We start from the raw sequence: 113140 nt of genomic DNA, 5'->3' as shown, positions 1-113140 counted from the left end.
GGTTCCACCGCCACCATCCGCCTCGGCGCGGTGGCTGCCGATGGGCGTGACGCCGAATTCTCGGCCTCCGGTACGGTCATCACCTTCCCGGGCTTCCTCGCGGCCTACGAGGAGGGCAAGGACGAGAGCCGCGGCGACGACGACTCCGATGAGGCCCGCCGCTTGCCCAACGTGGCCAAGGATGACTCCCTCACGGCTTCGGAAATCGTCGCCGTGGGCCACGAGACGTCCCCGCCGCCGCGGTACACCGAAGCGTCGCTGACAGCGGAGCTGGAAAAGCGCGGCATCGGCCGTCCGTCCACCTACGCCTCCACCATCTCCACCATCCAGGACCGGGGTTACGTCCGGAAGCAGGGTTCCGCACTGGTTCCCAGCTGGATCGCTTTCTCCGTCATCCGCCTGCTGGAGCAGCACTTCACCGACTACGTAGACTACGAATTCACGGCAGACATGGAAGGCGACCTGGACAAGATCGCCAACGGCCAGGCTGTTGGTGCCGCTTGGCTCAAGCACTTCTACTATGGTGAAGACGCCGATCCCGGCTTGCTGAGCATCGTTAACAACCTCGGCGAAATCGATGCCCGCGAAATCAACTCGGTGCCGATTGCCGAAGGGATCACCCTCCGCGTCGGTAAGTTCGGCCCGTACCTCGAGAGCTCGATCCCCACCGTCGATCCCAAGACGGGCGAGGTTGTGGAGTCGGCGCGCGCAAACGTCCCCGAAGACCTTGCTCCGGACGAGCTCACTGCGGCCAAGGCCGTGGAGCTGATGGAAACGGCTGCCCCCGAGGAACGCGTCCTAGGCGTGGATCCGCACACTGGCCACACGGTGGTTGCCAAGAACGGCCGATACGGTGCCTACGTCACTGAGATCATCCCGGAGATGACCGAGGAGCAACTGGCAAACCAGCCGGTGGAGTACTACAAGAACGGCAAACCCAAGCCGCCGAAGAAGCCTGTCAAAGCCAAGCCGCGCACGGGCTCACTCTTCAAGTCCATGTCCGTTGACACGATCACGCTCGACGAAGCCTTGCAGCTCATGAGCCTGCCCCGTGTCCTCGGCGAGGACGCCGAAGGCAACCCCATCACGGTGCAGAACGGCCGTTTCGGTCCTTACTTGAAGAAGGGCACGGATTCGAGGTCCATCGGTTCCGAGGAAGAGATCTTCACTATCACGCTGGAGCAGGCACTGGAGATCTACTCCCAGCCGAAGCAGCGTGGTGCACGTGCAGCCGTACCGCCGCTGGCCGAGTTCGGTCCGGACCCTGTTTCGGAGAAAAACATTGTGGTGAAGGAAGGCCGTTTCGGTCCGTACATCACCGACGGCGTCACCAACATCACCGTTCCGCGTGCCACGTCCCTGGAGGAGCTGACCCGCGAGCAGGCCATCGAGCTGCTTGCCGAGAAGCGCGCCAAGGGCCCGGTCAAGCGGACCACGACGGCCCGCAGAGCGCCGGCGAAGAAGGCCGCGGCGAAGAAGTAGTTCCTGCACCGTAGGGCGAGCGGTTGGCGACACCCAAACGCGTTTACGATACGTGTATTACCTGACACACAGGGAATTCGGGTGTCCTCAGAGAATTTGCGTATCCACCGGAATTCCCTGTGTGTCCTCAACCGGCCCGAAACTCATGATCTCGACGGGGAGAGGGCGGCGAGCACGCCGGGAATTGCGTCCTGGACGGCACTCATGATCGAGTGGAACCATGACAGACCAGCCAGCTGCCCCGGAATCCCTGCCCCTGAACGACCTTGAGTCCAAGCTCGCGAAGGCCGGGCAAGCCGACGCGAACCCTGTGGACGTCATCCTGTCCTTCCTGAACAACGAGGTCTACATCCTCAGCGCAGACTCCTTGGATCGGCCAGACGCGGCGGTGGAACCACTTGTCCTCTCCAACTCCGAGGGGCAGCCCGTCCTGGCCGTGTTCAGCCACCCGAGCCGGGTGGAATCGCAGTTCCTGGAGGCAGCCCCCAACGTCCTGGGTACCCACGGCGCTGCGATCCTGGACAGCATCGGCGACGAGCTCGGCCTCGTGATCAACCCCGGCAGCGAGCACGGCTTCGAGATGGGCCCGGAAGGCATCGCCAACGTCCGCCGCGACTTCACCCGTGCCGACGAAGGCGCGGACGCGGCCGACGAAGCCGCTGACGTCGCCACAAACGCTGCGCCCCAGGAATAATTGGCGAGCCACCAGCATGAATCGGCAGTCGTACTTGCTTCAGTCGCTTCGAATCGGGGAATAATGGCAGAATGCGTCTTGGCGTCCTAGACATCGGTTCCAACACCGTCCATTTGCTTTTGGTGGATGCGCACCCGGGCGCACGCCCGGTCGCGTTCGCCTCCCATAAGCGTCCCCTTTCGCTGGTCCAGTTCCTGGACGCTGACGGTAATATCAACGACGCCGGACAACACGAGTTGATCGAATTCGTCCTTGAAGCGTGGGAATTCGCAGCCCGCCACAAGGCCGAGGACCTATTGGCTTTTTGTACCTCGGCCATCCGTGAAGCCACCAACGGCGTCGAGGTCCTGGCCCGGGTGAAGCACGAGACCACCGTGACGCTACAGGAACTGACGGGTAGCGAAGAGGCGTCCATGACCTTTTTCGCGGTTCGACGTTGGTATGGCTGGGGCGCCGGTCCCATCCTGGATTTGGACATCGGTGGTGGCTCCTTCGAAATGGCGTTCGGACAGGACGAACTGCCCGAGCTCGCGGTGTCAGTACCACTTGGCGCCAGCCGTTTGACGAGGGACTGGCTCCACAATGACCCGCCCACGGCCAAGAGTGTCAAGGAGCTGCGCAAGTACATCCGCCACACCCTCAAACCCGTGGTGCGTGAGTTCAAGCAATTGGGCCGCGCCAACCTGGTCGCCGGAACTTCCAAGACCTTCCGTTCCCTTGCGCGCATCGCAGGTGCGGCCCCCAGCGGCGCCGGTCCGTACGTCAAGCGCGAACTCCATGCCACGGACCTGGGACTCTGGGCGCAGCGGATCTCGGCCATGACGGTCGAGGACCGGCTGTATCTCCCCGGAGTCTCGGACGCGCGCGCCAGGCAGATCCTCGCCGGGGCCCTCGTGGCCGAGGCAGCTTTGGAAATGTTCGAGTTCGCCAGCATGGAGATCTGCCCGTGGGCGTTGCGCGAAGGACTGATCCTGCGCCGACTCGACCAACTGATCTTCGACGGTCCACTGGCACCGGCCCCGCACGTCGGACTCGGAGGGGCGGTCCCGGTGCCCCGCGTGGGCGCCAACACCGGAACGGCCGCGCCCGCGGCGGTGTCCATCCCTATCCCGACCGCTGGGAGGCAAGCCAACTGACATGAGCACCGACGTCGAGCATTCCGAAGAAGACACACCGAGGATCCCGGTGGCGCTTTCCAGCGCTTCTGTCTACCCGCTCAGCGTCCATGACGCTTTTGCGGTGGCCCAGGACTTGGGGTACGACGGCGTCGAGGTGATGGTGACCAACAACGCCACCAGCCAGAATCCCGATGCCCTGATCCAGCTCAGCCACCGCTACGAGCAGCAGATCGTCTCCATCCACGCGCCCACCTTGTTGCTCACCCAGCAGGTCTGGGGTCCGGCGTGGAACAAGATCGAGATGTCCTGCCAGATGGCGCGGGAAGTCGGTTGCAACACCGTGGTGGTTCACCCGCCGTTCCGCTGGCAATCGAACTATGCGGAGAACTTCGCTGCCGGTGTGCGCGAGATCGCGGCGATGTACCAGGTGCACATCGCGGTAGAGAACATGTACCCGTGGCGCGTGCGTGGCCGGGAAGCCCTTGCCTACCTTCCGCACTGGGACCCGATGGGCCAGGATTACGACGACGTCACCTGGGACTTCTCTCACGCCGCCACCGCGGGGGCCAACAGCCTTGAGGCGGTGCGGGCGCTCGGGAGCAAGCTGCGCCACGTGCACCTCACGGACGGCTCGGGTTCCGGCAAAGATGAACACTTGATCCCGGGTTACGGGACCCAACAGTGCGCCGAGGTGCTGCAGTATCTGGCATCCAATGGATTCGAGGGCACCGTGGTTGCCGAGATCTCCACCCGCAAGGCAAAAGCTGCCGGGGAGCGCGAAGAGTGGCTCGCTGAAACACTCCGCTTCGCGCGCCAACATTTGGGAGCGCCGCTCGTGGGAGCCTTCGAGATCTAGGTCTTGAGGGTTCAGGCGCACGACGGCGCGGGCGGCTAGGTCGCGTTGCCCCGCCGTCGCGCTTGGGTGCTTGACTCGACCCCGCCCGCCCGCCCGCCCGCCCGCCCGCCCGCCCGCCCGCCCGCCCGCTTAAACGAGAAAGCACCGGCGGTCGAAACGGGAAAATGGGGGGAAACCCGTTCGACCACCGGCGCTTGTGGCGGACATCCCCATGCCCGCCTCATCACTCGCACCCTCAATGAGGTAACTACTAAGTTACGGAGCAATATTGGGTGCAGCCTGCAATAACCTTGTGAACTAGCTGGGAACCCTGGCAGCCCCGGTTGCTGCCCGGCGCTGGTTCTGCTGGGCGCGGATGAACTGGCATCATGGAGCCATGAGCAACCGAATCGCATTCCTTGGCTGTGGGTCCATGAACGAGGCCATTCTGGGTGGCCTGCTGGCCGCCGGAACGGATCCGTCGGATGTCGTCGCGACTGTGCGTCGCGCAGAACGTGCCGCCGAACTGGCTGAGCGCCACCATGTCATGACTATCGCCGGAGCGGAGGAACCAGACAACAACAAGCTCGCAACCAAAGGCGCTTCGGTTGTCATCTTGGGGGTCAAGCCCGTGGGTATCGCTGAGCTCGCCCGCGAGATCTCGCCCGCGCTGGCCAAGAACACCATCGTGATCAGTGTTGCCGCTGCCGTGTCCATCGCCCAGCTGGAAGCAGCCCTGCCGGCGGGCCAGCCGGTCATCCGCACCATGCCCAATACGCCTGCCAGGCTCGGCCGCGGGGTGGTTTCCGTTTCGCCCGGAACCAACTGCACTCCAGGGCAGCTCCAGCAGGCCAAGGACATCCTCTCCGCCGCCGGAACCGTGGTGGAAATCCCCGAGGAACAGGTGGATGCGCTGTCTGCCATCAGCGGCTCCGGCCCCGCCTACGCGTTCTACCTGGCCGAAGCAATGGCTGCGGCCGGCGTCGAACTAGGCTTGGATCCCGAGCTTTCCCTCATGATCTCCCGGGAGACCGTGGCAGGTGCCGGCTTCATGCTTGCCGAGCCGGGCGCGGACCCCACCGCCCTACGCATCGCCGTGACCAGCCCGAACGGCACCACTGAGCGCGCCATCGCCGCATTCAACGACGGTGGAATTCCCGCGATCATCGCCGATGGAGCCCGCGCGGCCGCAGCCCGTGCCGCGGAAATAACGCAGCAACTCGCCTAACCTTCCCCCGAGTTTGTGTACAGATCAGGTCCCTTAAACTCGCGCTTAAGGGACCTGATCTGTACACAAACTCAAGTTACGGACGCGCCGCGAAGCGCTCCAGCAGGTCCACATGCCCGGACACAATCAGCATGTCGCGGCCGGAAACCTTCGTATCCGGCCGGGCGTAGGTAAAGTCCTCGCCCGGTGATTTCACGCCGACAATGGTCACGCCGTATTTGGAACGGACCTTGGACTCATCGAGTGTGAAGCCGACGGTTTCCTTCGGCGGGTACATTTTCACGATCGCGAAATCGTCGTCGAACTCGATGAAGTCCAGCATGCGCCCGGAAACGAGGTGGGCAGCGCGGACGCCTGCGTCGGCTTCGGGGTAGATGACATGGTTGGCGCCAATGCGGGTGAGGATCTTGCCGTGCGAGGCCGTGATGGCTTTCACCCAGAGGTGTTCGATGCCTAGATCGACGAGGTTCACCGTGATGAGCACCGAGGACTCGATCGACGTTCCCACGCCGACAACCGCGGAGCTGAATTCCTGCGCACCGAGCTGGCGGAGGGCGTCGATGTTCGTGGCATCCGCTTCCACCACATGGGTCAGCACGGAAGCCCAATTCTGTACGAGAGTGCGGTCCCGCTCGATGGCCAGGACTTCGCGTCCCTGCTTGACGAGCTGCTCGGCGGTGGCTGCACCGAACCGGCCCAGGCCGATCACCAGCACGGGCGCGTTGTGCGCCGGTCGGTTGGGGGCGCCTGTTGAATTAGCCAATGATCGGCCTTTCTTCCGGGTAATGGAATAGCTGCCTGCGCTGGCGGAGGGCCAGGGCAGAGGCAAGGGTAATGGTGCCGATGCGGCCGGCGAACATGAGGGCGGCGAGAATGTAGGCCCCCGACGGCGGCAGTTCGGCGCTGAGGTTCGTGCTGAGGCCCACCGTCGCGAAGGCTGAAATGGTCTCAAAGAGCACCCGGTCCAGGCTGGCGCCGCTGATGGACAACAACAAGAATGCGGCGACGCACACCAACGTGGCACCGGCGACGATCACCGAGATGGCCACCCGCATGGTGCCTTCCGGGATCGTGCGGCCGTAGACCTTGACGTCGGAGTCGCCCCGCGCCTCAGCGACGATGGCAAGGAACATGACCGCGATGGTGGTCACCTTGATGCCACCCGCCGTCGACGCCGAACCGCCGCCGGCGAACATGAGCGCGTCCGACAGCAACCTGGTGGTGGAATCCATATGACCCTGGTCAACCAGGTTGAAGCCTCCGGAGCGTGTCATGACCGAGGCGAAAATGGAATGCGTGATCTTGTCGCCAACGCTCATGTTGGCGATGGTGCGGGTGTTGTCCCACTCCATCAAGGCCCAGAGGACTGCGCCGGCAACGAGGAGGATCAGGGACACCTGGATGGTCAGCTTGGTGTGGAGGCTCCATTTCCTCCAATTCAGGCCATGCCGCCGGAGCACCAGCATTACCGGGAAGCCGAGGCTGCCGAGGAACACGCCAAGCATGAGTGGTACAAGGATCCACAGGTCCATCTCATACGGCACTATGCCGTCGGAGTGGGGCGTGAATCCGGCATTGTTGAACGAGGAAATGGAGTAGAACACTCCGTGCCAGACCGCCTGCCAGAAGTCCTCTCCGAGGGTCAGGAACCGGGGAATCATCGCGACGGCCAGTACGGCCTCGATGGTCACGGAAGTCGAGATGACGATCCGCAACAACGTACCCACTTCGCCCAATCGTCCGGCGTTGTTCATGGCCTCCTGGGCGATGAGCTTGCCCCTTACACCCAGCCGCTTGCTGACCATGAGCGCCAGGAGGGAGGCGAGTGTCAGGGTTCCCAAGCCACCCACGAAGATGCCCACAAGGATGACCAGCTGGCCGAAGAAGGTCCAGTGGGTCGCCGTCGACACAACAGTCAAACCGGTCACGCAGACGCTGGAGACCGCGGTGAACAACGCCTGGTGGAGGGGAGTGACCGCCCCGTCGGCCGATGCCGCTGGCAGCGAAAGCAGGCCGGTGAACAAGAGAATCGCGAAGACATAGGCCGTCAGCGCCAATCGCGCCGGTGAGGTGTTGGCGATGTTGTCGATGAAGTCGCGGACACCCGTGAAAATCCACAGGCCTCCCCGCTCCGGCTGGACGGTTTGCCAGCTGGCCGGGTCTCGGTACCTCGACTGGCTCTGGGTCATGGTGGTGCTGTTCGCTTCTGGTCGATTGATTCTGCTTTCTTGAGTAGTAAACCACTAATCGTCCGCAGTAACGGGGCGGTTGCGCTCCCGCCGCTCGGGTAGCCTGTCATTGATGACTTCCTGGGCAGGCCTCCGTCCGTCCGCGCTGCCAACGACGGTGGCGTGGGATCCCGCCATGACCGCCTACAATTTCGGTCCTTCGCACCCGATGGCCCCCGAACGGCTGGAACTGACGGCCAGGCTCGCCGCGGCGCTTGGACTCTTCGATTTGGAGCACGTGTCCGTCCATGCGCCCGAGGTGGCGTCCGACGTCGAACTCCTGGCGGTCCACAGCGCCGAATATGTCGCCGCCGTGCGGCGTGCCAGCGAAGACCCGACGACGCCGGACCCGGAACGCGGGCTCGGCACCGAAGATGATCCCGCCTTTGCGGGGATGCACGAAGCCAGCGCCCGGCTCGCCGGCGGGTCCTTGCTCGCGGCTGAGGCGATCCTATCCGAAACGGCGGTCCGGGCCGTCAACTTCGGCGGCGGCATGCATCACGCGTCCCGTGAGCGGGCCAGCGGCTTCTGCATCTATAACGACGCCGCACTCGCCGTGCAGAGGCTGCTCGACGGCGGCATCCGGAGGGTTGCGTACATCGACGTCGACGCCCACCACGGCGACGGCACCCAGAGCATCTTCTGGAACGACCCCAGGGTCCTCACGATCTCGCTGCATGAAAGCGGCCTCTCGTTGTTCCCCGGAACGGGATTCGCCAACGAGATCGGCGGCCCGGATGCACTCGGCGCAGCCGTCAACGTGGCCTTGCCCGCGTGGACCGGCGACGCCGGATGGCTGCGTGCCTTCCATGCCGTGGTGCCGCAACTCGTGCAGGCCTTCGAGCCGGAAGTCATCGTGAGCCAGCATGGCTGCGACTCCCACAAACTCGATCCCCTGACCCACCTCAACCTCAGCGTGGACGGCCAACGCGAGGCGGCCACCGCCGTCGCGGGCCTCGCCGCCAGGTTCTGCGAAAACCGTTGGATCGCCACCGGGGGAGGGGGTTACGACATCACGGGAGTGGTGCCGCGGGCATGGAGCCACTTGATAGGCATCGTGGCACAGCATCCCGTCCAGTTGACGGCTCCGGTTCCGGAACTTTTCCGGAGCTATGTCAAGGAGAAGTACGGGGAGTCGGTGCCGGAATTCATGGGCGACGGCGTCGACACTTGGTGGCGTTCCTGGGAGGTGGGGTATGACCCCGCCGACGCGGTGGACCGCACCATCATTGCCACGCGCAAGGAGATCTTCCCGCTCTACGGACTGGACCCCTGGTTCGACTAATGGTCGTTCGGCTAGTGGCTTGGCTTCTCTGTCTGGAAGACGACGCCAGCCGCCCCCACCAACCAGCCGAGCAGGGACAGCGCGAAGGCGCCGATGAGATCCGTGGACGCCGTACCCTTGAACAGCCAAAGGATCAGAACCAGCAGTCCGATCACCATGTACACCATGATCGCGGCGATAATCCGCCCGGACAGCCTGGCCGCCACCTCGCTCGGGTAGGAGGTTTCCCCGGCCGTCGGGGCCGTGGCGGCAGCCTGGGCCGCGGCGGCAGGTTCAACGACGCGGTCCCGTCGGACCTCGGAAATGGTGAATCCCAGGGCTGAAGCAGTCAAGGAGCTCAAAGAAGTGGCGAGGACGCCTGCGGCGGTGACCAAGGCGCCGTTGAGGCTTGGGGCGGTGGCGTCGCCCTCCGGAATCCAGATCAACACCCGGATGAGCACAGCCAGCCAAACCGCCACGAAGAGAAGTAGGAACACGGCGGCGATGACGTTGAACAGCTGCCGGCGGAAATATTCAGTCATGGCATCGCATCCCAACCCGCTCAATCGGCCCTGACCTTGATTCCCGCCTCGGGCGGGCGCCGCGGCAAGAAGGGCGCCGTGCATCCGTTGTAGCACCGGCCCCGGGCCCGGTCAACGATCCCTCCTTTAGCGAACTTACCGTCGGCGCAAGGCCGAACTCACCGCCGGCGCAAGGCCGAACTCACCGCCGGCGCAAGGCCGGAGCGACGCTGCGGTCACAGGCGAAATAGTTGATGCCTTTTGGCGTATATGTCGCTAGGGTGGGAGGCATGGTGACTGACGACGTATTTGCCGTCATTGCTGAGGCAACCCGGCGTGACATTCTGGTTTCCCTCCGCTCTGGGGACAAAGCTGTGGGGGAACTGGTGGAGGAGCTCGCAGCGAGCCAGCCCACCATTTCAAAACATTTGAAGGTACTCCGCGAGGCGGATCTCGTCAGCATGCGCGCACAGGGGCAGAAACGCTACTACGCGTTGAACCCCAAGCCGCTCGCCGGGGTTGCCAGCTGGCTCGAGACGTTCGACGTCGGGCCCGCCCGGCCTGCAGCCGAAACCGCCACCGCTGCCCGCAGCCCCCGCCAGCGCGCGGGCCAGCAGGGTGACGTCGGGGAGGGCCTTGCCGGCCAGCGCGCAGCCAGCCAGCGCGGCGGGAGGAACGAGCTCTCGCAGCCCGACGGCGAGCCCCTTGGCGCGTCATCGGCGAGCACCGACGTCGCGCGCTCGCCGGAAGCCGTGCCGGATTCCGGCGCCGTTGCTGCCGGACTGGACGACACCATGCCGCAGCAGATCGGCCGCACGGTTGGCCGCGCGGCAACGAAGGCAGCGGACCTCTTGGCGAATCTGCCGAACCTGCCCAACTTGCCGAAGTTCGGCCGGAAGAAGTAGCCGGATATTTGGAGTGATCCCGATCACACGTCGGGGTGGCTGCTGCTTGCTGATTTCCTTGAAACTCGGCGCTTTTCGCGGACCCCTGCCTTGAGGCCTGCCCGGTCGCAATCGGTTCGAATGGAGACTGCCGCGCGCCTGGTGCGAGCATGGGCGGGATTGAACGCAACCCGCCTGTCGGCGCAGAAATTGTAGGGAGTCACATGGATTCGAGGCTGGAAGCAGTCAGGGACACCGTCTTGGCGCGCAACCCGGGCGAACTGGAATTTCACCAGGCCGTCACCGAGGTCTTTGAAAGCCTCGGCCCTGTCCATGACAGGCATCCGGAATTCCTCGAGGGCGCTGTCCTTGAACGCCTGTGCGAGCCGGAGCGCCAGATCATCTTCCGCGTCCCCTGGACCGACGATGCCGGCCGCGTCCACGTCAACCGCGGCTTCCGCGTTGAGTTCAATTCGGCTCTCGGCCCCTATAAGGGCGGCCTGCGTTTCCACCCTTCGGTCTACTTGGGCATCGTCAAGTTCCTGGGATTTGAGCAGATCTTCAAGAATGCCTTGACGGGCATGCCCATTGGTGGCGGTAAGGGCGGCTCGGACTTCGATCCCCGCGGCCGCTCTGACGCCGAAATCATGCGCTTTTGCCAATCCTTCATGACCGAGCTTTACCGCCACATTGGCGAATACACGGACGTTCCCGCCGGCGACATCGGCGTGGGAGGCCGCGAGATCGGCTACCTGTTCGGCCAGTACAAACGCATCACCAACCGCTACGAATCGGGCGTGCTGACGGGCAAGGGCATGTCGTGGGGCGGCTCCCTGGTCCGTCCGGAAGCCACCGGTTTCGGCACGGTCATCTTCGCCCAGGAGATGCTCAAGACCCGGGGTCAATCCTTCGACGGCCAACGCGTCGTCGTCTCCGGCTCGGGCAACGTGGCCATCTACGCCATCGCCAAAGCCCGGGCTCTTGGCGCCACCGTGGTGGCCTGTTCCGACTCGGCGGGTTACGTCGTGGACGAGGCCGGCATCGACGTCGCGCTCCTCCGCCAGATCAAGGAGGTGGAGCGGGGCCGCCTCACCCAGTACGCGGAACGCCGCCAGGGTGCCGTCTACGTCGCCGGAGGTTCAGTGTGGGACGTCAACGGCACCGTTGCGCTGCCGTGCGCGACGCAAAACGAGCTCGACGGCGATGCCGCAGCCAAGCTCGTCAGCAACGGCCTGCTGGCGATCGCCGAAGGCGCCAATATGCCTTCCACCCGCGAAGCCGTTGCCGTGTTCCAGGACGCGGGCATCCTGTTTGCCCCGGGCAAAGCCGCCAATGCCGGTGGGGTGGCAACATCGGCGTTGGAGATGCAGCAGAACGCCAGCCGAGATTCATGGTCCTTCGAACACACGGAAGCACGTCTCACCGAAATAATGGTGGGCATCCACGATCGCTGCGCAGAGACCGCGGAGGAATACGGAGCGCCGGGCAACTACGTCCTGGGCGCCAACGTCGGCGGCTTCGTAAAGGTTGCCGATGCCATGTTGGCGCAGGGCCTCATCTAGGCCCAAGCCACGCACGCGCGCACCCGCGCCATCCTGCCCACCCCACCCAACTAACTCGCATTTGTTGTCGTTTTGAGGCCCCAAAACGACAACAACTGCGAGTTAGTTGGGCAGCCCGGCCTAGCGCTGCAGTAGGCGCACGTGGTCCGGGTTGAGTTCCGAGACCTTGGTGACTCCAAGCAGGGCCATGGTGCGGGCCATGTCCTTCTCCAGGATCTGGATGGTGCGGTCCACGCCTGCGCGGCCGCCGGCCATGAGCCCGTAGAGGTAGGCCCTGCCGATCAGCGCGAAGTCTGCACCGAGTGCCAGTGCTGCCACGATGTCCGCGCCGCTCATGATGCCCGTGTCCAGGATGACGGCCGCGTCGCTGTCTTTCAGGGCGGCGGAGACCTCTGGAACGAGGTGCAGCGGAATCGGGGCGCGGTCCAGTTGGCGTCCGCCGTGGTTGGAGACCACCACGCCGTCCGCGCCGTGGTCCACCACTTTGCGGGCATCTTCGACGGTCTGAATGCCCTTGACCACCAGCTTGCCCTTCCACGTTTCGCGCAGCCAGTCGAGATCATCGAAGGTCAGGGTGGGATCGAACATGGAGTTGATGAGGTCCGCCACGGTGCCCGTATAGCGCGAGAGCGAGGCGAAGGTCAGCGGCTCGTGCGTGAGGAAGTTGAACCACCAAGCGGGCCGGTACGAGGCGTCCAGCACGGTCTTCACTGTGAGTGCCGGCGGAATGGTCATGCCGTTGCGGACGTCCCGCAACCGAGCGCCCGCGACGGCGGTATCCACCGTGACCATGAGGGTGTCGTTTCCGGCCTTGTCGGCGCGCTCGATCAGTTCGAGGGAGCGGTCCCGGTCCGTCCAGAGGTACAGCTGGAACCAGTTGCGGCCGTTCGGAGCCGCCGCAGCCACGTCCTCGATGGAGGCCGTGCCCATCGTGGACAGGGTGTAAGGAATGCCAGCCGCTTCGGCAGCCTGCGAGCCCGCGTACTCACCCTCCGACTGCATCATGCGCGTGAATCCCGTGGGCGCGATGCCGAAAGGAAGCCGAGACTCCTTGCCCAGAATCTCGGTGCCGAGGTCAATGCTGGAGACGTCGCGCAGGATCCCCGGCCGGAACTCGATGTCCTGGAAAGCCTGGCGGGCCCGGCGAAGGGTGATCTCGGCTTCCGCAGCACCATCCGTGTAGTCGAATGGTGCCTGGGGAGTTCGCCGCTTGGCCATGTCCCGCAGTTCCCAAATGGTGGATGCGCGCCGCAGCTTCGCCGCGTTGCTGAACTCGGGCTTCTTGAACTTCATCAGGGGGGCCAGGTCCGCGTATTTGGGAACCCGACGCTTGAGTGCAGCGGGACGCCCGACGGCGGTGGGGGCTTTCGCGGGCACCTCAGGGGAAGGGGTGCTGTTCGGCTGGACGGTCTGCGTCATGGTGCTGTCTCCAGGATTGACTGTGTGGTTAGACCACACTCTATGTCATGTGGTCCAACCACATCAACTAGTATTTATGCATGCGAACGCACGAGCTCGTCCTGAGCTGGATCGAAAAACAATTGTCCGACGGGCACTTGGTGCTGGGTGGACGGCTTCCCGCCGAACGGGCACTCGCCGAACAATTGGAAGTCTCACGGACCTCGGTGCGCGAAGCCATCCGGATCCTGGAAGCCATGGGCGTGGTGCGGGCGAGCGTAGGCTCGGGCAAGGACGCCGGGACGGTGGTCATCGCGGAACCGGCCACGGCCCTCGGCTCAGCGCTCCGCCTCCATGTGGCCACCCAGCATTTGCCCGTTGCGGATATCGTGCAAACGCGGGTCTTGCTCGAATCGTGGGCGGTGTCCCGAGCCAAAGCCGACGCCCCCGAACTCAAGGAAGCGGCACGGTTACTTGACGAAATGGACTCGAGCTCCGCCGTCGACGACTTCCTCGCGCTGGACGTCGCCTTTCACTTGGCGTTGGCCGAAGCGGCGGGAAATGCCGTGGTGAGCACCATCATGGGCTCGCTGCGTGAAGCGATTGAGGGCTACGCCGCGGCCCTCACGGCAAACCTGCCGGATTGGGATAGCACGGCCAAGCGCCTGCGCTGTGAGCACCGTGCCATTTTGGCGGCAGTGAACGACGGCGACGGCGCCCGGGCAGCGACGCTCGTAGCCGCGCACATCGAAGGGTACTACCGCGAGGCCGGGCTAGGGCAGCCGCCTGCGGAAACTAGGCCTTGACTGGCCCCGTGCTGCCCCTGAGCTTAATCTGCGGCGGGAAGTAGTTCGTGGGGGAGGCGGCGTCGTTGGCCTGGATCTGCTCCCGCATGCGGCGCCACGCGAGATCCCCGAGGTCGGAGATCGGCACGGCGGCTGTGGTCAGCGGAGGCATCGTGTACCGGGCGAACGGCATGTCATCGAAACCCGTCAGCGACAAGTCTTCCGGTACGCGGATTCCACGCTGGCTCAGCCCGCTCAACAGGCCCATCGCGGCGACGTCGTTGAAGACGAGGATGCCGGTGGCACCACATGAGGCGACGGCATCGCTCGACTCGAATCCGGCGTCGAACGTATTGCCGCCGGGAATGAACCGCAATTCGACGTCCGGGTACTCAGCCGTGAACTTCTCGAGCCCGCGGAGCCGCTGAACGTTGGACGCGCTGCGGTCCGGCCCTGTCAGGTAGGCCAGTTTGCGATGGCCCAGCTCAACGAGATGGGCGGCAAGTTCCTGGATGCCTTGGCCGTAGTCCACTACGAGGCTGGGTGTCGGCACAGACTCGGTGGTCCGGTTGATGAGGACGAGGGGATAGAGCGTGGGGGCGAGTTCTTCGAGTTCGGCGTCGCTCATGCGGGGGGCGCAGAGAACGACGCCGTCGCAACGCCGCCGGGCTTCTCCCGCGAGAATTGCCTCTTCACTGGAAACCTCGGATGAGTCCGCGATCAAGACGCGGTAGCCGTCGCGGGCGGCGGCAATGCTGAGCCCGCGAAGGATGGCCTGGAACGTGGGGTTGGAAAGATCCGGAACCACGATTCCGATCGTGTCTGTTTTCCCCAGGGCCAGGCTCCGGCCCACCGGGTTCGGCTTGTATTTCAGCTCGGAGGCGGCCACGCGAACGCGCGCGGCAATGTCCGCGTCCACAGTGGTATTACCGTTCATGACGCGGGAAACGGTGGCATGCGAAACGCCGGCCATGGATGCCACATCTGCGATGCCCACCCGCCGGGTGTTTCTTCTGCCTGGCATGAGTTCCTTTCTGGAGTTGCCCGCCTTCTTATGGGACCGGCAACGTTGTTCTGAGGTGAAGTTTATAGTGCGCGGGGAAGCGGTTTCTCTTGATGTCGTTGCATTTCGATTTGCGGGCACCGGGAAACCGACGCTATGGTTTGGCTATGACTAACCGTTGGTATGCGTATTTTTCGTTGGCTCTGGAGGGGCCCGCGTCTAACTGACACGCATCCAACTTTCCTTCAGAGCCAACAGGGCAGAGATCATTCTCTGCCCTTCGCCATTTCCAGGCGGGCTCTGAGTAGGGTCCGCTCCTCTCCGGAACAGGACCCACTTCATGACCAGCATCGCCGCAGAGCCCACCACACATCACGCCGACGTCGAGAATGCCGCCGCGCAGTCGACGTCGAACCTGCGTGTCAGCCGCTTCGAACCGCTCCCCACGCCGCAGGACATCATTGCGGAACTGCCCCTGGACGCGAGGGCCGCGGCCGTCGTCGAGCGCGGGCGTGATGGAGTCCGCGCCATCATGGACGGCGTGGACGACCGCCTCCTGGTGATCGTTGGCCCGTGCTCCATCCACGACCCCAAGGCCGGGCTGGAATACGCCCGTCGCCTCGTCAGCCAGGCCGAGAAGCACAAAGAAGACCTCCTGATCGTCATGCGGGCCTACTTCGAGAAGCCGCGCACCACGGTCGGCTGGAAGGGCCTCATCAACGATCCCCACTTGGACGGCAGCCACGACATCGCGGCCGGCCTCCGTGCGGCGCGTGGATTCCTGCAGCAAGTCACAGCCTTGGGCCTGCCGACGGCTACCGAGTTCCTGGAACCCATCAGCCCCCAGTACATGGCCGACCTCGTGGCGTGGGGCGCCATTGGTGCCCGCACCACCGAGAGCCAGATCCACCGCCAGCTCGCCTCCGGTCTGTCCATGCCGATCGGCTTCAAGAACGGGACCGACGGCGACCTCCAGGTAGCGATCGATGCTTGCGGTGCGTCCGCCGCCCCTCAGGCGTTCTTGGGGATCGACGGCGATGGCCGTGCCGCCCTCGTGGCGACGTCGGGCAACCCGGACACCCATGTGATCCTCCGCGGAGGCCGCAAGGGACCGAACTACTCCGCCGCCGACGTCGCTGCCGCCTCGGAGAAGCTCTCGGGCAAGGGACTGAATCCCCGGCTGATCGTGGACGCGAGCCACGCCAACAGCGGCAAGAGCCACCACCGCCAGGCCGAGGTGGCCCTGGAGATCGGCGCCCAGCTGGAGGACAACGTGGCTTCGCCGATCGCCGGCGTCATGCTGGAAAGCTTCCTGGTAGGCGGGGCGCAGAACCTGGATGTGGAGCGGCAGCTGGCCGGGGAGCAGGACTTGGTGTACGGCCAGAGTGTTACTGACGCCTGCATGGAATGGGACGTCACGGTGTCCGTCCTGGGCCAGTTGGCGGCCTCGGCCCGCAAGCGTCGGGTGGCGGCTGCGGACTAGCGGAACCCGAGCCCCGAGTTGGCCGAAAGACTTTCACTTTCGTACCAGCAGCCTCTAGAGTATCTAGCACATGGTTGTTTGATGGCTCAGCATCGGCACACCAGGTAATGAATGCTGGGGTTCGCCGCTAACCGCTGAGAGCAAAGGAATATGGAGAAATGTCCGCAGAGGCTAACTTCTCGAACGCGCGTTTCATGACAGTGGCCGAAGTCGCCGAAGTCCTCCGGGTTTCTAAAATGACCGTGTACCGCCTGGTTCACTCGGGAGAAATGCCAGCCGTCCGTTTTGGACGATCATTCCGTGTCCCTGAGGAAGCAGTGAGCCAGTACCTCAAGGGAGCAGTCGTGGACGGACACTCAGAGACCGCCTGAGCCTTGCTTGGTTCCCCTGAGGGCCCGGCGGTCATTGGGTGCCCCTGATAGGCGGTACCCTGTTAAGGAACGTTTTACGTCATTGTAAGAATCTGTCAGTTGTAAAGTCTGTTGCTCAGTACTCTGTTACTCAGTAGAAGGACCTCACCCAGCAGACAGAGCCTTCATCTAGTTTGGTAAGGAACTTTCGTGGGTTCAGTTATTAAGAAGCGCCGCAAGCGTATGGCCAAGAAGAAGCACCGCAAGCTGCTTCGCAAGACCCGCCACCAGCGCCGCAACAAGAAGTAGAGATACTTCCTATAGCGTGAATGCCCGTTGCCTTTCGAGGCTGCGGGCATTTTTGCGTGCGGGGCCCGACGACGCTCGCTCACGTTTGTCGCTTGTTTCGACGACGCTCGCTCACGTTTGTCGCTTGTTTCGACGACGCTCGCTCACTTACGCGGCCAAATCGTGGAACCCTCCTGCACCTTTGGGGCATAACACTGAATCCCGTCTTTGCATCATGTGCAGGAGGGTTCGTCTTTTCGCCGAAAGAACTGCAGGAGGATCGGCCGAAACCGGCACAAAAGTGAGCGAGCGTCGCTGGCTAGGGAGTCAGAGGCCAGCGGGGGTGCGTGTGAGTCAGGCCCTCGGGCTGCGGAACTTGGAGAAACCCCGCCAGAGGCCGTACACGGCGCCTCCGACAGTGGCGGCTTTGAGGCCGAGCGTGGCTGCCCGGCGGCCGGAGCGGAAGTCATAGACAGGCCAATTGTTCTCCCGAGCATGGCGGCGCAGTCCGGCATCGGGATTGATACACACCGGGTGACCCACCAAAGTGAGCAGCGGGATGTCGTTATGTGAATCGCTATACGCCCAGCAGCGGTTCAAATCCAGGCCTTCTTCGTCAGCCACGCGCTGCACGGCCACGGCTTTGGCTGGGCCGTGGAGGATTTCTCCTACGAGGCGGCCAGTGTAGGCGCCATCTTCAACCTCGCCCACCGTGCCCAATGCGCCGGTCAGTCCAAGCCGCGTGGAAATGACGGTGGCGACTTCGATGGGCGTAGCAGTGACCAGCCAGACCTTCCGGCCAACACGCAGATGCTGTTCCGCCAAGGCCTTGGTACCCGGCCAGATCCGGGACTCGATCATTTCGTCATAGACCTCTTCGCCCAGCTCCTTGATGTCGGACACTTTGATGCCTGCCGCGAGGACCAGGGCGGAATCCCGGACGGAATGGACGTCCTCCATGTTTTCGCCGCGCAGGACAAACTTGAACTGCTTCCAGGCGAAGCCTGCGGCTTGGGACAGAGTGAACGCTTTGCGTTCGTACATCTTCCGGGCGACGTGGAAGAGGCTGGCACCCTTCATCAGGGTGTTGTCGACGTCGAAGAATGCGGCTTCGCCGTGTTGCTGCGTTGCAGCCGGCGCTGTGGCCACAACGGCGTTCTTCTCGACGGGCATGCCATGAGTCTAGTCAATCGCCCGGCCCCGTGCCGTTCGCGGGGATGCTACGGCGTTCCGCGTCGGGGGTTCTTTGAGCTGAGCGACGTCGGGTTGCGGGCTGCTTTCAGGCTGTGTCGACGCTTGCGCGACGACTGTGTCGACCCTGTGTCGACGCCACCGCAGGGGCGGGGCTACCGTTGAACCATGCCGAATCCCGACGTCGTACTCCTCACCAAAGCTGACTGTCACCTGTGCGCCGCGGCGCGTGACGCCGTCGAACGCGTGACCTCAAGCCTGGGCCTTGCGTGGACTGAGCAGTCGATCGATACAGACCCGGCACTGCGCGAACGCTACGCCGAGGAGATCCCCGTGGTATTCGTGGACGGAATCCAGCGGGATTTCTGGAAAATCGATGAGGTGAGGCTGGTGCGGGTCCTGAAGAAGGCCTTAGCCGCCTGAACATGCGTCCAGTGCTTTGTTGGCAATAGAGTGGGACAACAAAGCGACGCAATGGAGAAGAACGTGACTGCGCTGGAACCGTCCGCCGAAGCTGCACCAGGGGACGCTGTACCCGAGGACAAGGACGCTGCCGCGAAGCAGATCCCGCCCGCGGCCGTGGCCCGGATGACGCTTTACTTGCGCGCGCTGAATTCCCTGTTGGGCGAAGGCGTGGAACGGGTTTCTTCCGAGGCGTTGGCCGAGGCGTCGGGAGTCAGCTCCTCCACCTTGCGCAAGGACCTCTCCTACGTTGGCTCCTACGGAACGCGCGGTGTCGGATATGAAGTCCAGTATCTGAGCCGGCACATTGCTGCAGCGCTGGGCCTGACCCACGACTGGAAAGTGGCAATTGTGGGTGCAGGCAACCTGGGCAAAGCCTTGGCACGGTACGGCGGATTCGAGTCGCGGGGTTTCGACGTGGTGGCCATCCTCGACGCCGATCCCATGGTGATAGGTAACGAAGTCGGTTGGCTGCGGGTCAGCGACGCCGCGAACCTTGAAATGGTCCTGCACCGGACCGGCACCAATATGGTGGTGTTGGCCCTCCCGGCTGCGGTAGCCCAGGACGTCTGCGACCGCGTGATCAGCGCGGGGATCCGCAGCATCCTCAGCTTCGCGCCCGTACTCCTCCAGGTTCCGCCGCACGTGAATCTGCGCAAGGTGGACATGGCCACCGAGTTGCAGATCCTTGCGTATCACGCACAACGGGCACAGACCCCGGGCCAGGCCCTTTAGGCCAAGCCGGGCCTGCGCCCGTTAGTGTTTGCTGAGCCGTGCGCCTACAGGACGAAGAGCCTTAGGCCTAGCGGCCGTACGGCGCCTGGTTGTAGGGGTTCGCGAATGGCTGGGCCTTCCGGAAATACGGGGCCGAGCCCGGCAAGTACAGCAGCACGATCGCGGCGATGCCCAAGAGGATGGTGACGGTGCCCAAACCGATCTGGGTCAGGCCCAACAGGGAAATTGCGGCAAAGACGGTACCCAGGATGCGGGCCCAGTTCTTGCCTTTGCGGACATTGAATGCAACCAGAGCGTAGAGTCCCGCGAAGATCACCGAGAAAACAACCGTGATGGTGACCACGAGGCTGATGACACTGTTGGTGTCCATGCCTGAAGCGTTGGCTCCCTGTGCAGACAAGGCCTGATCGATCATGCTCTTGCCAGCGGGAGAATTCAGCGTCGCAATGGCAAACGGAATCCCGATCAAGGTCAGAACGCCAGCGGCGACGATGAGCCAGAAAGAGATGTTGACCAGTTGCGGGACACCTGACGTCGAAGCAGGCTGCTGGCTCGGCCACGTGACGGGTCCACTCTGTCCGTACTGCGGGACGGAGGGCTGACCATATTGCGGCTGCTGGGGGGCCTGCTGGCCGTACTGCGGGGCCTGCTGACCGTATTGCGGCTGCTGGGGGGCCTGCTGGCCATACTGCGGGACGGAGGGCTGACCGTATTGCGGCTGCTGGGGGGCCTGCTGGCCATACTGCGGTGCTTGCTGGCCATACTGAGGCTGCTGGCCCTGTTGCGGTGCCTGCTGGCCCTGTTGCGGTGCCTGCTGGCCGTATTTGGGTGGCTCAGGTGTGGGATCTTCGCCTGGAGTGGATGGCGGGTACGGAGGGGTGCTCATGGCATTCCTTTGCGTGTCGACTGCAGATACGGCTGCCGGGTGCAACGTGCCTCTGCCCCCAGCTTGGCTTAATTCCACCGTACCCCGGCAGAACAACGCTCGGGATGATTCAGGCGAAGAATTCTCCCTGAAGGAGCTTCGGCAATTCCTTGGATGGTTCCGGGGACAAAGGGAAGGCCGCGGGGTCCCCAGAAGGTCCTGCCGCGGCCTTCAGCTTGAAAGTCCGCTTGGAACGTTGGAGCTAGACGCTGCTCTTCGCTGACTTGAACCACGCCTGGGAATTGGGCAGCCACATCAAGACGGTTGCCACAAGGCTGATGACAAAGCTGAACCAGTTGTTGCTCTGTCCGCTGGCCATCGCTCCTCCCACGATCGAGAGAATCAGGGAAATACCCGCAATGACGGTCAGTGCGAGCCGGGCCCACTCCTTGCCTTCCTTCATCTTCATCGCGAAGACGATCTGGGCGGCCGCGACAACCAGCGCCACCAGTACCAAAAGGAGGACGACGACGGCGAGTCCCGGCGCGAGCGCGAAAAGCACCATGGACCCAAAGAGCCCGAGCAGGCCGCCCAGGAGGCCCAAGAGCCCGCCGATAAGCCAGATCCAGTACGAGACCTTCAGCTCGATGGGCATTCCGGTGACGTTGAACATGCCGGAAAAGCCACCTTTGGGCAGGACGTCGTTGAAGTTCTTGGGAGCGTCGGTGGGCATCTCGAAGTGGAATCCTTCGGCATGCCCGGGTTGGCCCGTTTGGGGGCCGCCGGGGGCTGGCTGCTGGTAACCGGGGGCTGGCTGTTGGTAGGAGGGGGGTGCTGGGTATCCCTGCGGAGGCTGGTAACCCGCAGGAGGGACGGTTCCGGGCTGCTGAGGCTGGGCTCCGGGCTGCGGTGGCTGAGCACCGGGCTGCTGAGGCTGAGGAGCTTCGTTTGGGTTACTCATGGCATCACTGTAGACCTGAGGTTTAAGGATTCATAGGAAATTCTTGGCCAATTCGCCGCTAAGTATCGGCTTTTGGCCGAACAATAGGCGGGTGACACCGCAAGTAACGAAATGGCGCCTCCGGGGCTGCACGATGGATCGCGCGCAGCCCCGAAGGCGCCATTCAGACGAGGAGGCAGGCAGCCTAGGCGGCAGGTGCGATGAATGCCAGCTCGAGGTTGATGACAACCTTGTCGCTGACCAGCACGCCGCCGGCCTCGAGCACTGCGTTCCAGGTCAGGCCGAACTCCTTGCGGCTGATGGTGGTCTCACCGGAGACGCCTGCCCGGGTGTTGCCGAACGGGTCAACGGCCACGCCGTTGAACTCGGTCTCGATGGTCACCTCTTTGGTGACGCCCTTGATGCTCAGATCGCCCACGAGGTCGAAGCTGTCTCCGTTGGCCTTGACGTGGCGGGAGACGAAAGTGATTTCCGGGAACTTCTCCACGTCGAAGAAGTCCTCGCCCTTGACGTGGCCGTCGCGGTTTGCGTCGCCCGAGTCGAAGCTGGCGGTCTGGATGGTGGCGGCAACCTTGGAGTCAGACAGGCCGCTGCCGAGTTCCAGGGTGGCCTCGGCTTCCGTGAACTGGCCGCGGACCTTGCTGATGCCTGCGTGGCGGACGGTGAAGCCGATCTCGCTGTGGGAGTTGTCGAGGGTCCAAATGCCGGTGGTGACGTTGGCGGGAAGTGTCATGGCGTTCTCCTTGGGAAGGTTGGGTCGTAGCTTCGTCGGACGTTCGGCGACACTTAGTTGAAGTGTCAACCGAACCTTGTGTCAAGTATAAACATGCAAATGCATCTTTTATTCCACCTTCAGGGAACATTCTGGAGAAAGTTTCAGTTCTACGAAACGTAGAAGATTTCAGATCGCCCGCCTTCTTTGAGAAACTGGTAAACATGCCCCAAGCAACTGTCCATCTGCTCCGCCATGGCGAGGTCTACAATCCCGACCGTATTCTGTACGGCAGGTTGCCCGAATTCCACCTCTCCGAACGCGGCCGCGAGATGGCAAAGATGCTCGCGGACCACTTCGCTGCCCGCGTCGCGCAAGGGGCGAACATCGTCTACCTTGTCTCCTCGCCGTTGACCCGTGCGCAGGAAACCGCCCTTCCCACTTCCCAAGCGTTGGAACTTCAGATCCACACAGAACCACGGATCATTGAGGCCGAGAACCACTTCGAAGGGCTCAAGGCCAGCGTCTCCGAGTTCATCAAGCCCAAGCACTGGTTCGAGTACCGCAACCCGCTGCGTCCGTCCTGGGGCGAGTCCTACAAGGACCAGGTCACCCGGATGCGTGCCGCCGTCGAGGACGCCCGTCTGAAGGCGATCGGGCTCGGCGGCGACCGCGCGGAGGCCATCCTCGTCAGCCACCAACTTCCCATCTACGCCACGCGCCTCAGCGCGGAGGGGCGACGCTTGTGGCACGATCCCCGCAAACGCGAGTGCACGCTGACGTCACTCACGTCGCTGGTGTTCGACGACGACGGCAAGGTTGCGCGGGTGGAGTACAGCGAACCCGCCGCCGTGCTGCTGCCCGGAGCCGCGAGCACCTCCGGAGCATGAGAATGGACCGCAATACCCCCGGCCCCGAGACCACCAGGGCAACTCTGACCTCCCGCCGCACCATCCTCGCCGCGGGGGGAGTGGCGCTGACCGCACTGACCATGGGCCTGTCCGCCTGTGCCCAGGAAGACGCACTCGCGAAGCAGGCTAAAGCCGGCGACAACAAGAACTACGTCGCCGGAGACGGCTCGGTGACGGAATTCGCCAAAACGGACCGCAAGGCCGCCGTCGGAATCAAGGGCACTTTGTTTGACGGAACTGCCATAGCTCCGCAGGACTTGCTCGGCAAGGTGACTGTCCTCAACTTCTGGTTCGCAGCGTGCGCGCCGTGCCGCGTGGAGGCGCCGATCCTTGAAGAGCTGCACCAGGAGTTCAAGAGCAAGGGCGTCCAGTTCTACGGCGTGAATCTCCGGGACGAGAAGGCCACGGCCGATGCGTTCGACCAGACCTTCAAGCTCACCTACCCCAGCTTCAATGACAAGGACGGCGCCGTGCTGCTGTCCGTCTCCGGCATTGTGCCTCCGGGAGCAGTCCCCACCACCTTGGTCCTGGACAAAGAAGGCAAGGTTGCCTCCCGAGTCCTGGGTGAAATCGAGAAGAGCACCCTCAAAGCACTCATTACGTCCGCGGTTGCGGAGTAGGTGACACTGACAGCGTGAACAGCCCCTTCGCCGAGACCATCCTGAGTGGTTCCTTGCTGCTGGCCATTCCCGTGGCCTTGCTGGCCGGACTCGTGTCCTTCCTGTCGCCATGCGTCTTGCCCCTGGTCCCTGGCTACCTTGGCTACGTGACCGGGCTGACCGGCGTCGACCTCCAAAAGCAGAAGCGCGGGCGCATGCTCGCGGGAATCGGCCTGTTCGTCCTTGGCTTCTCCGTGATTTTTGTCCTGCTCGGCGGTGCCTTTGGCCAGTTGGGGACCCTCATCACCGGCCCGCAGAATGCGTGGATCACGCAATTGCTGGGCGCACTGGTGATCATCATGGGCGTCGTCTTCCTGGGCGGCTTTGGCTGGTTGCAGCGCGACGCCAAAATCCATGCCAAGCCTCCTGCCGGGCTGTGGGGTGCGCCGTTGTTGGGCATCACCTTCGGGCTGGGCTGGGCGCCGTGTATCGGCCCGACCTATTCCGCCGTCCAGCTGCTGAGCCTCTCCGGGGGATCGTCCGCGGCGAAGGGGGCACTCCTGGCGTTTGTCTATAGTCTTGGCCTGGGTATCCCCTTCCTGCTGATCGCCCTCGCAGTCCGCCGGGGCATCGGTGTGATGTCCTTCTTCCGCAAACACCGCCTGGCCATCCAGCGGATGGGCGGGGGCATTCTGATCCTCCTCGGCATCCTGATGGCCACGGGAGTATGGGGCGCCTGGGTTACCGGGCTGCAGTACTGGTTCCAAACCGATGTGAAGTTGCCGATCTGATGAGCGAGCCCGTGCAAGGTAAAAAGAAGTCCAACAAGTCCGCCAGCGAATCCGCGAAAGCTGGCAACGCGGGTGACAAGGCGATCGACAAGGCAGTTGACAGGGCTAAAGCCCAGGCAGCACTGCCGGTCCTGGGGATCGTCGGCATGCTGCGTTGGGCCTGGACCCAGCTGACCAGCATGCGTACCGCGCTGTTCCTGCTGTTGCTCTTGGCCGTCGCGGCGGTCCCGGGCTCGTTGTTCCCGCAGCGCCCGGCGAACCCTTCAATCGTGACGCAGTACATCAAGGACCACCCGGATTACGGCAAGATCCTTGACTCGGTGCAGCTCTACGACGTGTACTCCTCGGCCTGGTTCTCGGCCATCTACATTCTGCTGTTCATCTCGCTCATTGGTTGCGTCACGCCGCGGGCCATCGCCCACTACAAGGCGATGCGCTCGCAACCGCCGCGGACGCCCAAACGTCTGTCCCGACTGCCGGAGTACGGCACACTGGTGCTGCCCGCCGACGCCGGGATCCCGGCGTCGAAGGCTATTTCGGATGCCGCTGCGGTGCTGAAGAAGCGCGGCTACCGCGTGGAGGTGCGCGACGTCGACGGCGCCATGCCTTCCTTGGGTGCCGAGCGCGGCTTCCTCAAGGAAGTGGGGAACCTGGTGTTCCATGCCTCGCTGATCGGGGTACTGGTTTCCGTTGCCGTCGGCGGGCTGTTCGGCTACAGCGGGCAGCGCATCCTGGTGGAGGGCGATACCTTCGTGAACACGTTGGTGGGCTATGACCAATTCAGCCCGGGCACCAACTTCCAGAGCAGTTGGCTGCAGCCGTACTCCATCCAGCTGGACAAGTTCGACGCCAAGTTTGATCGGGAATCGCCAGCGCACTTCGGCCAGCCCATCGACTTCACGGCGGACGTCACCACCAAGGACACACCGGACGCGCCCGCCAAGAAGCAGGTTCTCAAGGTCAACGACCCCGTGATGCTTGGCGACACCAGCATCTACCTGACGGGCAACGGCTACGCTCCCGTGGTCACTGTGCGGGACGGTGCCGGCAACGTCGCTATGCAGGGACCCGTGGTGGCCAAGCTGCAAGGTGACAACTACTACTCCTCAGTGGTCATCAAGGTTCCCGATGCCAAGCCCGATCAGCTTGGCTTCGCGGGCTTCTTCCTCCCCACCGCAATGGTCACGGACAAGGGTGTCGCCTTCAGTGGGGATCCCGAGCTCATCAACCCGCAATTGAACCTCAACTCGTACTATGGTGATCTCGGCCTGAACAAGGGGGCCCCGCAGAACGTCTTCGAACTTGACGTAGCGAAGCTGACTCCGCTCAATGGCCGGGGCATGGCTGATAAGGCCATCGCGCTCGCCCTGGGGGGCACCTACACCCTTCCGAACGGCAAGGGCAGCATCACTTTCGACGGCGTCAAGAAGTATGTTGGCGTTGACATTCACCACAATCCAGGCCAGGCCACTGCGCTCATCTTTGCGCTTCTGGCGGTTGCCGGTTTAATTCTCTCGCTCTACCTGAACCGGCGCCGCGTCTGGGTCCGGACTGGAACCCACGATGACGGGCGCACAATGGTGGAGTACGGTCTCCTTGCCCGCGGCGAGGACCACAGGCTGGCCGGCGAAGCTGCCGCGATCCGCGAACTGCTGCACCGCGAATGGCTGCTCACCACAGAGCAGTCCACCGACACCGTTTCTTCCTCAACCTCGAAGGACCAGTAATGTTCCCCATCAACGAAACCATGGGCCAATACAGCGAGCTTTTCATGCTGCTCGCGGCCGGCACCTACACGGTGGCGTTCGTCGCTTTCGCGTGGGACCTCGCCAAGAGCAGCAAGACGCTGCGCGCGGTGGACCTGAAGGCAGCTTTCGCGGTGGCCCCCGAGGCCAAGGTTTCGGTTGCTGCCGGCCGCGCTGGGGGGAACGACGTCGGGGGACCTGCCGGCCGCATTGAGCGTCCGACGTCGGCGGTCACCTCCGTCAGCCAGACCGCCGGCGGCGACATGAAGTACGCCGCCGAGCGCCGCATTCCCGCTCGTGTTGCCGTCGCGGTCGCCATTATCGGTGTGGCAATCCACGGTGCCGGCGTGATCACGCGCGCGATCGGCGCAGGCCGCGTGCCGTGGGGCAACATGTACGAGTTCCTCACCACCGGCGCGTTCCTGGTTGTGGTCGTCTTCCTGTTGTCGCTCATCCGCCGCGACCTGCGCTTCCTGGGCACGTTTGTCCTTGGCCTGGCAGTGATCATGCTGGTGGCCGCCTCCGTGGCGTACTGGACCCCCGTGGGCCACTTGGTTCCGGCACTGCAGAGCTACTGGCTGGTCATCCACGTCTCCATCGCCGTGATGTCAGCGTCCCTGTTCACCTTGACCTTCGCCATGTCCGCGCTGCAATTGGTGCAATCGCACCGGCAGAAGGTCTTGATGGCCGGCGGCTTGGACAAGTTGGGCTTCATGCGCCTGGTTCCGAATGCCTTGAGCCTGGAGAACCTGTCCTACCGCATCAACACGGTGGCATTCGTGGGCTGGACCTTCACCCTCATGTTCGGCGCCATCTGGGCCGAGAAGGCTTGGGGCCGTTTCTGGGGCTGGGACACCAAGGAAGTCTGGACCTTTGTCATCTGGGTGGTCTACGCAGGCTACCTGCACGCCCGCGCCACCCGTGGCTGGACCGGGACGCGTGCTGCTTGGCTGTCGATCGTGGGCTACCTGTGCGTGATCTTCAACTTCACCATCGTGAACCAGTTCTTCAACGGGCTGCACTCTTACTCGGGTCTCGCGCAGTAAGGTTTTGGCCCGCGGGCTGGTTCCGCGCCCTTCCTGACCCTTGATGAATTAACGACGACGGCGACACCCCGCACAAGCGGGCGTGTCGCCGTCGTTCGCGTCTCAAAAGAGGTCAGGAAGGAAGGGTGCCTTGAGCGGTCAGGTGTTGACGTCGCCACTGTCTTCGGCGTTGGATCCGCCCTTGAGTTTGCGTTCCTTGGCTTCGAGTTCGGCCTTGAGCTTCTTGAGGCGTTCGGCTTCGGCTTGGTTGCGACGGCGGATCTCCAGGTTCCGGAGAAAGTCGGGGTCGTCGTCGGGGGCGGTGGGGTGGCTCGCGGGCTGCGGCGTGGGGCGGCTGTTGTAGGGCCGGCCCAGGATGAACCAGAGAATGGCTCCGAGGATCGGCAGCAATATCACGACAATGATCCAGGCGGGTTTGGAAATTCCCCGGGTAGAGCGGCGGTCCGTGCGGATGACGTCCACCAGCCCATAGACGTACACGAGCAGGACGAGGACAACTGCAACAACGCGGAGCATACCGTCAAGTCTAGTCGCCGCCGGGTCCGGTGAAAGCTGTGCGATCAGGGTGCAATCAGGGTGTGAGGCTAAACTTGATTCGTGGCTTTCCTCAAATACTCCTTGATCCGCATGGCGCTCTTCGTTCCGCTGTTCGTCCTGTTCGTCTTCCTGCAGACGGGTTGGTTGCTGGCGGTGATTTTCGCAGGCCTCATCGCATTCGCGATTAGCTACCTGTTCTTCCAGAAGCAGCGCGACGCCGCCACTGCCGCCATGCGCGAACGTTTCACAGGCCGCGCCAAGCCCATCCGCTCCGCACTGGAGATCGAAGACGCCGAGGTCGAGGACCGTTTGGTGGATGAAAATCCCGTGGTAAAAGTCGAAAACGATCGGCGCCCCAAGGAATTCTAGAAGCTCAAAGCTGCAGGAGGGTCGGCCCAAACCGGCATAAAAGTGAGCGAGGATCGGCGGGGGAGACGCTCGCTCACATATCCGGCCTTACGAGCCAACGCTCGCTCACAAAGATCGAGCCTTAGAAACCGTGGCTCAGCACAAGGCCCAGCGAGAACAGCACGCTGTAGCCAAGGTTGATCATCCCGGTCTGCTTCAGCACCGGGATGAGGCTCTTGCGCTTCCTGCCGTTGACCATGAGCCAGGCCGGCATGAGGCAGGCCGGGATCAGCAGCAGCACTATCAGCATCCACGGTTTGGTGGGTGCCAGCACCACAACCAACAGGATGGCGACGGCCAACATCAGGACGTAGCTCTCACGGGCATGCCGGTCGCCCAGCCGTACGGCCAGGGTCCGCTTGCCCGCCACCATGTCGGTCGGGATGTCCCGCACATTGTTGGCCATCAGCAGGGCGCAGGCGATCAATCCCGTGCCGATCGCGCCGATAACCGCCGGAAGGCTCACTTGCCCGGCCTGCGTATAGGTGGTGCCCAGCGTTGCCACCAGCCCGAAGAAGACAAACACGAACAGGTCGCCCAGGCCCATATAGCCGTAGGGGTTCTTGCCACCGGTATATCCCCAAGCAGCGAGAACGCAGCCAAGTCCCACCAAGATCAGCCACCAGCTCTGCGTGATGACCACCAGGACCAAGCCGAACACCATGGCTAGGCCGAAGGAGCCGAAAGCGGCCCATTTGACGTGGTCTGGGCGCGCCACGCCGGAACCGACCAACCGGAGCGGACCCACACGGTCCTCGTCAGTGCCCCGGATGCCGTCCGAATAGTCGTTGGCATAGTTGACCCCGATCTGGAGCAGAAGGGCCACGAGGGCAGCGAGGACGGCATTCACGACTCGGAAAGACTGCAGCTCGTAGGCGGCCGCGGTGCCGATCAGCACCGGTGCGATCGCCGCGGGCAGGGTGCGCAGGCGGGCGCCTTGAATCCATTGTGAAGCTGTTGCCACGTTCAGTACCTCGTGTTGTTTCGCGTTGGGGGAAGGCAGATGACGGTCGGGGAGAACGTGTCTATTCTCCCTGATGCACCTCGGTGAGCAGCTCGATCATCGCCAAGCGGTCCGGTTTGCCGTTGGGGAGCATGATGAGCCCGTCGGTCGTAAGCACCGTTTTGGGAGCGAGGGCCCCGAGCTTTTCCTGGCAGCGTGCTTTGTAGTCCTCGATGCCTTCCGGGGAGCTGTCCTCGACCGCCACATAGGCTGCCACTGCCTGGCCCCACTCACGGGAAGGTACCCCGGCCACGAAGGCCGCCGTGACGCCGTCGAACTTTTCAAGCTCCGCCTGGATGAACGCGGCGGAGGCTTTGACGCCGCCGGTGATGATGACGTCGTCGGCGCGGCCCAGCACGGTGAGGGTGCCATCGGCGGCGAGCTCGCCGAGATCGTTGGTGCGGTACCAGCGGATGCCGTCTTCCTCGAAGAACGCCTCGGCACTCGCCTCGGCGGCGTCTAGGTAACCGGAAGCCACGGTGTCGCCGCCCAGCAGGACACGGCCGTCGTCCTCGAGCATCACCCTGACGCCCTCCAGCGGCCTTCCGTCGTACACGCAACCGCCGCACGTCTCAGCCGAGCCATAGGTGGTCACCACCTTCAGTCCGGCCTCCCTGGCGGCGTCCAGCAACCCTGCAGGGGCTGGCGCTCCGCCCAGGAGGATGGCGTTGAAGCGGCGAAGGACCGCAAAGGTCTGCGGCGAGGGCGCGTCCAGGAGCCGTTGCAGCTGCGTCGGCACCAAGGAGGTGAAGCGGATCGTGTCCGTCAGCTCTTCGGCAGCGGCGGTGAAGGCCTCCGGAGTGAAGCCGTTGGACAGGTCCATGGCCCACGGACGCGTGCCCGCGAAAAGCGAGCGGACCAGCACCTGGACCCCGGCGACGTACTGCAGCGGCAGCGCCAGGAGCCATTGTCCCTCGCCCCGAAGCGCGATGGCTGTGGCCATGGAGGAAGCTGCAAGCTCATCCACCGTGAGTACAGCTGCCTTCGGCGTGCCAGTGGAACCCGACGTGCGGACCACTACAGCAGCGTCATCGAAACCGCGCGTTTCAACGGGGACCGCCACCGGGGCGCCGCCCTTCGAGACGGTGATTTCGACGGCGGGACCCTCGCCGTGGAGGGCGTCGGCCAGGGCCTTGAGGACGGGATCGATGTTCACGGGCGAGTCCTAGAAGTAGTAAGGGAAGTTGGACCAGTCCGGATCGCGCTTCTCAAGGAAGGCTTCCTTGCCTTCCACGGCCTCGTCCGTCATGTAGGCCAGGCGAGTGGCCTCGCCGGCGAAGACCTGCTGACCGGCCAAGCCGTCGTCGGCCAGATTGAAGGCGAACTTGAGCATGCGGATGGCCTGCGGGGACTGGCGCGCGATGTCGGCCGCATACTCCAAGGCAACTTCTTCGAGGCGCTCATGGTCCACGGCTTCGTTGACGGCGCCCATGCGCACCATGTCCTCGGCGGAATACTCACGTGCCAGGAAAAAGATCTCGCGGGCGGCTTTCTGCCCGATCTGGCGGGCCAGCAGCGCAGAGCCGTATCCGGCGTCGAAACTTCCCACGGTGGCGTCAGTCTGCTTGAACTTGCCGTACTCGCGGGAGGCGATGGTGAGGTCCGAGACAACGTGCAGCGAGTGCCCGCCGCCAGCGGCCCAGCCGTTCACGACGGCGATGACCACCTTGGGCATGGTCCGCATGAGCCGCTGGACTTCCAGGATGTGTAGGCGGCCCGCGCGGGCGGGATCGATGCTCTCCTGCGTCTCGCCGTCGGCGTACCGGTAGCCGTCGCGGCCGCGGATCCGCTGGTCGCCGCCGGAGCAGAAGGAATGGCCGCCATCCTTGGGGGAGGGGCCGTTGCCGGTGAGCAGGACCGTGGCAACGTCAGGAGTCATCCGGGCGTGGTCCATGGCGCGGTAAAGCTCGTCAACGGTGCCGGGACGGAAGGCGTTGCGGACCTCAGGACGGTTGAAGGCGATCCGGACCGTGGGAAGGTCCCTCGTCACCTTTCCGTCGGCGTCCCGCTCGACCTGCCGGTGGTACGTCATGTCCTGGAAATCGTCGAAACCGGACACCGTGCGCCAGCGCGACGGGTCAAAGACGTCGGACACCTTGGCGGGAAAGTCGTTGCTCACCCTCCGAGTCTAGTAATCCGCTCAGCTGATGCAGAACTCGTTGCCTTCGGGGTCGGCCATGGTGTGCCATTCGTGTGGCCCTTGCTTAGCTGTCCAGAGGTACTTCGCGCCCCGGGCTTCCAATGCGGCGCGGACCTCGTCCTTATCCTTTCCATTGAGGCGCACGTCCCAGTGGACGCGGTTCTTGACGGTCTTGTCCTCCGGAACGGTCTGGAAGAGGAAACGCCTGCGGGTGTCCTTGTCCTGGTCTTCCGCCGGGCCGATGGCCGCGCCGTCCTTCCACACGAGGTTGCCGTTGTGCGTGGTGGTCTCAGCCTCGGTGGCAAACCCTTGATCCACCATGGACCGGATGAACGCCTCGTCCTGGGGTTCCACGACCCAGTCGAGCGTCTCGGCCCACCAGTCGGCGAGGATATGCGGATTCCTGCAATCGACTACTACCTGAAAGTTCAGTGCCATGGACTGAACCTACGACGACGGCGCGTGGCCGGGGAAGTGCCTAGCGGACAGTTTCAGTCCGGGTTTCCCAACTAACTCGCATTTGTTGTCGCTTAGCGGCCTGAAAACGACATCTACTGCGAGCTAGTTGGGCTGGTCAGCCGCCCAGGAGTTGCGGGGGGATCGCGTAGATGAGCAGGAGGGCCAACAGGTTCTTGGCGGCGTGGACGAAGTAGGAAAACATGACGTTCTTGCCCGTCCAGACATAGACGGCCACCAACACGGCGCCCATTCCGAGGTAGGGAGCCAGGGCGGGAAGTACCAACCCTTCACGTCCCACCACATGAATGGCGGCGAAACAGAGCCCGGACAAGACGCAACAGACCCAAATGTTGACGTGGCGGGACAGCTTGCCGATCAGCAGGTGCCGGAACAGGTATTCCTCCACGAAGGGACCGAGTATCACCAGCAAGGGCACCACAACCCAAACCGGCAGTTGCTGGACCAGTGACTGGAGGCCCAGTTGGTTCTGCGATTCCTTGACGGAGCCAGTAGCTGTCACCAGGACGGTGGTGATCACCAACATGGCCACGATGGATAGCGGAATCATGGCCAGCGTGAACCATGGGCGCGTTGCCAGAATCAGGAGGTCGCGGGCCATGACGCGCCACGCAGCCGCAGCCGCGAAGAGGCCGACCGAAGCGTAGAAAGCAAGGTTGACTGCATAGACGGCGGTGGCCGGGTCCGGGAACATCTCCTGTACGAAGGCTGTCGCCGGGGCTGCGGCGAGGCTCAGAACGGTCGCCAGGGACGCATAGAGTCCGGCGGCCGCAGCGTCCAGGCCCGTGAAACGGTACAGCCTGCCGGCCGGCGGAATGGTGCCCATGTGTCCAGCGTAGCGCCCACTTTGTTGCCCGCGTCACGCTCCGCCGGAATCACCGGGTAAGATGATTTTGCCGGATTTACCTTCGACGCTTCTGCGTTTTCGCTACTGATTCGACTCGCCAACAGGCCGAAAGTTCGAATTGCCTGTACCGATACGTCTGGAGCCAGGCCCCCGGCATATCCTCAACCCACAAGGAACAGCTGTGCCTCAAAACACCACAACCGACCTTTTGCGCGAGCCGGGAACCCCGGTAGCGCCCAGCACCACTACAACTTCCGAAAACCTCAGCGCCGAGGGCTACAAGAAGACCCTGAGCCGCCGGCACGTCACCATGATCGCGATGGGCGGCGCGATCGGCGTCGGCCTGTTCATGGGCGCCGGCGGACGCCTGGCCTCCACCGGGCCGGCCCTGATTTTCTCCTACGCCATCGCCGGCGTCATCGCCTACCTGCTCATGCGGGCCCTCGGCGAATTGATCATGTACCGCCAGACCTCCGGCTCCTTCGTCAGCTACGCCGGTGAGATGTTCGGCAAGAAGGGCGCCTTCCTTTCCGGTTGGATGTACTTCATCAACTGGGCCATGACGGGCATCGCCGAACTCATTGCCATTGGCCTGTACTTCCAGTTCTTCTTCCCCAACGTCCCCGTTGAACTGTCCGCCATCGCCGCGCTGGTGCTGCTGGTGGCCGTGAACCTGTTCAGCGTCAAGGCATTCGGCGAGTTCGAATTCTGGGCTTCCTGCCTCAAGGTCGCCGCGATCCTCATCTTCCTGGCCGTGGGCACCTTCATGGTGATCACCAACGCGCAGGTCGGCACCGGCCACGCTTCCGTGGGCAACCTTTTCGCTGCCGACGGCGGCATGTTCCCCAAGGGCGGCCTGGTGATGATCCTGGTCCTCAACGCCGTGATCTTCGCTTACAACGCCATCGAACTGGTCGGCATTACTGCTGGCGAGATGCAGAACCCGGAACGCGAAGTGCCCAAGGCGATCCGCGCCGTCGTGATCCGCATTGTGGTCTTCTACGTCGGTTCCGTCACGCTCCTGGCGATGCTCCTGCCCTCGGACCAGTACCACGCGGGCACCTCCCCGTTCGTCACGGTGTTCGGCCAGATGGGGCTGCCGTGGATGGGTGACGTCATGAACATGATCGTCATCACCGCCGCGCTGTCCTCGTGCAACTCGGGCCTATACTCGATCGGCCGGATCTTCCGCACCATGGCCAACAACGGACATGCCCCCAAGTGGCTTACGAAGATGTCCACCCGCCACGTGCCGTACGCGGCCATCTTGGCGATCGGCGCCGTCTACCTGGTTGGCATCCTGCTCAACATCTGGTTGGGTGGTTCGCACGCCTTCGACCTCGCACTGAACACGGCATCGATCGGTGTCATCTTCACCTGGGGCTCGATCTTCGCCAGCCAGATTGCGCTGCGCAAGAAGAAGGGCAACGTCTCCAGCCTGCCGATGCCGGGTTCCCCCTGGACCAGCTGGGTGGGGCTCATTGCCCTCCTGGCCATCACCGTGCTGATCGGCATGGACACCATGACCGACAAGGCCACGGGTGAGGTCTTCCTCCTGGGCCTCTGGACCTTGGCCACCATCCCGTTCTTCGCCTTGATCCTGTGGCTCGGCTGGCAGAAGGTCAAGAACAACGAACCGAAGAGCGAGCTGTTCAGCTAGCCCACCCCTTAGCAGCCCGACGACGGCGGGCGCCTCCCGCTCAGGGGGCGCCCGTCGTCGTACTTTGTTCAGCCCTTCAGGTGCGTCGCGAAGTAGTCCTCGATGCGTTGCCACGCCTCCGGTGCAGCAACAGGGTCGGGCTTGATGCCCATCACCCGCATCAACGGCCTCAGTGCCCGAGGCCCAACTGGCGCGTCGTTCAAAAAGGCGTGGCCCGCAGTCGGGAATTCCTTGACGTCGTGCTCGATTCCGAGGTTCGTGAGCGCGGCTTCCAGCTTGGCGGCCGCTCCCTGCAAGGTCCGGTCCTGGCCTCCGTAATTGGCCACCACCGGGCAAGCGCCTTCCAGGGCCTGCTCCAGGTTCCGCGGCAATGGGCCATAGTTCACGGAGGCGGAGTCGAAGTCGTCATGGGCCGCGAGCAAGGCGAAGGCGCCACCCATGCAGAAGCCGATGACCCCCACCTTTCCTGTGCATCGGGCATCGCTGCGGAGCCAGGAACGCGCCGTCGATATGTCTGTGAACGCCCGGCCCGTACCGGAGCCCAGGGACCGCATGGTCGCCACGAGACAGCGCCTCGCGCCGCCGTCGCTGTAGAGGTCGACGGCGAGCGTCAAGTACCCCGCGGCAGCGAGCCTGTCCGCGTGGCGGCGCATCACGTCGTCGAGTCCGAAGGCCTCATGAACAAGCACGACGCCGGGAAAGGGCCCCTCGCCGTCAGGCTCCGCCAGGTACCCCTGCAGTGTGCGGGAGCCTCCCGCCGCCCCGCTCTCCGTGCTCAAATCGATGTGCACCATGGTGCAATCCTGCCAGACCGCGCAAGTGCCTTGTCGGCTGTTTTTGTCTGCGGTCGCAGTTAGGCTCGATGCATGGACCACAGCACCACTCTCAGCCAGCACGTCAACGCCTCCCGGGAGAAAGTCTGGACCGTCATCTCTGACATTCCGGGCTCGGCAAGGACCCTTTCCGCCGTCAAATCCATCCAGATGCTCAGCGAGGGACCCTATGGTGAGGGCACGCGCTGGAAGGAAACCCGCGCCATGATGGGCAGGGAGGAAACCGTGGAAATGCAGGTTTCCCAGAGCGAACCGCCGGGCAGCACCACCGTCAAGGCGCGGCAAGGCGGCACGGACTACACCACGCGTTTCACCTTGGAGGAGCGCGACGGCGGGACCGAACTGACGGTGTTCTTCGGCGCCGAGGTCCTCAATCCGACATTCCTCAGCAAGCTGGGGATGACCGTGTTCGGAAAGCTCGGGATGGGGGTCATGCGCAAGGCGCTCGCAAAGGATCTTGCCGAGATCGCGACGAAAGCGGAGTCGCTCTAGTGGCGGCGGTCGGAAAGGTCACGGCACCCCGGATTTCCCCGATCAGGCTTGACGAGCTCCGCGACGATCCCGCCCCGGATTTCCAGCGCGGCGAACGGTACGACGGCGTCCGTCTCACCCGTGCCGTGGCTGACAGAGCCGAGTTGAGCGGAGCGGACTTCATCGAATGCGAATTCAACGGAGTCTCCTTCAACGAGGCACAGCTGCGTGGTGCGACCTTCCGCGACTGCATCCTGAATGAGCCCTACGCACCAGTGTTCACTGCTGCGCGGACTTCGTGGCGTGAAGTCGAGATCAGCAACCCGCGCTGGGGCTCCGCGGAGATGTACGAGGGCGCTTGGCATTCAGTGAAGATCGACGGCGGCAAGCTGGACTTCCTCAATTTGCGTGGATCCAAACTGACGGATGTGGTGATCACGGGCTGTATCATCAACGAACTCGACCTCGGGGCCTGTACGGCGACGCGGATGGTGCTCAAGGATTGCACCATTGGGACGTTGGATGTCGCCGGGGCCAAACTCAAGGACGTGGACCTGCGTGGCTCGGATTTCCGCATGATCAATGGACTTGCCGGATTGTCCGGCGTGGTCATCGATGACTACCAGCTCAGCCTGCTTGCACCCCTTTTGGCCGGGCACCTTGGTATCCGGGTGATCTGAGTGAAGAACGGCGCAGCGGCGGGGTCAACCGCGCAGTTGACCTGGTTGCACTTGACTAGGTGACAGTTGACCCCAGGGCGGCGCCGTGTAATCTTTATAGAACGAACGGTCGGTAAATTATTCACCGACCCCGCTCCCTTCGCGAAGGATGTTCTCATGGTCGAGCCTTTTCTTGTTGGCGGTGCCCGCACCCCTGTAGGCCGGTATGGCGGCGCTCTTTCTGCGGTCCGGCCTGATGACTTGGCAGCCCTCGTGATCCGGGAAGCCGTAGCACGTGCCGGCGTCGACCCCGATGCCATTGACGAAGTCATCCTGGGCAACGCCAACGGCGCCGGCGAGGAAAACCGCAACGTTGCCCGCATGGCCACGCTCTTGGCGGGACTTCCCCTCCACATCCCTGGCATCACGGTCAACCGCCTTTGTGCCTCTGGCATGAGTGCCATCATCATGGCCAGCCACATGATCAAGGCCGGCGCGGCGGACATCGTGGTGGCAGGGGGCGTCGAATCCATGAGCCGTGCCCCTTGGGTGCAGGAGAAGCCCTCCACGGCTTTCGCCAAACCGGGCCAAATCTTCGACACCTCCATCGGCTGGCGCTTCGCCAACCCCCTTTTCACCAAGGGCGAGCTCTCCCGCGGCGGAAAGATGACGTACTCCATGCCGGAAACCGCCGAGGAAGTGGCCCGGGTGGACGGCATCTCCCGCGAGGACGCCGACGCATTCGCTGTCCGCTCGCACGAACGTGCCCTCGCTGCCATTGCCGGCGGTCGCTTCAAGGAAGAGATCGTTCCGGTCACCGTGAAGACCCGCAAGGGCGAAACCTTAGTGGACACCGATGAAGGTCCCCGCGAAGGAACCACCATGGAGGTCCTTGCCGGTCTACGCCCGGTGGTTGCCGGCGGCTCCGTTGTTACAGCCGGTAACTCCTCCTCGCTCAACGATGGTGCGTCCGCCATTATTGTTGCTTCGGAGGCGGCCATCGCGAAGTTCGGCCTCACCCCGCGGGCCCGCATCATCGACGGCGGCTCGGCCGGTTGCGAACCGGAAATCATGGGCATAGGCCCGGTCCCCGCGACGCAGAAGATCCTGGGCCGTTCTGGGCTCACGGTCGGTGACCTTGGCGCCGTCGAACTCAATGAAGCATTCGCGACGCAATCGCTCGCGAGCATGCGGCGTCTGGGCTTGGATCCTGACATCGTGAACCTCGACGGCGGTGCGATCTCCCTGGGGCACCCGCTCGGTTCCAGCGGCTCGCGTATCGCGATCACCCTGCTGGGCCGCATGGAACGCGAGCTGGGCACCGCCGGCCGGAAGATCGGCCTCGCGACGATGTGCATCGGCGTCGGGCAGGGCGCCGCCATCCTTCTGGAAGGCATGTAATGGCATTGAACCCGCAGGAATTCGGAACGTTGCTCATCGAAGAACGCGAGGACCGGGTCACGGTGCTCCTGAACCGGCCCGAGGTGCGCAACGCGATCGACCAGCAGATGGTGGACGAACTCCATCAGGTGTGCGAGTACCTTGAACGCGAGCCGAAAATCCTGATCATTGCCGGCGTCGAAGGTGTCTTTGCGTCAGGTGCTGATATCGGCCAGCTGAGGGAACGCCGCCGCGACGACGCGCTTCGCGGGATCAACTCCACCATCTTCGTGCGGATCGCGAAGCTGCCCATGCCGGTGATTGCGGCTCTGGACGGCTATTGCCTGGGTGGAGGGGCCGAGCTCGCCTACGCCGCGGACTTCCGGATTGGCACGCCCAGTGTGCGGATCGGCAACCCGGAAACCGGGCTGGGCATCATGGCGGCAGCCGGGGCCACATGGCGCCTCAAGGAGCTCGTGGGGGAGCCGATCGCCAAGGAAATCCTCTTGGCGGGCACAGTCCTCCGCGCCGAGGAAGCCCTGCGGATCAACCTCATCACCCAGATCCATGAAGCTCCCGTGCTGATGGAAGCTGCCCACAACCTCGCTGACAGAATCGGCCGCCAGGACCCCCTTGCCGTGAGGATCACCAAGTCGGTCTTCCACACTCCGGCCGAAGCGCACCCCGTGATCGACACCCTGGCGCAGGGCATGCTCTTCGAATCGCAAGCCAAGTTCGACCGCATGCAGGCGTTCCTGGACAAGAAGAGCGCCAAGCAATCCAACGACAACCCAGACAGGACCCGAAAATGACGGCAACACCCGCTATCCCGCATGTTGTCGGTGTCCTCGGCGGAGGCCGCATGGGTGCCGGTATCGCCCACGCTTTCTTGACCAAGGGCGCCACGGTGATCGTCGTAGAGCGGGACCATGAATCCGCCGCCGGAGCGCAGGGCCGCGTTGCTGAGGCCGTGGCAAAGTCCGCTGCGCGTGGCACCTTGACGGAGGCCGCCGACGAAGCGTTGTCCCGGTTCAGCACGTCCACCGACTACGACTCTTTCGTCCACTGCGGGCTCGTGGTGGAAGCCGTACCCGAGGATTACGAGCTCAAGGTTGCAGCCCTCAAGGCTGTGGAGGAGCACCTCTCAGCAGACGCCTTCCTGGCCTCCAACACCTCGTCCCTTTCCGTGACGGGCCTCGCTTCGCAACTCCGCCGGCCCGCCAATTTCGTGGGCCTGCACTTCTTCAACCCCGTCCCGGCTTCCACGCTCATCGAGGTTGTCCTGGCCAAGGAGACTTCGCCGGAGCTGGCCGCAGCGGCGAAAAGCTGGACAGAGGCACTCGGCAAGACCGCCGTCGTCGTCAATGACGCTCCGGGCTTTGCTTCCTCGCGACTGGGCGTCGCGATCGCGCTCGAGGCGATGCGCATGGTGGAAGAAGGAGTGGCCTCCGCGGAGGACATCGACGCCGCCATGGTGCTGGGCTACAAGCACCCGACCGGACCGCTCAAGACCACGGACATCGTGGGCCTGGACGTGCGCCTCGGCATCGCCGAATACCTGCACTCGACGCTGGGGGAGCGCTTCGCGCCGCCGCAGATCTTGCGCGACAAGGTCGCCCGCGGCGAACTGGGACGCAAGACCGGAAAGGGATTCTTCGACTGGACCGACTAGCGGCTCGGGGGCCCAACTAGCTCGTATTTGCTGTCGTTTTGGGGCCTCAGAACGACAACAACTGCGAGCTACTTGGGGGTCCAGCCCCGGTCCAGAAGGGCGGCACGAACTTTTGCGACGGCGGACCGTGCATCGTTCTCCATGTGCCGTTTGGAGATCCTCACCAAGTGCCAGCCCGCACGGGCGAAATCCTCTTCGCGGGTGATGTCCCGGACTATCTGGGCCGGCCCGGAATGCGGCTCGCCGTCGTATTCGACCGCCACACGGTGTTCCGGATAGGCCAGATCCGGTTGACGTACGACGTCGGCACCTAGCTCAGCGGCTACGTTCAGTCGGGGTTCCGGCAGTGAGCCGCGCTCTAGCGCCAGTCGGATCCGGGTTTCGGGGGCCGAATCTGAGCCGATCCGCGCCTGATCGAGGGCCAGCCGTGCCTTGCGGATCCCAGGTGTGCCTTTGTGCCGGTCCAGCATGTCGGCCAATTGTTCCAATGTCGCGAACGGCTCTGTGCGGCCTTCAAACTCCGGCCGAGGGATCCTTACCAGATGGTCGGCCACAACGGTCAGTTCATCCACACTCATCTTCCTGGACACATCTAGCCAGGTCCGGGTGCGCGTGGTGACCAGAAGCCCGTCAAGACTGGTGATTTCGTCGTCGAAGAACTGCCCCACATGCCCAACGACTCCGGTTCGCCGAGGAATGGCCATGGTGTCCGGACGTGAAATGTGGATGCGCGGATCACCGCTACCGGGGAGGAACCCCGGGAACGACCACAGACCGAAGGCCGTGGCGTGCGACGCAGCCGAGAACTCGGTCACCGCGGTGAAAGGCCGGACGAAACTGACGTCCGTCGGCTGCCCTTGGACCAATGCCTGGTCCGGAATCCTGATGCCCCGGCTTGGCGAGGGCAGCGATCGGTGCCGCAACCGCCGTCGGCTCACGCCGGCGTCGACCGCTTCTTGAAAGGTGAACGGGGCACACGCCATCAGCGCCGGCAGTGGTTGCGGAGTCCTCATGGCCTTATCGTTCCAAATCCTGGAACGCCATTTTGGGTTATCCACAGGCGCTCGCCCGCGAACCCCAACTGACTCGCAGTTGTTGTCGTTTACAGCCGCTAAAACGACAACAAATGCGAGTTAGTTGGGTCGGTTAGGCTAACTGGGTGACCCTCATTGCACCTGTAACCCTGGATGGCCGCTTCGTAACCTTGGAACCACTCAGCTCCGCGCATCACGACGGCTTGGTGGATGCCGCCAAGGACGGCGAGTTGTGGAAGCTCTGGTACACCTCCGTGCCGTCGCCTGAAGGCATGGCCGCCGAGATCGAACGCAGGCTCACGCTAGAGGCTCAGGGATCCATGTTGCCGTTCGCCACCCGGTTGAAGGCGAGCGGGAAGCTGATCGGCATGACCACCTACATGAACATTGATGCCGCCACCCCGCGCGTCGAGATCGGCTCCACCTGGAACGCCGCCTCGGCACAGGGCAGCGGGAGCAACCCGGACTCCAAACTGTTGCTCCTGCGGCACGCCTTCGAAACCCTTGGCTGCCCTGCCGTTGAATTCCGTACGCACTGGCTCAACCACCAGTCACGCGAGGCCATCGCCCGGTTGGGCGCCAAACAGGACGGCGTGCTCAGGAACCACTCGCGAACCGCGGACGGAGTGCTCCGCGACACCGTGGTGTTCTCCATCCTCGAACACGAATGGCCCGCCGTGCGTACAGGGCTGGAATTCCGGTTGGCGAAGCGGCCCTAGCCCCGCCCCCAAGTAGCTGGCAGTAGGTGTCGTTTTGAGCCGTCAAAACGACAACAAATGCGAGCTAGTTGGGTTAGCGGCTCAGTTCGCCGGCCAAAGCGCCACGGACCGAGGTCCAGGATTTGAGGACTTCCAGCAAGCCGGGATCCCGTTCCGTCAGAACGGCCTGTGAGTAGGATTCCTCCAAGATCGCGTCCACCGAGATCCGGGTGCCGGTGGAGGCGCTGAGCATGGCCGCTTCCACCATGGCCAAGCTCATGATGTTCTGGTGAACCTGGCCCATGGGGGAGCTTCCAGTGCGCAGGGCCGTGACGAAGTCACGCAGTGAACCGGCGATCTCCTGCCCGGGATCGCTGCCTTTCCCCTCGGCCGGAACCCCGGTGGAATCCACGAGCGGATCATTGTCCCCGTCCCACAGGACCGTTCCTTGTTCACCGCTGATCCGCCACGCCGCGTTCCACGACGTCTCCTGGCCCGGGCTGCACCAGCTCCCGGTGAACACGAAGCGCTCCCCGCCTGTCATCTCGAAGATGGCAGTGGCTCCCGCATCTCCGCGGTACCAGCTCCAGGACGGGTTGTATTCCTCGCAGAATACCGAGACGGGATCTGCGTCGAGCAGGAACCGGGCCATGTCGAACTGGTGGATGGCCATGTCCAGGAGCAGCGGATGGTCCATCGTGTCGCGGAAGCCGCCGAAATGCGGGGCCTTGAAGAACTCGGCGGACACGATGCCCACCGTGCCGAGCGAAGAGGCCAGCCGCTTGGCCTCGAACAGGTGGCGGTTGTAGCGGCGGGACTGGCTCACCATGAACAACTGGCCGCTCAGCTCCGACGCGGCCGCCAGGGACAGCCCTTGCGCCACGGTGGAAGCTACTGGCTTTTCACCTAGCACGGGGAGCCCGGCAGCCAGTGCTTCGGTAGTCACCGGGTGGTGGGCGGCAGGAACGGTGACGTTGATGACCGCTTGGGCGCCGACGTCGGAGGCCAACGCGGCCGTTCCGGCACCTACCGGTAGGTCAGGATGCCCAATGGCCGCCGCGGCGGCGCGGGCAGCCTCGAGGTCCAGGTCAACGATCCCCGCGAGCTCCACAAGTGGCGACTCCTGCACGGTCCGAAGCCACGCGCGGCCCATGCCCCCGGCGCCGACGACGACGACGCGAAGGGGACTGCCGTCGTCCGGAATGGTTGCGAAAGGGGTGATCATGCGTTGGCTCCCTGGTAGCTCTTGCCGTTGAAGAAATCGTTGGTCTCGTAGCGGAGCAGCTCCGGGTGGGCGCGTTCCGGCCGGTCCGTGACTGCCCATTCGACGGCGTTGGAGATGACCCGGCGGACATCCTTGTGGTGGTAGACCGGGTAATCCTGGTCGCCGGGGCTGAAGAAGAAGATTTTGCCGTGCCCGCGGCGGAAGGTGCATCCCGAGCGGAAGACTTCGCCGCCGCTGAAGGAACTGATGAAGACGAGTTCCTCGGGGGTGGGGATGTCGAAGAATTCGCCGTACATTTCCTGCTGTTCGATCACGATGGGGTGCGGCACGCCCTTGGCGATCGGGTGTGTGGGGTCGACCGTCCAGACCAGCTCGCGGTCCTGCTCGCTGCGCCAGCGAAGCGTGCACGAGGTGCCCATGAGCTTCGTGAAGATCTTGGACCAGTGCCCGGAATGCAGCACGATGAGACCCATGCCCGACAAGACGTGACGGTGCACGCGCTCCACAATCCCGTCGTCAACGTCGCCGTGGGACATGTGCCCCCACCAGGTGAGGACGTCCGTGTTGGCGAGGACTTGTTCGGTGAGGCCGTGATCGGGCTCGTCGAGGGTGGCGGTGCGGACGCTGACGTTGGCTCCGAGATTCTCCTCGATGCCGGCCTTCACTGCCCCGTGCATGCCTTCGGGGTAGAGACGGGCGACCAGTTCATCGCGCTTTTCGTGCCGGTTTTCGCTCCAGACAGTGACCCGGATTGGTTCAGACATTGTTTCTCCTTGTTGATGAGTTTGGTGTCGCGGTCGGTGCCCGACGGCGGTGCGGTGCCGCGGTCGGTTAGTGCCGCGGTCGGCGCGCTGGGCCCCGATGGCGGGTCCCGCCGTCGTGGGCTGGCTACTGCACTACTTGACGGCGCCGCCCGTTGTCCCCGCGGCGATGTACTTCTGCGCCGCGACCAGCAGGATGATGGCCGGGATGGAGGCGAGCACGGCTGTGGCCATGACCGAGCTCCAGTCGTTGACGTAGGCCCCGATGTACTGGAAAATTCCCAGCGTCACGGGCCGCACGGCCTCGGTGGTGGTCAGGGTGAGGGCGAACAGGAAGTCGCTCCACGTGAACAAGAAGGTGAAGAGCCCCGCGGTAATGAGCGAGTTCCTGCTCAGGGGCACCACGATGGACCAAAAGGCCCTCAGGTGCCCGGCGCCATCCACTCGCGCTGCCTCGATCACAGACGCTGGCATGCCGTTCATGAAGGCCCTGATGATGAGGATCGCGAACGGGATGCCATGGGCGGAATCTGCGAGGATCAGGCCCGGGACGGAATTGAGCAGGCCGAGATCGTTGTAGGCCGTGTACAGCGCGTTGGCCACCACGATTCCAGGGATCATTTGGCTGATCAAGATCGCGAAGAGGACCACACCGGCGCCTTTGACCTTGAAATAGGCCAAGGCGTAGGCCGCCGGCGCTGCGATGGCCAAGCTGAGGACCACGCTGCCCAACGAGATCACCAAGCTGGTGACCAGGTTCCCACCCTGTTCGCTGACAGCCGTGGCGTAGCCCGTGAAGTCCGGCTTCAGCGGCAGCCACGAGGTTTCCAGCGTGGTGCCGTTGGGCTGCAGCGAAGCGTTGATCATCCAGTACACGGGGAACAGCATGATGGCCAGGAAGAAGACGGCCAGGACCGTATAGCCCCACTTTTTGCGCTCCGGGCCGGAGCCTTTGAGTCTGGGCCCATTGAGGGCACGTCCGCTGCCGCTGGTAGCCGTCGCCGAACGGCGGATGGTGATTTTCGTCGTCGTCATGGTTTCCTCACTCATCGACGGACCGCCGGCTGGCCCGTAGGTACAGGACCGCGAAGACGAGGGAAATGACCACCAGGACGTTGCCCAGCGCCGCGCCCTCACCGAATTTGAACTCGTGGAAAGACAGATCGTAGGACTGGGTGGCGATGGTCTGGGTCGAGTTCGCGGGGCCGCCGTTGGTCAGGCCCAGGATGATGTCCAACACCTTGAGGGTGTAGACGACGCCGAGCACCAGGACCACGCTCACCACCGGTCGAAGCATGGGCCAAGTGATGTGGCGGAACGCCTTCCAGCCCGTGGCCCCGTCTAAGGAACCGGCCTCGTAGAGCTCATCAGGGATTTCCTGGAGGCCGCCGTAAAGGATGGTCAAGTTGAACGGGATGCCGATCCAGATGTTCACCCCGACGACGGCGATCAGCGCCAGCGAGGTGCTGGTGAGCCACGGAATGCCCGTGTCCACGATGTGCAACCCGCCCAGGAACCGGTTCAAGGCTCCACTGTCCTTGTCCAGGATCCACCGCCATACCGCGCTGGACACGATGAGCGGCAGCAGCCAGGGGAGCAGGAGCAGCGACCGAAGGATTCCGTTGAGCGGGAACTTGCGCTGGAAGAAGATCGCCAGCGCCAGCCCGATCACGAACTGGCCAGCTATCGAGCCGAGGGTGAACAGCGCGGTGTTCACCAGCGATGTTGAAAACAACGACGACGACAGCACCTTCGCGTAGTTCGCCAACCCTACCCAGGGGGCCTCTCCCGTGAAGAAGGTGGCCGTGGTGTAGTCCTGGAAGCTCATCACGATGTTCTTGACCACTGGGTAGCCGAAGAACAGCGCCATGTAGATCACGGCGGGAACCAGGAACAGCCATTGGTAGATGCGCTCGCGGTGTTTGCGCCTGCGGCTGCGCGGCGATGGGCTTGCCTCCCCGGCCGGTGTAGTTTCCGACCCGGATTTTGCCCGTGCTTTGGCGCGTATGTTGGCGCGCGACTTGGCCTGCGCTAAATCAGTTGTGAGGGACATGTCCAACTGCTTACTGGCCTTGGGCTTGCTTCAGGGCGTCGGCAGGGGAGGCTTTGCCAGTCAGCGCAGTCTGGATGGCGGTGTAGATCTTGGTAGCCTGTGCCGGCCAACCTTCTCCGAGCTCGCCGGTTCGGGCCCGGGCGGTCTTGATGAGATCGGTGAACGTGGCGAGCTTGGGGTTGTCGGTGGCGAACTTCGCTGCCAACGAGGTCTTGGAGGGGATGGTGTTGCGGACTTTGGCCATGCCCAGTTGGTTCTCGTCGCTGTTCATGCAAGCCACTACTTCAGCGGCCTTGGCCTGTCGGGCTTTGCTCCCTGTCTGCGGAACTGTCCATACCTCGCCGCCAAGCGGGGCGACTGCCGTCTGGCTGGAGTCGCGGACCGGAATCTTCACGACGCCATACTGCAGCGTGGTCTTCTTGTCGAGGGCCGGAATCTGCCACGGTCCATTGACCATCATGGCTGCCTTGCCGGCCATGAACTGGTCCTTGACGTCTGCTTGGGTCCAGTTCAGGGCGGAGGAGGATACGGATCCGTCCTTGACCAGGTCGGTCCAGAGCTGAAGGGCCTGGGCGGTCTCGGGGGTATCGATGTTCTTCTCGTCGCCACCGTTGGACCACATGACCGGAAGGAACTGCCATGTGCCTTCATAGGTGGGGTTGGCGTTAAAGGCCAGGCCGTATTGTTCACCCGAGGTGAGCTTGGTGGCTGCGGCCTTCAGCTCGTCCCAGGTGGTGGGCGGTGTGACTCCGGCCTTGGCCAGGATGTCCTTGTTGTAGAAGAGTGCGATGGTGTTAACGGTGGGGGCCAGCCCGTACACCTTGTCCTTGTAGGTGCCGGCGCTCAGCACTCCCGGCGCGAAATCGGCGGTGCTGATGTTGAAATCGCTCAGGCGTGCCAGGGCTCCCGTGGCGGCGATCTGCTGCAGGTCCGGATTGTCGAGCATGAGCACGTCCGGGAGCGTCTTGGACGAGGACTGCTGGAGCACCTTGGAAATCAACGATTTGCCCGGCACGGTTTCGCGCTTGATGGTGACGCCTGCCTTGGTGCCGCACGCGGTCAGGGCGTCGCCGATGAAGGATTTGTCCGGCTCGTTGTTGTAGTAGTCCATCACGGAGATTTCCTTCACGGCTTCCGCGGAGGAGGTGGAGGCGGTGGTGCCGCAGCCGGAGATGGCAAGCGGGATGCCGACCAATGCTGCCACGGCCAGGGCGAGCGGGCGGCGTGTCCTGATAGCTGACTTCATTGTCTGTTCCTTTGTTGGTGGAAGAAGGGAATATTGGGTTTGCGAAATTTATCGATGCGTATCGACGATGGTGAAACGAAAGGTCTGTGAAACGAAAGGAGTTCGGGTGATTGGCCGGTGGTGTGCTTACGCGCCGTGGGGTGGGCGGAGCGTGCTGGAACGGTGCGTGATGACCGTGGGCACCAACTCCAAGGATTCGTGTGGTCCCAGGGAGTCAGCTTCGAGGAGTTGGCACATGATTTTGACTGCGCGGCGGGATACTTCCCCTGGCCGCAGATCGATGGTGGAAAGCGGAATGGGCTGGAGCTCGGCAAGGGTGGGGGAGGCGCTTCCGATAACGGAAACATCCAGGCCGGGGGTCAAGCCGCGGCTGCTCAGGATGCGGCGCAGAATATCCTGGACCGTGCCGTCGGGGGCAATGAATGCGGGTACTCCGGTGGTCTGGGCCAGTCCCTTGTCCACGGAATCCGCGAGGATCTCTCGGTTTGTTCCGCCGGGGAGGTGCAGGACTTTGACCCCGAGTTCAGTGGCTGCGACATCCGTGCCATGCATGAAGCGGTCGACGTAGTTCACATGCCGGTCCACCACTTCTTGTTGCCAGTCGATCACAGTGACCACGGAATGCCCTGCCGCGGCGAGATCCCGGACGCACTGCTCGCCGGCCATTTCGAAGTCGGCGTCGATGCAGACTAACCCGGACGGATCGCGGGGGATGCCAATCAGGACCACCGGGACCTTGAGGCTGCGGGCTACCGGTAGGCGCTCGTCTTCGCCTTCGACCTGCATGAGGATCAGCCCGTCGCAGATCTGCTGGCCCACAACGCGCTGGAGCCCCGCGGCGCCTTCGTCCTCGGTGACCAAAAGGATGTCATGGTCATATTGCCGGGCCGTGCTGGCGATGACGGAAACAAACTCCATGATCGATGCCATGTGGAGCTCGGGGATGAACGGGATGACCAGGCCGATGACCCGGGTTTTGCGGCTTGCCAAGGCTCTGGCCCCGGCGTTTGGCTGGTAGGTGAGTTGCTCGATGGCGGCCTCGACCTTTTTCCGGGTCTTCTCGGAAATCGGCCGCTTGCCGCTGAGCACATACGAAACAGTGCTTTGGGCTACGCCAGCCGCCTGGGCGACATCCTTGCTGGTGGGCACGTTCCAGGCCTCCTCGCCGGGTCCGGTGTTCTTGGTCGGATGTACGGTTCTGTCTCGTCGATACGCATCGTCGATGCGTATCGAGAAAAAGTATGACATAAGTCACGTCGGGGACGCAAGACCCGACCCCCACTCACATATGTCGGCCTTCTGAGCCGACGCTCACTCACGTATGCCGACCGCAAGTGTGGTTAGCTGTCCCGTATGGATGGGATCACAACCACTTCCACGCAGTCCGTTCATTGGGACGGCGCGGTGAACGCCTGGCGCGTCGCGGGGAGTGTGTACCGGATGGGCCGGCGGGAATGGCTCACCGAAGCTGGTTGGCAGCAAATGTACGACGCCGGCATCCGCACAGTGATCGACTTGCGGACCTCGCGTGAGCAGCAGCCACGGGAAGTCGATCCGGAGGTATCCGGGGAAGCGACCTCGCGCTTCGACATCGCCCATTGCCCTACTGAGGATCCGTCAAACGAAGATTTCACCGCGATCTTCGGCCCGTACCTCAAAGACCCTGCGCACTACGCCGATTATCTGCGGCTCTTCTCGGACAACATAGCCGCGGTCTTCAAGGCCATCGCCGCAGCAAGGGGCGGGGTGGTGTTGCATTGCGCGGCAGGGCGGGACCGCAGCGGAGTCATCGCTGTGATGCTGCAGAACCTGGCCGGGGCCAGCGACGAGGAAATCGTCCGCGGTTACCAGCAGGGGATGCGTGGAATCAATGAACGCCACCGCTACCACCGGGCCCCTCATGCCCACGACGCCTATCTGGAAAAGGATGCGCTTGAAGCGATGCTGGCGTCCCGCAGCGTGAGCCTTCTCGAGTTCGCTCATTCCCTGGATACCGCGGCTTTCCTGGCCGCGAACGGCGTCTCCAAGGCGGAAGTCGCTGCCATCTGCACCAAGCTCGGGAGTCGGGCGGACTAACGGACGCGGCCACGCGCCGTCGTGACCTTCTTTGAATTCGGAAAGCGCTTGCGACACGGCGAGTCGCGTTAATCTGGGGCGAAAACGCGTCAAAGAGGGTCAGGAAGGGCGCAGCCCGGGGAGACATCTAGTGTGCAGATCCGGGCTCTCATGTATTCTGGGAATATTACCGAACGGCCGGTCAGTAATTTGCGGCCGTTCAGTCCATTTCGTGCCCGTGCCTTGGAAGGACCCGTCGACGATGACCAGTACCGCAGTCGCTCCGGAAGCCACAGCTGTTGAAACCGTGCCCAGTTTCGTCCAAGGACACTGGTGGGCCCCGGGGAACGATGCCAAAGCCGGCGTGCCCGTCCGCGACGCCAGCACCGGCGAGATCCTCGCAACAGTGAATACCGACGGGCTGGACCTTGCCGGCGTCGTGAACTACGGCCGCACGGTGGGCCAGCGCGAGCTCGGCAAACTCACCTTCCACCAGCGCGCCCTCAAACTCAAAGAACTGGCCCAGTACCTCAACGGCCGCCGCGAGGAGTTCTACACTTCGTCGTTCAAAACCGGCGCCACCAAGATCGACTCGATGGTGGACATCGACGGCGGCATTGGCGTGCTCTTCACCTTCGGTTCCAAGGGCCGCCGCGAACTGCCGAACTCGCAGGTTGTAGTGGACGGGCCCATGGAAATCCTTTCCAGGGACGGTTCCTTCGCAGGCGAGCACATCTACACCCGCATCCCGGGCGTCGCCGCGCAGATCAACGCCTTCAACTTCCCCGTGTGGGGCATGCTCGAGAAATTTGCGCCCGCGTTCATCGCCGGCGTCCCCACCATCGTCAAGCCGGCCACCCCTACCGGTTACGTTGCCGCCGTCGTGGTTAAGGCAATTGTGGAGTCGGGCATCCTGCCGGAAGGCTCGCTGCAGCTCATCTCGGGATCCGCCCGCAACCTGCTGGACCACCTCGACTACCGCGACATTCTCGCCTTCACCGGATCCGCCTCCACCGCCAACTCGCTGAAGTCGCACATCAACGTGGTCCAGGGCGGCGTCCGCTTCACCTCGGAAACCGACTCACTCAACGCCGCCATCCTCGGGCCCGACGCCGTGCCCGGCACGCCCGAGTTCGACGCGTTCATCAAATCGGTCGTCACCGAAATGACGGTCAAGGCCGGGCAAAAGTGCACCTCGATCCGCCGCACCATCGTGCCGCAAAGCTTGGTGTCCGACGTCGTCTCCGCCATCGGCGCGCGGGTGGACGAGCGCGTTGTGCTGGGCGACCCCCGCGCCGAGGGCGTCACAATGGGCGCCCTCGCGTCGCTTGAACAGTTGGCCGACGTCCGCGCGGCAGTGCAGTCCATGCTCGACGCCGGTGGCGAGCTCGCGTACGGGACGCTCGATTCGCCGTCGGTCACCTCGCTCGACGGCACGGTTGGCGTCGTGGACGACGGCGCCTTCATGTCGCCCGTCGTCCTGAGCTGGGCCGACGGGGACTCGGAAGCCGTCCACTCACTCGAGGCCTTCGGCCCGGTATCGTCCGTGATCGGGTACTCGGATCTCGACGACGCCGTCCGTCTCGCCGCCCGCGGTGGCGGCTCCCTCGTGGCCTCCGTATGCACCAACGATCATGCTGTTGCCCGGGAATTAGTGACCGGAATCGCGGCGCACCACGGCCGTGTCCTGATGCTCAACCGCGAGGATGCCCGGTCGTCAACCGGGCATGGTTCGCCTGTTCCGCACTTGGTCCACGGGGGACCCGGGCGAGCCGGTGGTGGTGAAGAGCTCGGTGGTATCCGCTCGGTGATGCACCACATGCAGCGCACCGCCATCCAAGGTTCGCCGAACATGCTCACCGCTGTGACGGGGGTCTGGCACGCTGGCGCGGACCGCAACTTTACGTCGGAGACGGAAGGAACTCACCCCTTCCGGAAATCCTTGGAGACGCTGCGGATCGGCGACGCCGTGCGGTCCGATCTGCGGCAGGTCACCCTGGATGACATCACCGCCTTCGCCAACTCCACCGGCGACACCTTTTACGCCCACACCAACCAGGAAGCGGCCGAAGCCAACCCGTTCTTCCCGGGAATCGTGGCGCACGGGTACTTGTTGCTGAGCTGGGCCGCCGGGCTATTCGTCTCGCCCGAGCCCGGACCAGTCCTCGCGAACTACGGCCTGGAGAACCTGCGCTTCATCACTCCCGTGGCCGCAGGGGATTCGATCCGCGTCACGCTCACGGCCAAGAAGATCACGCCGCGCGAAACCGACGAATACGGCGAAGTAGCCTGGGACGTCGTGCTGACCAACCAGAACGACGAGATCGTAGCCACCTACGACGTCCTGACCCTCGTGGAGAAATAACCCTCGCCCTTCTCTCCCTTCCGACGCTCGCTCACTTATGTCGGTGTTTGGCCGGACGCTCGCTCACTTGTGTGGGTGTTTGGCCGGACGCTCGCTCACTTGTGTACTGCACACGGAACATCCCCCATCACTGGGGAGCGTTCCGTGTTTGAGGAGTTCTATTGCCCCGGGGCGCGGTATGTCGGGGTCTTCTTGGCAGCTTCGTCGAGATCCTCAACCGTCATGAGCGGCTTCAAATGCAGGCGCACTGCGCCTGTCGCATTGATCATAAGGGAGAGTGCAGCAGCGCTAGCCGCATCCGGGATCTCGAAGACCCCGATGACGTCGGTCTCCCCGAAAGCGTAGTAGAAACATTCGAGCGATCCGTCTACGGATTTGAGTGCATCGACCACAGCATCGCGGCGTTTGGTACCGCCCTCGCGCAACAGGCCTGTGATTCCGTCGCCGACGTAGTTTGCTTCGAATAGATATTTGGTCATTGTCTTCCCGTCCCGTGATGCCAGGACGCGGGCCTCCTAAGGTGCTCCCATCACCCGTTGAGGGAAGGTCCCGGAGTTGTTCCCCCGCGAGGGGGCTGTGCACATCGTAGGCCGACGTCGTCGTCCTGACAACGGTCTAGCCAATGCTCGCTCACAAGGTCTTTCCCACGCCGCCGGGCGTAAGATTTTCTGCGTAGGAGGTGGCGAAGTGAACCTAGCACTCAGAACAGCCACAACCGTCTTGCCCGTCGACGACGTAGATCGAGCCCGCAGCTTTTATGCGGAGAAACTCGGCCTCCCGCATCGCGGCATGACATGGGATGGAAATGATTTGTTTGGCATCGACGGTGGCCCCATGCTGCAGTTGATGCCTATCAAGGACGGCATGCACTCATCGCACACTGCCCTTTCCTTTGAAGTCAGTGACATTGAGCGGACAGTCGAGGAAATGGAGGCGAGCGGCGTCGAATTCCGGGATTACGACCTCCCGGATCTCAAGACCGAACACCACATTTGTACGACTGACGCCGATAGGTGCGCCTGGTTCATGGACTCGGAAAACAACGTCCTCTGCGTCCACGAAAGCTTGGGCATCCAGGCCGAATATCAGCTCTGAACAGCTGCACCACCAACAAGCACAACGCAGAATGCTCCTTCACTTTAGTGAAGGAGCATTCTGCCATTCGGCCACATAAGTGAGCGAGCGTTTCTAAAAACACCCATATATGTGAGCGAGCGTCGGGGGGACGAGGGGGACCAGGGCGACAAAGGGGACAAGAGCGTCGCGGGACCAGGGCGACAAAGGGGTGCGGGACGGGGGAGCGGCCGGGAACGAGTAAGAACGGTCCTACGCCGGGGCGTGCAGTCCGTCGAAGGCCATGGTGATGACGTCGTCGGCGAGGCGCTGCGGGGAGAGCGAGCCGCCCGGTTTGTACCACTCCACGATCGAGTTGATGGTGCCGAACAGCAGCCGGGTTACGGTGCGGGGGTCGATGTCCTGGCGCAGCGTGCCTTCTTCGCGGGCGGCGGAAATCAGCGCAGCCACCTTGTGGTCGAAAGCACGACGCCGTTCCAGGGCATCGCGCTCGATCTCAGTGTTGCCCCGCAGCCGTAGGAGCAGCGTGACGAACGGAAGCCGGTCCACCAGCACGGCGATGGTCTGCCGCAGCACGAATTCCAGGCGTGCGTCGGCCGCCCCGGTAACAGCCTGGGGCTGTTCCAGGATGGCCTCGAGCCCACCCAGCGCGTGCTCTAGGGCGAGCTTCAGGAGGTCGCCCTTGGACGGAACGTGGTGGTAGATGGCCGACTTTGAGATCCCGAGGTTTTCGGCCAGGATGCCCATGGACGTGGCGTCGTAGCCATGGCGGTTGAAGACGTCGACGGCGATGAGCAGCACTGATTGCTGGTCGTATCCGGGGCGTCCCCGCTTGGTTGCTGTTTCGCTAGGCATGCTGGCCATTTTCTCATGAACGGTCGGTTGATTCGTGCACGCGCCGGGTCAGGTTACCTCTTGGGTCGCATGTCGTAGACGCGGCGCAGCTTGCCGTTGGAACGCTCGAGCGAACCCGGCTCGACGACGTCCACCACGCACGAAGAACCCACATGGATCTTGATCTGCTCGCGCAAGGCGTGTGCCGCCGTCGTACCCGCCTCGATGGAAACGTTCTCGCGACGCTCAATCTTGACCGTCAGCGAGTCCATGCGCTTGCCCTCAGGGCGGGTGAGTTCGAGCTGGAAATGCGGGCTGAGCTCGGGGATGCGCAGGGCGATTTCCTCGATCTGCGAGGGGAAGAGGTTCACGCCGCGCAGGATGATCATGTCGTCGCTGCGGCCGGTGATGCGGCCCATGCGGCGGTGGGCGGGGCGGGCCGTGCCGGGCAGCAGGCGGGTGAGGTCCTTGGTGCGGTACCGGATGATCGGCAGCGCTTCCTTGGTCAGTGAGGTGAAGACGAGTTCGCCCGGCTCGCCGTCGGCCAGTACGGCGCTTACCCCGCGGGAGGGGTCGAACGGGTCGATGATCTCCGGGCGGAAGTGGTCCTCCCAGATGTGGCAGCCGTCCTGGGTCTCCACGGCCTCGCCCGCAACGCCCGGGCCCATGACCTCGGAGAGCCCGTAGATGTCACACGCTTTGATGTTCATGGTGGTTTCGAGCTCGTGGCGCATTTCCTCGGTCCACGGTTCGGCTCCGAGTACCGCGTACTTGAGCGAGGTCGACGCCGGATCGACACCCATGTGCGCCATCGCGTCGGCGATGGTGAGCAGGTAAGTGGGAGTTGCCAGGATGGCGTCCGGCTGGAAGTCCTGGATCAGCTGGATCTGGCGTTCGGTCTGGCCGCCGGACATCGGGATGACAGTGCACCCCAATGCTTCGGCACCCGCGTGGGCACCCAGGCCGCCGGTGAAAAGGCCGTAGCCGTACGCGTTGTGGACCTTCATGCCCGGGCGGACTCCGGAGGCGCGCAGCGAACGCGCCACCAAGGTTGCCCAGTTGGCGAGGTCGTTTTTGGTGTACCCGACGACGGTCGGCCGGCCTGTGGTGCCGGAGCTGGCGTGAACGCGGGCTACTTCGTTCTGCGGCACGGCGAACATGCCGAAAGGGTATTCCTGGCGAAGGTCTTCCTTGGTGGTGTACGGGAACTTGCCAAGATCGGACAGCTCGCGGAGATCGGTGGGGTGGACGCCGGCGTCGTCGAACTTGCGCTTGTAGAGCGGCACCCGATCGTAGGCGTAGGCCACGGTGTGCTGGAGGCGGCTGAGCTGCAAGGCCTCGAGCTCGTCGCGGGAGATGGTTTCTTCGCGATCGAGCTGGGCGGTCTTAAGCGGTGCGTCGGGAGCGGCGACGGTGTTCTGTGTCATGGTCTTCCTACTTCTTGGAGATGGTGCGGCTGCGGCCACGGAACTCGGCGATGAGCTCGCCGTAGCTGCCGGGATCCTTGGGCGACGCGGTGGCAAGCTCGCTCGGGTCCGCAGCGAAGATCTGGATGTCGTACAGGCCGCTGCGGCCTGAGTGTGCGCGTCGGTTCGCGACGGCGGTGACCACTTGGCCTTTGTAGGCCGGCTTGAGGAAGTTGATGTCGACGCCGGCGGCGACAGTGATTTTGTCGGCGTTCGACGGCGACTGGACGGCCGGGTTGCATGCGAGGGCGAACGCTGAATCGGCGAAGGCGAAGATCATTCCGCCGTGGGCCATTCCGAAGCCGTTGAGCATCTCTTGGCGGAGCTTCATGCGGACGATGGCGTGGCCGTCGTCGATCTTGAGCACCTCAAGGCCCATCCACTCGGAGGCGTAGTCGTTCTTGAGGATCTGGTGCTGCGCTGCGCCAGAAAGGGTGGTCTCAACCATGCGTCATTGCCTCCAGCTTTATTTACCGAATGTTCATTAGGTAATCCCAGTTTGCTTGAACTGTCAAGAGGCGCCCGCCCGACGGGACGGATTCGGGGCTTTCGCCGGGCTCCATCCGATGGACGCGCCGGAACGCACCGGACCCACGTAGTAGCCTCGAGGCATGCCGCTCATCGAACTTCCCATCCGGACTCCGAGGCTCGTGCTTCGCCGATTCGAGGCCACGGATCTGGAACGATTCCATGCCTATCAGTCCTTGCCGGAGACGGCGCGATTCCTGCTCCGTCAGGAATTGACCCTGACGCAGTCCATGGAAGCACTGGGCCGCTACGCCAACTTCACTTTCGAGCAGGAAGGCGATTGGGTGTGCCTGGCCATAGAGCGCCCGGACTCGCCGGGGCTGCTCGGCGAAGTGGTGCTCAAATGGCTGCCGGGCACGGGGCAGGCCGAGATCGGCTGGATATTGGCTCCGGAAAGCCGGGGACATGGCTATGCGGCCGAGGCGGCCGAGGCCGTGCTCCGCCTAGGGTTTGAGACGCTCATGTTCCACAGGATCGACGCCAAGCTCGATGCCCTGAACACCTCGTCGTCGGGCTTGTGCGAGCGGCTCGGCATGCGTCGCGAGGCAGTCCTTGTGGACAACTGGCACTACAAGGGCCAATGGTCCACCGAAGTCATCTACGCCATGCTCGATTCCGAATGGCGGGCACGGAAATAGCGCCCGGCAGCCCATGGATTCAAGAGCCAAGTGTGACTTACGTTGAAACGAGTGGAGATACCAGAGCTGGCTGGTGTTAAGGTGGGCAAAGCATGGGAGATCGGGGGGTCGTGAAGTGAGCGCACCTGGCGTAGCTGTAGTAATCGAGGATGACGATGACATCCGCGAGGTGGTCCACGCCGTCCTCGAAGCCTCAGGCCTGGAAGTTTACGCGGCAGGGAATGGTCTTGATGGCGTGGATGCGGTCCGCCGTCACAACCCGGACGTGATTACCTTGGACCTGGGCCTGCCGGACATCGATGGCATAGAGGTCACCCGCCGTGTACGGGAGTTCAGCGACGCCTACATCATCATGCTCACGGCCCGTGCTCGCGAGGTGGACACACTGCAAGGTTTGGCCGTCGGCGCGGACGATTTTGTCACCAAGCCCTTCCGCCCCCGCGAACTTCTGGCCCGGGTTGAAACGCTCCTCCGCAGGCCCCGCGGCAGCAAGCTGTCGGGCGGCACTTCCGGAGGAATCACGACGGCGGAGCTGCCGCCAGCGAAGGGGGCACCGGCGGCAACGGTGCCGAATTCGTCAGCAACGGCGGTGCTCCGCGAATCGCACGAATCAACCAGCCCACGAGAGCCGGACCGTACCGGGCTGGAACACAACGGCCTCTACTTGGACGTGGCCACCCGGACAACACGGGTCGATGCCGAAGAAGTGCAATTGACCCGTACCGAGTTCGACCTGCTCCAGGCACTCATGGAGGCCGGACGCGTGGTCCGAAGTACCTCGGGGCTGGCCCGCTGGCTACATGCCCGGGAGTACGAGACCGGAGCCTACGTCAGCGAGTCCGAAGAGCGGGCCATCCAGGTTCACATCGCCAATCTGCGCCGGAAGCTGGGTGATTCCGCACAGTCGCCGCGTTGGGTGGAGACCGTGCGTGGCGTTGGATACCGCCTCGCCGCAAAGACTACGGAAAACTGATCCGATCTTAGGGAAACCTTTAGCAAGGCTCCTTACGCTGGGAAGGTCCCCTTCGGATTTCCAACGGCTCTAAGGAGCAGTGCATGAAAAAATTCGCCGCAACACTTCTCATGACGGGCCTGCTGGCCGTTGGCGGATTTGTCACTCCTGCCAACGCCGCGCCGAAGACCACGCACGACACCACAATCACCACGGTTATCACCGTTCCCGTCGTGACTGACCCGGTGAACTACACGCAAGTCGGTTGGTGGCCTAACTAGGGCTGATCGCGCGGCATAACGCCTGCCCGTCCTGACCCTGTTTGGCGCGTTCGAGCCCCGAAATGACGCGACTCGCCGTGTCGTAAGCGCTTTCCCACTTCAAAGAAGGTCGGGACGGCGCGCGGGTGGCCCCTGCCAGGCTGCCAAGCCGTCCTAGCTTCCGGTATCCAGAGGGAGCCGGACCGAGACAGTGGTTCCCACGCCGAGGCCGGACTCGATGTCGAGCTTGCCGGAGTGGCGCTCCACAATGTCGTGGGCTATCGCCAGGCCCAGCCCGCTGCCGGGGATGGCCGCGGTGGAGGCGTTGGAAGCGCGGAAGAATCGCGTAAACACTTGGTCGATTTCAGTTTCGGGGATCCCGAGGCCGGTATCTTCCACGCGCACCACCACGCTGGGAACCGTTCCTGGATCGGAGGTGATCCCGCTGCTGACGGCGACGTGGCCGCCGTCAGGGGTGAACTTGATGGCGTTGCTGATGATGTTGGCGAATACCTGCTCCAGCTTGGCTTCATCGGCCTGGATAGTCACGGTTCCTGGCGCGTGCGTCACGGTGAGGGATAGCGAACGGGAGTCCGCAAGGGGCTGCAACGTTGAGACGACGAGCCTGAGCAAGGTGCCCACGTTGACCCGGCTCAGTTGGAGATCGCCTGAAGTGCCTTGGTGTGAGACGGTGAGCATGTCCTCGATCAGGCGTCGGAGGCGCTCGGCATTTCGTGAAATGACGTCTACCATCCGCGCCACCCCCGCAGGAATCGTCCCGCCGGCGCCGCTGCGGATCATGTCCAGATAAGCCGTGATGGACGTCAACGGGGTTCGAAGTTCGTGGTTCACCGTGGTGAGGAAGTCAGTCTTGGCCTGGTCGAGTTCCTGGAGCTTGTACATCACCTGCTGTTGAGCGCCAATCAAGTGGCTCTGCATGAGGCCGTATGACAAGTTTCCCGAAACGTGCTGAATTAGGCCGATTTCAGCTCGTGTCCATTCCTGCGCCGTGTCCGGTCGCGCGATCCAGATGACCCCCAAGACAAGATCTCCCTCGCCTACGGGCACCACAACAGAGGCCGACGGCGCACCCTCACCACCGTTCCGGTCCTCGCCACCGGGGTGTCCCGGCCGAGTTCCCTTCGGCAGCGGCTTCACGTCTGCTTCGGCCCATAAGCGTTCCGCCAGTTCGAATGCGGCGATTTCGTCTGCTAGTTCGGGAGGCAGGATTCCTGGCGCCAGCCCGGGGGCGTTCCATTCGGCGCTGACCTGCGGCACGCGTACGTCCGGGAAGGTAGTGAACCAGACGTGTTCCGCACCGAGGGCCTCGCCGATTCCATCCACCAGGTGCCGGGCAATCCGTCCGGGATCGATGGTTGAGCGGATCGCCGCGGAAACCTTTCGCAGGCTCTCCCGCAATAATTCGGCTTCCGAGCGGCGGCGCATCCGTTCAGCGGCGCGGGCGATGAGGACCAAGGCCCTGTACGCGCGAATGTCCGGATCTTGGCCCTTGTAGATAAAATCCGCAATTCGCCAGGCTTCCAGCGCTGCGACATCCAGCTTGTCCTCGGGATCCAGCATGAGCAGAACAGGGGCGCCGTTCCGGGGAAGGAACTCGCGGAGCGCGTTGTCCAACACCACCACGTCGCTCGGACCGGTTTCCAGCGCGGCCGCGAGCGAACCGGCGTCGGACGCTGTACGGACCAAGAATCCCGCAGAGGTGAGGGCCGCAACCGTCTCTTCGAGACTTACGGGGTCAGGGTCAGCCACCAAGGCACGGTTAGGTGCCGATACATCGTTCGTCACGGGACTCTCCACTGCGCTCCTACTGTACGATTAGGCCCCCACCGGAAGATCAGCTCGCTAGGGAGAACCTTACTTGAGCCCCGCGCCAGGCAGCAGGTCAACTGCCCCCAGCGAATCAGCCACGAAGGCATAGTCCCAAGCGCGCTCACGCCATTGAACGTACCGTCCCGAGGCCCCGCCGTGTCCACCCTCCATTTCGATCTTCATGACGATTGGCGCCGTGCCGGTGGTCTCGGAACGCAGCACCTGGACCCACTTGGCTGGCTCTACGTAGAACACTCGGGTGTCGTTGAAGGACGTCACTGCCGCGATCTTCGGATAGGAGACGGCACGGATGTTCTCGTACGGAGTGTAGGACTTCATGTACTGGTACACGTCGGGATCGGTGATGGGGTTGCCCCATTCCTCCCACTCGAGCGCGGAGAGCGGTAATTCCGGGTCCAGGATGGTGTTCAACGCATCCACGAATGGCACGGCTGCCACGATCGCCGCGTACTTCTCCGGCGCAAGGTTGGCCACGGCGCCCATCAGCAGGCCGCCTGCAGAGCCACCCATGGCCGCGATCCGGTTCGGTGCCACCCAGCCGGAGGATGCTAGCCAGTCAGTCGCTGCGATGAAGTCCGTGAAAGTGTTCTTTTTGTTGAGTTTCTTGCCGTCGTCGTACCAGTGCCGGCCGAGTTCGCCGCCGCCGCGGATGTGCGCGATTACCATGACGATTCCGCGGTCCAGGAGGGACAAACGCGCCACGCCGAAGCCCGGATCCATGCTGACCTCGTAGGAGCCATAGCCGTAGACCAGCCCTGCGCCGGTTGAATCCTGTGAAACCGAGGCGTGCCGGAGAACGGAAAGCGGAACGCGCGTGCCGTCCGCCGCCGTCGCCCATTCCCGCGTGGCAACGTAGTCTGACGCGGAGTACCCGCCCAGCACGGGGCTTTCCTTCCGCAGCAGTAGTTCGCCCTGCGGCAGGGCGGCGGTGGGCAGCACGAAGTCGTACACCCGCGATGGCGTGAAGAAGGACGTGTAGCCGATGCGGATCACCGGGGCTTCGTAGTCCGAACCCGCCACCCCGGCCGTGTAAAGCTCCTCGTCGAAGGCGGGTTCCACGGCGTCGCCCTGCGCCGCGGTTCCCAATCCGGCGAGGGGCAGCACCTGCACGCGTTCGATCGTGTCCTGCCGTACCGCCACCACCAGATGCGTCGAGGTGACGCCGGCCCCGTTGACGCGAACGGCGTCGGAATGCTCGACGACGGTGCGCCAGTGCTGTTCGGCCAGCGGCTTGGCGAACTCGGCCGCGTCCGCGATGGAAACCATTGAGTTGATGGCGTCCTTGTTGTGGGTCAGGAGGATGGTCTCAGCACCATCCAGCAGGAACGGCTCGGCCTCGTAGAGGATGTGCTCGTCGCGGGAAATCACTGTGGACAGCCCGGCGTCGTAGTTGTCAAAGCGCAGTAGGCGCGTTTCGCTGAATTCCGAGCAGCCGATGCTCAGCACGAGGTAGCGACGGTCGGCGGAGAGCTCGAAACCGAGCCACATGGCGACGTCGTCCTCTTGGTAGATGATCTCGTCCTCGCTGACGGGCGTCCCCAAGACGTGCGACTTCACCTGGTACGGGCGCCACGCGTCGTCCACCACCGTGTAGAAGATCCGGGTGCCGTCGGGGGAGAAGGCCACCCCGTAGAAGATGTTCTCGATGACGTCGGGCAACAGTTCGCCCGTTCGCAGGTCCTTGATGCGGAGCGTGAATCTTTCCTCGCCGGAGTTGTCCGCGGCGTAGGCATAAAGGTTGCCGTCCACCGTCACAGCAGTGCCGCCAACGGAGAAGAACGGTTTGCCTTCCGCTTCGGCATTGCCGTCCAGCAGGACTTCTTCGCCTTGGAGTTCGACGCCGGGTTCCACCGCCGGAGGGGTCCAGTCGGCTATCGCATCACCGGAGTGTGTTGCCCGGAAACGGCACTGGATGCCGTACTCCTTGTCCTCAACGGAGCGGGTGTAGTACCACCAGTCGTCCTTGCGGCTGGGGACCGAAAGGTCCGTCTCCTGGGTGCGGCCCTTGATTTCTTGGAAGATGGCCTCACGCAGCGGTTCCTGATGCGCGGTGACGGCCTCCTGGTAGGCGTTTTCGGCCTTCAAGTGCTCGACGACCTCGGAGGATTCCTTGTCCCGCAGCCATTCGTAGTTGTCCACGAAAACATCGCCGTGGTGCTCGCGCGTGGTGGGCACCTTTTTGGCGACGGGGGGAACTGGAGGCGTGGCAGGCAGGCTCATGGGGCAACTCTATAGAGGGCCGCTGACGCGGGACCACCGATTTCGCTCAGAGCGGCGGCCTCGTCAGCACACCACCGTTCCTTGGAAGGGTTGTCCTGTCCACACATTGCCGGGAGATGCCTGATACAGCCCGTGGATCTGGTACGTCCAGGTGCCCTGTGTTGCATTGGCCTTCGTGAACGTTCCGGCGGTCGTCTTCATGTTGCCACCGCCAGGGTTCGTCACCGTGAAATCGTAAAACGTAGCCCGCGGGACGGTTCCGTAGTTGTTCACAATGAGGACGAGGCTGCGTGCCACACAGGTGGCCGTCACATTCGCGCCGGTCGGTGCAGGGAGCGACATGGTCCCTACGCTGGTTGAACCGGAGTCCATTCCCGTGAACGAAGCTTGTGCGATGCCGGGAGCAAGGATCAGAATCGCAGCCGCCGCCAGGACCGCAGCGACGCGCCCAAGCACAGGCGTCTGCGCTGGGTGGGCGGTGCTGTGGCTTCTACGCAAGGTCAGCGGCTTTCTGTCAGGCCCTGTGGTCCGATCCCTTTCTTACGCCTTTCGCGGTAAGAGCAGTGGACCCAGTTCAGTTCTTGGAGGACACTCTCATGCAGCACGGCGGGGAGTTTGGCCGCCCAGTACTTTTTCCAGCTGTGGCTGGTGCTGCCGTACCTTTTCGCTGGCTTCAACTGCGGCGGTTTGATCGGTCATGACCAGGGCACGTTCCAGGTGGACGCAGTGTTGTTCCATCCGGAGCGCCCCGACCATCGAGGAACTGGTTTTCAAGCTCAGGACAGCATCCATGGCCAAGTCGCTGTTCCCGGCGCTGAGCGCGTGGCTGATCCGGTCTACGCGCTGGGGAAGCAGCCTGGTGTAAGTGGCCGCGAACTTCTTGGCGGCTTCCTTGCTGTTCATCTCCCGCGCGAGGCGCTTGAGGGGACGGCGGTCCAAGGCCGGAAGGGGCCGTTCTGCGTCGCTGGCGTCCACGTCGTGGCCTTCCGGCTTTTTCCGCCAAATCGAGACGAGAAGCATGATCACCAAGGCGGCCGGAGCGCCGTACATCAGGATTTTCAAGACCAAGGGATCCCGAATGGCCCGGATTGCGTTGCCGAGGTAAGGGACGGTGAACACCTGGCGGTCCACGTGACCTCCAGTCAAGGTTGCAGTCCATGGGTCGGCGCCGTTGTTGGCGTCGCCTTTGGTACGAACGGTCGCGGTTCCTTCGCTGTTGACGGCGAGGTCAATGATCCGGTGTGTCTCCACCCGCTGGTCGTCTACCGGAATGTGGTACGTGATGATGTCCCCGACCCTCAGGTCTTGGACCGGGACGGGAACGGTGACCACCACGTCTCCCGGATTGATGAGCGGGGACATGGAGCCGGTCAGCATCGTGCTGGTCTGGTAGCCAAGGACGCGGGGTCCGACGGCGAGGAACAGGAACGTTGCTATGGCCGCAACCATCACCGTGGTGGCGATGAGCCGCACGAAGGACTGGGCTACTTTCGACCCAATGCCCCGGTTCTTCCCCGTGCCCGATTCTTCCGTGCCCGGCGTCGCCGTCGTGGTGGCTGTCGCCGTCGTCGTGGTTGTCCGGGAGACCCGCCGCGTGCGGCGGACCAGTGATGTGGTCATGGCTGGGTCTCCGTTCTTGTGTGAGGCCCTCCGCCGTCGTTTTTCAGGGGGCTCGACGGCGGAGGGCTGGCCAGGGGGCGAGCTACTTGTTGGTTGCGGTGCGCTGGGTGCCCGTGAAGTTGAAGGCGATGGTGCTGCTCTGGCCCTGGAGAGTGCTGTCGGCCGTTGCCGGCAGGGTCAGCGTGACCCGCAGGTTATCGGTCTGGCCCGCCGCAACCGAGGTGAGGTTGCTCAGGGAGAGGTTTGATCCGATGACGGGGTGAGTGGCCAGGACTGAGGTGGTGGTGCCGGAGCAAGAGTAGGTGTAAGCGGGGGAGGTGCCAGCCTCGGTCCAAGGGACGGAGCAGTTGTCCACCACCAGCTGGAGGCCCATGGTGGTGTCCGTGTCCAGCTTGGAGGTCGGCAGGGCCGAAGTGGTCAGCGTTACCGCCGACAGGGCCTGGTTTCCAGCGGCGTTGCTCAGGGTGACTGCGCGCTGCACGGTGTCTCCGGGGACCATGCCCGAAGCGGCGACGCTGAGTCGGTTCGCGGTGCCGGATGCGCCCAGGGCGATGTTCACGGTGCCGGAGGCGACGGCGGCGCTGGCGGAGGTGCTGGAGGTGAATGCGCCGTAGGTTCCCAGTCCTGCCACGCCGGCAGCGGTGCCGACCAGGGCCAGGGAAGCAACGACTTTACCGGTTGTGGTTTTCAGGTTGAGACCCATGATGATTTCCATTTCCTTGAAGCCCGTTGGACCGGGATTTCACGGACTTTGTTGCCCGATGACCTCTACCTTCCGGCAGGACTTTTAGGAAGCTGCAAGGATCCCTCAAGCTTTTGTTCAAGATTGTTTAAATATTCGATCAAGTAGTTTTCGAGTGGTTGGACCCGAGCCCTTGTGCGCTCCGAGTAGTGGAAGCGAGTAGCCCGAACCGGCTCAGTAACCATGGGCGGCTGCATACTCCGGCAGCGTGCCGTCACGCAGCGCGGCGGCCACTTCTCCGATGCCGGCGTAGTCCGGCAGCACAATGGATTGCCCGTCGGAGGAAGTGCCGGTCCCTGCCGTGGGCAGGGTGAAGAAGACGGAGGCGCCAGGATCCACGGTGCGGAGTCCATATGCCAGGATGGCCACTGATGCAGGGTCATATCCTTGATCCACGGTGAGGTAGTTGGCTGCGAAGTTCACCAAGCCGAGGACTGCGGCGGGAGTCTGGATTCCTCCCCTGAGTTTGGTCAGCAGGGCCCGGAGGAACGTTTGCTGGTTGCGGACCCGTTGGTAGTCACCGTCAACGAAGGAGTAGCGCTCGCGGACGAACTCCAAGGCCGCCTGTCCGTCCAAATGGTTGACTCCGGCGGGGAAGACGTGATGGGTCTCAAAGCTGGCGGTGAACGGCAGCGTGACATTGACGTCGATCCCGCCGAGGCCATCCGTGAGGGTCTTGAAGCCTTGGAAGTCCAGCATGACGGTGTGGTCTATGTGCGTGCCCAAGAGTGATTCGACGGTCCGGACCACCAGGGGGATGCCTCCCACTTCAAGGCTGGCGTTGATTTTGGACGCACCATAGCCCGGGATGTTCACCCAGTTATCGCGCATGATCGAAATGCCGTAGATCGTGTGCCGGTCTGCCGGTACGTGGACCAGCATCAGGCAATCCGAGCGTTGGTCTGATGACTGGCCGGTTGTGATTGTCTGATTGTTCTGTTCCCTGGCATTCGCACGGCTGTCGCTGCCAATCACCAGGATGTTCATGGGCGTTGCGGGAAGCGCCGGGATGGTTGGCGGGGCCGGTGCCGCAGCGGTTGGCGAGGGGGGCTTGGTCGCGGATGGCGTGCGGGTCGGAGTCCTGGCCGCGGAGGCGCTTGATGGGGCACTTGAGGGCGAAGGTCCGGACGGCGTTCTGCCGGACCCGGCGACGATCGCGGCCAGGACAACGACAAGCGCCAGCAGAACTGCCAGCCCTGCTGCAAGCCACAGTCGCCGTCGTCTGTCCATGACCGGAACGTATCACTCAGCTGAGTTAAAAACGCGCGCAAGCAAGCCGCAATTTGGCCACAAAGGGTGCCTAGGCACAGTTCGTGCATCTCGACAAAATAACGTTCTGGGAGCACGATGGGACTTAAATCTCTCCGCCTTCACGTGGGCCGGCTTCGCCGTGTCCTATCCGTTCCGTCATGGGGGCTCTTTTGCTCCGGAACTGGACGTTATCCCTCCGAGCAAGGGAGGATCCCGCTTGGCCCAACGTCGCGACGCCGCGACCGTATGTGGGGGACGGGCAGTAGTTGCGAGCTGAAGTTCATAGGGAAGTTCAAGGAAACCGAGTCATCGTCAAACGACGCCATGGTCTCCGGCGCCTCAAAATTTCCAGGCTGGAAACAGCCGGTCAGCGCAGAATCTCCTAAGGAATGAGTCTTATGACTGCTCATCCAAAACCACGTCTACTACGGTGCCTACGGGCACTCATTGTGTTACTTCTCGCCTTCGCGTTGCCTGTTGCCCTCAGTGGCACGGCCGTCGCGGATAGGGGCAAATCGCCGAGGACGTGGACCGTCCAAGTCGGTTCTGAATCCTCCGACCAGGCCATCCAAGGAATGTCCTTCCTGCCGAAGAACATCTTCATCAATGCCGGTGACAAGGTCACCTGGGAGGCCAACGCGGCCGAGATCCACACGGTCACATTCCTGGCCAAGGGGCAAACGCTCGAGTCCACGCAACCCTTTGATCCGTCCAACCCTCTGTACTTGTTGGCCCAAGGCGGCAAGTCTTATGACGGGCACTCCTATTACAACTCCGGCGTGATGTCGAACGTCTCGGACAGTGGGTTCCCGGCAGTGGATTCGTACACCTTGAAGTTCCCGGATACAGGCGACTTCACGTATTACTGCCTGGTGCACGGCGCCGTCATGAAGGGCACAGTCTACGTGCGGGACAAAGGCACGGACTACCCGTATACCCAGGAGCAATACAACAACCGGGCTGACCGCACGGCGCGAGCCATCCTCCGCGACGGCTATGAGCAATGGAGTGCTGCCCGTGACCAGGCCGATAACCATACAGTCATCGCCGGGACCGACGACGGCGTAGCCATGGTCATGCGGTTCATTGAGCAAAAGGTTGTTATCCGTGTGGGTGAGAGCGTGAGCTTCGTGAACAACGGCATGGGCGCTCCGCACACGGTGACCTTCGGCGCCGAACCGGCCAACGTCTTCCCGCCGGTCGGTGATCCAACGAACTTCACAGGTGGGCAGCTCCATTCCGGCTTTATGGTGCCGGGAACCACGTTTACCGTGACATTCAACAAGGCAGGAGTCTATGACTACATCTGCGCTCTGCACGACTTCATGGGAATGAAGGGCAAGGTGGTGGTGGAGGACTAGTCATTCGCCAGTATTGCTGACTTGTTCATCCAGGGTGGGAGCCGACGGCCCCCACCCTTTGTTTCCTGTGGACGCTCGCTCATCTTTGGGGTGTTTCCTGTGGACGCTCGCTCATCTTTGGGGTGTTTCCTGTGGACGCTCGCTCATCTTTGGGGTGTTTCCTGAACCCGCCGTGGACGCTCGCTCATCTTTGGTTCGAGGCCATGACAAGCCGTGGAGCATCAATGGCGGTGGCGGGTGATCTCTAAGGCTTCGCGTACCGCATAGTAGACGATGACCAGGCCGGCCAAGGGATCGGCCCACCACCATCCGGCAAGACTGTCGAGCAAAATCCCGGTCAGGACTGCGGCAGCCAACAGCCCGTCGATGAACGTCACCCTGCCTTCGGCAATGAGTACGGGATTCCCTAATGCCTTGCCTGTCGCCCCCTTGCCGGCAGCGAGCGCGAACATGACCACGGCTGTGACGGCCGTCCAGATGATCCCGGCGGGGCTTGGCTCGGCATGGTGACCGGCGGCCAGCGCGAGTCCAGACTGAATGACGAGGTAAAGCGCCAGAGCAAGGAAAGCGCCTGCGATCAGCCTCAGCGCGAACCGCTGGCGGCGTTCGCCCGCACCGGACAATTCCCAGATCACCACGGTGCTGGCTCCGATTTCGATCAGGCTATCCAAGCCGAAGCCGCCTAGCGCTACCGAGCCTGCCGTGATGGAGGCGACGGCGAGAACGGCCACCCCGACGACGTTCCAGCCTAGAGTGATCCCCTCAAGGATGAACCCACGCCGTCGAAGGCGGGCCACCGCGGCGGAGTTGGCGGTTTCACGAAGCATCGGTGTTTTCTTTCCTGGGGTTACCGGAAGTTTGGGCTGGCAGGCCGGCGAGGCGTTCCAGGACCGCTAGCCCAGCAGGGGTACCCGGCCAGTGACGCCGGAGGGAGTCCGGGCCGGCGGAGCGGATCGCGGAGCGAAGAACCAAGGCCATGATGATCACATCGTCGGCATAGCCGATGAGCGGCAGGAAGTCCGGCACAAGGTCGATCGGCGAAACCAGATATGCCAGCAGCAGGAACAGTTTGATGCGCGCGCCGCGGGACACGGTGGGGTCGGCGGCCAGGCGCCTGAGGACGCGCAGGACATCCGGCAGCATCCGCAGCGCTTCCCGCATGCCCACCGTCTCAGGATGGGTTCTTGCGTAGGCCCACAAGCCCGGCAAAAGCACAACGTAGACCGCAATCAGCCCGGCAAGTATTCCGAGGGCAACTTCCCACCATTCCACGGCTCAACTATTCCATGAACGGACTGGGGAGCTCGCGCTTCCCTGACGCCACACTCAGGTGCCACCCAAGACGCTCGCTCACCTTTGGGGTCATTTGCGCAAACGCTCGCTCACCTGAGGTGAGCGAGCGTTCCGGCCATTGGCAGCATAGATGAGCGAGCGTTTGGGTTTGCGGCCATATACGTGAGCGAGCGTTTGGGTTTGGGGCCATATACGTGAGTGAGCGTTCCCGATTTTGCCCACATACGTGAGCGGGCGTCCCTTCGATTTGCGCCCCGAGCGCCCGTTAGTGCCCGACGGCGGCAATCCGGTCGCGCTGCCCCGCCGCCTTTGATCTCGCACGCCAGCCGTGACCGCCACCTCTTGTGTGCCCGCCCCGCCAGCTTGCGATCAAGCCTGAACGCTTGACGCATCTCACGCCTTCCGCATATTCTGAACGAACGGTCGGTAAATATTTAGGAGCAACCATGGCATCGCAGAATCTGCAGTCTGTGCCCGCTGAGCTGTCCCCCGAAGAGCTTGAGCGGGAACAGGCCGGTCAGGCGTACTTTGACCGCATCATCTCCGAGGACTCGCGCATCGAACCCCGCGACTGGATGCCGGAGGCCTACCGCAAGACCCTGCTCCGTCAGATCTCGCAGCACGCGCACTCGGAGATCATCGGCATGCAGCCGGAAGCCAACTGGATCACCAGGGCTCCGAGCCTCAAGCGCAAGGCCATCCTCATGGCGAAGGTGCAGGACGAGGCAGGCCACGGCCTGTACCTCTACTCGGCCGCGGAAACCCTTGGCCAAAGCAGGGACAAGATGACCAGCGACTTGATCGCCGGCAAAGCCCGCTACTCGTCGATCTTCAACTACCCTGCGATTTCCTGGGCGGACATGGGTGCGATCGGCTGGCTCGTCGACGGTGCCGCGATCTGCAACCAGGTTCCCCTGTGCCGTGCTTCCTACGGCCCCTACGGACGCGCAATGGTGCGCATCTGCAAGGAAGAGTCGTTCCACCAGCGCCAGGGTTTCGAGATCCTCCTCGAACTCTCCAACGGCACGCCGGCCCAAAAGCAGATGGCCCAGGACGCCGTCAACCGCTGGTACGCGCCGGCGCTGATGATGTTCGGCCCGCCGGACGACGATTCACCCAACTCCAAGCAGTCCATGGCCTGGAATATCAAGCGGTTCAGCAACGATGAACTTCGCAGCCGCTTCGTGGGCATGATGGTGGAGCAGGTCAAGGTCCTGGGCCTCACGCTCCCGGACAAGGACATCCGTTTCAACGAGGAAACCAAGAAATGGGAGCACGGCCCCTTGGACTGGAACGAGTTCAAAGACGTTCTCGCTGGCAAGGGTCCCTGCAACGCGCAGCGGCTTGAGCGCCGCCGCGAAGCGCACGACGACGGCGCCTGGGTCCGCGAAGCGGCCGCCGAGTACGCCCGCAAGCAAGCAGAGAAGGAATACGCAGCATGAGCACTCCCGCCACGCCAGAGGCAACCCCGGCCAACGAACCCCACGAAACCCCCTGGGCCCTGTGGGAAGTCTTCGTCCGCTCCAGCCGCGGTCTGTCCCATGTCCATGCTGGCTCCTTGCACGCCCCGGATGCGGCGATGGCTCTGCGTAACGCCCGCGACCTGTATACGCGTCGCAACGAAGGCGTGTCCATCTGGGTGGTTCCTGCCGAGGCCATTTCTTCGAGCGACCCCGATTCCAAGGGCTCCTTCTTCGAGTCCCCGCAGGGCAAGGATTACCGCCACGCGACGTATTACACCAAGAGCGAAGGCGTGAAGCACCTGTGACCGCCCCCGAAAACACCGAAAATAACACGGACTTCGCCATCGAGGGCCACGGCGATATCTCTGTCGGCGTCAGGGGTGCGGGTGTCTCTGGAGACGGTTCCGCGAGCGCTACGCGCATCACCCCAGGGAACGCCCTGCGCCCGGAAGATATCGCCCTCGAAATCCGGCAAGGACAGGTCAAGCCAACAGGCGACGTCGCGGAATACGCTCTGCGCATCGGCGACGACGGCCTGATCCTTGCACAACGCCTGGGTCACTGGATCTCCCGCGCCCCCGAGCTCGAGGAAGACGTGGCCCTGGGCAACATCGCCCTGGACCAGTTGGGCCACGCTCGTTCCTTCCTCACGTATGCAGGCGCGGCGTGGGATAAGTCTGAGGACGATCTGGCGTACTTCCGCCGGGAGCACGAATTCCGTTCCGCCCACCTTTTCGAGCAGCCGAATGGGGACTTCGCCGTCACCATCGCCCGGCAGTTCATTGTGAGCTTCTACCAGTTCGAGCTCTACAAACGGCTGACCGGCTCCACGGATGCCACTATCGCGGCCATCGCTGCGAAGGCCCTCAAAGAGGTGGACTACCACCGCGACCACAGCGCGCAGTGGGTGTTGCGTCTCGCCGGCGGAACGGAAGAGTCCCGCCGTCGTATTGTCCAGGCTTTCAAGCTCGTCTGGCCCTACGTGGAGGAACTCTTCGAAGACGACGATCTCACGGCCCGCCTCGCCGAAAGCGGCGCAGGCGTGCAGCCGTCCAGCCTGCGCGCTGACTTCGACCAGCTCACGGGCGAGATCCTGAGCGAAGCCGGCCTCGACGCCACGTCGGGAGGCGAACTCAGCCTGGAACGTATCCCGCAATCCTTGGGTGGCGGCCGCCAGGGCAAGCATTCCGAGCACTTGGGCTACCTCCTCGCTGAGATGCAGGTGCTTGCCCGCGAGCATCCCGGTGCAAGCTGGTGACTGTGGTGGACATGTTCCTTCAAGAGACGCCAAACCAGACCAAGCAAACCGCCGAGCAGAAGGCCTGGGGGATCGCAGCCACGGTCTGCGATCCGGAGATTCCCGTCCTCACCATTGAGGACTTGGGGATCCTTCGCAACGTTCAACTGTTCGACGACGGCGGGCTGGTCCCCGCGGTCCAGGTCACCATTACGCCCACCTACTCGGGTTGCCCCGCGATGGACGCGATCCGCGACGACCTCAAGACCGCGTTCAAGGAAGCTGGCTACCCGAGCGTCCACGTGGAATTGGTCCTGGCCCCGGCCTGGACCACGGACTGGATGACAGAGCACGGCAAGGCCAAGCTGCAGGAATACGGCATCGCACCTCCCAGCGGCCGCGCCGCAGCCGGCGGCCACTCGGGGCCAGTGAGGCTCAACCTCGCCGTGAAATGCCCCCAGTGTTCTTCGCTCAATACCAAGGAACTCACCCGCTTTGGTTCCACGTCCTGCAAGGCGCTCTTCGTCTGCCAGGACTGCAAGGAACCGTTCGACTACTTCAAAGTCCTGTAAGGAATCTGACATGCCCGTTGTCCGCCAAACCGCCGCCGAACAGGCGCAGGCCACCGGCCGCCGTCGTGCGTCCTTTCATTCCCTCAGCGTTTCGGAAGTCCGCCGCCTGACTGACGACGCCATCGAAGTCACGTTCGGTGTCCCGGCGGAGCTCGCCGGCCAGTATGACTACCTTCCCGGCCAGTACGTTGCGCTCCGCACTACGCTTCCGGAGGAAAGCGGGGAACCGAAGGAGGTTCGCCGCAGCTATTCCATCTGCGCTGAGCCGCGCAGCTTCGCTGACGGCAGCAGCGAGATCCGTGTGGCCATCAAGAAGGACTTGGGCGGCATCTTCTCCACGTGGGCAAATGCGGAACTCAAGGCCGGCGACACTCTGGACGTCATGAGCCCCATGGGCGCGTTCATTTCCAAGCACGGCAAGGACGGCAAGACTGTCCAGCAGAATGTCATGAACTCCATGAACAACCCCCAGAACATGGCGGGCGAGTTCGGCGACGCCGGTTCCTTCGTGGCGATTGCCGCCGGTTCGGGTATCACCCCGGTGATCGCGATCGCGCGCACCCTGCTCGCCGCGAACCCGGACACACGCTTCGACCTGATCTACGCCAACAAGGCCGCCATGGACGTTATGTTCCTCGAGGAATTGGCGGATCTGAAGGACAAGTACCCGTCGCGCCTGGCGCTGCACCATGTTTTGTCGCGTGAGCAGCGTATTGCGCCGCTCATGACGGGACGTATCGACGCCGAGAAGCTGCAGCAGCTGCTCGGCACCGCGATTCATGCAGAAGATGTGGATGAATGGTTCCTGTGCGGGCCGTTCGAGCTGGTCCAGCTATGCCGGGATACCCTCGCCGCCCGCGGTGTTCAGCCCGATCACGTGCGCTTTGAGCTGTTCACCACCGGCCGTCCGGACCGCCCCGAGGGCAATGCTGGCCGCCCGGTTGTGGAGGACGAGTCGCAGGACACGTTCAAGATCACCTTCAAACTGGACGGTTTGACCGGCGATGTCGCCAGCCCCACCCACGCCCGCGAGTCCATCCTCAACGCGGCGTTGCGCGTCCGCCCGGACGTTCCGTTCGCGTGCGCCGGTGGCGTGTGCGGCACGTGCCGCGCCAAACTGGTTTCGGGGACGGTCAGCATGGACGAGAACTACGCCTTGGAGCAGGATGAGTTGGACAAGGGCTACGTGCTGACGTGCCAGTCCCACCCCACCAGTGAATCCGTCACGGTCGATTTCGACGTCTAAGGAATAAGCGAATGATCGAGCTCTCCATCGCCAACGGCATCGCCGAAATTGTCCTCAATGCCCCGGAAAAGCTGAATTCGCTGGACGAGGCGGCGCTCGCCGAACTGGATAGAGCGTACGACGACGCCGCTGCCGCCGCCTCCCGCGGCATGGTGCGGGCTCTGCTCCTCCGCGGAGAGGGCCGCGCCTTTTGCGCGGGACGCGACATTGCCGGTGTGACGCCGGAGAGCGACGACGCCAAGGCATACTTGAACGGGCTCGTGGAGCCGCTGCTCAAGAAGATGGCAGCCTTCCCCGCCCCGACTTTCGCGGCCGCGCATGGCGCGTGCCTCGGCGTCGGGCTCGGCCTGTTGCTGGCCACGGACGTGGTGTACGTGGCGGAGCACGCCAAGTTCGGTTCGCCGTTCGCCAAGCTGGGGGCCACCCTGGACTCGGGCGGACACTGGTACTTCACGGAACGCCTGGGCATGCACCGGACCTTGGACCTCATCTACACCGCGGACCTGATCAGCGGTGCCGAGGCTGTTGCGCAGGGAATGTTCAGCAGGGTCATGCCTGATGATGCTTTGCTTGAGGCCACCCGGATCATTGTGGAGCGGGTGGCGGCGGGTGCCACCGGCGCGTTCAACGCCAGCAAGGAACTCGTGGCCCATATCCGCGATCAGCGCCTTGGCTTGTGGGCTGCCATGGCTGAGGAGAATAGGGAACAGGCTCGGCTCTGCAAGACCGAGGACTACGCCGAAGGTTTCCGGGCGTTCCAAGAAAAGCGGGCACCGGTCTTCAGGGGGTAGGGGACACTCACCCCTGTAGGTTTTCCGGAGCACGTCTGCGACGATCTCCTGGATGTTGTGCGGCACGAAATGATCGGAGTCCACCTCTCGGACATCCGCGACGGCTTCCCTGGCCCATGCCCGCTGCTGCAGTGGTCTGGCGGATTGTGTCCTCGGACATGCATCCGATCGAGGGGACCTTCGCCTTCACGGCCGGGCCGGGCGCCACTGCGGGGCCTGGGACCCCGAGTCCTGCTCCCGAGCCTGCCGGGTCCACTGGCTTTTCCTGGCCAGTAGCCGTAATAGTGGCCGGTGTGCTGGTGGCCGGACTGGTAGCTGGAGGCCTTTATGTGCGCCGCCGCCTCTCCGGTAATGACACAGGGAACGAACCAGCGGACGAGCCCGGGGATCACGGATAGGACCCGCTCGGTTTGTCATGATTGATCCCGTTGACGCCCCGACACCGGCGAGACCGTAGAATTTTGGAGAATCCCGCACTGACTTGTGAACCCGGAAAGGACCGCCGATGACGACGCGTGCTTCTTTCCGGATCCTCCGCACCGGGGTGATCGGTTCCCTCATCCTGGGCCTGGCCGCCGGCGGGCACTTTGCCGGCGGCGGTCGCCTGCCTGAGCCCGCCATCCTGGCGGCGCTGTGTGCGCTGACGGTACTCCCGGTCGCGGTGCTCACGCGCTTCCGATTGTCGATGCCGGTCCTTACCGCACTGCTCGGCGCCGGGCAAGCCTGGCTTCACTGGGCCTTCCACGCCCTGTCGGACGGGGCTGCCCCGGGGGCGCCGGTGCTGACCGGCCACGCAGGACATGCCCCCGTCAGCCTGCCCCCGGAAGCGTTCGGTACTGTCGCGCCCACCCATGCGGACCCAATCGAGTGGCAGATGTTCGCCGCCCACGCGGTGGCGACCCTGGTGACCGCGCTGGTGCTTGCCCGCGGTGAACTGGCGCTCTCGGCGCTGGCGGCTTGGCTGCGCCCGCTCGTGCAGCTGCCCGCCGCGCCGTCCCTCCAGCCGCCAAGGCTTCCCGGTCCATGCCCTGTGCCCGCGGTGCTGCCAGTGGACCGCGCGGGCCGGCGCCTGCCTGCACGGCGGGGTCCGCCCGCGATGGCTTCCGCCGCCTGAGACCCGCCTTCACGCAAGGAAAGGGACCTGGCGGCAGATCGCTGCTTTCACCGGCCGGGCATAGTCCCGGGCGGGTTCCTGACCGTTTCTTTCTTTGTGAAAGGCATCATTGCCGTGAAGACCTCCTTCCGCCGTACCCTCAAGACCGCCTGCGCCGCCACGATGGCCGCCGGGCTGCTCGCCTTCGGCGTCTCAGCCGCCTCCGCCCACGTCCACGTCAATCCCGACGACCCGGCAGCCGGCGGATACACCCACCTGACTTTCAACGTCCCCAACGAATCGCCCACGGCCAAGACCAACAAACTCGAAGTGTCCCTTCCCACGGACACGCCCTTCAACTCGGTCTCCGTGAAACCCCTCGACGGGTGGAAAGCCGAACTGATCACCACCACCCTGCCCAAACCCGTCACAGTCGCCGGCACCACCGTGACCAAGGCCGTCACTTCGGTGGTGTGGACCGCTGACGACGCGCACCAGATCGGTCAAAACGAATACCAGGCGTTCTCGATCTCCGTGGGCGTCCTGCCCGACGCCGGAACTACCATCACGCTGCCGGCAAACCAGAGCTACACCGACGGCACCGTGGTGAAGTGGGACGAGAAGACCGTCCAGGGCCAGCCCGAACCCGAACACCCGGCCCCCTCCTTCGTGACCACCGCCAACGACGCCGCCGCGATGGCTCCCACCTCGTCCGCGTCCGCGACGGCGGTTCCGGCACCTGCGGCAGCGAAGACCTCCGGTGACGGTGGGTCCACGGCCGGTTGGTTCGGTCTCGCGGCGGGCCTGATCGGCCTTGCGGCAGGCGTCACCGCCCTGGCACGCACCCGCCCCGCCAAGGGCAAGTAACCCGCACAAAACACACACGAAGACTCCGTGCCGGAACGACCGGCACGGATGGCCTCGTGCTGCCCTCATACACCAACCCGAGGCCGCCTCGACCGGCGACGCCGCATCAGGCGGCACTCGGGCGCGCCCGCGTGCCGCCTGGCCGAAACGTGAAAGACCACTACGATGACCCTTCTGACCAAGCCCCCTGCCGGGGCACGCAGCACCCCACTGACAACCGGACCGGACACTGCGCTCCCGTCCGCGGATCCCGGCTGGTTCCGGCCCTTCCTGCTCCGGATTCACTTCTATGCCGGGATCCTCGCCGGGCCCTTCCTGCTCATCGCCGCGATCACCGGTGGCCTCTACGCGATGACCCCTTCACTGGAACCAGCCATCTACGCCCGGGAACTGCACGTCCCCGCCGTCGCCCACCCCCTGCCGCTCGCGGCGCAAGTGAAGGCCGCCGTCGACCGCGTCGGGGGCGCGGCCCCGGTGACCGTCCGCCCCGCCCCCGGGCCCGAAGACACCACCCGTGTGCTCTTCACCGACCCCACCCTGGGCGATTCCCAGTACAGGACACTGTTCGTTGACCCCGCCACGGCGGACATCCGGGGCGACCTGCCCACCTACGGCAGCAGCGGCGCGATGCCCCTGCGCACCTTCATCGACAACCTCCACCGCTCCTTGGGCCTGGGCGAACCCGGACGCGTCTACAGCGAACTCGCCGCCTCCTGGCTGTGGGTCATCGCCCTCGGCGGCCTGATCCTGTGGATCGACAGGATCCGGCGCCGCCGGGCCGCCGGCAAGACGAAGGCCGTTGCGGCGAAGGCACGCCCGAGGTCCGGGCGTGCCCGGCTGGTCTGGCTGCACGGCACCACCGGCACGGTCCTCCTCGTGGCATTCGTGTTCCTCTCGGCAACGGGCTTGACCTGGTCGGCGAGCGCTGGAGCGAACATCGGCAGCCTGCGCACCGCCCTTGGTTGGGCCACCCCCACCATCTCCACTGCGCTGACCGGGCCGGCGACCGCCCCGGCCGGGGAACACGCTGGACACAGCACCGGCGCGTCGCCGACGGCGGCACCGGCCATTGATCCCGCCGTCTACGACACCGCGGCCCGGATTGCGAGGGCGGACATCATCACCGCCCCGATGATCGATATCAAACCCCCGGCGAAGCCGGGCAAGGCCTGGACCGTGACCGAAGCGGGCAGGGAATGGCCGGGCACCGCCAGCGCCGTCGCGATCGACCCGTCCACGGGCACCATCACCAGCAGGGCCGACTTCAATAACTTCAGCCTGCCCGCCAAACTCACTCGCTGGACCATCGCCGCGCACATGGGGCTGCTCTTCGGACTGCCGAACCAGCTTCTCCTGCTTGCTGTGGCGGTGGGCCTGGCAGCCATGGTGGTCTGGGGCTATGTCATGTGGTGGAAACGGCGCCCTACGCGTGGCAGCGCTTGGGCCTTCGGCCGCCCCGCACCGCGCGGAGCGTTCCTGCGCGCACACTGGGCGGGAGTCCTCGCCGCGCTCACCGTGATGGTCGCCCTCGGGTTGCTCCTGCCGCTGCTGGGCTGGAGCCTGCTGGCCTTCATCATCCTCGACACCGTCATAGGGGTGGTCAAGCGGCGTCGCAGTCGCCTCTCGGCTACACCTCTGGCGGGTGCAAGCGACGTGACCGGGGCAGCGACCCTGCGATAGCCACGAAGCACTGACGCCTTGAAGCCCCGGGCAGCAGCTGCCCGGGGCTTCGTTCAAGGCCCCGACTCCAAACCTGCACCGGTCTTCAACGGGTGGCTGGTTTCCGCTTCCGACTCCATTCTCAAAAGATGCGCCCGAAACCCACCGCTGACCTGTTTTTGCTCTAAAGTTATGCCTAACCGGTGACACTAAGCATGCTTAGTGTTGGCCATCCGCGAGGAGCGAGAGAAAAGAACGAGCTCAGTCGAACGGTTTCTTTCCTAGAGGAGGCGCACGTGGCGAACTTTCCCTGGATCATCATCATGCTGGTCCCGTCGCTGGGATTCTTTCTCTTTTTGATCTACGCAAACATTCGCCTTTCCCGCAGGCGAAGGGCGCGCGGACTGCCGCCCGCCGGACCCATCCCGCCCCGTTTCAGGAACCGCCGCAGAAAAAACATCACCTATATCGTCGTCGATGAGAACCGGCAGCGCGACAACTCCGAAAGTGCTCCGTAGGCCGGCGTGAGCGGGCCACGATGCGGGACGCCTGCATCCCGCATCGTGGCCCGCGCGCGGACATCCCTCAGCCGGCTGATGGGGGCGTGGGGGAGGGCTCTTGGTTTCGTGCCCGGTGGAGGCGATACTCACGCGCGGTGATCCAGACGATGAAAATGTCGAACGCCGTCAGGAGGACAAGGCCCCAGGAGAAGGCCACAGCGATCCGGTAGCCCTGGTAAAGGATGAAGACCAGCAGGAACGCGATCATCCACGGGTAGGCCCAGAGTTTGTCCTTCAAGACCGCCCAGACCAGGACGATTTTCACCAAGCCGTGGAGCAGTAGGTAGATGGCGCCGAACAAGGACGCCGACACCGAGAGGTTCGAGGTCATGTGCACCAGAGTGTTCGCCACGAAGTCGTTCGGGTCTTGGGCGAGTTCGTGCTGGGTGAGGAACCGGACCAGGTCTCCGATTTGCCGGGGCGTCACCAACAAAAGGAGTATCCCGCCGACCAGCTCAAGAACACCATCCAGCCCCTTCAATATGAGGCTGACACGAAATGTCCTGTCGAGCAGGGTTGTTCGGGGTGGATTCGTACCCATTTCACTTCCCTTCGGCTATCGCCGGCTAAGAGGTTCCCTCCGATAGGCTCGGCGGATGAGTGAAAATACCCCGCGGCTTGCGGGCTATCTGGACAAGCAACTGCCCGGACTTTATCAGGCCCTTTCCGGCTACGCGGATCAGGTCACCGCCGAGGCGGACCGGACCGGGATTCCGCGTCGAACCCTGGAGTTGGTGAATTACCGGGCCTCGCAGATCAACGGCTGCGCCTTCTGCCTAGACCTGCACCACCGCCGTGCTATCGGCTATGGCGAGACCGAGCAGCGGCTTGCCCTACTGTCCGTGCATGGCGAGGTAAACCTCTTTAGCGAAGCCGAAAAAGTGGCGCTTGAACTGGCCGAACAGATCACACGCATGAGCACCGCCCGCCCCACGGCCGAGCTGTTTTCCCGCGCACGTCATGTCTATACGGAGGAGCAGATCAGCGTGCTGTGCATGGCGTGCATCGGCATCAACGCCTTCAACCGCCTGTCTATCCTGAGCGAGCACCCGGTGCGCAAAGCCCGGAGCTAGGATCCCTACATGGAAAGGCGGGCGTAGCGGAGAATCCTTAAGATGGCAGGAGCTAGCTCGTCTTCCATCCGCAGGTACGCGTCGGCGCCTTGTTTGTAAGGGTCGGCGACGTCGTTGTCCGAGGCTTCTGCCGCCAGGACGAGGTGGCGCACGGACGATGCTCTTGCAGGCAGTTCTCGCCATTGTTGGGTGTAGTCAGAGCCCGACGGCGATGCGTCGCCGCGTTCTTCGAGGGCCGTCACCATCCGTGCGAATTCCCGGATGGTGAAGGTCCGCTTGAGCAGGGAGGCATCCAGCTGCAGAACCTCCCCGCGGTGGTGTGATGCCATGGTGAGCACCAGGTCCGATTCCCTGAGGATTTTCGAGGTGAGCTGCCGAGCGGCGAAGTCATCGGGTGTGCCGCCGTACGTGCGGATGATGTCGGCTGACAGGGATTGGATGGGGCTGCCCACCATGGCCCTGGTGCCGGCGCTGCGGACCTCGAAGCCTCCGGGGAGAACCTGATCCAGACCCGCTTGTAGCAACCGTTCGGCGACGGGGGAGCGGCAAATGTTGCCGGTGCAAACGGTCAGGATCCTGAAGGGCAAAGAGGAGTGCATGTAGGGTCAGTTGCCCTTTTCGAAGTTGTTGGCAGCTACATAATCCCCCAGTTTGTCTTCAGAAAGTGCCTTTGCCACCTTGCCAATTTCGGCGGGATCCGTCAGCACGATTGATTGACCGTCAGTTGATGTTCCAGTGCCGCGTGTGGGCAGCGTAAACATAACCATGTCCTGTTGGCGGATGTCCTTCATTTCAAAGGCCAGCTTGGCAATCGTCGCAGCATCCAGTCCGCTGTCAACGGCGACATAGGGTGAAATGGCACCCACCATGTTGCTGATTGTCACCGGGTTGCCCAGGGTGTTGGCATTGATCGTCTTGGCGACCAATCCCTTGATGAACGCCTGTTGGTTTCGGACCCGCTGATAGTCACCGTCCGGGAAGGCGTAGCGCTCCCGGACGAAGCTCAACGCCTGTTGGCCCGACAATGTGTCGGGACCAGCATTGAAATGCAGATTGGGGTTCTCGCTGGAAGTAAATGGATACGTGACGTTCACATTGACTCCGCCCAAGGAATTCGTGAGGCCTTCGAAACCGTCGAAGTTGATCATGGCAACGTGGTCGATTCTCTGCTTGAGAAAGGCTTCGACCGTTTGCACCATCATCGGCACCCCGCCGAAGGCAAGTGCCGCGTTGATTTTGGCCTCCCCGTGACCGGGAATCGGGACCCATGTATCGCGCATCAATGAAATTGTGTAGATGTTTTTGCGGTCGGCTGGGATGTGCATGAGCATCAAGGTGTCCGAACGCTGGTCTGTTGCCGAGCCGTTGACGGCATCGGTTTCCGTGGCGCCGCGGCTGTCGCTACCGAGGAGCAAGATGTTCAACGGCGCGTTTCCGCCAACCGGAGGGGCCTTCTGTGGACGCGTGGATTCCTCTGGGAAAGCTGTCGCAATCTTTTGGGTACCCGAGTTGAAGGTATGGACCAGGCTTACGACGTATCCACCGGCCACCACCGCGGCGACCAAAAGCAGGGTTGCAGCGGCGAATAAAACATTTCGTGCCTTATGGCTCTTGCCCTCCTTCTGCCGCCTCGGGCCGCTTTGAGGGGCATCTTCCTTTGTGATACCAAGCTCGTCCGTCATGAAGTTCCTTGAAGTTAGGCGTAGCTTCTGTGATGGTACCAGCGCATGGCGAATAGCCTTTTTCTGATTGCGGCGTGTTCGCGTGAGCGCTTTTTACGCATCTCGGGCAGTCCGCAGGAGATCGGCGTGCCCGTGCAGCGTCTGGATTCCGTGCCTAGCGCAAGAGTGCCAGCGCGGACAGACCTGCAGTCGTAATGGCCAAGAAGACCAGGTACACGAACGCTACGACCCTTTTTGAAGGCCTGCGGATACGAAAATCCAGCCGTGCCACCTGCGTCCGGAAATGCCTCCCCATAGCCCATAGATATCATAGTTTTCCCGGCATTCGGAATGGCGAAGGCGTCTGGTTTCCTTGTTGTGGTATATAGGATCTGGCCATATAGCCTGTGGCTCCCAACTCCCGATTTTCAACGTCATCATCTCGCAGGGAGTGCCCAGGCGGCAGAAGGAGTTCGGTGAACGTGTTTTAATGAACCGACGCGCTTCGGTGTCGGACTTCGAATGACGGTAAAGCTGCGTCCGCAGCGGAATAATGTTGGGGAAAAAATGGAGTTGAAGGACTACCTGCGCGTGATTCGGCAGCGATGGATTGCCATCGTAGCGGCGGCCTTGATCGGCTTGGCCCTGGCCGCAGGATTTACTTTGCTACAGACCCCGGAATACCAGTCACGGAGCGAACTGTTCGTCTCCGTGAAGGGTGGAAGTTCCCCGACAGATGTCATTCAGGGCAACACATTCGCTGAAAAACGAGTCACGTCCTATGTCAGTTTGGCAACCAGTCCCAGGGTGCTCCAGGCGGTGGCTGACGAGTTGAAACTAACTGGGGGGATGAACCAGTTAGTGGGGAAAGTTGCAGCCACCACGCCAGCACAAACCGTCCTCATCGACATAACTGCCACGGATCCGAATCCGGATCAAGCAGCGCGGATCGCTAACTCCACGGCGAGGCAGTTGATCACCGCAGTCAACAACGTTGAAGATGTAACAATCGTTCGTCTGAGTGTTTTTGAGGAGGCGGCGCCATCCACGTCTCCTTCGTCGCCCCGCGTGCCGCTTAACCTCGCGATTGGACTGGCTCTAGGGCTACTCGCCGGCATTGGGTTCGCGGTGACCCGAGAACTATTTGACACGCGCCTTCGCAGTCAGGCAGATGTTGAGCGAATCGTTAGTGCGGGCATCTTGGGTACTTTCTCCATCGACTCGTCTCTAGAGAAAGCACCGCTGGTCACCCAGCACGACAAGTTTAACCATCGTGCGGAGAGTTTCCGGCAACTGCGAACACATTTGCATTTCACCAACCTCAGTGGTGGGGCACAGACTGTGGTTGTTTCATCATCGATTCCGGGCGAAGGTAAGACTTCCACTGCCGTCAATCTGGCCATCATGTTGGCAGAAAGCGGAGCTAAGGTACTGCTGGTTGACGCGGATTTGCGGCGCCCAAGAGTGGCCAAATACCTTGGTCTTGAAGGATCTGTAGGCCTCTCCGGAGTAATTTCGCATTCGGTTGCCTTGGAGGAAGCGATCCAAAGCTGGGGCCCCGGAGGCGAACTGAAAGTCTTGACATCCGGACGATCGGCGCCAAATCCCAGCGAACTCTTGGGTTCTCCGACAATGGAGAAGCTCGTGTCGAGGTTCGAATCAGAGTACGAAGTCATTATTATCGACGCCCCTCCGCTCCTTCCAGTTACGGATCCCGCGGTTCTGGGATCGATGGCCAGTGGGGTGTTGCTTGTGGTCAGCGCCGATGGGCGGACTCACAGGGGAGAATTGCAACAAGCTGTGAGCGACCTGGAAGCAGTGAACGCGAGGCTGCTTGGCCTGGTCGTCAACCGCGTGGAACGGACAAGGGGTTCCTACGACTACTACGACTATCGACCTGAGACGGTTGAGGCCGGACGACGTGGCAAGGACAAAGCGCCCCGGTCTCGCCGACGTTAGCACCTTGCGCTTGGCATAATCGCGCGTCGCATCGGGCCGCGTGATGGACATTCTGAACATACGAGAATTCACTTGGGGGGAATTCAATGATTGGGAGCGACTCGCGAGGATTGCCGCCCGTGGTATTCCGGTGGCGTGAATATTTGTTGGACGTCGTAGTCTGGACGATTGCGTTACCGATTGCATCACTGGTTCGCTTGGATTTCGACCCAACGAGGGTCCAACCGCTCCTTGTCGGTTTTTTCGTCCTGGCCGCTGCGGTGCTTGAGGCCCTCGTTGGTTCAATTCTGGGTCTTTACAGTTATAGGCATCCATACGGGTCGCGTCACGAGGCTCAAAGCCTGCTTCTTGTGGTCTCGACTGTCGGCCTGGTACTTACAGTGGCTCGGATGCTGACACCGGCATCCGATGACTTCCCGCGAAGTGTGCCGTTCATTGCTCTCCTGATTGCCTTCGTGCTTATGGCAGGAATGCGGCTGCTCCACAGAGTACTGCAAGAACGCGATTACCGACCCAGCGAGGAAGCAACCCCAACTCTGGTGTACGGTGCGGGACATCTCGGCCAACATGTCGTGCAACTGATGAACCGCGACCGGTACTCACCGTTTAAGCCAGTGGGGCTCATTGACGACGATCCGAAAAAGCAGCGTTTTCGGCTTCACGGTGTTCCCGTTCTGGGGGTTTGTGCTGATCTGACCGATGTGGCAAAGGCAACTGGGGCCGAGGTTCTAATTTTTGCCATTGCCCGCGCAGATGCTGACCTGCTCCGAGCGGTATCTGACCATGCCGACCTTGCGGGTTTGCGCCTGCTGGTGCTGCCGTTGCTATCTGACATCCTTGAGGGCAAAGCACAGTTGGGGGACCTTCGCGACGTTTCGATCGAAGATTTGATTGGGAGACACCCGGTTGACACCGAACTTGAATCGATCGCGAGTTTTGTCACGGATAAACGAGTCTTGGTAACCGGCGCTGGCGGTTCGATTGGTTCGGAGTTGTGCAGGCAGCTGTTGAGGTTTTCTCCTTCGGAAATCATCATGCTTGATCGGGACGAGACAGGTCTCCAGGGTACGCAGATCTCGATCTCTGGTCATGGCCTATTGGACACGAACGAAGTCGTCTTGGCCGACATTCGAGACGGTGTGACCATCGAGGAAATATTCAAGGCTCGCGCGCCGCATGTGGTTTTCCATGCTGCCGCACTGAAACACCTACCTATGTTGGAGCAATACCCACACGAGGCATGGCAGACCAATGTCTTGGGGACCGTGAACGTCCTCAACGCCGCCAAAGCAGTTGGTGTGGAAACGTTTGTGAATATTTCCACCGATAAAGCAGCCAATCCTACAAGTGTTCTCGGCTTTTCCAAGCGGCTTGGGGAACGACTGACGGCATGGTTTGCCAAAGATACGAATCTGACTTATCTTTCAGTGCGATTCGGTAACGTCATTGGCAGTCGGGGTTCCATGCTGCCCACCTTCACTGCGCAGATCGAGGCCGGCGGCCCAGTGACTTTGACGCATCCGGATGTCACGAGGTACTTCATGACGATTCCCGAAGCGTGTCAATTGGTGATCCAAGCTGGGGCAATCGGCCGGCCTGGCGAGGTACTAATTTTGGACATGGGCGAGCCAGTCCGGATTCTTGACGTGGCCGAGAGGATGATCGCGAAATCCGGCCGTGAGATAAAAATTGTGATCACGGGGTTGCGGCATGGAGAAAAACTCCATGAAGAGCTCGTGGGCTCCGGCGAAAATGAAGAACGTCCCGTTCACCCGAAGATTTCTCACACTGAGATCCCGTCGCTTGCGCCGTTTGAGCTTGTTGGCGCTGAGTGGGACTTTGGCGAGACAACTGAGCAGGGACAGGCGCTGGGCGATGTTATAAACGGAAGGCGTTTGATATGACTCAGAAAATCTATATGTCCTCCCCCGACGTTGGTGACTTGGAGGAAAAGTATGTCCTCGAGGCCTTGCGTTCCGGTTGGGTTGCACCGCTCGGGCCTGATGTGGACGCTTTCGAATCCGAACTCGCCGAGCGCGTGGGTAGCAAGTTTGCTGTCGCCTTGAGTTCCGGCACCGCTGCACTTCACCTCGCCTTGCTGAGCTATGGAATTGGCGAAGGCGACTTGGTCCTAACATCCAGCATGACCTTCGCGGCGACAGCTAATGCAATCCGCTACACGGGCGCGCATCCCTATTTCATTGACAGTGATTCCAGCGGAAATATCAGCGTTTCTCTGCTGGAACAGGCAGCTGAAGCGCTGGTGGCTGAAGGACGTCCCGTCAAAGCCATCGTTCCCGTTGATCTCCTCGGCAAAGTCTGCGATTTCACTGAGATCGACCGCATTGCCAAGCGTTTCGGACTCCACGTGATCGCCGACGCAGCGGAGTCGTTGGGCGCGGTTCGAGATGGTCGTGCTGCTGGGTCTTTCGGTGATACGGCAATCGTGTCCTTCAACGGAAACAAGATCATGACCACTTCAGGGGGCGGGATGCTTTTGACGGAAGACGGCGAGGTTGCATCCAGGGTTAGGTATCTTGCGACTCAGGCACGGCAGGCTGTGGCGCACTATGAGCACGTTGACATCGGGTACAACTATCGGATGAGCAATTTGTTGGCTGCTCTCGGACGGGCACAGCTCGTCCGCTTGGACGGGATGATTGCAAAGCGCCGTCAGCACCGCAAGGCGTACCGCGAATTTTTCAACGACATTCCGGGCGTGAGTCTATTTGGGGCGGACGACGACCATTTGGATAATTGCTGGTTGACGTCGGTGGTGATAGACCCCGCTGAGGCCGGTTGGACTGCCGCGGAGCTCGCCGGCTACATGACGGAATGCAATATAGAGGCCCGGCCGTTATGGAAGCCCATGCACTTGCAGCCCGTTTTTGCTTCGGCCGGACGACTGGTGGACGGTACGTCTGAGAAGTTTTTCCTTAATGGGCTGACGTTGCCCTCTGGTTCTGCTCTCAGTCCGCAACAGTTTTCCAGAGTGACAGACACGATTAATTCATTTGTCTCACCCCAACGATGACTCGCCAAATATCGTCGGCACATAACTAATGCGAAATGGAAGGTCTAGCGTGACAAACTCCAGTTACTCTGGCAGGCAAATTGTGATTACAGGTGGTACAGGATCATTTGGTCATACTGTTGCGAAAAAACTTCTGGAAACGGACGTCGAGCAGATCCGCATTCTGAGCCGAGATGAGGCTAAGCAAGATGCGATGAGACACGAACTTCCGGATCCCCGGTTAAAGTTCTACGTGGGCGACGTCCGCGACTTCGACAGTGTTGATCGAGCGATGAAGAATGCTGACTTTGTTTTCCATGCCGCCGCGCTCAAGCAGGTTCCATCATGCGAGTTCTTCCCTATTGAGGCCGTTCGAACCAACATATTGGGTAGCGAGAACGTTGTCCGCGCAGCCGAGAGGAACTCGATATCCTCCGTTGTTTGCCTCAGTACAGACAAGGCTGTTTACCCTGTAAATGCCATGGGCATGAGTAAGGCCATGATGGAAAAGGTGGCGCAATCCCATGGGCTTAACAACCCCAATGCGGAAACAGTAGTTTCTTGTGTCAGATATGGCAATGTCATGTACTCTCGCGGTTCGGTGATCCCACTGTTCATCAACCAGATCAAGGCCGGAAAAGAGCTAACCGTGACTAATCCGGAGATGACTAGATTCCTTATGTCTCTGGCTGATTCGGTCGACCTCGTGGAGTTTGCTTTCGCAAATGCCCGCCAGGGCGATCTCTTTGTCAAGAAGGCTCAGGCATCCACCATTGCAGACCTGGCGCAAGCAATCGCAAACCTGTTCGAGTCGGAGTCTGAAGTCCGGGTGATTGGCACTCGCCATGCGGAAAAACTATCTGAAGCTCTTGCTACGCGGGAAGAACTCACGCGTGCAGAGGACATGGGCGACTACTTCAAGGTGCCCGCAGACAATCGCGACCTGAACTACAGCCTGTTTTTCGAATCGGGAGATGTGAATCAGTCCAACTACTCTGACTATGACTCTCACACGGTTGAGCGCATGGGTGTGCGCGAAATTGAGAATCTGCTCCTAACGCTTCCCGAGGTTCGGCGCGAACTCGCCGCTGCTGGCAAAATGAGCCGGATCGGGGCACACCTGTGAGAGTCGCTCTTTCCGGTGCCGGAGGGTTCCTCGGCTTTCACACGAGGGCCCTCGTCCATGGTCTCGGCGGACGCTCAACGGCTTTGGAACTTGGCACAGCGTACGATCTCACTACTACGGCCGCCGGCATCAGCGGTAGCGAGCGGCTAATCCATATTGCAGGCGTGAACCGCGGCAATGACGATGAAGTTCGCATGGGGAACGTAGAACTGGCGCAGCAACTTGCCCAGGCCTTGCGGACTGCGGAGCGGCCGCCGCATGAGGTCGTGTACGCCAACTCGATCCAGTCGGGAAACGGGACCATCTACGGCAACGCGAAAGCGGAAGCCGGGTCGATCCTCAAAGCCGCCGCAGATTTCGTTGGGGCCAGCTATACCGACGTGCTGCTGCCGAACTTGTTCGGTGAGCACGGTCGACCGTTCTATAACTCTGTTGTGGCAACGTTCTGCCACTTGCTTCAATCCGGGCAAACGCCTGAGGTGAAGGACGACAAAGAACTTCTCCTGTTGCACGCCCAAAATGCGGCGGAGGTTCTCATGGGCTCCGTTCCCATAAACGCGATGGAAGGTTTGGCCTCCCGCCGCACCGTTTCGGCTGTTTTGGTTCAACTTCAGGATTTTGCGGCCACCTACCACAGCGGCGATATCCCGAATGTTGCGTCTGCCTTTGATTTGGACCTTTTTAACACTTACCGCGCCTTCCGGGTCGGACAGGAGCTCCCCTTCGCGCTCAACCGCCAAGCTGACGCCCGAGGCAGCTTTTTTGAAGTTTGCCGGTCTCGCGGCGGAGATGGCCAGACGTCCTTTTCTACGACCGTCCCTGGCGTCACTCGGGGGCAGCATTTCCATCGCCGTAAGATTGAGCGTTTTGTTGTGCTCTCAGGGCAAGCAGAAATCGCAATGCGACGCTTGTTCACAGATGAAGTCCTTCGTTTCAAGGTTGACGGTTCCGCGCCCGTTGCGATCGACATGCCCACTCTGTGGACCCACAACATTACAAATACGGGTGACTCGGATCTCTATACGATGTTTTGGACGAATGACATATTCGATCCATCGAACCCCGATACCTTTGCAGAGGAAGTTTAGGAAGCGATGTCTTTCAAGCTCAAGGTTGCCACTGTCGTTGGCACTCGCCCTGAAATTATTCGGCTTGCTGCCACTATCAAACGCTTGGAGAAGTACACGGACCACGTACTGATTCACACCGGGCAGAACTACGACTATGAACTGAACGAAATTTTCTTCGAGGATTTGGGGCTTAGAAAGCCAGACCACTTCCTGGCTGCGGACGTCTCGTCGCTCGGCGCGGTTTTGGGATCAATTCTAACCAAGGTGGAAGCCGTGCTCCTCGAGGAGAAGCCGGACGCGATGGTGGTGCTGGGCGACACGAACAGCTGTATCTCCGCCGTCATAGCGCGCCGTTTGAAGATCCCCGTTTTTCATATGGAGGCGGGCAACCGTTGCTTTGACGAGAACGTGCCGGAAGAGGTCAATCGCCGTCTTGTGGACCATGTCTCTGACTACAACTTGGTGTACACGGAACACGCGCGGCGCAATCTTCTGGCCGAAGGAATTCACCCCTCCAGGATCCTGCTTACGGGTTCTCCGATGCAGGAAGTCTTGACTGCCAACGCTAGCGCGATTGACGCCAGTGACGTTGTGGAGCGGCAAGGCCTCATCCCGGGGCAATACGTTTTGGTGAGCCTGCATCGCGAAGAGAATGTCGATAGCCCGGAACGTCTCAGGACTGTTTTGGAAGCACTCAACGCCGTGGGTCAAAAGTACCAAGTCCCTGTGCTTCTTTCGACCCATCCGAGGACTCGGAAGCGGCTGGAAGGCCAGCCGGAGGAGTTGAAGTCAGGCGTCATTTTACACCCGCCGTTTGGTTTCAATGACTATGTCAAGCTCCAGAAGGACGCCCTGATTGTGCTCTCCGACAGCGGGACGATTAGCGAAGAGTCCTCGTTACTGGGGTTCGCTGCGGTCACGCTCCGAGATTTCATCGAGCGTCCAGAGTCTTTGGATACGGGCAGCATCATCACCTCGGGGCTCCGGAAGGAAAGCATTTTGGACGCAATCGATATGACCCTTCAGCAAGTAGCAGAGGACGGTTACGTGGCTCCTCCTGCGGACTATCAAATTAGCGACACATCCCGCAGGGTAGTTGGGTTCATTCGCTCTGCGGCCCATAGCCATCGTCAGCGTGCTGGGCTGCGGCTCACAGATCCCCGAGTTTAGTGCGATCACGCGCTTACGCTATTGCGGCCCGAGGGATTGCGATGGCGGGAACTTTCCTCCAAGTGATTCTGATCTCGAGGGCTTTGAACCTTGACGATGCAGGTGTGGTTTTCGTCCTTTTCACGTTGATGAACTTGGCTGGTACCATGGGGCGCTTCGGAACAGACAATCTGGTCCTGAGAAGGATCGCCTCGGGGCAGCACGGCCATGCCATTGAAGCCTGTTGGCTGCGAGCTGGGTGCTGGGCAGCATCAAGCATTGCCGGCGCACTGCTCTTCGGGCTACTTACCTCGGGGCTGTTGCCATTACCCGCCTCTGCACACCATTTTCCGGAAGCCGCTTGCGTTGGTCTCATGACGGTTTTCTACGCTCTCAGTGTTTTTGCAGGAGCGGTTCTCCGAGGCTCCGGGCGGTTGGTCGCCGGGATTTTGGCGGAGCTTGGTTTGGCTCCTTGGTTGACTATTCTGTTCGTTGGAACTGAGATGCTTCTCGGTAAGCCGACCGTGCTCACCGTGCTGCTCGCTCTGCTGGCCGCGGGTGCGATAACCGCACTATGGGCGCTGAATTCTGCCCGGTCGGCGATTTCTTTCCACGGAAAGATGGACTGGGTCGAGGGCTTGCTCTTCATTCGAAAGCACCTTTCAAGCCTTGCCTCCCTGATGGGCACATCGCTGCTGTTCTTTGCCTTGGTTTGGGTTCCACAACTTAGTCTCGGTTTTGTGGGAACTGGCTCCCAAGTCGCTCAGTACACGGCTGCAGCCCGGATCGCGAGCTTTATCAGCATCTTTCCGGGCATACAGACTTCGTACCTTGCTCCGAAATTCGCCGCGTTGGCCTATTCGGGGCGCAGGGAAGAACTGAGTGAAGAGTGCGGCCGGGCTGCGTTGATGGCCATGGTCGTGGCAGTCCCGTTACTCGTGACCATTTCCTACCTGCCAGGAGTGGTCCTGAGGCTTTTTGGCGGTGGATATCAGGATGCGGCAATCCCAACCCTTGTTTTGTGCATCGGCGCATATGTCACCCTCTTTTTCGGCCAGGTAAATACCCTGATGGTGACCGCAGGCTTAGAGCACCCGGCACTTGTGTTGAATGCAATTTTGCTGGTAGTCGTTGCGGGAGTGTGTCTTCTCGGGGCGCCGACCATCGGAGTGGTGGGTGTATCAATCGCGAGTGCCGCGGGAGCTACCATTTATGCCATGATCGCGACACTAGTTGTCTCTTCTAAGGTTGGCGTCAACCCAACCTTAGTCTCGTACTTTCAGTACGCATCATTGCCCACTTCTCTGACTGTTAATGTGAAAGGCGATTAAAATGCCACGAGACGATTCCCAACAGCAGACAACTGGCAATGGGCAACAGAAACGCGTACTCGTTTTCGCGAGCGACTTTTCGACCTCGGAGGGCGACCGTTGGCTCCTCGACGACATTGTGGACGGTTTCGTTTCGCAAGGTGCGCAGGTGGACGTTCTGGCTTTCGACAACAAGCGGCCAAGACCGCGGGGTGTGAGCGAACGGAGCGATGGGCGCGTGCGGGTCATCAGCGTGGGACCGGAAAAGACTCCGAAGGGTTCTTTTGCGAAAATCCTGAGTCGACTGAAGTCAGCAGTACTTATGCACACAAGTGCTTACGGGGTCCTCAGGCGAGAAGAATATGATGTCGCTGTCTTCACGTCAATTGCCGCGATGGCCGCCGGGGTCCCCGGTCGACTCCGACTCAGCGGAGCGGTAAAGAATCTTGTCTTCGTACTCTGGGATTTTTTTCCAGTTCATCAGGTCGAGATTGCTCGGCTTCCTTCGAATCCCTTAGTGAAGTCCTTGAGGTGGCTTGAGTACCTTAGTTTTGCAAAGGCGGACAACGTCGCCGTCATGTCGCCCGCTAACGAGCGGTTCTTCAGGGCCTACTTCCGGAGTTACCGGGGCAAGACCCTGATTCTCCCGCCCTGGGCACAGACGGATGAGCCTTCAGCAGCCGATGTCTCCAAGGCGCCGGTCTTCACCGCAATCTTTGGTGGACAGCTCGTCAAAGGGCGCGGAGTCGAAACTATCTTGCAGGCTGCGGAGATCTTGGAGAGTCGAGGCGCAGAGCTGAAGATAGTGATTGCAGGAGATGGGGCGCTTAGGGAGACCCTGGAGGGTATGGCGGCATCGCTCAAGCTACGAAGCGTGAAGTTCCTTGGGTCAATTCCCCAGCCAGAGTATCGACGTCTCCTGAAAACCGCCCACGTGGGCATAGCTGCCACGGTGACCGGCGTGTCTGTGCCCGCCTTTCCTTCGAAGATTGTCGAGTATTGCAGGGCGTCAATCCCTGTCGTTGCTTGCCTGGATCCTGCGTCAGATGCAGGTGACGAATTGCTTGAGTATGGGGCGGGCGTTGTACTCCCAGCGGGTGACGCGGACATGCTGGCAGACGCCTTGGAAGGGTTGTCCAGCGATCTCGCGGTGGGTCGCCTGACCGATCTGTCCCAGGCCGCGCGCAGATTTTTTGATGACAAGCTGTCTTCAACTCATGCTGCAACGACAATTCTGGGGACAACTGCTACGTTTTAGCAAAGCGCGCCGCCGAGGAACTGTCGCCGGGACAATTAGAGATTTTCGAGACCTCGATGGGTCAGAAGAACCAGAGTCTGAGAGCAGGGAAAGTGCTATATATCGTTGGAGCCGGCGGGTTCGGCAGGGAAACTTTGGACGCCGTACTAGCCGGCCTGGAGGCGACGCCCGGCGACTCGGACCTGTGTTTTGTGGATGATGGACATCCCGGTGAAGTGATCCGAGGGCTTGATGTCATTGGATCAGGGGCTGTTTTAGCCGGGAAGGACTTCGTCATCGCCATAGCGAATCCCGATGTTCGGCGCCGGCTAGCTAACGCGATGCTTTCGGGCGGCTCAGTTGCCCGTACGATTGTCCACCCGGGGGCTGTAGTCGGACCGGAAACGTACCTGGGGGACGGGACTGTTCTGCTTGCCTTGAGCCACATTTCCTCTAGCGTCCGGGCCGGGAACCATGTACAGGTGAACTACAACGCAACTGTTGGGCATGATTGTGTCCTAGAGGACTATGTCACGGTCCTCCCCGGAGCTAATGTTGCCGGTGGAGTCACCTTGGGGGAGGGGAGCACTATCGGCTCAGGCGCGATTGTGCTTCCAGGATTGAACGTCGGACGGGGAGCAATGGTCGGTGCGGGCGCTGTAGTTACGCGGAACGTACCTGCAGGTGCAATCGTCAAAGGGGTTCCTGCACGGTGATTACGCGGGGACGCAGATACCCTAACGTTCGCTGGCCGATTCCAAGAGGCCAGCGACTTTGCCCAATGCCAATTCCGCTGACATTTCGTCTCGGTAATATTGCGCTGCACGGATGGACATCCGTGCACGCGCTTGACTGTCAAGGGCGTTGGCCTTCCGCAGCGCATCCGCCAAGGAGCCTGGATCCTCGGCGTTTGCCACAAGTCCCACCCCGTTGTCGACACAGATTTCGGCCAGATCCCCCTGTACCGTGGTAATAACGGGCACGCCGTGGGCCATCGAGGCTTGGAACTTTGACGGTATGGTCATACGAAATACTGGGCGATCCTTGAGAGTGACTAACAGAAAGTCGGCTTGGCCGTAGATCTCAGCCATCTCATCCTGCGAAACCCTGCCCATCAATTGGACGCTTTTGAGTCCGAGCTCTTGAATGAGCGACGAGATGGAACTTTCCGCGACTCCAGAGCCATAGATCGAAATCCTGATGGGAAACTCATTTTCCACCAGGGAGGCTGCTCGAACGATTGTTTCAACGTCTTGCATCTGACCGATATTTCCGGCATAGACGCAATGAATTCCCGGGGGCGCCGATTCGGTCATGTGCGCGTTGCTTGACGGTGCCGAAATACCAATGAAGTCGGGCTTCTCATTTCCGTCCCAGTTCAGGACGACGCTTATCTTCGACGCATAGACCCCTCTTTCGACGAGCGCATCCTTCATGCCGGTTGAAATAACAATTACGTGTTTGGCGCCCCGATATATCGGTCGGAGGCCAAAACCAATCAGGGCGTGGAGAGCCTTTCCTTTCCAGCCTGCAGAGACCATGCCGGAGTCAATGACCGACTCCGGCCAGAGATCTTGGACGTGAAGCACGTACGGTGTCTTGAACAGATATCGATTCCCGAGCGCCACTGCGGCAGAGGTCATCGGCGTGGCATAGACATAGTTGACATCAGTTGACTTCAGGAATGCCCTGTGTCGCAGCGTCTGCCAGCTGAAACTGAGGAACGAACGAATCCTCCTTGCTCCGCTGAGGTCGTGGCTTAGGAAGCTAGGGAGCCGCCGGACGTGAGCGCCAGCGAGAGTCTCGGTGCTCGGTGAGTCGTTCTCGTAGCCTGCGTAGAGTTTCCCAGTCGGATAGTTCGGGAATCCGGTCAACACGCGGACCGAGTGTCCGCGGGCCGTGAGGAATCGACAGATGGATTCCGGGATTGATACAGGTTCGGGAGAGAACCACTGGGAGACGATTCCAACTACCAGCGTCGGTCGATGGCCGTTTGTCACTTTGGCAGCTCCTGGCCTTCTTTTGAACCTTCGAACTCATGCATCGTCGGACTGGTCGCTGCGGATATTCCCTTGCGTAGCACGACGGCTCTTATGGTTTCAAGCATGATCCGAAAATCGAGCGCCAAGCTTTGATTATTTACATACTCAATATCCAGCGAGAACTTTTCTTCCCACGAGATTGAGTTCCTGCCTCTCACTTGAGCCAGACCGGTGATGCCGGGGCGAACATCGTGACGCCGGAATTGTTCCGGGGTGTAGAGTTCGAGATATTTGACAAGTAGGGGTCGGGGGCCAACTATGCTCATGTCTCCACGAAGGACATTTAGCAGGGTGGGGAGTTCATCTAGGCTCGTGGATCGAAGAAATTTGCCGAAACTCGTGAGTCGATCTGTGTCGGACACTTGCCCTTTTGATTCGTCCACAGGAAGCATGGTACGAAATTTTCTTAGTTGAAATACGCGCCCATCGAGCCCGGGGCGGTCTTGGGTAAAAATTACAGGTCGGCCAAATTCTTTGAGAACCAGAAGGGCAACTATTCCCTGAATAGGGGCCGATACGATGAATGTGGCCGCTGACACGACAACATCCAAGGTCCGTTTTGCTGAGCGGCGGCTTTTCAGCGAACGGGTCGACCCTGGGCGGGACTGGTTCGCAGAGCCTTTAAGCGCGTCGATCTGGTTGGTTCCCGCACGGTTGGCGTTTATTTCGTTTGTCTTATTCCCCACGGCATGATTATAGACGCGCAGGCGGGTGCTATTCACACTGGTGTCAGGCCTCGCCAAGCCTCATGCTCTACCGCGTATCCAGATCCTCAAACACCAGGAACGTCTGCGTGTCCTGCACGCCCGGCATTGACTGCAGCTGATCAAAGATGACCCGGCGCAGATGAATGTTGTCGGTCGCACGGACCAGCAGGATGACGTCGAAATCGCCGCCCACGAGGGCAATATGCTGAACCTCCGGAATGAGCCGTAGTTCCTCCCGGAGCTCGCGCCAGGAGTGCTGCTGAACCTTGAGCGTCACGTAGGCCGATGACTTCAAGCCGGCCTTGATGGGGTCCACGAGCGCTGTGAACTTCGTAAGCACGCCTTCACCCGTCAGCCGGGAAATTCTCGAGTACGCGTGCGCCCTGCTGATGTGGACGTTCTCTGCCACCTGGGTGACGGACATCCTTCCGTCCCGCGTCAGCTCGGCAATGATGTCCCTGTCCACTTGGTCCAGGGGTACCTCCGCTTGATCCGCTTCGGCCTCGGCCATCGCATCTCCAATTCGTCCACAGCTTGGGCCAGTTATCCAGCTCACATTTGCAATTTGTCTTTCAGGTTAGACGTTTCCGGCAAGCTTTTCCATGATTCTGCCCAGAGCTGGATACGAAACTTCGCTAGGGAACATACTGATGACAAATAGTGGATACAGAAGGACGGACCAATGACGATCTCCGCAGACCACGAGGCCCAGGGTCTGGCTGACGCTCGGCCGGACGACCTGGAAGCAAACGACCAAGCTTCCGAAGTGCGGCGCAAGTTCGGAATCAGCGTGGAAGACTACATGCTGCCGGCCCGCCATCAGATCCAAATGGTGGACCCTTCGGGCACGCTCAAGCCCGAAGCTGAGCAGGGCACTGAACCCGGCCACGAATATCCCATCCCCGGCGACTCCGAACTTATGGCAGCGTATGAACAGCTCGTCGTCGGGCGCCGCGTCAATGACCAGAACTCCGCCCTCGTCCGGCAGGGCCGCATGGCCGTCTACCCGTCCAGCCACGGCCAGGAGGCGTGCCAGGTGGCCGCTGCCCTGTGCCTTCGCGAAGGCGACTGGCTGTTCCCCACCTACCGTGACGCCGTCGCCGTCATGTCCCGGGGAGTTGACCCCGTGGAGACTATGACGATCTTCCGCGGTGACTGGCACGGCGGTTACGACCCCACCAAACACAAAGTTGGCATCCAGTGCACGCCGCTGACCACCCAGCTGCTGCACGCCGTCGGGGTTGCCCATGCCGCCAAACTGCGCGGCGAGGACACTGTGGTGCTGGCGATGTGCGGTGACGGTGCCACCAGCGAAGGGGACTTCCATGAGGCACTCAACTTCGCGGCCGTCTTCCACCTTCCCGTGATCTTCTTTGTCCAGAACAACAAGTACGCCATCTCGGTGCCCCTGAGCCACCAGTCCGTGGCGCCGAGCCTGGCGCACAAGGCCGTAGGGTATGGCATGGCCGGTGAGCGCGTTGACGGCAATGACCTGGTCGCGCTGCTCGCTGTGCTGGACCGCGCTGTGAAATTGGCACGCGAAGGTTCCGGCCCGCTCCTGATCGAGGCCCACACCTACCGCATGCAGGCGCACACGAACGCTGACGACGCCACCCGCTACCGGGAGGACAGCGAAGTGGCCGAATGGACTGCCAAGGATCCCATCAGCCGCATGACCTCGTATCTCACCGACCGTGGACTCCTCGACGACGACGGTTCCACCCGGATCGCGGCAAAGGCCGAAGCCGTTGCATCCCAGCTTCGCGAAGGCCTGGGGGAGGACGTCCCCGTAGACCCGCAGAACCTCTTCCGCTACGTCTTCTCCACACCCACTTCGCAGCTGAAAGAGCAGTCAGCCCTGCTCGCCGATGAACTCGCCCGTGAAGCATCCAGCCAGAAGGAGGCAGGCAAATGAGCCCCGCCGTCACCACATCCTCCGAGGCCACCGAGCGCGCGGCAACAGGCGACGTCAGCTCCGCCACCGCCAGCGCGGCAGCCAGCGCAGCAGCCGTAGCCGAAGCGTCCGGTCCCCAGACCGTCACCATGGCCAAGGCACTCAACACTGCAATGGCGGATGCCATGGAGGCCGACTCGTCCGTTCTGGTGTTCGGCGAAGACGTCGGCCGCTTGGGCGGCGTCTTCCGGATCACCGATGGCCTCATGGCCACCTTCGGTGAACAGCGGTGCTTCGACACCCCGCTTGCTGAGTCCGGCATTGTAGGCATGGCCGTGGGTATGGCCATGAACGGAATGCGTCCGGTGATCGAGATGCAGTTCGACGCCTTCGCCTACCCGGCCTTCGAGCAGATCGTCAGCCACGTGGCCAAGATGCACAACCGCACCAAAGGCGCCGTCAAGCTGCCCATGGTCATCCGTGTCCCCTACGCGGGCGGGATCGGCGGCGTGGAGCACCACTGCGACTCTTCCGAGTCTTACTACGCCCATACTGCAGGCTTGAAGGTATACACCCCGGCCACCGTGGCCGACGGCTACCGTATGCTCCGCGAGGCCATCGATTCCGATGACCCCGTGATGTTCATGGAGCCCAAGAAGCTCTACTGGTCCAAAGACCAAGTGGACCTGGGTGCCCTGCGCGCCGAGCACGCCGCGAACGCTTCGGCAGGATCCAGCAGCGAGGGGCGTGCCGCCGTCGCACGCCCTGGCACTGATGCGACGCTCATCGCTTACGGACCCTCTGTTCCGACGGCGCTCGCCGCCGCGGCCGCGGCCGCTGAAGAGGGCCGTTCGCTCGAAGTGATCGATGTCCGCTCGATCGTGCCTTTCGATGACGAAACCGTGTGTGCTTCTGTGCGGAAGACGGGCCGAGCGGTTGTCATCGCTGAGGCTCACGGCTTTGCCTCCGTGTCCTCCGAAATCGTGGCCCGCGTGCAGGAACGCTGCTTCCACTACTTGGCCGCGCCCATCCGTCGGGTCACCGGCTTCGACGTCCCGTACCCGGCTCCGAAGCTGGAGCACTACTACTTGCCAAGCGTCGACCGCATCCTCGACGCCGTTGACGACCTTCAATGGGAGAACTGACCATGAGCTCAGAAATGCAGGTGTTCCTGCTTCCGGACCTGGGGGAGGGCCTTACCGAGGCCGAACTCGTCAACTGGCTTGTGGCCGTGGGCGATGAGATCCATGTGGACCAGCCGATCGCCGAAGTTGAGACTGCGAAGTCCATGGTGGAGGTGCCCTCGCCGTACGCGGGCATCGTCGCCGTGCTGCACGGTGAAGCCGGCCAAACGCTCGACGTCGGGAAGCCGCTGATCTCTGTGGCTCCTGTTGGTGCTGCGGTTGCGGCTGAGTCCGCGGCTTCGTCAGAAGAGGCGGACGAGGCCGCTGCGGCTCCGCCTGCCGCCTCGTGTGCTGTTTCTGGTGCTCCTTCCGCAGCTGCCGAGGCGTACCGGACCGAGGAAAAGGCAGGATCCGGGAATGTGCTCATTGGCTATGGCACATCCGGGGGCGGCGAAGCTCGGCGTACCCGGCCGCGGAAGGCTTCCGCTTCTGCTGTTGCCGTAGCGTCGGCGCCTGACTTTGGCGAGCTCTCGCTGTCCCGGACTCGGATCCCTGGGAAGCTGTCTGCCGTGATTTCCCCGTTGGTGCGCAAGATGGCTCGGGACCATGGGGTTTCGCTGGACGCCGTGCCTGGTTCGGGGGAGAGCGGGCTTATCCTGCGGCGGGATGTTGAGGCTGCCATTGGTGGTGCCGTGCGCGAGACCGTGCCTGCGGAGGTGCCTGCCGTGGCAGAGACTGCCACCGGTGTCCAGGATGCGCGAACCGGCCTATCCGTCGCCTCCCGTACTCCGGTCCGCGGAGTCCGCAAAGCTGTTGCTGCGAACATGACTCGCAGCCGGTCCGAGATCCCTGAGGCAACTGTCTGGGTGGACGTTGACGCAACTGCACTGCTGGAGATGCGTGCAGAACTCAAGAAACGCGATCCGCATGGCGCTCCTGGACTGCTTGCGTTCATCGCCCGTTTTGTCACAGCTGGGCTAAAAAGATTCCCCGAACTCAACACTCGGATCGTCACGGCTGAGGACGCGGCGGGCGGGGAGATGCAAGAGATCATCGCTTTCGATGGCGTCAATCTTGGCTTTGCTGCCCAGACAGACCGTGGACTCGTGGTTCCCTCAGTCCGCAACGCCCATCTGTTGAGCGCCCGCGAACTGGACGCGGAGATCCGCCGGCTCACCGCCGTCGCGCGTGACGGCAAGGCAACCCCAACTGAATTGGCCAGCGGTACCTTCACGCTGAACAACTACGGAGTATTCGGCGTTGACGGTTCAGCGGCGATCATCAACTATCCCGAGGTAGCGATGCTTGGCGTGGGCCGCATTATCGACAAGCCTTGGGTAGTGGGCGGACAGCTGGCCGTCCGCAAGGTCACCGAGCTGACACTCGCGTTCGATCACAGGGTGTGCGATGGCGAGACCGCTGCCGGGTTCCTGCGGTATGTCGCGGACGCGATCGAGAACCCCGGGACGGTGCTCGCGGACTTGTAGGGACCTCCTGGCGTCGATAATCAACGTAGGATAGGCGACTTTTCGTCAACTACAGATACGAAGGGCGGATTCCAACGGGCTTGTGCACGAAGAGGCAGGTATGCTCTGACGGTGGGGAATTCTAAGAACATGCGGCGTCCTTTAGAGGCCAAGATGCTGTTCCCGGCAGTGATGCTCGTCTTGGCAGGACTTATCTACCTGTCGATCAATTCGCCCATCATTGCGATCGGAGCGATCGGGGCTCTTACGTATTCGATCATCCTTGCCAAGACCGGGTTGTGGCGGACGATGATGGGCACGTCGATCCTCATTTCTGTGCTGCGGTCCGGTCCCCCGGGAAGCTTGCTTAGCGAGGGCGCTTGGTACGTGCTCCAGTTCGGCCCAATTCTGATCGCCTGGCTGGCGATACTGTCAAAGAAGCCCGATCATCTTCGTCGCTCCGACCGTAACGTCGTTCTCTACTTGACGCTGTTCGCCGTCGCCGCGCTGGCCACCAACCTGACCAGCTTGGCTCCGTCTTCCACACTTCCGCAGTCGCTACTTCTTGTCGGCATGAGCGGATTTCTCGCTTTCACTTATACGCGTCGTTGGACTAGCGAGGATTCGTTGCGGGGGGACGTCGCTATGGTCTTCGTTGTCGTCACCGCAATCCAACTCGCTGGAGTGGCCCCTATCTTTGTGGGTCAGTCGTGGCCTTTTGATCCGGACTATGGGCGCTACCGCGGCCTGTTCTCGAACGCCAACTACGCAGGCATGATGTCAGCTATCGGGATTGCCGTAGGAATATATCTGCTCCGAGTTTCAAGACGAGGCAAACTCGCGGTCGTCATTTCCATGGCCGTCCTCGCCGTGGGGATGCTGATGTCAGGTTCACGTGGCGCTTTGGTGGCGCTCGGAACAGGGATTGTAGTTTTAATGCTCTCGCGGTCCGGGCGTAAGGTTGTCGTCGCCCTAGTTTCACTTGCGGGAGCTGGCGTCATATTCGCGGCCCTGATCTATCCCCAGTTCTTTGATGCCCTTGACAAGTTCTTCCTGCGTGATGCCGCGTCTGCGGACATTACGTCCGGCCGATTGGACATCTATGCAGCTATGCTGCGGCTTTTCCAGCTTTCGCCATTCACCGGCACCGGGTTCCGCACAGTGGAGGTGCTGAGTCCGGCTTCTTCGGGGCTTGCCGGGCATAACATCTATCTGACTGTGCTGACGGAAACTGGACTCTTCGGTGCATTCTTTTTCGTGTGTCTGGCTATCGCTGTCGTATCTGCTTCAGGTGCGGGCAAAGCCGGCCGACCCCTATTGCTGGTCGTTGTGACCGTCGCTGCCGCCGAGCTGACCGAATCCTCAATCTATGGGTGGGGTGGGCCGACAGCCATATCGGCATGGCTGTTGATTTTGGCCTTTGCAGCGAACGGGAGGTTCCTCAAGGACAAACCGGCATTCGTGGACGGGCTTATGCCAAGTAAAACGCCGTCAGAGATCTTGCCAAAGCGCCTATTAGCCTCGTCGCGGAGTTGACTACGACAACGGGGCGGTCAGTTCGAATAATTGCCCTGTATTCAACCGAGTAGTTACGCCAAATACTTGGGCAGACGGCCCGAAAAGACGCGTAGCGCTTACGGTGGTTGGGGCCGCAACAACTGAATACCGTTTGGGCATGGATCCGTACGTTGACGGGGGCGGTCTAACCCTCCCAGGAGGCAGCAGCAGTGTCAGGCGGAGAAAACTTCTGGCACTCGCCACTTTGGCGTCAACGATGACCGGCCTATCAGTGCTTTCAGGTTTCAACTCCGGGACCGCGCAAGCAGCCGTTTCGGCCCCCGCGCTAACCGGCGTGCTGAAGGGCGAGCTGGTCGTCAACGTCAGAGACTACGGCGCCGTCGGTGATGGCATAGCGGACGACACTGCATCGGTGCAGGCGGCGATCAACGCGGGTGGGATTAGCTATTTCCCGCCCGGCACTTACAAGGTGAGTCGACTCGCTGCAGTCAGCGGAATGCACCTTCTGGGCGCTGCCACTGTGGGACTGGGCAGGTCAAGGCTCCGGGCTAGTGTAGGCAACATTTTCGGCACGGCAGCGAGTGGGGTTTACGGCACAAAGGTCGTAGGTTTGGTGTTCGATTCGTTCGGAGGCGGCGGAGATTTGTTTACCGGAGTTTGGTCTCTGGGTAAGTTTGAGGATTGCTGCTTCATCCAGTATCAAAGTGGGGCTTCATGCTTTAACGTCACGGGTTGGATCGATATGTTGACCATCCGTTGCACGTTCGATCACATAGAGACGGCTACAGTTCCCACATTCAAGGCGGTCAGTGGCACTGGAGATCTTGCGCAGTCCTCGTTTCTCGCGAGCCGCTTTACCAACTCTGGTAATTACTCCATTCATTTGGAGGCAACGGATGGAACCGTGGTCGAGAACTTCTCCGTTCGGGATACTAACTTTGAAGGACCGAAGGGCGGCGCTATCCGGTTGCTCTCAGCACGGAACACCTCAATTGAGCATGCGGGCATGTGGGACTTCGTCAGCGGCGGCGCCACGAAACACCTCATCTACATCGGCACCTCACCATCCGCCGGAGCCGTTTCGAGTAACAATGAGATTAGCCACTACGTTCGTGACGCGTCTAACAGCCCGGTAGCGGATGTCTATGACATCAAGATCGGCCCTGGAACCGAATTCACGACAGTGACTCACCCTCGGCACCAACTTAGTGGTTCGATTTTCATCGACATGTTCGACACCACAGGTTTGATCGTCGGAGACAGTCCGGCCGTGATAAATGGGACCTTCGCCACTGTCATTTCGTCGCGGTCAGTAAAGTTCCCACGAGTGACCGTAGGCCAGCGTCCATCCCCTGCAGCGGCAGGGCGCGGCTCCTTGGCGTTCGATGAGTCCCATGGCGTCCCGATCTACAGCGACGGAAATAGTTGGCGCAAACTTTCGGATAACGGACTGGCCTAGCAGCGCAGTCGTAGTGTCGACTAGCCCTCACTCACTAACTATTAGCACTCCGGGTGAATCGCAACCTTAACAAAGGCCGCCGTTTGGTAAAGGTATTGGTGTGCCCACGAATGGGTTGGGTTGGTCCGCGATAAGAGTGGCAAGTCCATCCGGTAGGTGACCATATGCAGGTCTCCTGTGTAGCAGCGGCCTACGATCACCCGGGTCACATGGAACTCGGCCGTGAGGACGTTCGCGCTTTTCCAGCCGTATCGATCCGAAGGTTTTTCAGCGCTCGCGCTTCGCCTTGTGTAGTGAAAGGATCAGGGTTGAAGCAGATAGTCCGGTACCGGCGCTGAGCGCCACACATGTCCGCTTCGAATCTGCAGTCTTTTCCTATCGGGCAGCTCCATCAAATTGTGCGTCGCCGGCGCATTCGTCCGCATGCCACTGAGGTGGCTGCATATCCACTCAATTTCGCGGCGATCACCACTCAATTCAAGCAAACAGCCACCTATCGGTCTTCTTCGGCCATAGCTTCGTCGTGAGGGATGCACCCCGTCCCCCGGATGGCACGCCCGAAATGTCAGCCCCCTGAGATACTGAACTGGTCCCCGGAAGTTGGACTGGCTAAGTAGGATCCTAGGCTGCGAGGGCCTGGGCACGGTATTGCACCGGGCTCAGGCCCTCGAGTTTTGTGGAGATTCTTTCGGTGTTGTACCAGCGGGTTTACTCGTGCAGCGCTGTTTCCAGTGCGTCGGTGTTAAGGAACCTGGTCCTGTGGAACATCTCCTCCTTGAGGTGGCCGAAGAAGTTCTCCATCACGGCGTTGTCGTAGCCCTTGCGGGACATGGATTGGACCGCGCCGGCGCCCTCGAGGAGAGTGCGCCAGGAGATGTGCTGGTACTGGACCCCCTGGTCGGAGTGCACCAGAGGCTGCTGGTCTTGCCCGAGGCGGCTCAATGCCTCGCGCAGCGAGGTGTTGGTCAGCTCCAGGTTCGGGGAGGCCCGATCGAATAGGAGATGATCTGCCGGTCGAAGAGGTCCATGACCGGTGAGAGGTAGAGCTTCCGGTCCCCGACGCCGAACTCGGTCACGTCGGTGACCCATTTCCGGTTCGGGGCATCGGCGTCGAATTCCCGGTTCAGCACGTTCTCCGCGACGGCGCCCTGCCCGCCCCGGTACCCGGTAGGAGTTGTGCGTTTCTTCCGCCGCACCTGGCAGACCAGCCGCAGCGAACGCATCAGCTTCAGCACGGTCTTCTTCGCGACCGCCCACCCCTGCCTGGCCAGCTCGGTGTGGATGCGCCGGTGCCCGTACCGGCCCCGGTTCTTCTGGAAAATCTCCGTACGAACGTTGTGCCGGCATCATTGAACACAGTGATCACCATGCCCGGTCCCGACATGCCGGTGCATTGATCGCCGACTTCGACAATTAAGCGGTCGAGCGGTCCGTACGAGGCATCGTGGTCCGATGGTCCAAACGGCCCCGACCCGGGGGCCAGGTCCGGATTGAACTGATAAATTGGGTATCTGCTTAGCTGAAGTAAGCATGCCGCATGGCGGATTTGGTACCGCAAAAGCCACGTGCGGGCCTGGACTACCCCAAGACGTTTGGGCAGTTCCAGGACTGGTTCAAGATGCGGAGCGGGCGACTCTGGCGCACGGGTGCCGGGCTCTGGATGTGCCGGGGATGTTCGCGTCGGACGTCGGTGACGGCCGGGACCGTATTCGACCGCACTCGCCCTCCGCTGCGCACCTGGTTCGTCACCGCGCAGAAGAACGGGGACTCTGCCCTCCGCCTGCTGCGGGTTCTGGGATTGGACTCCTACGAAACGGCGTGGGCATGGATGCATAAGCTCCGCCGGGCCATTGTCGGCCCGACCGCGAGATGCTCTCCGGGCTGGTCGAGGTCCACGAGAGCTTCATCGGCGGGGTGGCCCGCGGTACGCCCGGTCTCGGCCCCGACAAAGTCTCGGTCCTGGTCGCCGCGGAGCATCGGTCGGATCCGCCTCGAGCCCTGGCCGACCGACCGCAGGCTCGCCCTAGTGAAATTCGGCCAGTGGGTCGTCGTCCCGGGGTCGACCATCCGCACGGACGGAGCAAGGCAGCTCCGGCGCTTCGCCGACCTCGGCCTGAGCATCTCCCGGGAACAGCTGGGCGACTATCTGGACGAGTTCACCTTCCGCTTCAACCGGCGTACTGCCCGGAGCCGCGGGCTGCTCTTCTACCGGCTGCTCCAGCAGTGCACGAACAGTGATCCCGCTCCACTGAAGAGCCTGGTGAGTTCCGCATTTGCGGAGTGACTTCAAGCAGATGCTCAGTTCCTGGGTACACGATCGGTCCCGTTGTCGCGCCAAGCACCGGGTAGTACTTGGCAGCCTCGGTCAGAAACTCCTCAGCGGCGGTGACTTAGTTCCAGCGGTGTCCCCCGTGATGGGCGTCGTCGTTGTCGTGATGGGCGTCGTCGTTGTCGTCATGCGTGGTGGGTGCGGCGATGGGCGTGACTGTGATCGGTCCGGCCCCCTGACTTACACCGGATTCGTTTCCAGCTAGGACTCGATAGGTTTGTGGTGCTCCCTTGACGAGTCCTGTGGCTTGCCACGTGAGCGCAGTTTGGCCGGGGGCGGAAGGGAGCACGGCAAGCAAAGCTGTGCCTGCACCGTTTTCGACGATGTAGTAGTTCGCCGAGTGGTTGCTGGGTGCTGTCCAATTCAAGGTGACTTGTCCGTCTCCGGGCAATGCTCGTAAGTTCAACGGTGCTCCTGGGATTGCTTGTGGAGTGGCGGTCACCTGGAGCGTGCCGGTCGCGAGTCCGGACAAGCCGCTGGCTGTTCGTGTCCGGAGTTTGATGTCTCGGGGACCGGCGCTCGTGAAGGTTGTCGACACTATGGGGCTGGTTGTTGTCTGGTCGTAGCTTCCTGACGGGGTGCCCGTTCCGAAGTTCCAGTCATAGGCGACAACCGGGTCATCAGGGTTGGAGGAGGTGCCTGCTGCGCTCAGCTTGACGGGTGAACCAACAGTGGCTGAGATTGGGAGCGTTAGCCCTGCAACCGGAGCATTTCCCGCTTGAACGATAACCGATTTCAAGCTCGTGATGAAGTCGCTCGTCGTGGCCGCTTGCGTGACGGTGCCGCCCGTTGCCTGGGACAGGGCTGTCATAAATGAGACGGCGGCGGGGTCTCCTCTGAGCGGGACGCTGTAGACCTGTGCCGGATCGACCGCGAACGCCTTGGCCGTGACACTGGCGAGGGTATTTCCGGTGACCGGCTCGGGATCCTTGCCGGGTGCGTCCCCGATAACGATCACGGCTTTCTTGACACCGGCCCTCCAAGGCAGGTTAAGGGCAGTCATCACGCCGGAGTACATGCTTTCCGGTGTGTCACCTCCCCCCGCGGCGATGATGCTGTTGACGCCAGTGGTGAAGCTTGTCAGGTCAGTTGTGAACGGCACGTCGAGTCTGGATTGATAGGCGCTGCCATTGGCCGGATCGTCTTTGTAGTCAACCAATGCCAGACGGTAGCTCGACGTTGTGGTGGAGATCGTGTTGGCGAGCTGGACGACGTTGTTCTGGACGCCTGCAATTTCCCCGCCCATTGATCCGGTCGAGTCAATAACAAATACCAAGTCGATGGGCGTGGAACTGGTTGGTTTAGGCGTCGTCAGGTTCATCGCGAAGGCTAGCCGGTCGGCAGCCATCAGGGTGTCTTTGGCATCTTTGTAACTGAGATGCGTCGCCGCCGGGTTTCCGGTAACCGTAATTTCCCCATAGATCTGACTCAAGCTCCTGGCGTACGTCGTAACGTTCGCAATTGAACTAACCAGAGAATTTGCATTGCACACAGGATCGAATCCGTGACAGTAGGAGAACACGGGAGCACCAATGATGTCGCGCCATACCTTCGGCAAGCCGAAGGACGTACTGAATACGTAGGGAAATTTATCGAGGCTGGTACTGAATGTCCCTCGAGGCCCAAAAATTCCGTCATGGTAGGGATCAAAGAAGCCAATATCTGAGCCCGTGTCGGCTGCATTGAATTTCGGGTCGCCGAAGAGCGCCACTGCCGTGACCATAGCTTTCAGGTCGGGAGATATGCTTTCGAGGGCGTTTCCGACCGCCTCCGCTCCCTGAGAGTACCCAGACAGAATGAAGTGGGTGCCGGGGCAAGTCGCGTGGACCGCAGTCATGACGTCGATCGTGTCTTTGGAGCCCGCTCCGACTGAAGAATCGTAAGAGTTGAAGGCGACGTGCCCGAGCTTGGCAAGGACGTTGGCACTACCTGCTGGGTCGGGGGGGGGTCATTGGGACCGCAGGATAGACGACTCCGTGGACGGACATGCTCGACCCACTTGCTATGACCTTGGCAAGGAGGTTCTGATAAACATCGAAGACCTCGTCGCCCATTCCGTAATGACCGCTGGCGTAACTAGGGACCGGGTTTTCTCCCGAGCCACGAGCACCTATGAACTCGTATGTGGGGCAGGGAATCGCTGCTTCGGCTGTTTGCGCCGGGATTGGAGCAAAACGTAAGTGCAATGGTTGAAAGGGCCGATAAAACCAGAGTAATTGTCCTCGGGTGCCCGGTCATCATATTTTCCCTGTCGTTGAAATCTTGGCCCAACTATGACGTGGTCTGCCCCTAGCCGCTCCGGCGAACGGCGTGAAGTAGATCAGGGGTTGAACGCAAAGAGCGTACCTACGCGGGCTGATCAGGGCATGAGTGGAAATTACTCGTCTAATTTGCTGGGGCGAGCGTTCGCTGTGTGTGACTACCTGTGCTGTTACTGCAAGGAAGGGAGCTACCTGCAAGCGCGATCGGCCCGACGGTCCCTGGCGGTCTGACGCCGAACGAGCATGGGAAGACTCCTTTCAGCCTGTCTTGTGTAGCCGCCCGCCGGGTGCACGCTAGGAAATGACCGCGGCAAACCAGGTGCGCAGCGGAACGCGGATGCGGTCAAAAATGGTTCCGGCTGTCATCGATGTCAGCCGTGAGCATCCCTGGCACATCAGACCCCAGCACCCGTACGCCAGTACTCGCGGACGCCGCATTTGGGGCAGAGAAATCCATCCGGCCAGCACAGTTTTGCCAGGTATTCCCACAGGCGTCGTCGGTACTGAGCCAGTCCTGAAATTGTCCCCAAAGGTATTGGGATGGTCCATTCCTGCGCACGGCATCCGCGACAGGAATCGGTCATACGCCGGTCTACTTCAGCTAAGCAGATACCCAATACTGATAAACGAAGCGGACCGGAGTGTCAGGAAAAAGTACTCGTTGTTGCCGGCGTCGGGTGCCAGCCAGAGGTGGCAAGCTGATTCACATCGGAACTTTTGAACACCGCCCACGTACCGCCTACTGCAGCTTGAACAAATTGTGCGTCGCTGGCCCTTCCAGCAGCTTTCCCGCGGCCGAGTAGCGCGAGCCGTGCAGGGGGCAGTCCCAGGACTTCTCGGCGTCGTTCCAGTGCAGAATCCCGCCCAGGTGCGCGCATTCCGCGGACACCCTGCACACCACGCCGTCTACCGTGCAGACAGCCGCTGGTTTCCCGTGGAAAAGCCCTGTGACGCCCGTGCCCTCTGCGGGGCTGGTTTCTTCCGTGATGGGTGGCTTCTCCTTCAGGGCAGCCTTGTCCCCGAAATTCTGCCGTTGTGTCTCGAGATTGAACGATATTGCCGACGCTGCCCCGCGGGGACCCGTGGTCCGGCGGTGGATGGTCCGTGCCCACGGGAGTTGCCCGCTTCCCGTGATGTCCGAAACCACGTCGAGCGCCGCCGCGACACCATTGGTCATGCCCCACTTGTTGTAGCCGGTGCCGAACAGGATCTTGCCCCGGCCGCGCGGGTACCTGCCAAAGAACGGCATGAGATTGGTGGCCTGGTAGTCCTGGGCCGACCACGTGTGCGTCACCTCAGCGCCCGGGTAGTAACGCTCGGCCCAGGCGAGCATCTCGTCCACGTGGGCCTGCATTGACGGCGCCCGGCCGCCCGCGTGCCCGAACCCGCCCACCAAAAGCAAGCTCCCGCCGTCGGGCACTGGATAGTCCCGCAGAGAGCGGGTGGGTGGCTCGGCCGAAAGGTACATTCCCGGCGGCGGGCTCATGCCGTCCGGAAGCCTCAGGGCAGCGGCATATGAGCGATTCGGCCGCAGCTTGGCGAAGTAAAGCCCACGGTTCAAGATGGGTGTCCCGGTGGCAAGAACGACGTTGCGAGCGGTGACCTCGCCCTTCCGGGTGACCACTGTCAGCGGATCGCCGTTGCGGACGTTCATGACCCGCACGCCCTCCACGATGCTCCCGCCGGCAGCCCGAACATCCTCAGATAGCGCGTCCAGCACGTCCATGGGGTTGAACTGGGCCTGCTTCGCGAGCCGCAGGGCGTCGTCGACGTCGAACGGCAGCCCCGTCTCCCGGGTGGACTTGACGTTGAGTCCGGCAGCCCGCGCCACGAAGGCTTCCGCGCGGAGCCGATCCGCGCCGGCCGGGGTGGTGGCGAAGGTGTACGCATCCCGATACTGGAACGGCACCCCCCGCCCCTCAAAGTACTCAAGCAGCCACTTCTGCCCAGCCCTGTTCGCGTCAACATAGGCACGGACCACGTCCACGGGATACTGGTTACGCAGCGCAGACAGGCTGGTGCCCTGCAGCAAGCTCAACTTGGCCGTGGTGTTTCCGGTATTGACCGCGCCGATATGTCGGGCCTCGAGAACCAGCACGTTGCTCCCGGTCCGCGCCAGCATGAGCGCTGTCACGAGGCCCGTGATTCCGGCTCCGACCACCACGGAGTCGTAACTGTTCCCGGGCGTGAATTCATCGGGGCTGGTAGCGACTGCGGAGTCCTTGTCCGGCCCGCGCGCGTCTAGCCACAGAGAAGTCATGACGGTCCCACTTCCCTTCAACCGGGGCACGGCCCACACCGGAGTTAGCGCGGCGGCGGCCCGGTAGTGCCAGCGAAGCAGAAGGCCACGAGAGAAGCAAGAGGTGCGCGCCGACGTCGCGGGTTGCCTGTGCCGAGTTCACGCAAAAGGGCCCTGACAGACAGGTCTGTCTTGTGGGTGTGAGAGTAGGATTGCTATCGCGATGAGTACCCCAGATGCCTCGGATGCACCCGGTTCGTCCTCCATGCCAGCCGGACAAACGACCACCCGTGATGACGCGGTGGATCGCATCTTGGACGCCGCCTACGAACTGTTCTCGCGGCGCGGGATCCGCGCTGTCGGGGTCGATCAGCTCATCGAGCGTTCAGGCGTAGCCAAGGCCACCTTCTACCGGCACTTTCCGTCCAAGGACGATCTGGTTCTTGCCTTCCTCGCGCTTCGCGACCAGATCTGGACCGTGGACTTGATCATCTCCGACGCCCGGAGCCGGGGAAACACGGCTGAGGAGCAGTTGCTCGCCATCTTCGACGTGTTCGGTGACTGGTTCCAGCGGGAGGATTTTGAGGCGTGTTCGTTCATCAACGTTCTGCTTGAAATGGGGCGTGAACATCCGCTGGGGAAAGCCAGCATCGGCTACCTCGCCAGGATCAGGGGACACATCCAGGAGTTGGCAAAGGAAGCCGGATTGCAGCGCACCGAGGAATTCGCACGCTCCTGGCACATCCTGATGAAGGGCTCCATCATCTCGGCCACAGAAGGAGACGTCCTGGCGTCCAAGCGCGCCCAGCAGATGGCCGCTTGGCTGATAGACCAACATCGAGGCCCGGACGCCGCGTAACTTCCTGAGGCGCCTCTCTTCTGAAGCGCCAGGTCTGTCAGGTCAGGTTCAACCAGGTCCGCAGGGTCCTGCCGCGACCGCCGGGGGAGGCGAGGTGCCTGGCACGCCCACCCCATTTGGCCCATTCGCGGGGCTGGACCGAGGGCCGCCCAAGGCGAAAACCCTGTCCGACGGTCACTCCCAGGCCTTTAAGAGTGGCAAGTTCGGCCTCGGTTTCGATGCGTTGGGCGGTCAGGACCGCACCGATCTTCCGCGCGAACCCGACCTCCGCCTCCACGAGTTCCTGCCGGAGGGGATCCCGGTTGAGAGCTGCAGTCAGATTCCAATCCAGCTTGATCATCTCCGGCTTGAGCCGAAGAATATGGCTGGCCCCGGCGAAGAAGGAACCGGTGTTTTCGATGGACAGGCGCATGCCGGCGCTGCGCAGCGGCGCCACCGCCGCGTCGAGCGAAGCGGCCTGGTCCGGGGGGAACTTCCCGGAGACTTCAAGGATCACTCGGGCGGGCGCCACCGGAGTTTGCTCGAAAAGCACGGGAAGGCGCGGATCCAGGCAGACCGCCTCGGAAAGCTTCAACGCCACGAAAAGGTGGGGCGGCAGATCCAGCGCGGCCTTGAGCCCGGACTCCAATGCCGCGAATTCAAGATCCGTTCGGAGCCCCTTGTCCTCGGCTTCCGCGAACCAGTATTCGGCAGGGTCCCCGCTGTCGCTGACGAAGCGGGTCAAAGCCTCGGCGCCGACGACGATGCCAGTGGTGAGGTCGAAAACGGGCTGGAAGGCGGTCATCAGCATCCGGTCCCTGAGGACCGCCTCGAGCCGTGGGCTGCTGGGGTGCTGGCTGCTTGGGTCGCCTTGCGGGGTCGGGTCGCCTTGCGGGGCCGGGTCGACTTGCGGGGCCGGGTCAGGCTGGCCTGCCTGTTCCGACCTGAGCGAAGACAAGTGCTCCAACAGCGCCTCTTCCGGACGCCCAGGGTGGGCAGCAATGTGCTGGCGAAGTTGCTCGCGCACCGCATCCGTTGCCTGCGAAGAGTCCGACAAGACCTCATCGATGATTTCCAGGACCTGGCGGCGCAGCCCACGCAACTGCTTGACGGGCGGCTCCACAGTCTCCGGACTGGCCTTCATCCCGGCGTTGTTCAAAGACGGTTTCCGCTTCGACATGAAACTATTCCTTTGCCTTTAGCTCCGGCTGAACCCGGGACCTGCAAACAAAAGGAATAATACAGCTAAACAAACCGGACGGCCCGCCTTCTGATGAAACACACGCGGCCAACGTGTTCATTGTCGTGATCACGGGGGTGCAGTTACACCCGTCCGTGCTGGGCTCCGGAATCTTCCGCGCCTGACAGGAGCGCGTAATATCCCGGAACCCACTGCGGAAGGCCGCTGGCATTCATGGGGACCACCTCGATGTTAACCGGGCCGTCCGCAATCAACTGCCAGTCCAAATCCGAAAATACGCCATGCCGTTCCCTTGCACCGAAATGCCCGGGCCGGGGAAGGTTCTCCAAGGCGCGCCGCAGCTGCAGGGGCATGCTTTGCCGGGTGGCGCCGAGCTCGGTCAGGTAACCGAGGCTATTTCCGCGGAAGTTGGTTTCGGCCAGTAACACCCGGCCTCTGTTCCCGATGACGGTTCGCAGGTTGGCAGCCATGGCAGTCTGCTTGCCGGGTTTCAGGACGTGGAAGACGCCGCGGACAAAGACATTGGCGGGCCCCAGCCGCTCCAACAGGACCTCTCCGGCACCTGCCGCCGCAGCATCCAGAACCATGAAGTCGGCATTTTGGATCCCTGCTGCTTCCTTGCTCGCCATCTCGATCGCCCCCTTGGATACGTCGATCCCGAGAACTCGTGGAAACAGGCCGGCAAGCCAGCGGGTGTGGGTTCCGTTGCCACACCCGACGTCAACTACTGGAAGAGCTGGATCGAAGTGAGCTGCAATTGCGTCGTAGTACTGCGCACGCTCGGCCGAAGAGTCGGAGTCCCAAAGCACGTCTCCGGAACGGCCAGTAGTGCGGATTCCGCGCCAGTACCCTTCCCAGGCGGCGTCCGGGTTACGCGGTGCCCGGGAAGCGAGGCGGACTACTGTGGGGACAAGCAGCACCTGGTCCCAAAGCTTCGACATGCGCTAACTCTACAGATGCCGCGCGGGCTGGCGGAGTTGATACGGTATTTCCGCAGCCGGTACCGGATACCCGTAATAGTAGCCTTGCCCGTAGAGGCAACCCATGGCCCGCAGTTGGGCCGCCTGCTCGGCGGTTTCGATGCCTTCCACGGTCGCGTTGAGCCCCGCAGCGAAAATCAGCTGCAGAATGGCTGAAACGAAGTTTTGCTGCCGGGGGTCCGACCCCATGTCCTTGATGAGGGACTGATCGACCTTCACTGTGTCTGCCGGAAGCGACCGAAGGTAGCTGATGGACGAATAGCCCGTACCGAAGTCGTCAATTTGCAGCCCGACGCCGAGCTCCCGGAGCCTGCTCAGGACTTGTTCTTGTCCGGTTTCCCGGGACATCAATACGGTCTCGGTGATCTCCAGGACCAGGCGCCGCGGATCCACGTCATACCTGGCCAGCGTGTCCCTGATGTCCTCCAGCAGGTCGGTTCGAAGTAGTTCGGCGGCTGAAAGATTGATGTGCAGACAAAAGTCTGTCAGGTCCGGGTCGGTTTGGTTCCAGCGCCCCATTTGGGCGAGACCTTCATGCAGCACCCACCGTCCCAGCTCAAAGATCAAGCCGGTTTCTTCTGCGATGCCAATGAAGCTGCCCGGCATAATGGTTCCGCGGACGGGGTGATGCCATCGGAGGAGTGCTTCGATGCCGATGACGCGGCCGGAAGCCAACTCGACCACCGGCTGATACAGCAGCGCCAGTTCCCTTCCGGCAACGGCGGTGCGTAGTTCGGCGGTTATTCGCGACCGTTCCTGGACTGCGTCTAGCATCTCCGGGTGGAAGAGCTGGACATTGTTGCGGCCCCGCGCCTTTGCCTGGTACATGGCTATGTCGGCATCGCGCATCAGCGCCTCCGCCCGGTACCCCGGCTTGCCGACGCAAACGCCGATGCTCGCCATCGCCCAAACCGTTTCTATCCCGATACACATGCTGTCCTGCAGATACTCCGATGCGCGGTGCGCAATTCGAATGATCTCCTCTTCCGTGGCCGCGGTAATGAGGATGGCAAACTCATCCCCGCCCAGGCGGGCCACAGTATCCTGTGGCCTGACGGCTGAGCGGAGACGTTTGGCAACCTCGACCAGCACGGCGTCACCGGCGCTATGGCCCAGGATGTCATTGACGGCCTTGAATGAGTCCAGGTCCAGGAGCAACACGGCCGGGGCTCTCCCGCCGTCCGTGCAGGACAGGATCGCTTCCTGGATCCGCTCGGTAAGCAGCGTCCTGTTTGCAAGTCCGGTGAGGGCATCTGTCTTGGCCATCTGTTCCAGCTCAACCTGTGTTCGCCGCAGCATCGCCGTGCGTGCGGCCACCCGCTGTTCGAGCTCAGAATGAATGTGGCCCAGTTCTTCTGCGAGCAGGTTGACTCCCGTGATGACAGCATCAATGTCATCCCGATGCTCCGAAGGTTCAATGCGTGCGTCCAGATCGCCGGCAGCCAATCGGACAACCCCGTCAACCAACTGCTGCAGGCGCGGGTCCTCAACGCTCTCTCTCGAGGTCACGTAATCCCTGCCGGCAGCGGCAGGAGGCACATCCGAGGCTCACGCAACCGCATTAAGCCAGTCCAGGGCCTCGCTGCGCGATGTAAAAAAACGAGTCGGGCAAGGCGGGATGTGCACTCCGAGGAAGAAGTTCGCCAGGACCCGGTCTACAGGCGACGTACCCAACAAAGCGATGCGCGAAGCGCCGCAGGGAATAGACCATATACTCCTGGCCTCTCGGCTGACGGAAGCGACTGTGGCCATGTCTACAAGCATTGGATGCTGCTCCTGCTGGCATAGCTCGTTGACTTTCGCCATGGCCGCCCGGGCATCCTCAACTTGAATGTCGACCCCGGGACGCCAACGCAGATGGAGAAGTCCGTCGACGCCTAGAGCGACACTGGCCTTTCCACCGTCCGCGGTATCCGGCACCACGATCACGTCCTCCCCCGAGCAGGCCGCCGAAACTTTCGGCAACTCCCCAAAAAGTACTCCGCGTTCCCAACTTCTCTTGCCTAGTTAACAAGTAGCAATCGCCAACCCCGACAGCGTAGCTTTCCCGAGCATTGGTCCTCAAGCCCCTCCTACGCATTGCATTTCGAACGGCCCAGGCCTCAACTGCGCCTTTCGTCCCGTTCCTCCCAGCTCTCCGTGGGTAGAATCGAGGCCTGAACACTGCCGGAACGCATCTGAAGACGGAGAAACAATGTCAGCATGGCTCGAAGTCGGCCCGGACAACTACGTGCTGGAGACCGAGGGGTGCCTGCTGAACACGGGCCTCGTGGTAGGTACGGAACGAGCCATGGTGATCGACACCGGATGCGGCCCCCGTCAAGGCCGGCAGATCCTCGCCGCTGTTCGTGAAAAGACCCAGCTGCCGCTGGTGGTGGTGAACACCCACGCCCACTACGACCACTACTTCGGTAACGCCGTTTTTGCCGACGACGGCGTCACCGAGTTTTGGGGGCACGTCAACTGTGCAGCCACGATCGACGACGACGGCGACCACCAGCGCCGCTTCGTCGCCGCCACCGAGCCGGAGATGGCCGCGGGCAAGGGCGACGCAGTCGAGATCGTCATCCCTAATGCGATCGTCAAGGACCAACCCGTCTTGGTTGACCTCGGCGGACTGACCGCCACCCTGTTCTACCTGGGCCGCGGGCACACCGACGGCGACCTCCTGGTGGGAACGCCCAGCACGCTCTTTGCGGGTGACCTTGTGGAACAAGGCGCACATCCTTCGTTCGAGGACTCCTACCCGGAGGACTGGGCAGACGCCCTTCGGCACATCTCGGCCCTTCGCCACCGCTACGAATTCCTGATCCCCGGCCACGGCAAGCCCTGCAGCGACCAGTTCGTCAAGACCATGGCGGACACCATGTCCACAGCGGTACGGCAAGCGAGGCAGTCGATCCGGGACACGCCGTCGGACGCCACCAAAGCGATCCCGGTGCTTCCCTACGGGCCCGAACAATCACGCTGGTTCATCAAGAGGCTCCAGGAAACGCAAGCGCACCACTAAGAAGGTCGCCCCACCAACTCGCTGCGCGAAAGCTCGCCCGAACAGGCAGCAGCTGCCCTCAAAAGTCGATTTTGGGGGCAACTGCTGCCAGCTCGCGCCCAGCGTGGGCGTCAACTCAAATATCCGGTTCATAGTCGCCGACGGCAGACTCTGGTCGATCTGTGCTGAGCTTTCCTATGGCCGCATCCGTCCGCGCAATACCGAATCCAGCACCTAATTCCCCCTGATCGA

111 protein-coding genes and 2 pseudogenes (1 of these 113 running past the window's edge) are annotated in these 113140 nt (G+C 62.2%); 63 read left to right on the top strand and 50 right to left on the bottom strand.

The window, feature by feature from the left end; all coding sequences use genetic code 11:
* From topA to proC, 5 genes are all read left to right on the top strand, one after another.
* Positions 1-1482 carry the 3' portion of a type I DNA topoisomerase gene (gene topA, locus HNP00_RS10560; RefSeq protein WP_184738747.1) on the top strand. Its footprint begins 1245 nt before the window's first position, so the window shows 1482 of its 2727 coding nt (coding positions 1246-2727); its start codon lies beyond the left edge, outside the window; the stop codon is at positions 1480-1482.
* A 220-nt stretch (positions 1483-1702) separates the two neighbouring features.
* The gene (locus HNP00_RS10555; protein WP_184738745.1) at positions 1703-2176 is read left to right on the top strand and encodes an SseB family protein; all 474 of its coding nucleotides are present in this window, start codon (positions 1703-1705) and stop codon (positions 2174-2176) included.
* 71 nt (positions 2177-2247) lie between these two features.
* On the top strand, positions 2248-3312 hold the full coding sequence (locus tag HNP00_RS10550; protein WP_260404892.1) for a Ppx/GppA phosphatase family protein: 1065 nt from the start codon (positions 2248-2250) through the stop codon (positions 3310-3312).
* Between the two features lies 1 nt (position 3313).
* Positions 3314-4150 (top strand): sugar phosphate isomerase/epimerase, encoded by an 837-nt coding sequence (locus tag HNP00_RS10545; RefSeq protein ID WP_184738743.1) that lies wholly within the window; start codon positions 3314-3316, stop codon positions 4148-4150.
* A 376-nt stretch (positions 4151-4526) separates the two neighbouring features.
* Complete coding sequence (gene proC, locus HNP00_RS10540) at positions 4527-5357, top strand: pyrroline-5-carboxylate reductase (RefSeq protein ID WP_184738741.1); 831 nt, start codon at positions 4527-4529, stop codon at positions 5355-5357.
* A gap of 76 nt (positions 5358-5433) precedes the next feature.
* On the opposite strand, the gene HNP00_RS10535 is transcribed toward proC, so the two are convergent.
* Together HNP00_RS10535 and HNP00_RS10530 are read right to left on the bottom strand one after the other, a co-directional pair.
* Complete coding sequence (locus tag HNP00_RS10535; protein ID WP_171983496.1) at positions 5434-6072, bottom strand: TrkA family potassium uptake protein; 639 nt, start codon at positions 6070-6072, stop codon at positions 5434-5436.
* A gap of 40 nt (positions 6073-6112) precedes the next feature.
* On the bottom strand, positions 6113-7546 hold the full coding sequence (locus HNP00_RS10530) for a TrkH family potassium uptake protein (RefSeq protein WP_184738739.1): 1434 nt from the start codon (positions 7544-7546) through the stop codon (positions 6113-6115).
* 112 nt (positions 7547-7658) lie between these two features.
* On the opposite strand from HNP00_RS10530, the gene HNP00_RS10525 reads away from it, so the two are divergent.
* Entirely contained in the window at positions 7659-8870 is a 1212-nt protein-coding gene (locus HNP00_RS10525; RefSeq protein WP_184738737.1) for an acetoin utilization protein AcuC, read from the top strand.
* Positions 8871-8881: 11 nt separating this feature from the next.
* On the opposite strand, the gene HNP00_RS10520 is transcribed toward HNP00_RS10525, so the two are convergent.
* Entirely contained in the window at positions 8882-9391 is a 510-nt protein-coding gene (locus HNP00_RS10520) for a hypothetical protein (RefSeq protein ID WP_184738735.1), read from the bottom strand.
* Between the two features lie 269 nt (positions 9392-9660).
* On the opposite strand from HNP00_RS10520, the gene HNP00_RS10515 reads away from it, so the two are divergent.
* Together HNP00_RS10515 and gdhA are read left to right on the top strand one after the other, a co-directional pair.
* A complete protein-coding gene (locus HNP00_RS10515; RefSeq protein WP_184738733.1) occupies positions 9661-10275 on the top strand; it encodes a metalloregulator ArsR/SmtB family transcription factor in 615 nt (204 codons plus the stop codon).
* A gap of 203 nt (positions 10276-10478) precedes the next feature.
* A complete protein-coding gene (gene gdhA / locus HNP00_RS10510) occupies positions 10479-11816 on the top strand; it encodes an NADP-specific glutamate dehydrogenase (RefSeq protein WP_184738731.1) in 1338 nt (445 codons plus the stop codon).
* A 120-nt stretch (positions 11817-11936) separates the two neighbouring features.
* On the opposite strand, the gene HNP00_RS10505 is transcribed toward gdhA, so the two are convergent.
* Positions 11937-13235 carry an alpha-hydroxy acid oxidase gene (locus tag HNP00_RS10505; RefSeq protein WP_311770552.1) on the bottom strand — a complete coding sequence of 433 codons (1299 nt, stop codon included), beginning with the start codon at positions 13233-13235 and terminating at the stop codon, positions 11937-11939.
* Positions 13236-13315: 80 nt separating this feature from the next.
* Here HNP00_RS10505 and HNP00_RS10500 point away from each other — a divergent pair, with 80 nt between their 5' ends.
* A complete protein-coding gene (locus tag HNP00_RS10500) occupies positions 13316-14020 on the top strand; it encodes a FadR/GntR family transcriptional regulator (RefSeq protein ID WP_184738729.1) in 705 nt (234 codons plus the stop codon).
* Here the strand turns inward: HNP00_RS10500 and HNP00_RS10495 are convergent.
* Positions 14010-15023, bottom strand: coding sequence for a LacI family DNA-binding transcriptional regulator (locus tag HNP00_RS10495; protein WP_184738727.1), 1014 nt, complete (start codon positions 15021-15023; stop codon positions 14010-14012). The genes HNP00_RS10500 and HNP00_RS10495 overlap by 11 nt on opposite strands.
* Before the next feature lie 319 nt (positions 15024-15342).
* On the opposite strand from HNP00_RS10495, the gene HNP00_RS10490 reads away from it, so the two are divergent.
* From HNP00_RS10490 to HNP00_RS10480, 3 genes are all read left to right on the top strand, one after another.
* Positions 15343-16485, top strand: a complete 1143-nt coding sequence (locus tag HNP00_RS10490) for a 3-deoxy-7-phosphoheptulonate synthase (RefSeq protein WP_184738711.1) — start codon at positions 15343-15345, stop codon at positions 16483-16485.
* Positions 16486-16643: 158 nt separating this feature from the next.
* Positions 16644-16856: a helix-turn-helix domain-containing protein gene (locus tag HNP00_RS10485; protein WP_184738709.1), complete on the top strand. Its 213-nt coding sequence runs from the start codon at positions 16644-16646 to the stop codon at positions 16854-16856.
* 189 nt (positions 16857-17045) lie between these two features.
* Positions 17046-17144 (top strand): 30S ribosomal protein bS22, encoded by a 99-nt coding sequence (locus tag HNP00_RS10480; protein ID WP_003792170.1) that lies wholly within the window; start codon positions 17046-17048, stop codon positions 17142-17144.
* A gap of 333 nt (positions 17145-17477) precedes the next feature.
* Here HNP00_RS10480 and HNP00_RS10475 read toward each other — a convergent pair whose 3' ends face one another.
* On the bottom strand, positions 17478-18296 hold the full coding sequence (locus HNP00_RS10475; protein WP_184738707.1) for an HAD family phosphatase: 819 nt from the start codon (positions 18294-18296) through the stop codon (positions 17478-17480).
* A gap of 186 nt (positions 18297-18482) precedes the next feature.
* Here HNP00_RS10475 and HNP00_RS10470 point away from each other — a divergent pair, with 186 nt between their 5' ends.
* The gene (locus HNP00_RS10470) at positions 18483-18737 is read left to right on the top strand and encodes a glutaredoxin family protein (RefSeq protein ID WP_184738706.1); all 255 of its coding nucleotides are present in this window, start codon (positions 18483-18485) and stop codon (positions 18735-18737) included.
* Between the two features lie 51 nt (positions 18738-18788).
* On the top strand, positions 18789-19511 hold the full coding sequence (locus tag HNP00_RS10465; protein WP_184738704.1) for a redox-sensing transcriptional repressor Rex: 723 nt from the start codon (positions 18789-18791) through the stop codon (positions 19509-19511).
* Between the two features lie 67 nt (positions 19512-19578).
* Here the strand turns inward: HNP00_RS10465 and HNP00_RS10460 are convergent, their stop codons facing one another.
* From HNP00_RS10460 to HNP00_RS10450, 3 genes are all read right to left on the bottom strand, one after another.
* The gene (locus HNP00_RS10460; protein WP_184738702.1) at positions 19579-20397 is read right to left on the bottom strand and encodes a hypothetical protein; all 819 of its coding nucleotides are present in this window, start codon (positions 20395-20397) and stop codon (positions 19579-19581) included.
* A 241-nt stretch (positions 20398-20638) separates the two neighbouring features.
* Positions 20639-21337: a hypothetical protein gene (locus HNP00_RS10455; RefSeq protein WP_260404912.1), complete on the bottom strand. Its 699-nt coding sequence runs from the start codon at positions 21335-21337 to the stop codon at positions 20639-20641.
* A gap of 184 nt (positions 21338-21521) precedes the next feature.
* Positions 21522-22070, bottom strand: a complete 549-nt coding sequence (locus HNP00_RS10450; RefSeq protein WP_184738699.1) for a YceI family protein — start codon at positions 22068-22070, stop codon at positions 21522-21524.
* A gap of 203 nt (positions 22071-22273) precedes the next feature.
* On the opposite strand from HNP00_RS10450, the gene HNP00_RS10445 reads away from it, so the two are divergent.
* From HNP00_RS10445 to ccsB, 5 genes are all read left to right on the top strand, one after another.
* Positions 22274-22939, top strand: a complete 666-nt coding sequence (locus HNP00_RS10445; RefSeq protein ID WP_184738697.1) for a histidine phosphatase family protein — start codon at positions 22274-22276, stop codon at positions 22937-22939.
* A gap of 2 nt (positions 22940-22941) precedes the next feature.
* The gene (locus tag HNP00_RS10440) at positions 22942-23580 is read left to right on the top strand and encodes a TlpA disulfide reductase family protein (protein ID WP_260404891.1); all 639 of its coding nucleotides are present in this window, start codon (positions 22942-22944) and stop codon (positions 23578-23580) included.
* 14 nt (positions 23581-23594) lie between these two features.
* Positions 23595-24350 carry a cytochrome c biogenesis protein CcdA gene (locus HNP00_RS10435; protein ID WP_184738693.1) on the top strand — a complete coding sequence of 252 codons (756 nt, stop codon included), beginning with the start codon at positions 23595-23597 and terminating at the stop codon, positions 24348-24350.
* 146 nt (positions 24351-24496) lie between these two features.
* Positions 24497-26077: a cytochrome c biogenesis protein ResB gene (locus HNP00_RS10430; RefSeq protein WP_395893814.1), complete on the top strand. Its 1581-nt coding sequence runs from the start codon at positions 24497-24499 to the stop codon at positions 26075-26077.
* Positions 26077-27141 carry a c-type cytochrome biogenesis protein CcsB gene (ccsB, locus tag HNP00_RS10425; protein WP_184738689.1) on the top strand — a complete coding sequence of 355 codons (1065 nt, stop codon included), beginning with the start codon at positions 26077-26079 and terminating at the stop codon, positions 27139-27141. Before HNP00_RS10430 ends, ccsB begins: the two co-directional genes overlap by 1 nt.
* 138 nt (positions 27142-27279) lie before the next feature.
* Here ccsB and HNP00_RS10420 read toward each other — a convergent pair whose 3' ends face one another.
* The gene (locus tag HNP00_RS10420; protein WP_184738687.1) at positions 27280-27657 is read right to left on the bottom strand and encodes a PLD nuclease N-terminal domain-containing protein; all 378 of its coding nucleotides are present in this window, start codon (positions 27655-27657) and stop codon (positions 27280-27282) included.
* 81 nt (positions 27658-27738) lie between these two features.
* Between HNP00_RS10420 and HNP00_RS10415 the strand changes: the two genes are divergently transcribed.
* Positions 27739-28047 (top strand): DUF4229 domain-containing protein, encoded by a 309-nt coding sequence (locus HNP00_RS10415; RefSeq protein ID WP_184738685.1) that lies wholly within the window; start codon positions 27739-27741, stop codon positions 28045-28047.
* A 121-nt stretch (positions 28048-28168) separates the two neighbouring features.
* On the opposite strand, the gene HNP00_RS10410 is transcribed toward HNP00_RS10415, so the two are convergent.
* The 5 genes from HNP00_RS10410 to HNP00_RS10390 all read right to left on the bottom strand — a co-directional run bounded on the left by HNP00_RS10410 (position 28169) and on the right by HNP00_RS10390 (position 32532).
* Positions 28169-29050 (bottom strand): 1,4-dihydroxy-2-naphthoate polyprenyltransferase, encoded by an 882-nt coding sequence (locus tag HNP00_RS10410; RefSeq protein WP_184738683.1) that lies wholly within the window; start codon positions 29048-29050, stop codon positions 28169-28171.
* Between the two features lie 61 nt (positions 29051-29111).
* Entirely contained in the window at positions 29112-30245 is a 1134-nt protein-coding gene (locus HNP00_RS10405) for an AMP-binding protein (protein WP_184738681.1), read from the bottom strand.
* Between the two features lie 9 nt (positions 30246-30254).
* Entirely contained in the window at positions 30255-31208 is a 954-nt protein-coding gene (locus HNP00_RS10400) for a 1,4-dihydroxy-2-naphthoyl-CoA synthase (protein ID WP_184738679.1), read from the bottom strand.
* 21 nt (positions 31209-31229) lie between these two features.
* On the bottom strand, positions 31230-31667 hold the full coding sequence (locus HNP00_RS10395; RefSeq protein ID WP_184738677.1) for a VOC family protein: 438 nt from the start codon (positions 31665-31667) through the stop codon (positions 31230-31232).
* Positions 31668-31803: 136 nt separating this feature from the next.
* Positions 31804-32532, bottom strand: coding sequence for a CPBP family intramembrane glutamic endopeptidase (locus tag HNP00_RS10390; protein ID WP_184738675.1), 729 nt, complete (start codon positions 32530-32532; stop codon positions 31804-31806).
* Positions 32533-32734: 202 nt separating this feature from the next.
* Here HNP00_RS10390 and HNP00_RS10385 point away from each other — a divergent pair, with 202 nt between their 5' ends.
* Positions 32735-34213 (top strand): amino acid permease, encoded by a 1479-nt coding sequence (locus tag HNP00_RS10385; RefSeq protein WP_184738673.1) that lies wholly within the window; start codon positions 32735-32737, stop codon positions 34211-34213.
* Between the two features lie 68 nt (positions 34214-34281).
* Here the strand turns inward: HNP00_RS10385 and HNP00_RS10380 are convergent, their stop codons facing one another.
* Complete coding sequence (locus tag HNP00_RS10380) at positions 34282-35007, bottom strand: dienelactone hydrolase family protein (protein ID WP_184738671.1); 726 nt, start codon at positions 35005-35007, stop codon at positions 34282-34284.
* A 72-nt stretch (positions 35008-35079) separates the two neighbouring features.
* Here HNP00_RS10380 and HNP00_RS10375 point away from each other — a divergent pair, with 72 nt between their 5' ends.
* The 5 genes from HNP00_RS10375 to HNP00_RS10355 all read left to right on the top strand — a co-directional run bounded on the left by HNP00_RS10375 (position 35080) and on the right by HNP00_RS10355 (position 39228).
* Complete coding sequence (locus tag HNP00_RS10375; protein WP_184738668.1) at positions 35080-35538, top strand: SRPBCC family protein; 459 nt, start codon at positions 35080-35082, stop codon at positions 35536-35538.
* Positions 35538-36197, top strand: coding sequence for a pentapeptide repeat-containing protein (locus HNP00_RS10370; RefSeq protein ID WP_184738666.1), 660 nt, complete (start codon positions 35538-35540; stop codon positions 36195-36197). The genes HNP00_RS10375 and HNP00_RS10370 overlap by 1 nt, the downstream gene beginning before the upstream one ends.
* Before the next feature lie 156 nt (positions 36198-36353).
* Positions 36354-37577, top strand: a complete 1224-nt coding sequence (locus HNP00_RS10365) for an acetyl-CoA C-acyltransferase (protein ID WP_184738664.1) — start codon at positions 36354-36356, stop codon at positions 37575-37577.
* Entirely contained in the window at positions 37577-38368 is a 792-nt protein-coding gene (locus tag HNP00_RS10360; RefSeq protein WP_184738662.1) for an enoyl-CoA hydratase/isomerase family protein, read from the top strand. The genes HNP00_RS10365 and HNP00_RS10360 overlap by 1 nt, the downstream gene beginning before the upstream one ends.
* Positions 38365-39228, top strand: a complete 864-nt coding sequence (locus tag HNP00_RS10355) for a 3-hydroxyacyl-CoA dehydrogenase family protein (protein ID WP_184738660.1) — start codon at positions 38365-38367, stop codon at positions 39226-39228. Before HNP00_RS10360 ends, HNP00_RS10355 begins: the two co-directional genes overlap by 4 nt.
* A 68-nt stretch (positions 39229-39296) precedes the next feature.
* Here HNP00_RS10355 and HNP00_RS10350 read toward each other — a convergent pair whose 3' ends face one another.
* Complete coding sequence (locus HNP00_RS10350) at positions 39297-40241, bottom strand: endonuclease domain-containing protein (protein ID WP_184738658.1); 945 nt, start codon at positions 40239-40241, stop codon at positions 39297-39299.
* Positions 40242-40387: 146 nt separating this feature from the next.
* Here HNP00_RS10350 and HNP00_RS10345 point away from each other — a divergent pair, with 146 nt between their 5' ends.
* A complete protein-coding gene (locus tag HNP00_RS10345; protein WP_184738656.1) occupies positions 40388-40981 on the top strand; it encodes a GNAT family N-acetyltransferase in 594 nt (197 codons plus the stop codon).
* Between the two features lie 73 nt (positions 40982-41054).
* On the opposite strand, the gene HNP00_RS10340 is transcribed toward HNP00_RS10345, so the two are convergent.
* The 6 genes from HNP00_RS10340 to HNP00_RS10315 all read right to left on the bottom strand — a co-directional run bounded on the left by HNP00_RS10340 (position 41055) and on the right by HNP00_RS10315 (position 47394).
* On the bottom strand, positions 41055-42185 hold the full coding sequence (locus HNP00_RS10340; RefSeq protein WP_184738654.1) for a Gfo/Idh/MocA family protein: 1131 nt from the start codon (positions 42183-42185) through the stop codon (positions 41055-41057).
* A complete protein-coding gene (locus HNP00_RS10335) occupies positions 42182-42949 on the bottom strand; it encodes a ThuA domain-containing protein (RefSeq protein ID WP_184738652.1) in 768 nt (255 codons plus the stop codon). The genes HNP00_RS10340 and HNP00_RS10335 overlap by 4 nt, the downstream gene beginning before the upstream one ends.
* 132 nt (positions 42950-43081) lie before the next feature.
* Entirely contained in the window at positions 43082-43834 is a 753-nt protein-coding gene (locus HNP00_RS10330) for a carbohydrate ABC transporter permease (RefSeq protein ID WP_395893813.1), read from the bottom strand.
* Between the two features lie 154 nt (positions 43835-43988).
* Entirely contained in the window at positions 43989-44999 is a 1011-nt protein-coding gene (locus HNP00_RS10325) for a carbohydrate ABC transporter permease (RefSeq protein ID WP_184738647.1), read from the bottom strand.
* A 10-nt stretch (positions 45000-45009) separates the two neighbouring features.
* Complete coding sequence (locus HNP00_RS10320; RefSeq protein WP_184738645.1) at positions 45010-46245, bottom strand: sugar ABC transporter substrate-binding protein; 1236 nt, start codon at positions 46243-46245, stop codon at positions 45010-45012.
* A gap of 126 nt (positions 46246-46371) precedes the next feature.
* A complete protein-coding gene (locus tag HNP00_RS10315; protein ID WP_184738643.1) occupies positions 46372-47394 on the bottom strand; it encodes a LacI family DNA-binding transcriptional regulator in 1023 nt (340 codons plus the stop codon).
* A gap of 204 nt (positions 47395-47598) precedes the next feature.
* Between HNP00_RS10315 and HNP00_RS10310 the strand changes: the two genes are divergently transcribed.
* Complete coding sequence (locus HNP00_RS10310) at positions 47599-48321, top strand: tyrosine-protein phosphatase (RefSeq protein ID WP_184738641.1); 723 nt, start codon at positions 47599-47601, stop codon at positions 48319-48321.
* A 241-nt stretch (positions 48322-48562) separates the two neighbouring features.
* The gene (gene paaZ, locus HNP00_RS10305) at positions 48563-50665 is read left to right on the top strand and encodes a phenylacetic acid degradation bifunctional protein PaaZ (RefSeq protein ID WP_184738639.1); all 2103 of its coding nucleotides are present in this window, start codon (positions 48563-48565) and stop codon (positions 50663-50665) included.
* A 158-nt stretch (positions 50666-50823) separates the two neighbouring features.
* Here paaZ and HNP00_RS10300 read toward each other — a convergent pair whose 3' ends face one another.
* Positions 50824-51144 (bottom strand): GYD domain-containing protein, encoded by a 321-nt coding sequence (locus tag HNP00_RS10300; RefSeq protein WP_184738636.1) that lies wholly within the window; start codon positions 51142-51144, stop codon positions 50824-50826.
* Between the two features lie 208 nt (positions 51145-51352).
* Between HNP00_RS10300 and HNP00_RS10295 the strand changes: the two genes are divergently transcribed.
* Positions 51353-51760, top strand: coding sequence for a VOC family protein (locus HNP00_RS10295; RefSeq protein ID WP_184738634.1), 408 nt, complete (start codon positions 51353-51355; stop codon positions 51758-51760).
* 231 nt (positions 51761-51991) lie between these two features.
* On the opposite strand, the gene HNP00_RS10290 is transcribed toward HNP00_RS10295, so the two are convergent.
* The 3 genes from HNP00_RS10290 to HNP00_RS10280 are packed head-to-tail and all read right to left on the bottom strand — an operon-like array spanning position 51992 to position 54487.
* On the bottom strand, positions 51992-52594 hold the full coding sequence (locus tag HNP00_RS10290; protein ID WP_184738632.1) for a TetR/AcrR family transcriptional regulator: 603 nt from the start codon (positions 52592-52594) through the stop codon (positions 51992-51994).
* Positions 52595-52647: 53 nt separating this feature from the next.
* Positions 52648-54000, bottom strand: coding sequence for a phenylacetate--CoA ligase PaaK (gene paaK, locus HNP00_RS10285; protein ID WP_184738629.1), 1353 nt, complete (start codon positions 53998-54000; stop codon positions 52648-52650).
* Positions 54001-54007: 7 nt separating this feature from the next.
* On the bottom strand, positions 54008-54487 hold the full coding sequence (locus HNP00_RS10280) for a hotdog fold thioesterase (RefSeq protein WP_184738627.1): 480 nt from the start codon (positions 54485-54487) through the stop codon (positions 54008-54010).
* Positions 54488-54650: 163 nt separating this feature from the next.
* On the opposite strand from HNP00_RS10280, the gene HNP00_RS10275 reads away from it, so the two are divergent.
* The 3 genes from HNP00_RS10275 (at position 54651) to HNP00_RS10265 (ending at position 56438) form a co-directional block, all read left to right on the top strand.
* On the top strand, positions 54651-55205 hold the full coding sequence (locus tag HNP00_RS10275; protein WP_184738625.1) for a GNAT family N-acetyltransferase: 555 nt from the start codon (positions 54651-54653) through the stop codon (positions 55203-55205).
* 115 nt (positions 55206-55320) lie between these two features.
* Positions 55321-56178, top strand: a complete 858-nt coding sequence (locus HNP00_RS10270) for a response regulator transcription factor (RefSeq protein ID WP_184738623.1) — start codon at positions 55321-55323, stop codon at positions 56176-56178.
* 83 nt (positions 56179-56261) lie between these two features.
* On the top strand, positions 56262-56438 hold the full coding sequence (locus HNP00_RS10265; RefSeq protein ID WP_184738895.1) for a hypothetical protein: 177 nt from the start codon (positions 56262-56264) through the stop codon (positions 56436-56438).
* Between the two features lie 153 nt (positions 56439-56591).
* Here HNP00_RS10265 and HNP00_RS10260 read toward each other — a convergent pair whose 3' ends face one another.
* The 6 genes from HNP00_RS10260 to HNP00_RS10235 all read right to left on the bottom strand — a co-directional run bounded on the left by HNP00_RS10260 (position 56592) and on the right by HNP00_RS10235 (position 64080).
* Positions 56592-58223 carry an ATP-binding protein gene (locus tag HNP00_RS10260; protein WP_311770550.1) on the bottom strand — a complete coding sequence of 544 codons (1632 nt, stop codon included), beginning with the start codon at positions 58221-58223 and terminating at the stop codon, positions 56592-56594.
* Between the two features lie 69 nt (positions 58224-58292).
* A complete protein-coding gene (locus HNP00_RS10255) occupies positions 58293-60488 on the bottom strand; it encodes a S9 family peptidase (protein ID WP_184738619.1) in 2196 nt (731 codons plus the stop codon).
* A 63-nt stretch (positions 60489-60551) separates the two neighbouring features.
* Positions 60552-60830, bottom strand: a complete 279-nt coding sequence (locus tag HNP00_RS10250) for a hypothetical protein (protein ID WP_184738617.1) — start codon at positions 60828-60830, stop codon at positions 60552-60554.
* A 252-nt stretch (positions 60831-61082) separates the two neighbouring features.
* Positions 61083-62108 (bottom strand): signal peptidase I, encoded by a 1026-nt coding sequence (locus tag HNP00_RS10245; protein WP_184738615.1) that lies wholly within the window; start codon positions 62106-62108, stop codon positions 61083-61085.
* 82 nt (positions 62109-62190) lie between these two features.
* Positions 62191-62823 (bottom strand): TasA family protein, encoded by a 633-nt coding sequence (locus tag HNP00_RS10240; protein WP_260404889.1) that lies wholly within the window; start codon positions 62821-62823, stop codon positions 62191-62193.
* A 201-nt stretch (positions 62824-63024) separates the two neighbouring features.
* A complete protein-coding gene (locus tag HNP00_RS10235; protein WP_184738610.1) occupies positions 63025-64080 on the bottom strand; it encodes an LCP family protein in 1056 nt (351 codons plus the stop codon).
* Between the two features lie 419 nt (positions 64081-64499).
* Here HNP00_RS10235 and HNP00_RS10230 point away from each other — a divergent pair, with 419 nt between their 5' ends.
* Positions 64500-65462: a plastocyanin/azurin family copper-binding protein gene (locus HNP00_RS10230; protein WP_184738608.1), complete on the top strand. Its 963-nt coding sequence runs from the start codon at positions 64500-64502 to the stop codon at positions 65460-65462.
* Between the two features lie 221 nt (positions 65463-65683).
* Here the strand turns inward: HNP00_RS10230 and HNP00_RS10225 are convergent, their stop codons facing one another.
* Together HNP00_RS10225 and HNP00_RS10220 are read right to left on the bottom strand one after the other, a co-directional pair.
* Entirely contained in the window at positions 65684-66289 is a 606-nt protein-coding gene (locus tag HNP00_RS10225; protein WP_184738606.1) for a cation transporter, read from the bottom strand.
* A complete protein-coding gene (locus HNP00_RS10220) occupies positions 66279-66734 on the bottom strand; it encodes a YkvA family protein (RefSeq protein ID WP_311770549.1) in 456 nt (151 codons plus the stop codon). The genes HNP00_RS10225 and HNP00_RS10220 overlap by 11 nt, the downstream gene beginning before the upstream one ends.
* 467 nt (positions 66735-67201) lie before the next feature.
* On the opposite strand from HNP00_RS10220, the gene paaA reads away from it, so the two are divergent.
* The 11 genes from paaA (at position 67202) to HNP00_RS10165 (ending at position 76201) form a co-directional block, all read left to right on the top strand.
* On the top strand, positions 67202-68197 hold the full coding sequence (gene paaA / locus HNP00_RS10215) for a 1,2-phenylacetyl-CoA epoxidase subunit PaaA (RefSeq protein WP_184738604.1): 996 nt from the start codon (positions 67202-67204) through the stop codon (positions 68195-68197).
* Positions 68194-68523: a 1,2-phenylacetyl-CoA epoxidase subunit PaaB gene (gene paaB, locus HNP00_RS10210; protein ID WP_184738603.1), complete on the top strand. Its 330-nt coding sequence runs from the start codon at positions 68194-68196 to the stop codon at positions 68521-68523. Before paaA ends, paaB begins: the two co-directional genes overlap by 4 nt.
* The gene (gene paaC, locus HNP00_RS10205; RefSeq protein WP_184738601.1) at positions 68520-69476 is read left to right on the top strand and encodes a 1,2-phenylacetyl-CoA epoxidase subunit PaaC; all 957 of its coding nucleotides are present in this window, start codon (positions 68520-68522) and stop codon (positions 69474-69476) included. The genes paaB and paaC overlap by 4 nt, the downstream gene beginning before the upstream one ends.
* An 11-nt stretch (positions 69477-69487) precedes the next feature.
* Positions 69488-70027, top strand: coding sequence for a 1,2-phenylacetyl-CoA epoxidase subunit PaaD (gene paaD / locus HNP00_RS10200; protein WP_184738599.1), 540 nt, complete (start codon positions 69488-69490; stop codon positions 70025-70027).
* 10 nt (positions 70028-70037) lie between these two features.
* Positions 70038-71273 carry a 1,2-phenylacetyl-CoA epoxidase subunit PaaE gene (gene paaE / locus HNP00_RS10195; RefSeq protein ID WP_184738597.1) on the top strand — a complete coding sequence of 412 codons (1236 nt, stop codon included), beginning with the start codon at positions 70038-70040 and terminating at the stop codon, positions 71271-71273.
* Positions 71274-71284: 11 nt separating this feature from the next.
* Positions 71285-72064 carry an enoyl-CoA hydratase/isomerase family protein gene (locus tag HNP00_RS10190; protein WP_184738595.1) on the top strand — a complete coding sequence of 260 codons (780 nt, stop codon included), beginning with the start codon at positions 71285-71287 and terminating at the stop codon, positions 72062-72064.
* A gap of 116 nt (positions 72065-72180) precedes the next feature.
* Entirely contained in the window at positions 72181-72462 is a 282-nt protein-coding gene (locus tag HNP00_RS10185) for a copper resistance protein CopC (RefSeq protein ID WP_184738593.1), read from the top strand.
* Positions 72463-72569: 107 nt separating this feature from the next.
* Positions 72570-73178 (top strand): hypothetical protein, encoded by a 609-nt coding sequence (locus HNP00_RS10180; RefSeq protein ID WP_184738591.1) that lies wholly within the window; start codon positions 72570-72572, stop codon positions 73176-73178.
* 114 nt (positions 73179-73292) lie between these two features.
* Complete coding sequence (locus tag HNP00_RS10175) at positions 73293-74024, top strand: YcnI family protein (protein ID WP_184738589.1); 732 nt, start codon at positions 73293-73295, stop codon at positions 74022-74024.
* Positions 74025-74189: 165 nt separating this feature from the next.
* Entirely contained in the window at positions 74190-75704 is a 1515-nt protein-coding gene (locus tag HNP00_RS10170) for a PepSY domain-containing protein (RefSeq protein ID WP_184738587.1), read from the top strand.
* Between the two features lie 275 nt (positions 75705-75979).
* Positions 75980-76201 carry a hypothetical protein gene (locus HNP00_RS10165; RefSeq protein WP_184738585.1) on the top strand — a complete coding sequence of 74 codons (222 nt, stop codon included), beginning with the start codon at positions 75980-75982 and terminating at the stop codon, positions 76199-76201.
* 67 nt (positions 76202-76268) lie between these two features.
* On the opposite strand, the gene HNP00_RS10160 is transcribed toward HNP00_RS10165, so the two are convergent.
* Positions 76269-76784: a DUF2127 domain-containing protein gene (locus tag HNP00_RS10160; protein ID WP_184738583.1), complete on the bottom strand. Its 516-nt coding sequence runs from the start codon at positions 76782-76784 to the stop codon at positions 76269-76271.
* A gap of 55 nt (positions 76785-76839) precedes the next feature.
* Between HNP00_RS10160 and HNP00_RS10155 the strand changes: the two genes are divergently transcribed.
* Entirely contained in the window at positions 76840-77316 is a 477-nt protein-coding gene (locus HNP00_RS10155; RefSeq protein WP_184738581.1) for a carboxymuconolactone decarboxylase family protein, read from the top strand.
* Positions 77317-77321: 5 nt separating this feature from the next.
* Here the strand turns inward: HNP00_RS10155 and HNP00_RS10150 are convergent, their stop codons facing one another.
* Positions 77322-77915, bottom strand: a complete 594-nt coding sequence (locus HNP00_RS10150) for a low molecular weight phosphatase family protein (protein WP_184738579.1) — start codon at positions 77913-77915, stop codon at positions 77322-77324.
* A 6-nt stretch (positions 77916-77921) separates the two neighbouring features.
* Positions 77922-78998 (bottom strand): LCP family protein, encoded by a 1077-nt coding sequence (locus HNP00_RS10145; protein WP_184738577.1) that lies wholly within the window; start codon positions 78996-78998, stop codon positions 77922-77924.
* Positions 78999-79499: 501 nt separating this feature from the next.
* Here HNP00_RS10145 and HNP00_RS10140 point away from each other — a divergent pair.
* The 9 genes from HNP00_RS10140 (at position 79500) to HNP00_RS10100 (ending at position 90557) form a co-directional block, all read left to right on the top strand.
* The gene (locus HNP00_RS10140; protein ID WP_184738575.1) at positions 79500-80936 is read left to right on the top strand and encodes a polysaccharide biosynthesis tyrosine autokinase; all 1437 of its coding nucleotides are present in this window, start codon (positions 79500-79502) and stop codon (positions 80934-80936) included.
* Positions 80937-81022: 86 nt separating this feature from the next.
* Positions 81023-82840 carry a nucleoside-diphosphate sugar epimerase/dehydratase gene (locus HNP00_RS10135; protein WP_184738573.1) on the top strand — a complete coding sequence of 606 codons (1818 nt, stop codon included), beginning with the start codon at positions 81023-81025 and terminating at the stop codon, positions 82838-82840.
* Positions 82837-83970: a DegT/DnrJ/EryC1/StrS aminotransferase family protein gene (locus HNP00_RS10130; RefSeq protein ID WP_184738572.1), complete on the top strand. Its 1134-nt coding sequence runs from the start codon at positions 82837-82839 to the stop codon at positions 83968-83970. Before HNP00_RS10135 ends, HNP00_RS10130 begins: the two co-directional genes overlap by 4 nt.
* A 49-nt stretch (positions 83971-84019) precedes the next feature.
* Positions 84020-85075, top strand: coding sequence for an SDR family NAD(P)-dependent oxidoreductase (locus HNP00_RS10125; protein WP_395893808.1), 1056 nt, complete (start codon positions 84020-84022; stop codon positions 85073-85075).
* Between the two features lie 164 nt (positions 85076-85239).
* Positions 85240-86163: a capsular biosynthesis protein gene (locus HNP00_RS10120; RefSeq protein ID WP_221451371.1), complete on the top strand. Its 924-nt coding sequence runs from the start codon at positions 85240-85242 to the stop codon at positions 86161-86163.
* A gap of 6 nt (positions 86164-86169) precedes the next feature.
* Positions 86170-87315, top strand: a complete 1146-nt coding sequence (wecB, locus tag HNP00_RS10115; RefSeq protein ID WP_184738565.1) for a non-hydrolyzing UDP-N-acetylglucosamine 2-epimerase — start codon at positions 86170-86172, stop codon at positions 87313-87315.
* A gap of 41 nt (positions 87316-87356) precedes the next feature.
* On the top strand, positions 87357-88625 hold the full coding sequence (locus HNP00_RS10110) for a lipopolysaccharide biosynthesis protein (RefSeq protein WP_184738563.1): 1269 nt from the start codon (positions 87357-87359) through the stop codon (positions 88623-88625).
* A gap of 1 nt (position 88626) precedes the next feature.
* Entirely contained in the window at positions 88627-89862 is a 1236-nt protein-coding gene (locus tag HNP00_RS10105; RefSeq protein ID WP_260404887.1) for a glycosyltransferase family 4 protein, read from the top strand.
* 56 nt (positions 89863-89918) lie between these two features.
* Positions 89919-90557, top strand: coding sequence for an acetyltransferase (locus HNP00_RS10100; protein ID WP_184738559.1), 639 nt, complete (start codon positions 89919-89921; stop codon positions 90555-90557).
* A 21-nt stretch (positions 90558-90578) separates the two neighbouring features.
* Here the strand turns inward: HNP00_RS10100 and HNP00_RS10095 are convergent, their stop codons facing one another.
* The 3 genes from HNP00_RS10095 to HNP00_RS10085 all read right to left on the bottom strand — a co-directional run bounded on the left by HNP00_RS10095 (position 90579) and on the right by HNP00_RS10085 (position 93101).
* Entirely contained in the window at positions 90579-91841 is a 1263-nt protein-coding gene (locus tag HNP00_RS10095; protein ID WP_184738557.1) for a glycosyltransferase family 4 protein, read from the bottom strand.
* Positions 91838-92569 carry a sugar transferase gene (locus HNP00_RS10090; protein ID WP_311770547.1) on the bottom strand — a complete coding sequence of 244 codons (732 nt, stop codon included), beginning with the start codon at positions 92567-92569 and terminating at the stop codon, positions 91838-91840. Before HNP00_RS10090 ends, HNP00_RS10095 begins: the two co-directional genes overlap by 4 nt.
* A gap of 67 nt (positions 92570-92636) precedes the next feature.
* Positions 92637-93101: an Lrp/AsnC family transcriptional regulator gene (locus HNP00_RS10085; protein WP_184738555.1), complete on the bottom strand. Its 465-nt coding sequence runs from the start codon at positions 93099-93101 to the stop codon at positions 92637-92639.
* A gap of 171 nt (positions 93102-93272) precedes the next feature.
* Between HNP00_RS10085 and pdhA the strand changes: the two genes are divergently transcribed.
* The 5 genes from pdhA to HNP00_RS10060 all read left to right on the top strand — a co-directional run bounded on the left by pdhA (position 93273) and on the right by HNP00_RS10060 (position 100051).
* On the top strand, positions 93273-94505 hold the full coding sequence (gene pdhA, locus HNP00_RS10080; protein ID WP_184738553.1) for a pyruvate dehydrogenase (acetyl-transferring) E1 component subunit alpha: 1233 nt from the start codon (positions 93273-93275) through the stop codon (positions 94503-94505).
* Positions 94502-95629, top strand: coding sequence for an alpha-ketoacid dehydrogenase subunit beta (locus HNP00_RS10075; RefSeq protein ID WP_184738551.1), 1128 nt, complete (start codon positions 94502-94504; stop codon positions 95627-95629). Before pdhA ends, HNP00_RS10075 begins: the two co-directional genes overlap by 4 nt.
* Before the next feature lie 2 nt (positions 95630-95631).
* Entirely contained in the window at positions 95632-97095 is a 1464-nt protein-coding gene (locus tag HNP00_RS10070; RefSeq protein ID WP_260404886.1) for a dihydrolipoamide acetyltransferase family protein, read from the top strand.
* A 129-nt stretch (positions 97096-97224) separates the two neighbouring features.
* Positions 97225-98610, top strand: coding sequence for an O-antigen ligase (locus HNP00_RS10065; protein ID WP_184738548.1), 1386 nt, complete (start codon positions 97225-97227; stop codon positions 98608-98610).
* A 238-nt stretch (positions 98611-98848) separates the two neighbouring features.
* Positions 98849-100051 carry a glycoside hydrolase family 55 protein gene (locus HNP00_RS10060; RefSeq protein ID WP_221451370.1) on the top strand — a complete coding sequence of 401 codons (1203 nt, stop codon included), beginning with the start codon at positions 98849-98851 and terminating at the stop codon, positions 100049-100051.
* A 621-nt stretch (positions 100052-100672) separates the two neighbouring features.
* On the opposite strand, the pseudogene HNP00_RS23800 reads toward HNP00_RS10060, so the two are convergent.
* Positions 100673-100960, bottom strand: a pseudogene (locus HNP00_RS23800) (transposase).
* Between the two features lie 56 nt (positions 100961-101016).
* Positions 101017-101286, bottom strand: coding sequence for a hypothetical protein (locus tag HNP00_RS10045; protein WP_260404885.1), 270 nt, complete (start codon positions 101284-101286; stop codon positions 101017-101019).
* A 791-nt stretch (positions 101287-102077) separates the two neighbouring features.
* Here HNP00_RS10045 and HNP00_RS23795 point away from each other — a divergent pair.
* Entirely contained in the window at positions 102078-102335 is a 258-nt protein-coding gene (locus tag HNP00_RS23795; protein ID WP_395893807.1) for a hypothetical protein, read from the top strand.
* Positions 102336-102441: 106 nt separating this feature from the next.
* Here HNP00_RS23795 and HNP00_RS23250 read toward each other — a convergent pair whose 3' ends face one another.
* The 4 genes and pseudogenes from HNP00_RS23250 to HNP00_RS10025 all read right to left on the bottom strand — a co-directional run bounded on the left by HNP00_RS23250 (position 102442) and on the right by HNP00_RS10025 (position 106901).
* A complete protein-coding gene (locus HNP00_RS23250; protein WP_260404902.1) occupies positions 102442-103191 on the bottom strand; it encodes a fibronectin type III domain-containing protein in 750 nt (249 codons plus the stop codon).
* A 114-nt stretch (positions 103192-103305) separates the two neighbouring features.
* Positions 103306-104253: pseudogene (locus HNP00_RS23245) on the bottom strand (cutinase family protein); the annotation flags it as partial.
* A 783-nt stretch (positions 104254-105036) separates the two neighbouring features.
* Positions 105037-105225, bottom strand: a complete 189-nt coding sequence (locus HNP00_RS23790; protein WP_184738540.1) for a transposase — start codon at positions 105223-105225, stop codon at positions 105037-105039.
* 155 nt (positions 105226-105380) lie between these two features.
* Positions 105381-106901: an FAD-dependent oxidoreductase gene (locus tag HNP00_RS10025; RefSeq protein WP_184738538.1), complete on the bottom strand. Its 1521-nt coding sequence runs from the start codon at positions 106899-106901 to the stop codon at positions 105381-105383.
* A gap of 244 nt (positions 106902-107145) precedes the next feature.
* Here HNP00_RS10025 and HNP00_RS10020 point away from each other — a divergent pair, with 244 nt between their 5' ends.
* On the top strand, positions 107146-107739 hold the full coding sequence (locus HNP00_RS10020) for a TetR/AcrR family transcriptional regulator (RefSeq protein ID WP_221451394.1): 594 nt from the start codon (positions 107146-107148) through the stop codon (positions 107737-107739).
* Positions 107740-107776: 37 nt separating this feature from the next.
* Here HNP00_RS10020 and HNP00_RS10015 read toward each other — a convergent pair whose 3' ends face one another.
* From HNP00_RS10015 to HNP00_RS10005, 3 genes are all read right to left on the bottom strand, one after another.
* Positions 107777-108898, bottom strand: coding sequence for an EAL domain-containing protein (locus HNP00_RS10015; protein ID WP_184738534.1), 1122 nt, complete (start codon positions 108896-108898; stop codon positions 107777-107779).
* A 143-nt stretch (positions 108899-109041) separates the two neighbouring features.
* Positions 109042-109860: a class I SAM-dependent methyltransferase gene (locus HNP00_RS10010; protein ID WP_184738532.1), complete on the bottom strand. Its 819-nt coding sequence runs from the start codon at positions 109858-109860 to the stop codon at positions 109042-109044.
* 9 nt (positions 109861-109869) lie between these two features.
* Entirely contained in the window at positions 109870-111408 is a 1539-nt protein-coding gene (locus HNP00_RS10005; RefSeq protein WP_184738530.1) for an EAL domain-containing protein, read from the bottom strand.
* A 685-nt stretch (positions 111409-112093) separates the two neighbouring features.
* On the opposite strand from HNP00_RS10005, the gene HNP00_RS09995 reads away from it, so the two are divergent.
* A complete protein-coding gene (locus tag HNP00_RS09995; RefSeq protein ID WP_184738526.1) occupies positions 112094-112909 on the top strand; it encodes an MBL fold metallo-hydrolase in 816 nt (271 codons plus the stop codon).
* Positions 112910-113140: the final 231 nt, after the last annotated feature.

The sequence above is a fragment of the Arthrobacter sp. AZCC_0090 genome, assembly GCF_014207375.1.
Taxonomy (GTDB): Bacteria; Actinomycetota; Actinomycetes; order Actinomycetales; family Micrococcaceae; genus Arthrobacter.
This window is presented reverse-complemented; position numbering and strand designations above follow the sequence as displayed.

Coding starts and splice junctions, on each gene's coding strand:
- HNP00_RS10555 (WP_184738745.1), top strand. CDS start 1,703: ATGACAGACCAGCCAGCTGCCCCGGAATCCCTGCCCCTGAACGACCTT.
- HNP00_RS10550 (WP_260404892.1), top strand. CDS start 2,248: ATGCGTCTTGGCGTCCTAGACATCGGTTCCAACACCGTCCATTTGCTT.
- HNP00_RS10545 (WP_184738743.1), top strand. CDS start 3,314: ATGAGCACCGACGTCGAGCATTCCGAAGAAGACACACCGAGGATCCCG.
- proC (WP_184738741.1), top strand. CDS start 4,527: ATGAGCAACCGAATCGCATTCCTTGGCTGTGGGTCCATGAACGAGGCC.
- HNP00_RS10530 (WP_184738739.1), bottom strand. CDS start 7,546: ATGACCCAGAGCCAGTCGAGGTACCGAGACCCGGCCAGCTGGCAAACC.
- HNP00_RS10525 (WP_184738737.1), top strand. CDS start 7,659: ATGACTTCCTGGGCAGGCCTCCGTCCGTCCGCGCTGCCAACGACGGTG.
- HNP00_RS10520 (WP_184738735.1), bottom strand. CDS start 9,391: ATGACTGAATATTTCCGCCGGCAGCTGTTCAACGTCATCGCCGCCGTG.
- HNP00_RS10515 (WP_184738733.1), top strand. CDS start 9,661: ATGGTGACTGACGACGTATTTGCCGTCATTGCTGAGGCAACCCGGCGT.
- gdhA (WP_184738731.1), top strand. CDS start 10,479: ATGGATTCGAGGCTGGAAGCAGTCAGGGACACCGTCTTGGCGCGCAAC.
- HNP00_RS10505 (WP_311770552.1), bottom strand. CDS start 13,235: ATGACGCAGACCGTCCAGCCGAACAGCACCCCTTCCCCTGAGGTGCCC.
- HNP00_RS10500 (WP_184738729.1), top strand. CDS start 13,316: ATGCGAACGCACGAGCTCGTCCTGAGCTGGATCGAAAAACAATTGTCC.
- HNP00_RS10495 (WP_184738727.1), bottom strand. CDS start 15,023: ATGCCAGGCAGAAGAAACACCCGGCGGGTGGGCATCGCAGATGTGGCA.
- HNP00_RS10490 (WP_184738711.1), top strand. CDS start 15,343: ATGACCAGCATCGCCGCAGAGCCCACCACACATCACGCCGACGTCGAG.
- HNP00_RS10485 (WP_184738709.1), top strand. CDS start 16,644: ATGTCCGCAGAGGCTAACTTCTCGAACGCGCGTTTCATGACAGTGGCC.
- HNP00_RS10475 (WP_184738707.1), bottom strand. CDS start 18,296: ATGCCCGTCGAGAAGAACGCCGTTGTGGCCACAGCGCCGGCTGCAACG.
- HNP00_RS10470 (WP_184738706.1), top strand. CDS start 18,483: ATGCCGAATCCCGACGTCGTACTCCTCACCAAAGCTGACTGTCACCTG.
- HNP00_RS10465 (WP_184738704.1), top strand. CDS start 18,789: ATGGAGAAGAACGTGACTGCGCTGGAACCGTCCGCCGAAGCTGCACCA.
- HNP00_RS10460 (WP_184738702.1), bottom strand. CDS start 20,397: ATGAGCACCCCTCCGTACCCGCCATCCACTCCAGGCGAAGATCCCACA.
- HNP00_RS10455 (WP_260404912.1), bottom strand. CDS start 21,337: ATGAGTAACCCAAACGAAGCTCCTCAGCCTCAGCAGCCCGGTGCTCAG.
- HNP00_RS10450 (WP_184738699.1), bottom strand. CDS start 22,070: ATGACACTTCCCGCCAACGTCACCACCGGCATTTGGACCCTCGACAAC.
- HNP00_RS10445 (WP_184738697.1), top strand. CDS start 22,274: ATGCCCCAAGCAACTGTCCATCTGCTCCGCCATGGCGAGGTCTACAAT.
- HNP00_RS10440 (WP_260404891.1), top strand. CDS start 22,942: ATGGACCGCAATACCCCCGGCCCCGAGACCACCAGGGCAACTCTGACC.
- HNP00_RS10430 (WP_395893814.1), top strand. CDS start 24,497: ATGCTGCGTTGGGCCTGGACCCAGCTGACCAGCATGCGTACCGCGCTG.
- ccsB (WP_184738689.1), top strand. CDS start 26,077: ATGTTCCCCATCAACGAAACCATGGGCCAATACAGCGAGCTTTTCATG.
- HNP00_RS10420 (WP_184738687.1), bottom strand. CDS start 27,657: ATGCTCCGCGTTGTTGCAGTTGTCCTCGTCCTGCTCGTGTACGTCTAT.
- HNP00_RS10395 (WP_184738677.1), bottom strand. CDS start 31,667: ATGGCACTGAACTTTCAGGTAGTAGTCGATTGCAGGAATCCGCATATC.
- HNP00_RS10390 (WP_184738675.1), bottom strand. CDS start 32,532: ATGGGCACCATTCCGCCGGCCGGCAGGCTGTACCGTTTCACGGGCCTG.
- HNP00_RS10380 (WP_184738671.1), bottom strand. CDS start 35,007: ATGGTGCACATCGATTTGAGCACGGAGAGCGGGGCGGCGGGAGGCTCC.
- HNP00_RS10375 (WP_184738668.1), top strand. CDS start 35,080: ATGGACCACAGCACCACTCTCAGCCAGCACGTCAACGCCTCCCGGGAG.
- HNP00_RS10365 (WP_184738664.1), top strand. CDS start 36,354: ATGGTCGAGCCTTTTCTTGTTGGCGGTGCCCGCACCCCTGTAGGCCGG.
- HNP00_RS10360 (WP_184738662.1), top strand. CDS start 37,577: ATGGCATTGAACCCGCAGGAATTCGGAACGTTGCTCATCGAAGAACGC.
- HNP00_RS10355 (WP_184738660.1), top strand. CDS start 38,365: ATGACGGCAACACCCGCTATCCCGCATGTTGTCGGTGTCCTCGGCGGA.
- HNP00_RS10350 (WP_184738658.1), bottom strand. CDS start 40,241: ATGAGGACTCCGCAACCACTGCCGGCGCTGATGGCGTGTGCCCCGTTC.
- HNP00_RS10340 (WP_184738654.1), bottom strand. CDS start 42,185: ATGATCACCCCTTTCGCAACCATTCCGGACGACGGCAGTCCCCTTCGC.
- HNP00_RS10335 (WP_184738652.1), bottom strand. CDS start 42,949: ATGTCTGAACCAATCCGGGTCACTGTCTGGAGCGAAAACCGGCACGAA.
- HNP00_RS10330 (WP_395893813.1), bottom strand. CDS start 43,834: ATGCTGTTCCCCGTGTACTGGATGATCAACGCTTCGCTGCAGCCCAAC.
- HNP00_RS10325 (WP_184738647.1), bottom strand. CDS start 44,999: ATGTCCCTCACAACTGATTTAGCGCAGGCCAAGTCGCGCGCCAACATA.
- HNP00_RS10320 (WP_184738645.1), bottom strand. CDS start 46,245: ATGAAGTCAGCTATCAGGACACGCCGCCCGCTCGCCCTGGCCGTGGCA.
- HNP00_RS10310 (WP_184738641.1), top strand. CDS start 47,599: ATGGATGGGATCACAACCACTTCCACGCAGTCCGTTCATTGGGACGGC.
- paaZ (WP_184738639.1), top strand. CDS start 48,563: ATGACCAGTACCGCAGTCGCTCCGGAAGCCACAGCTGTTGAAACCGTG.
- HNP00_RS10300 (WP_184738636.1), bottom strand. CDS start 51,144: ATGACCAAATATCTATTCGAAGCAAACTACGTCGGCGACGGAATCACA.
- HNP00_RS10290 (WP_184738632.1), bottom strand. CDS start 52,594: ATGCCTAGCGAAACAGCAACCAAGCGGGGACGCCCCGGATACGACCAG.
- paaK (WP_184738629.1), bottom strand. CDS start 54,000: ATGACACAGAACACCGTCGCCGCTCCCGACGCACCGCTTAAGACCGCC.
- HNP00_RS10280 (WP_184738627.1), bottom strand. CDS start 54,487: ATGGTTGAGACCACCCTTTCTGGCGCAGCGCAGCACCAGATCCTCAAG.
- HNP00_RS10275 (WP_184738625.1), top strand. CDS start 54,651: ATGCCGCTCATCGAACTTCCCATCCGGACTCCGAGGCTCGTGCTTCGC.
- HNP00_RS10265 (WP_184738895.1), top strand. CDS start 56,262: ATGAAAAAATTCGCCGCAACACTTCTCATGACGGGCCTGCTGGCCGTT.
- HNP00_RS10255 (WP_184738619.1), bottom strand. CDS start 60,488: ATGAGCCTGCCTGCCACGCCTCCAGTTCCCCCCGTCGCCAAAAAGGTG.
- HNP00_RS10250 (WP_184738617.1), bottom strand. CDS start 60,830: ATGTCGCTCCCTGCACCGACCGGCGCGAATGTGACGGCCACCTGTGTG.
- HNP00_RS10245 (WP_184738615.1), bottom strand. CDS start 62,108: ATGACCACATCACTGGTCCGCCGCACGCGGCGGGTCTCCCGGACAACC.
- HNP00_RS10240 (WP_260404889.1), bottom strand. CDS start 62,823: ATGGAAATCATCATGGGTCTCAACCTGAAAACCACAACCGGTAAAGTC.
- HNP00_RS10235 (WP_184738610.1), bottom strand. CDS start 64,080: ATGGACAGACGACGGCGACTGTGGCTTGCAGCAGGGCTGGCAGTTCTG.
- HNP00_RS10230 (WP_184738608.1), top strand. CDS start 64,500: ATGACTGCTCATCCAAAACCACGTCTACTACGGTGCCTACGGGCACTC.
- HNP00_RS10225 (WP_184738606.1), bottom strand. CDS start 66,289: ATGCTTCGTGAAACCGCCAACTCCGCCGCGGTGGCCCGCCTTCGACGG.
- paaA (WP_184738604.1), top strand. CDS start 67,202: ATGGCATCGCAGAATCTGCAGTCTGTGCCCGCTGAGCTGTCCCCCGAA.
- paaB (WP_184738603.1), top strand. CDS start 68,194: ATGAGCACTCCCGCCACGCCAGAGGCAACCCCGGCCAACGAACCCCAC.
- paaD (WP_184738599.1), top strand. CDS start 69,488: ATGTTCCTTCAAGAGACGCCAAACCAGACCAAGCAAACCGCCGAGCAG.
- paaE (WP_184738597.1), top strand. CDS start 70,038: ATGCCCGTTGTCCGCCAAACCGCCGCCGAACAGGCGCAGGCCACCGGC.
- HNP00_RS10190 (WP_184738595.1), top strand. CDS start 71,285: ATGATCGAGCTCTCCATCGCCAACGGCATCGCCGAAATTGTCCTCAAT.
- HNP00_RS10185 (WP_184738593.1), top strand. CDS start 72,181: ATGCCCGCTGCTGCAGTGGTCTGGCGGATTGTGTCCTCGGACATGCAT.
- HNP00_RS10180 (WP_184738591.1), top strand. CDS start 72,570: ATGACGACGCGTGCTTCTTTCCGGATCCTCCGCACCGGGGTGATCGGT.
- HNP00_RS10170 (WP_184738587.1), top strand. CDS start 74,190: ATGACCCTTCTGACCAAGCCCCCTGCCGGGGCACGCAGCACCCCACTG.
- HNP00_RS10160 (WP_184738583.1), bottom strand. CDS start 76,784: ATGGGTACGAATCCACCCCGAACAACCCTGCTCGACAGGACATTTCGT.
- HNP00_RS10155 (WP_184738581.1), top strand. CDS start 76,840: ATGAGTGAAAATACCCCGCGGCTTGCGGGCTATCTGGACAAGCAACTG.
- HNP00_RS10150 (WP_184738579.1), bottom strand. CDS start 77,915: ATGCACTCCTCTTTGCCCTTCAGGATCCTGACCGTTTGCACCGGCAAC.
- HNP00_RS10145 (WP_184738577.1), bottom strand. CDS start 78,998: ATGACGGACGAGCTTGGTATCACAAAGGAAGATGCCCCTCAAAGCGGC.
- HNP00_RS10140 (WP_184738575.1), top strand. CDS start 79,500: ATGACGGTAAAGCTGCGTCCGCAGCGGAATAATGTTGGGGAAAAAATG.
- HNP00_RS10135 (WP_184738573.1), top strand. CDS start 81,023: ATGATTGGGAGCGACTCGCGAGGATTGCCGCCCGTGGTATTCCGGTGG.
- HNP00_RS10130 (WP_184738572.1), top strand. CDS start 82,837: ATGACTCAGAAAATCTATATGTCCTCCCCCGACGTTGGTGACTTGGAG.
- wecB (WP_184738565.1), top strand. CDS start 86,170: ATGTCTTTCAAGCTCAAGGTTGCCACTGTCGTTGGCACTCGCCCTGAA.
- HNP00_RS10110 (WP_184738563.1), top strand. CDS start 87,357: ATGGCGGGAACTTTCCTCCAAGTGATTCTGATCTCGAGGGCTTTGAAC.
- HNP00_RS10105 (WP_260404887.1), top strand. CDS start 88,627: ATGCCACGAGACGATTCCCAACAGCAGACAACTGGCAATGGGCAACAG.
- HNP00_RS10100 (WP_184738559.1), top strand. CDS start 89,919: ATGGGTCAGAAGAACCAGAGTCTGAGAGCAGGGAAAGTGCTATATATC.
- HNP00_RS10085 (WP_184738555.1), bottom strand. CDS start 93,101: ATGGCCGAGGCCGAAGCGGATCAAGCGGAGGTACCCCTGGACCAAGTG.
- pdhA (WP_184738553.1), top strand. CDS start 93,273: ATGACGATCTCCGCAGACCACGAGGCCCAGGGTCTGGCTGACGCTCGG.
- HNP00_RS10075 (WP_184738551.1), top strand. CDS start 94,502: ATGAGCCCCGCCGTCACCACATCCTCCGAGGCCACCGAGCGCGCGGCA.
- HNP00_RS10070 (WP_260404886.1), top strand. CDS start 95,632: ATGAGCTCAGAAATGCAGGTGTTCCTGCTTCCGGACCTGGGGGAGGGC.
- HNP00_RS10065 (WP_184738548.1), top strand. CDS start 97,225: ATGCGGCGTCCTTTAGAGGCCAAGATGCTGTTCCCGGCAGTGATGCTC.
- HNP00_RS10060 (WP_221451370.1), top strand. CDS start 98,849: ATGACCGGCCTATCAGTGCTTTCAGGTTTCAACTCCGGGACCGCGCAA.
- HNP00_RS23250 (WP_260404902.1), bottom strand. CDS start 103,191: ATGACAGCCCTGTCCCAGGCAACGGGCGGCACCGTCACGCAAGCGGCC.
- HNP00_RS23790 (WP_184738540.1), bottom strand. CDS start 105,225: ATGACCGATTCCTGTCGCGGATGCCGTGCGCAGGAATGGACCATCCCA.
- HNP00_RS10025 (WP_184738538.1), bottom strand. CDS start 106,901: ATGACTTCTCTGTGGCTAGACGCGCGCGGGCCGGACAAGGACTCCGCA.
- HNP00_RS10020 (WP_221451394.1), top strand. CDS start 107,146: ATGCCAGCCGGACAAACGACCACCCGTGATGACGCGGTGGATCGCATC.
- HNP00_RS10015 (WP_184738534.1), bottom strand. CDS start 108,898: ATGTCGAAGCGGAAACCGTCTTTGAACAACGCCGGGATGAAGGCCAGT.
- HNP00_RS10010 (WP_184738532.1), bottom strand. CDS start 109,860: ATGTCGAAGCTTTGGGACCAGGTGCTGCTTGTCCCCACAGTAGTCCGC.
- HNP00_RS09995 (WP_184738526.1), top strand. CDS start 112,094: ATGTCAGCATGGCTCGAAGTCGGCCCGGACAACTACGTGCTGGAGACC.